108 protein-coding genes and 1 other annotated feature (2 of these 109 cut by a window edge) are annotated in these 115,343 nt (G+C 38.1%); of the genes, 29 read left to right on the forward strand and 79 right to left on the reverse strand.

What is annotated here, in order from left to right:
- The 7 genes from mdcB to A5816_RS09400 all read right to left on the reverse strand — a co-directional run.
- A protein-coding gene (mdcB, locus tag A5816_RS09370) for a triphosphoribosyl-dephospho-CoA synthase MdcB (RefSeq protein ID WP_086311214.1) crosses the window boundary here: on the reverse strand, nucleotides 1–201 show its 5' portion. It extends 669 nt beyond the left edge of the window; only the first 201 of its 870 coding nucleotides appear in the window; it begins with the start codon at nucleotides 199–201; its stop codon lies off the left edge, out of view.
- 21 nt (nucleotides 202–222) lie between these two features.
- Nucleotides 223–1,308, reverse strand: coding sequence for an acyltransferase (locus tag A5816_RS09375; protein WP_010731850.1), 1,086 nt, complete (start codon nucleotides 1,306–1,308; stop codon nucleotides 223–225).
- Nucleotides 1,309–1,331: 23 nt separating this feature from the next.
- Complete coding sequence (locus tag A5816_RS09380) at nucleotides 1,332–1,925, reverse strand: malonate decarboxylase holo-ACP synthase (RefSeq protein ID WP_002342793.1); 594 nt, start codon at nucleotides 1,923–1,925, stop codon at nucleotides 1,332–1,334.
- A gap of 3 nt (nucleotides 1,926–1,928) precedes the next feature.
- Nucleotides 1,929–3,605, reverse strand: a complete 1,677-nt coding sequence (mdcD, locus tag A5816_RS09385; RefSeq protein ID WP_086311215.1) for a biotin-independent malonate decarboxylase subunit beta — start codon at nucleotides 3,603–3,605, stop codon at nucleotides 1,929–1,931.
- Nucleotides 3,595–3,894, reverse strand: coding sequence for a malonate decarboxylase subunit delta (locus A5816_RS09390; RefSeq protein WP_002292523.1), 300 nt, complete (start codon nucleotides 3,892–3,894; stop codon nucleotides 3,595–3,597). The genes mdcD and A5816_RS09390 overlap by 11 nt, the downstream gene beginning before the upstream one ends.
- A gap of 101 nt (nucleotides 3,895–3,995) precedes the next feature.
- The gene (mdcA, locus tag A5816_RS09395) at nucleotides 3,996–5,642 is read right to left on the reverse strand and encodes a malonate decarboxylase subunit alpha (RefSeq protein ID WP_002375084.1); all 1,647 of its coding nucleotides are present in this window, start codon (nucleotides 5,640–5,642) and stop codon (nucleotides 3,996–3,998) included.
- Nucleotides 5,643–5,648: 6 nt separating this feature from the next.
- Complete coding sequence (locus A5816_RS09400; RefSeq protein WP_086311216.1) at nucleotides 5,649–6,560, reverse strand: ACP S-malonyltransferase; 912 nt, start codon at nucleotides 6,558–6,560, stop codon at nucleotides 5,649–5,651.
- Between the two features lie 119 nt (nucleotides 6,561–6,679).
- On the opposite strand from A5816_RS09400, the gene A5816_RS09405 reads away from it, so the two are divergent.
- Nucleotides 6,680–7,537 carry a LysR family transcriptional regulator gene (locus tag A5816_RS09405; RefSeq protein ID WP_002287551.1) on the forward strand — a complete coding sequence of 286 codons (858 nt, stop codon included), beginning with the start codon at nucleotides 6,680–6,682 and terminating at the stop codon, nucleotides 7,535–7,537.
- A 186-nt stretch (nucleotides 7,538–7,723) separates the two neighbouring features.
- On the opposite strand, the gene A5816_RS09410 is transcribed toward A5816_RS09405, so the two are convergent.
- Nucleotides 7,724–8,086 (reverse strand): MmcQ/YjbR family DNA-binding protein, encoded by a 363-nt coding sequence (locus A5816_RS09410; protein WP_086311217.1) that lies wholly within the window; start codon nucleotides 8,084–8,086, stop codon nucleotides 7,724–7,726.
- A 143-nt stretch (nucleotides 8,087–8,229) separates the two neighbouring features.
- Between A5816_RS09410 and A5816_RS09415 the strand changes: the two genes are divergently transcribed.
- A complete protein-coding gene (locus A5816_RS09415) occupies nucleotides 8,230–9,669 on the forward strand; it encodes a helix-turn-helix domain-containing protein (RefSeq protein ID WP_086311218.1) in 1,440 nt (479 codons plus the stop codon).
- 6 nt (nucleotides 9,670–9,675) lie between these two features.
- On the opposite strand, the gene A5816_RS09420 is transcribed toward A5816_RS09415, so the two are convergent.
- Nucleotides 9,676–12,228 carry an HAD-IC family P-type ATPase gene (locus A5816_RS09420; RefSeq protein ID WP_086311219.1) on the reverse strand — a complete coding sequence of 851 codons (2,553 nt, stop codon included), beginning with the start codon at nucleotides 12,226–12,228 and terminating at the stop codon, nucleotides 9,676–9,678.
- Between the two features lie 705 nt (nucleotides 12,229–12,933).
- On the opposite strand from A5816_RS09420, the gene A5816_RS09425 reads away from it, so the two are divergent.
- A complete protein-coding gene (locus tag A5816_RS09425) occupies nucleotides 12,934–14,361 on the forward strand; it encodes a helix-turn-helix domain-containing protein (RefSeq protein WP_086311220.1) in 1,428 nt (475 codons plus the stop codon).
- Nucleotides 14,362–14,521: 160 nt separating this feature from the next.
- Here A5816_RS09425 and A5816_RS09430 read toward each other — a convergent pair whose 3' ends face one another.
- Both A5816_RS09430 and A5816_RS09435 read right to left on the reverse strand, forming a co-directional pair.
- A complete protein-coding gene (locus A5816_RS09430) occupies nucleotides 14,522–14,887 on the reverse strand; it encodes a DUF1622 domain-containing protein (RefSeq protein ID WP_002292507.1) in 366 nt (121 codons plus the stop codon).
- Nucleotides 14,884–15,249 (reverse strand): DUF1622 domain-containing protein, encoded by a 366-nt coding sequence (locus tag A5816_RS09435; RefSeq protein WP_086311221.1) that lies wholly within the window; start codon nucleotides 15,247–15,249, stop codon nucleotides 14,884–14,886. The genes A5816_RS09430 and A5816_RS09435 overlap by 4 nt, the downstream gene beginning before the upstream one ends.
- 433 nt (nucleotides 15,250–15,682) lie before the next feature.
- Here A5816_RS09435 and A5816_RS09445 point away from each other — a divergent pair, with 433 nt between their 5' ends.
- Both A5816_RS09445 and A5816_RS09450 read left to right on the forward strand, forming a co-directional pair.
- The gene (locus A5816_RS09445; protein ID WP_002287569.1) at nucleotides 15,683–15,811 is read left to right on the forward strand and encodes a hypothetical protein; all 129 of its coding nucleotides are present in this window, start codon (nucleotides 15,683–15,685) and stop codon (nucleotides 15,809–15,811) included.
- Between the two features lie 56 nt (nucleotides 15,812–15,867).
- Nucleotides 15,868–17,562 carry an oleate hydratase gene (locus tag A5816_RS09450; protein WP_086311222.1) on the forward strand — a complete coding sequence of 565 codons (1,695 nt, stop codon included), beginning with the start codon at nucleotides 15,868–15,870 and terminating at the stop codon, nucleotides 17,560–17,562.
- Nucleotides 17,563–17,587: 25 nt separating this feature from the next.
- Here the strand turns inward: A5816_RS09450 and A5816_RS09455 are convergent, their stop codons facing one another.
- Nucleotides 17,588–18,460, reverse strand: coding sequence for a hypothetical protein (locus tag A5816_RS09455; RefSeq protein ID WP_143354107.1), 873 nt, complete (start codon nucleotides 18,458–18,460; stop codon nucleotides 17,588–17,590).
- A 290-nt stretch (nucleotides 18,461–18,750) separates the two neighbouring features.
- On the opposite strand from A5816_RS09455, the gene A5816_RS09460 reads away from it, so the two are divergent.
- Both A5816_RS09460 and A5816_RS09465 read left to right on the forward strand, forming a co-directional pair.
- A complete protein-coding gene (locus A5816_RS09460) occupies nucleotides 18,751–19,884 on the forward strand; it encodes an alcohol dehydrogenase catalytic domain-containing protein (protein WP_002292500.1) in 1,134 nt (377 codons plus the stop codon).
- A gap of 30 nt (nucleotides 19,885–19,914) precedes the next feature.
- Nucleotides 19,915–20,229 carry a YrhK family protein gene (locus A5816_RS09465; RefSeq protein ID WP_002292499.1) on the forward strand — a complete coding sequence of 105 codons (315 nt, stop codon included), beginning with the start codon at nucleotides 19,915–19,917 and terminating at the stop codon, nucleotides 20,227–20,229.
- A 137-nt stretch (nucleotides 20,230–20,366) separates the two neighbouring features.
- Here A5816_RS09465 and A5816_RS09475 read toward each other — a convergent pair whose 3' ends face one another.
- Nucleotides 20,367–20,825, reverse strand: coding sequence for a GNAT family N-acetyltransferase (locus A5816_RS09475; RefSeq protein WP_086311223.1), 459 nt, complete (start codon nucleotides 20,823–20,825; stop codon nucleotides 20,367–20,369).
- 214 nt (nucleotides 20,826–21,039) lie between these two features.
- Here A5816_RS09475 and A5816_RS09480 point away from each other — a divergent pair, with 214 nt between their 5' ends.
- Entirely contained in the window at nucleotides 21,040–21,777 is a 738-nt protein-coding gene (locus A5816_RS09480; RefSeq protein ID WP_086311224.1) for a bifunctional 2-polyprenyl-6-hydroxyphenol methylase/3-demethylubiquinol 3-O-methyltransferase UbiG, read from the forward strand.
- 97 nt (nucleotides 21,778–21,874) lie between these two features.
- Here the strand turns inward: A5816_RS09480 and A5816_RS09485 are convergent, their stop codons facing one another.
- From A5816_RS09485 to truA, 9 genes are all read right to left on the reverse strand, one after another.
- Nucleotides 21,875–23,128 carry a PTS sugar transporter subunit IIC gene (locus A5816_RS09485; RefSeq protein ID WP_086311225.1) on the reverse strand — a complete coding sequence of 418 codons (1,254 nt, stop codon included), beginning with the start codon at nucleotides 23,126–23,128 and terminating at the stop codon, nucleotides 21,875–21,877.
- A 28-nt stretch (nucleotides 23,129–23,156) separates the two neighbouring features.
- A complete protein-coding gene (locus tag A5816_RS09490; RefSeq protein WP_086311226.1) occupies nucleotides 23,157–23,474 on the reverse strand; it encodes a PTS lactose/cellobiose transporter subunit IIA in 318 nt (105 codons plus the stop codon).
- A gap of 24 nt (nucleotides 23,475–23,498) precedes the next feature.
- Entirely contained in the window at nucleotides 23,499–23,819 is a 321-nt protein-coding gene (locus A5816_RS09495) for a PTS sugar transporter subunit IIB (RefSeq protein WP_002292494.1), read from the reverse strand.
- 313 nt (nucleotides 23,820–24,132) lie between these two features.
- Nucleotides 24,133–25,548, reverse strand: coding sequence for a glycoside hydrolase family 1 protein (locus A5816_RS09500; RefSeq protein ID WP_086311227.1), 1,416 nt, complete (start codon nucleotides 25,546–25,548; stop codon nucleotides 24,133–24,135).
- 16 nt (nucleotides 25,549–25,564) lie between these two features.
- Entirely contained in the window at nucleotides 25,565–26,881 is a 1,317-nt protein-coding gene (locus tag A5816_RS09505) for a PTS sugar transporter subunit IIC (protein ID WP_086311435.1), read from the reverse strand.
- Between the two features lie 148 nt (nucleotides 26,882–27,029).
- Nucleotides 27,030–27,728, reverse strand: a complete 699-nt coding sequence (locus A5816_RS09510) for a FadR/GntR family transcriptional regulator (RefSeq protein ID WP_002316012.1) — start codon at nucleotides 27,726–27,728, stop codon at nucleotides 27,030–27,032.
- A 288-nt stretch (nucleotides 27,729–28,016) separates the two neighbouring features.
- The gene (locus tag A5816_RS09515; RefSeq protein WP_002348342.1) at nucleotides 28,017–28,973 is read right to left on the reverse strand and encodes an aldo/keto reductase; all 957 of its coding nucleotides are present in this window, start codon (nucleotides 28,971–28,973) and stop codon (nucleotides 28,017–28,019) included.
- A gap of 139 nt (nucleotides 28,974–29,112) precedes the next feature.
- On the reverse strand, nucleotides 29,113–29,916 hold the full coding sequence (gene msrA / locus A5816_RS09520) for a peptide-methionine (S)-S-oxide reductase MsrA (RefSeq protein ID WP_086311228.1): 804 nt from the start codon (nucleotides 29,914–29,916) through the stop codon (nucleotides 29,113–29,115).
- A 241-nt stretch (nucleotides 29,917–30,157) separates the two neighbouring features.
- A complete protein-coding gene (gene truA / locus A5816_RS09525; protein ID WP_002375139.1) occupies nucleotides 30,158–30,901 on the reverse strand; it encodes a tRNA pseudouridine(38-40) synthase TruA in 744 nt (247 codons plus the stop codon).
- Nucleotides 30,902–31,095: 194 nt separating this feature from the next.
- Between truA and A5816_RS09530 the strand changes: the two genes are divergently transcribed.
- Nucleotides 31,096–33,816 (forward strand): YfhO family protein, encoded by a 2,721-nt coding sequence (locus A5816_RS09530; protein WP_086311229.1) that lies wholly within the window; start codon nucleotides 31,096–31,098, stop codon nucleotides 33,814–33,816.
- Nucleotides 33,817–33,980: 164 nt separating this feature from the next.
- On the opposite strand, the gene A5816_RS09535 is transcribed toward A5816_RS09530, so the two are convergent.
- The 12 genes from A5816_RS09535 to A5816_RS09590 all read right to left on the reverse strand — a co-directional run bounded on the left by A5816_RS09535 (nucleotide 33,981) and on the right by A5816_RS09590 (nucleotide 45,399).
- A complete protein-coding gene (locus A5816_RS09535) occupies nucleotides 33,981–34,721 on the reverse strand; it encodes a sugar isomerase domain-containing protein (RefSeq protein WP_002375142.1) in 741 nt (246 codons plus the stop codon).
- Nucleotides 34,722–35,972, reverse strand: a complete 1,251-nt coding sequence (locus A5816_RS09540; RefSeq protein WP_086311230.1) for a PTS ascorbate transporter subunit IIC — start codon at nucleotides 35,970–35,972, stop codon at nucleotides 34,722–34,724.
- A gap of 4 nt (nucleotides 35,973–35,976) precedes the next feature.
- Nucleotides 35,977–36,258, reverse strand: coding sequence for a PTS sugar transporter subunit IIB (locus A5816_RS09545; protein WP_002292323.1), 282 nt, complete (start codon nucleotides 36,256–36,258; stop codon nucleotides 35,977–35,979).
- A gap of 12 nt (nucleotides 36,259–36,270) precedes the next feature.
- On the reverse strand, nucleotides 36,271–36,702 hold the full coding sequence (locus A5816_RS09550; RefSeq protein ID WP_002292322.1) for a PTS sugar transporter subunit IIA: 432 nt from the start codon (nucleotides 36,700–36,702) through the stop codon (nucleotides 36,271–36,273).
- The gene (locus tag A5816_RS09555) at nucleotides 36,699–38,339 is read right to left on the reverse strand and encodes a PRD domain-containing protein (protein ID WP_086311231.1); all 1,641 of its coding nucleotides are present in this window, start codon (nucleotides 38,337–38,339) and stop codon (nucleotides 36,699–36,701) included. The genes A5816_RS09550 and A5816_RS09555 overlap by 4 nt, the downstream gene beginning before the upstream one ends.
- 219 nt (nucleotides 38,340–38,558) lie before the next feature.
- Complete coding sequence (locus A5816_RS09560; RefSeq protein ID WP_086311232.1) at nucleotides 38,559–39,194, reverse strand: DUF998 domain-containing protein; 636 nt, start codon at nucleotides 39,192–39,194, stop codon at nucleotides 38,559–38,561.
- 151 nt (nucleotides 39,195–39,345) lie between these two features.
- On the reverse strand, nucleotides 39,346–40,566 hold the full coding sequence (gene sstT, locus A5816_RS09565; protein WP_002316020.1) for a serine/threonine transporter SstT: 1,221 nt from the start codon (nucleotides 40,564–40,566) through the stop codon (nucleotides 39,346–39,348).
- A 343-nt stretch (nucleotides 40,567–40,909) separates the two neighbouring features.
- Nucleotides 40,910–41,617, reverse strand: a complete 708-nt coding sequence (locus A5816_RS09570; RefSeq protein WP_086311233.1) for a DUF4767 domain-containing protein — start codon at nucleotides 41,615–41,617, stop codon at nucleotides 40,910–40,912.
- Nucleotides 41,618–41,860: 243 nt separating this feature from the next.
- The gene (locus A5816_RS09575) at nucleotides 41,861–42,403 is read right to left on the reverse strand and encodes a ferritin-like domain-containing protein (RefSeq protein WP_002375152.1); all 543 of its coding nucleotides are present in this window, start codon (nucleotides 42,401–42,403) and stop codon (nucleotides 41,861–41,863) included.
- A 4-nt stretch (nucleotides 42,404–42,407) separates the two neighbouring features.
- Nucleotides 42,408–42,635: a heavy-metal-associated domain-containing protein gene (locus A5816_RS09580; protein ID WP_002328330.1), complete on the reverse strand. Its 228-nt coding sequence runs from the start codon at nucleotides 42,633–42,635 to the stop codon at nucleotides 42,408–42,410.
- Between the two features lie 78 nt (nucleotides 42,636–42,713).
- Nucleotides 42,714–44,594 carry a heavy metal translocating P-type ATPase gene (locus A5816_RS09585; RefSeq protein ID WP_086311234.1) on the reverse strand — a complete coding sequence of 627 codons (1,881 nt, stop codon included), beginning with the start codon at nucleotides 44,592–44,594 and terminating at the stop codon, nucleotides 42,714–42,716.
- 190 nt (nucleotides 44,595–44,784) lie between these two features.
- Nucleotides 44,785–45,399, reverse strand: coding sequence for a GNAT family N-acetyltransferase (locus A5816_RS09590; protein ID WP_086311235.1), 615 nt, complete (start codon nucleotides 45,397–45,399; stop codon nucleotides 44,785–44,787).
- A 141-nt stretch (nucleotides 45,400–45,540) separates the two neighbouring features.
- Here A5816_RS09590 and A5816_RS09595 point away from each other — a divergent pair, with 141 nt between their 5' ends.
- Nucleotides 45,541–46,101: a TetR/AcrR family transcriptional regulator gene (locus A5816_RS09595; RefSeq protein ID WP_002326412.1), complete on the forward strand. Its 561-nt coding sequence runs from the start codon at nucleotides 45,541–45,543 to the stop codon at nucleotides 46,099–46,101.
- Between the two features lie 176 nt (nucleotides 46,102–46,277).
- Here the strand turns inward: A5816_RS09595 and A5816_RS09600 are convergent, their stop codons facing one another.
- Genes A5816_RS09600 through A5816_RS09620 form a run of 5 tightly spaced genes read right to left on the reverse strand, consistent with a single transcriptional unit; the run spans nucleotide 46,278 to nucleotide 51,465 of the window.
- Nucleotides 46,278–48,860: a family 78 glycoside hydrolase catalytic domain gene (locus A5816_RS09600; protein WP_086311236.1), complete on the reverse strand. Its 2,583-nt coding sequence runs from the start codon at nucleotides 48,858–48,860 to the stop codon at nucleotides 46,278–46,280.
- A 47-nt stretch (nucleotides 48,861–48,907) separates the two neighbouring features.
- Nucleotides 48,908–49,732 (reverse strand): PTS system mannose/fructose/sorbose family transporter subunit IID, encoded by an 825-nt coding sequence (locus A5816_RS09605; RefSeq protein ID WP_002307836.1) that lies wholly within the window; start codon nucleotides 49,730–49,732, stop codon nucleotides 48,908–48,910.
- On the reverse strand, nucleotides 49,729–50,544 hold the full coding sequence (locus A5816_RS09610) for a PTS sugar transporter subunit IIC (RefSeq protein ID WP_002307834.1): 816 nt from the start codon (nucleotides 50,542–50,544) through the stop codon (nucleotides 49,729–49,731). The genes A5816_RS09605 and A5816_RS09610 overlap by 4 nt, the downstream gene beginning before the upstream one ends.
- Before the next feature lie 3 nt (nucleotides 50,545–50,547).
- The gene (locus tag A5816_RS09615) at nucleotides 50,548–51,030 is read right to left on the reverse strand and encodes a PTS sugar transporter subunit IIB (RefSeq protein ID WP_086311237.1); all 483 of its coding nucleotides are present in this window, start codon (nucleotides 51,028–51,030) and stop codon (nucleotides 50,548–50,550) included.
- The gene (locus tag A5816_RS09620) at nucleotides 51,031–51,465 is read right to left on the reverse strand and encodes a PTS sugar transporter subunit IIA (RefSeq protein WP_086311238.1); all 435 of its coding nucleotides are present in this window, start codon (nucleotides 51,463–51,465) and stop codon (nucleotides 51,031–51,033) included.
- Between the two features lie 301 nt (nucleotides 51,466–51,766).
- Here A5816_RS09620 and A5816_RS09625 point away from each other — a divergent pair, with 301 nt between their 5' ends.
- Entirely contained in the window at nucleotides 51,767–54,529 is a 2,763-nt protein-coding gene (locus A5816_RS09625) for a sigma 54-interacting transcriptional regulator (RefSeq protein ID WP_086311239.1), read from the forward strand.
- Between the two features lie 197 nt (nucleotides 54,530–54,726).
- Here the strand turns inward: A5816_RS09625 and rlmH are convergent, their stop codons facing one another.
- On the reverse strand, nucleotides 54,727–55,206 hold the full coding sequence (gene rlmH, locus A5816_RS09630; protein WP_002287841.1) for a 23S rRNA (pseudouridine(1915)-N(3))-methyltransferase RlmH: 480 nt from the start codon (nucleotides 55,204–55,206) through the stop codon (nucleotides 54,727–54,729).
- A 427-nt stretch (nucleotides 55,207–55,633) separates the two neighbouring features.
- Between rlmH and A5816_RS09635 the strand changes: the two genes are divergently transcribed.
- Nucleotides 55,634–56,923, forward strand: a complete 1,290-nt coding sequence (locus A5816_RS09635; RefSeq protein WP_010731809.1) for a S1C family serine protease — start codon at nucleotides 55,634–55,636, stop codon at nucleotides 56,921–56,923.
- Between the two features lie 161 nt (nucleotides 56,924–57,084).
- Here the strand turns inward: A5816_RS09635 and ytpR are convergent, their stop codons facing one another.
- The 4 genes from ytpR to pepA form a co-directional block, all read right to left on the reverse strand.
- Nucleotides 57,085–57,690 carry a YtpR family tRNA-binding protein gene (gene ytpR, locus A5816_RS09645; RefSeq protein WP_002374324.1) on the reverse strand — a complete coding sequence of 202 codons (606 nt, stop codon included), beginning with the start codon at nucleotides 57,688–57,690 and terminating at the stop codon, nucleotides 57,085–57,087.
- A 671-nt stretch (nucleotides 57,691–58,361) separates the two neighbouring features.
- Entirely contained in the window at nucleotides 58,362–58,826 is a 465-nt protein-coding gene (locus A5816_RS09655) for a universal stress protein (RefSeq protein ID WP_002292633.1), read from the reverse strand.
- A 21-nt stretch (nucleotides 58,827–58,847) separates the two neighbouring features.
- Entirely contained in the window at nucleotides 58,848–59,168 is a 321-nt protein-coding gene (locus A5816_RS09660) for a thioredoxin family protein (protein ID WP_002292632.1), read from the reverse strand.
- 142 nt (nucleotides 59,169–59,310) lie between these two features.
- Nucleotides 59,311–60,390 carry a glutamyl aminopeptidase gene (gene pepA, locus A5816_RS09665; RefSeq protein WP_002374321.1) on the reverse strand — a complete coding sequence of 360 codons (1,080 nt, stop codon included), beginning with the start codon at nucleotides 60,388–60,390 and terminating at the stop codon, nucleotides 59,311–59,313.
- A 199-nt stretch (nucleotides 60,391–60,589) separates the two neighbouring features.
- Between pepA and A5816_RS09670 the strand changes: the two genes are divergently transcribed.
- The 4 genes from A5816_RS09670 (at nucleotide 60,590) to A5816_RS09685 (ending at nucleotide 65,065) form a co-directional block, all read left to right on the forward strand.
- Nucleotides 60,590–60,940 carry a PepSY domain-containing protein gene (locus tag A5816_RS09670; RefSeq protein ID WP_002292629.1) on the forward strand — a complete coding sequence of 117 codons (351 nt, stop codon included), beginning with the start codon at nucleotides 60,590–60,592 and terminating at the stop codon, nucleotides 60,938–60,940.
- Nucleotides 60,941–61,122: 182 nt separating this feature from the next.
- Complete coding sequence (locus A5816_RS09675; protein ID WP_002374319.1) at nucleotides 61,123–62,076, forward strand: glycosyltransferase family 2 protein; 954 nt, start codon at nucleotides 61,123–61,125, stop codon at nucleotides 62,074–62,076.
- 12 nt (nucleotides 62,077–62,088) lie between these two features.
- Nucleotides 62,089–63,876: a DUF6020 family protein gene (locus A5816_RS09680; RefSeq protein WP_010731807.1), complete on the forward strand. Its 1,788-nt coding sequence runs from the start codon at nucleotides 62,089–62,091 to the stop codon at nucleotides 63,874–63,876.
- Nucleotides 63,863–65,065 carry a hypothetical protein gene (locus tag A5816_RS09685; protein WP_002374316.1) on the forward strand — a complete coding sequence of 401 codons (1,203 nt, stop codon included), beginning with the start codon at nucleotides 63,863–63,865 and terminating at the stop codon, nucleotides 65,063–65,065. Before A5816_RS09680 ends, A5816_RS09685 begins: the two co-directional genes overlap by 14 nt.
- A gap of 75 nt (nucleotides 65,066–65,140) precedes the next feature.
- Here A5816_RS09685 and pepV read toward each other — a convergent pair whose 3' ends face one another.
- Entirely contained in the window at nucleotides 65,141–66,559 is a 1,419-nt protein-coding gene (gene pepV, locus A5816_RS09690; RefSeq protein ID WP_002374314.1) for a dipeptidase PepV, read from the reverse strand.
- Between the two features lie 148 nt (nucleotides 66,560–66,707).
- Here pepV and A5816_RS09695 point away from each other — a divergent pair, with 148 nt between their 5' ends.
- The 4 genes from A5816_RS09695 (at nucleotide 66,708) to A5816_RS09705 (ending at nucleotide 69,063) form a co-directional block, all read left to right on the forward strand.
- Entirely contained in the window at nucleotides 66,708–67,553 is an 846-nt protein-coding gene (locus A5816_RS09695) for an NAD(P)H-hydrate dehydratase (protein ID WP_086311241.1), read from the forward strand.
- A 3-nt stretch (nucleotides 67,554–67,556) separates the two neighbouring features.
- Complete coding sequence (locus tag A5816_RS09700) at nucleotides 67,557–67,997, forward strand: thioesterase family protein (RefSeq protein WP_002292625.1); 441 nt, start codon at nucleotides 67,557–67,559, stop codon at nucleotides 67,995–67,997.
- A gap of 50 nt (nucleotides 67,998–68,047) precedes the next feature.
- A complete protein-coding gene (locus A5816_RS16070) occupies nucleotides 68,048–68,242 on the forward strand; it encodes a hypothetical protein (protein ID WP_002315615.1) in 195 nt (64 codons plus the stop codon).
- A 134-nt stretch (nucleotides 68,243–68,376) separates the two neighbouring features.
- On the forward strand, nucleotides 68,377–69,063 hold the full coding sequence (locus A5816_RS09705) for a GntR family transcriptional regulator (RefSeq protein ID WP_002292621.1): 687 nt from the start codon (nucleotides 68,377–68,379) through the stop codon (nucleotides 69,061–69,063).
- Nucleotides 69,064–69,335: 272 nt separating this feature from the next.
- On the opposite strand, the gene A5816_RS09710 is transcribed toward A5816_RS09705, so the two are convergent.
- The 6 genes from A5816_RS09710 to infC all read right to left on the reverse strand — a co-directional run bounded on the left by A5816_RS09710 (nucleotide 69,336) and on the right by infC (nucleotide 74,974).
- Complete coding sequence (locus A5816_RS09710; protein ID WP_086311242.1) at nucleotides 69,336–70,025, reverse strand: hypothetical protein; 690 nt, start codon at nucleotides 70,023–70,025, stop codon at nucleotides 69,336–69,338.
- Nucleotides 70,000–72,129 (reverse strand): hydantoinase/oxoprolinase family protein, encoded by a 2,130-nt coding sequence (locus A5816_RS09715; protein ID WP_002293351.1) that lies wholly within the window; start codon nucleotides 72,127–72,129, stop codon nucleotides 70,000–70,002. The genes A5816_RS09710 and A5816_RS09715 overlap by 26 nt, the downstream gene beginning before the upstream one ends.
- 47 nt (nucleotides 72,130–72,176) lie before the next feature.
- Nucleotides 72,177–73,514: a citrate transporter gene (locus tag A5816_RS09720; RefSeq protein ID WP_086311243.1), complete on the reverse strand. Its 1,338-nt coding sequence runs from the start codon at nucleotides 73,512–73,514 to the stop codon at nucleotides 72,177–72,179.
- A gap of 251 nt (nucleotides 73,515–73,765) precedes the next feature.
- A complete protein-coding gene (gene rplT / locus A5816_RS09725; protein ID WP_002293355.1) occupies nucleotides 73,766–74,125 on the reverse strand; it encodes a 50S ribosomal protein L20 in 360 nt (119 codons plus the stop codon).
- Between the two features lie 52 nt (nucleotides 74,126–74,177).
- Complete coding sequence (rpmI, locus tag A5816_RS09730) at nucleotides 74,178–74,378, reverse strand: 50S ribosomal protein L35 (protein WP_002289309.1); 201 nt, start codon at nucleotides 74,376–74,378, stop codon at nucleotides 74,178–74,180.
- 71 nt (nucleotides 74,379–74,449) lie between these two features.
- Nucleotides 74,450–74,974 carry a translation initiation factor IF-3 gene (infC, locus tag A5816_RS09735; protein WP_002293357.1) on the reverse strand — a complete coding sequence of 175 codons (525 nt, stop codon included), beginning with the start codon at nucleotides 74,972–74,974 and terminating at the stop codon, nucleotides 74,450–74,452.
- A gap of 43 nt (nucleotides 74,975–75,017) precedes the next feature.
- Nucleotides 75,018–75,143, reverse strand: a sequence feature (ribosomal protein L20 leader region).
- A gap of 150 nt (nucleotides 75,144–75,293) precedes the next feature.
- Between infC and A5816_RS09740 the strand changes: the two genes are divergently transcribed.
- Nucleotides 75,294–75,926 (forward strand): pentapeptide repeat-containing protein, encoded by a 633-nt coding sequence (locus A5816_RS09740; RefSeq protein ID WP_086311244.1) that lies wholly within the window; start codon nucleotides 75,294–75,296, stop codon nucleotides 75,924–75,926.
- A gap of 1 nt (nucleotide 75,927) precedes the next feature.
- Here A5816_RS09740 and A5816_RS09745 read toward each other — a convergent pair whose 3' ends face one another.
- The gene (locus tag A5816_RS09745; protein WP_086311245.1) at nucleotides 75,928–76,833 is read right to left on the reverse strand and encodes a magnesium transporter CorA family protein; all 906 of its coding nucleotides are present in this window, start codon (nucleotides 76,831–76,833) and stop codon (nucleotides 75,928–75,930) included.
- 84 nt (nucleotides 76,834–76,917) lie between these two features.
- Nucleotides 76,918–77,577, reverse strand: coding sequence for a deoxynucleoside kinase (locus tag A5816_RS09750; protein ID WP_002293362.1), 660 nt, complete (start codon nucleotides 77,575–77,577; stop codon nucleotides 76,918–76,920).
- Nucleotides 77,578–77,892: 315 nt separating this feature from the next.
- Between A5816_RS09750 and mvk the strand changes: the two genes are divergently transcribed.
- From mvk to fni, 4 genes are read left to right on the forward strand one after another with little or no spacing between them, the layout of a single operon-like run.
- Nucleotides 77,893–78,837: a mevalonate kinase gene (gene mvk, locus A5816_RS09755; RefSeq protein WP_010731800.1), complete on the forward strand. Its 945-nt coding sequence runs from the start codon at nucleotides 77,893–77,895 to the stop codon at nucleotides 78,835–78,837.
- Nucleotides 78,830–79,807: a diphosphomevalonate decarboxylase gene (gene mvaD / locus A5816_RS09760; RefSeq protein ID WP_010731799.1), complete on the forward strand. Its 978-nt coding sequence runs from the start codon at nucleotides 78,830–78,832 to the stop codon at nucleotides 79,805–79,807. Before mvk ends, mvaD begins: the two co-directional genes overlap by 8 nt.
- A 12-nt stretch (nucleotides 79,808–79,819) precedes the next feature.
- Complete coding sequence (locus A5816_RS09765) at nucleotides 79,820–80,905, forward strand: phosphomevalonate kinase (protein ID WP_002309723.1); 1,086 nt, start codon at nucleotides 79,820–79,822, stop codon at nucleotides 80,903–80,905.
- Entirely contained in the window at nucleotides 80,902–81,957 is a 1,056-nt protein-coding gene (gene fni, locus A5816_RS09770) for a type 2 isopentenyl-diphosphate Delta-isomerase (RefSeq protein ID WP_086311246.1), read from the forward strand. Before A5816_RS09765 ends, fni begins: the two co-directional genes overlap by 4 nt.
- A gap of 116 nt (nucleotides 81,958–82,073) precedes the next feature.
- Here fni and A5816_RS09775 read toward each other — a convergent pair whose 3' ends face one another.
- The 10 genes from A5816_RS09775 to rhaB all read right to left on the reverse strand — a co-directional run bounded on the left by A5816_RS09775 (nucleotide 82,074) and on the right by rhaB (nucleotide 91,516).
- Nucleotides 82,074–82,877, reverse strand: a complete 804-nt coding sequence (locus tag A5816_RS09775; RefSeq protein WP_002320630.1) for a gluconate 5-dehydrogenase — start codon at nucleotides 82,875–82,877, stop codon at nucleotides 82,074–82,076.
- A gap of 19 nt (nucleotides 82,878–82,896) precedes the next feature.
- The gene (gene kduI, locus A5816_RS09780; RefSeq protein WP_086311247.1) at nucleotides 82,897–83,739 is read right to left on the reverse strand and encodes a 5-dehydro-4-deoxy-D-glucuronate isomerase; all 843 of its coding nucleotides are present in this window, start codon (nucleotides 83,737–83,739) and stop codon (nucleotides 82,897–82,899) included.
- Nucleotides 83,740–83,754: 15 nt separating this feature from the next.
- Entirely contained in the window at nucleotides 83,755–84,762 is a 1,008-nt protein-coding gene (locus A5816_RS09785) for a sugar kinase (protein WP_086311248.1), read from the reverse strand.
- A gap of 6 nt (nucleotides 84,763–84,768) precedes the next feature.
- Nucleotides 84,769–85,413: a bifunctional 4-hydroxy-2-oxoglutarate aldolase/2-dehydro-3-deoxy-phosphogluconate aldolase gene (locus tag A5816_RS09790; protein ID WP_002288242.1), complete on the reverse strand. Its 645-nt coding sequence runs from the start codon at nucleotides 85,411–85,413 to the stop codon at nucleotides 84,769–84,771.
- 99 nt (nucleotides 85,414–85,512) lie between these two features.
- On the reverse strand, nucleotides 85,513–86,271 hold the full coding sequence (locus A5816_RS09795) for an IclR family transcriptional regulator (RefSeq protein WP_002374264.1): 759 nt from the start codon (nucleotides 86,269–86,271) through the stop codon (nucleotides 85,513–85,515).
- Between the two features lie 126 nt (nucleotides 86,272–86,397).
- Entirely contained in the window at nucleotides 86,398–87,549 is a 1,152-nt protein-coding gene (fucO, locus tag A5816_RS09800) for a lactaldehyde reductase (protein ID WP_086311249.1), read from the reverse strand.
- An 81-nt stretch (nucleotides 87,550–87,630) separates the two neighbouring features.
- Nucleotides 87,631–87,942, reverse strand: coding sequence for an L-rhamnose mutarotase (gene rhaM, locus A5816_RS09805; RefSeq protein WP_002293379.1), 312 nt, complete (start codon nucleotides 87,940–87,942; stop codon nucleotides 87,631–87,633).
- A gap of 1 nt (nucleotide 87,943) precedes the next feature.
- Nucleotides 87,944–88,789 carry a rhamnulose-1-phosphate aldolase gene (rhaD, locus tag A5816_RS09810; protein WP_002293380.1) on the reverse strand — a complete coding sequence of 282 codons (846 nt, stop codon included), beginning with the start codon at nucleotides 88,787–88,789 and terminating at the stop codon, nucleotides 87,944–87,946.
- Nucleotides 88,790–88,802: 13 nt separating this feature from the next.
- Nucleotides 88,803–90,059: an L-rhamnose isomerase gene (gene rhaA, locus A5816_RS09815; RefSeq protein ID WP_086311250.1), complete on the reverse strand. Its 1,257-nt coding sequence runs from the start codon at nucleotides 90,057–90,059 to the stop codon at nucleotides 88,803–88,805.
- Complete coding sequence (gene rhaB / locus A5816_RS09820) at nucleotides 90,056–91,516, reverse strand: rhamnulokinase (RefSeq protein ID WP_086311251.1); 1,461 nt, start codon at nucleotides 91,514–91,516, stop codon at nucleotides 90,056–90,058. The genes rhaA and rhaB overlap by 4 nt, the downstream gene beginning before the upstream one ends.
- A gap of 152 nt (nucleotides 91,517–91,668) precedes the next feature.
- Between rhaB and A5816_RS09825 the strand changes: the two genes are divergently transcribed.
- Nucleotides 91,669–92,538, forward strand: a complete 870-nt coding sequence (locus tag A5816_RS09825) for an AraC family transcriptional regulator (protein ID WP_002293387.1) — start codon at nucleotides 91,669–91,671, stop codon at nucleotides 92,536–92,538.
- 118 nt (nucleotides 92,539–92,656) lie between these two features.
- Here A5816_RS09825 and A5816_RS09830 read toward each other — a convergent pair whose 3' ends face one another.
- The 9 genes from A5816_RS09830 to tgt form a co-directional block, all read right to left on the reverse strand.
- Nucleotides 92,657–93,556, reverse strand: a complete 900-nt coding sequence (locus tag A5816_RS09830; protein ID WP_002374255.1) for an AraC family transcriptional regulator — start codon at nucleotides 93,554–93,556, stop codon at nucleotides 92,657–92,659.
- A 163-nt stretch (nucleotides 93,557–93,719) separates the two neighbouring features.
- Nucleotides 93,720–94,544, reverse strand: coding sequence for a sugar phosphate isomerase/epimerase (locus A5816_RS09835; RefSeq protein WP_002374253.1), 825 nt, complete (start codon nucleotides 94,542–94,544; stop codon nucleotides 93,720–93,722).
- 10 nt (nucleotides 94,545–94,554) lie between these two features.
- Nucleotides 94,555–95,850, reverse strand: coding sequence for a TRAP transporter large permease (locus A5816_RS09840; protein ID WP_086311252.1), 1,296 nt, complete (start codon nucleotides 95,848–95,850; stop codon nucleotides 94,555–94,557).
- Between the two features lie 15 nt (nucleotides 95,851–95,865).
- Entirely contained in the window at nucleotides 95,866–96,345 is a 480-nt protein-coding gene (locus tag A5816_RS09845) for a TRAP transporter small permease (RefSeq protein ID WP_002328053.1), read from the reverse strand.
- A gap of 5 nt (nucleotides 96,346–96,350) precedes the next feature.
- Nucleotides 96,351–97,379 carry a TRAP transporter substrate-binding protein gene (locus A5816_RS09850; protein WP_010731790.1) on the reverse strand — a complete coding sequence of 343 codons (1,029 nt, stop codon included), beginning with the start codon at nucleotides 97,377–97,379 and terminating at the stop codon, nucleotides 96,351–96,353.
- Nucleotides 97,380–97,395: 16 nt separating this feature from the next.
- Complete coding sequence (locus A5816_RS09855) at nucleotides 97,396–98,502, reverse strand: glycoside hydrolase family 105 protein (protein WP_010731789.1); 1,107 nt, start codon at nucleotides 98,500–98,502, stop codon at nucleotides 97,396–97,398.
- A gap of 228 nt (nucleotides 98,503–98,730) precedes the next feature.
- On the reverse strand, nucleotides 98,731–101,328 hold the full coding sequence (adhE, locus tag A5816_RS09860; RefSeq protein ID WP_086311253.1) for a bifunctional acetaldehyde-CoA/alcohol dehydrogenase: 2,598 nt from the start codon (nucleotides 101,326–101,328) through the stop codon (nucleotides 98,731–98,733).
- Nucleotides 101,329–101,632: 304 nt separating this feature from the next.
- Nucleotides 101,633–102,013 carry a preprotein translocase subunit YajC gene (yajC, locus tag A5816_RS09870; protein ID WP_010731787.1) on the reverse strand — a complete coding sequence of 127 codons (381 nt, stop codon included), beginning with the start codon at nucleotides 102,011–102,013 and terminating at the stop codon, nucleotides 101,633–101,635.
- A gap of 96 nt (nucleotides 102,014–102,109) precedes the next feature.
- Nucleotides 102,110–103,255, reverse strand: coding sequence for a tRNA guanosine(34) transglycosylase Tgt (tgt, locus tag A5816_RS09875; RefSeq protein ID WP_002294183.1), 1,146 nt, complete (start codon nucleotides 103,253–103,255; stop codon nucleotides 102,110–102,112).
- A gap of 215 nt (nucleotides 103,256–103,470) precedes the next feature.
- Here tgt and A5816_RS09880 point away from each other — a divergent pair, with 215 nt between their 5' ends.
- Nucleotides 103,471–104,169, forward strand: a complete 699-nt coding sequence (locus A5816_RS09880) for a DUF975 family protein (protein WP_010731786.1) — start codon at nucleotides 103,471–103,473, stop codon at nucleotides 104,167–104,169.
- Between the two features lie 227 nt (nucleotides 104,170–104,396).
- Here the strand turns inward: A5816_RS09880 and A5816_RS09885 are convergent, their stop codons facing one another.
- From A5816_RS09885 to A5816_RS09915, 7 genes are all read right to left on the reverse strand, one after another.
- A complete protein-coding gene (locus tag A5816_RS09885; RefSeq protein ID WP_002374241.1) occupies nucleotides 104,397–107,039 on the reverse strand; it encodes a cation-translocating P-type ATPase in 2,643 nt (880 codons plus the stop codon).
- 617 nt (nucleotides 107,040–107,656) lie between these two features.
- The gene (gene queA / locus A5816_RS09890) at nucleotides 107,657–108,688 is read right to left on the reverse strand and encodes a tRNA preQ1(34) S-adenosylmethionine ribosyltransferase-isomerase QueA (protein WP_086311254.1); all 1,032 of its coding nucleotides are present in this window, start codon (nucleotides 108,686–108,688) and stop codon (nucleotides 107,657–107,659) included.
- 173 nt (nucleotides 108,689–108,861) lie between these two features.
- Nucleotides 108,862–109,677 carry a PTS system mannose/fructose/sorbose family transporter subunit IID gene (locus A5816_RS09895; RefSeq protein WP_002374239.1) on the reverse strand — a complete coding sequence of 272 codons (816 nt, stop codon included), beginning with the start codon at nucleotides 109,675–109,677 and terminating at the stop codon, nucleotides 108,862–108,864.
- A gap of 12 nt (nucleotides 109,678–109,689) precedes the next feature.
- Nucleotides 109,690–110,541 carry a PTS sugar transporter subunit IIC gene (locus A5816_RS09900; protein ID WP_002325219.1) on the reverse strand — a complete coding sequence of 284 codons (852 nt, stop codon included), beginning with the start codon at nucleotides 110,539–110,541 and terminating at the stop codon, nucleotides 109,690–109,692.
- Nucleotides 110,542–110,591: 50 nt separating this feature from the next.
- Nucleotides 110,592–111,077 (reverse strand): PTS sugar transporter subunit IIB, encoded by a 486-nt coding sequence (locus A5816_RS09905; protein ID WP_002325218.1) that lies wholly within the window; start codon nucleotides 111,075–111,077, stop codon nucleotides 110,592–110,594.
- 17 nt (nucleotides 111,078–111,094) lie between these two features.
- Nucleotides 111,095–111,541: a PTS sugar transporter subunit IIA gene (locus A5816_RS09910; RefSeq protein WP_086311255.1), complete on the reverse strand. Its 447-nt coding sequence runs from the start codon at nucleotides 111,539–111,541 to the stop codon at nucleotides 111,095–111,097.
- 16 nt (nucleotides 111,542–111,557) lie between these two features.
- Nucleotides 111,558–113,294 (reverse strand): class I mannose-6-phosphate isomerase, encoded by a 1,737-nt coding sequence (locus tag A5816_RS09915; protein WP_086311256.1) that lies wholly within the window; start codon nucleotides 113,292–113,294, stop codon nucleotides 111,558–111,560.
- A 202-nt stretch (nucleotides 113,295–113,496) separates the two neighbouring features.
- Between A5816_RS09915 and A5816_RS09920 the strand changes: the two genes are divergently transcribed.
- Complete coding sequence (locus A5816_RS09920; protein ID WP_002325215.1) at nucleotides 113,497–114,225, forward strand: GntR family transcriptional regulator; 729 nt, start codon at nucleotides 113,497–113,499, stop codon at nucleotides 114,223–114,225.
- Between the two features lie 119 nt (nucleotides 114,226–114,344).
- On the forward strand, nucleotides 114,345–115,343 hold the 5' portion of the coding sequence (locus tag A5816_RS09925; protein WP_086311257.1) for a betaine/proline/choline family ABC transporter ATP-binding protein. 177 nt of this gene lie beyond the right edge of the window; the window shows 999 of its 1,176 coding nt (coding positions 1–999); it begins with the start codon at nucleotides 114,345–114,347; its stop codon lies off the right edge, out of view.

Here is a 115,343-nt window from a genome sequence, read left to right on the forward strand (position 1 = left end):
TTGAGCCATTTCTTCAAAAAAAGGAGTCAGCGTCTTCGCAGACTTAAGAAATAAAGCATAGTCCATATCGGAATGTGCACCCGCATCCAGTGCATCCACTAATCCAGGTTTTGGGCTTAATGTTACTTCTGCGAGCAATGCTTCCTCTACCAACGCAGCGAGTTGCTGAGTCACTGCTTTTTTTCGTTCGTCATTTATCATGACACTCACTCCTTCTTTCTATTACTTGTTGAAACCTTTTTTGATGGCTACCCAAATGATGTGAAGCAACCAGCTTAAAGCAAATGCACAACTTGCCGTCATTAGATAAGCTACAAGAATCATGACTCCTGAAGGTAACTGCAGCCAACTATCTTTAAACAATAACAACAGTACTTGGAAAACAAATACATTGGCTAAATACGTACGGTAAGCATAAACAGACAACCATTTAAACAATGGTAATTTTGGCGAATCGTTTACAATCATTTTTGAAGCGCCCATGAAGACAGCAAAGATGATGACTAAACTGTACAAACTTTGGATCGTATTCAAGTAAGGCGCATTCGCAAAGCTCAAGTCTCCTGGATGTGCGAGCAATGAACGGACAGAAAAGAACGCGATAACTAAGCCAACAGGTAAGAAAAGATAACGTACTCTGTCCAAATATTGATAGACTTTTTCGTGATAAACAAATGCGGCTACCCCATAAATCCCGTAAATCATGAAACTAGCAACAAACCGATCTAACAAGTACCAGCTGTCATGATAAGGACCAGTCAATACTTGTGTTTGATAGAACAGATACCATGCAACATATAAAATCGTTGAACCAATCAATACTGGCCATACATATTTTTTATTAGCAAATACTTTGTAACCGAGCCAAACAAAAAACGGCATGAACAATTGAATCTGCAGCATCATCACGGTATACCATAAATGAGGCGCTCCATCACCTGTGACATATTTCAGTAAAAAGCTTGCAGTATCCGTATACGGAGTTTGTTGTTGGACTGCTGGAAATAGCCAAAGATAAGCCGTCGTCCATAGAAGATACGGAACGACTAGTTCAAAAAACTTTTCTTTCAAAAATTCCCAATAAGACAAATGCTGACTTGTTTTTACCATATTATAGACAATTGCAAAAATAAACATTGGTGCTGTGTATTTAACGATGACGTAAAAGGTACCAAGAAAAGCTGTATTTGTTGCGCTGTGGCTGTTTGCCAAAGCAAAGCTCAATATCGTTTGCATCATAACAGCCGTTACAGCTGATACTTTCTGGAAGTCACTTACGTTGATTTTGATTTTTTTGTTTTCAAACATCTCTTTCTCTCTCTTTTTCTTTATTACCAAAGTTCTTTGGTTAATTTAGGTCCTTCGACTGTTTTCAATAGAATTTTTTTCTCTGGCTCTCTCAAATACTCTTTTAGTGAAAAACCGCCTTGCCGAGTCACTACTTGGGTATCGAATTGCTCAAAAAAAGCAGGATGCGATCGAATTGCCTGAATTGGCAATTCAATCGGTGAATCTGCGTACAGCAGCAAATCAAAATCACTGGTTTCTTTTACTGCCGGAATCCCAGTTGATAATTCAAATCCTAAGCTGCCGCCGATTCCCCACTTGCATCCTGATAATATGTTTCTAGCAGCATGAAATTGCTGATAAACAGGATAATCCATGATTTTCTCTTGTCTATACGATTCTTGTTCGATGATGTCCCACGGATGAATGACTTGTTTGACAGCATGTTTTGAGATTTCTGTTGCCCATCTCTGATTGCGGGCAGGGCCACGTAATCCAATCGGTAGTATTTCGGCGTGATCTGTCGACGCACGACGGACTGTTCCGAACATCTTTTCAGTTAGAACGACCCATTCAGGCAAGGGGAACCTTTCTATTTCATGTTTATCAAAAAGAACAATATCATGTGCTTGAATCATTTTTTATGCATCCCATTCTTCGTCCATTTTGGCACGGACTTTATTTGTTTCGACACGTCCGAATGTTTTGGCTGTTTCGTTCGTGTATCGATTTGTCAGCATCGTGTCATTTGTATTGCGGACATCTTGAATGGCTTCATTGATTGCTTCGATGACTTTGTTGACATTTTGTTCTGAAGCAGCTTGGTCGGTGATATCTTCTAGGAAATGATAGATCGCTCCTAGTTTTGTATAATTATTGATATCGTAAGCGATAGCTGGAACTTTTTCAGCAGCTGCTTCGATTTCAGCAACCGAACGTTTTGTCACACGTGCAGCACTTTCTTTAGACATCGCTTGGACAGTGATTTCTTTATTGTTTAAAGCAATCAAGCGGCTTGATTGTAATCCATGCGCTAAAAATGCACCTGAAATAGCATTTCCTGCAATCAATCCAATAACTGGATGTCCAGCTTGACGGAGTTTTGCATAAGCAGCAGCACTATTAGCCAAAGCCACATGAATACCAATTAATTCTTCGTTATAGCCGTATGCTTGGCTTGGTACATCGATCACAACGACGATTGGCCGTTTCACTTTTTTATCTTTATCTTCTTCGTAAACGTGATCCAAAATTTGTCCCATGCGGAAACCTTCAACTAAACCAACTTCACCGTTTCGTACACGGTACATCGGGTTTTTAGGATCAGGTACGATTGATGTCACGATGGCTTCTTCTATGAATTTACTTGATTTACCATAATACACAGTACTAATAGAAGAAGTTGGATTTTTCATGCCAGTTAGTGCCGCAAACCAATCGTAACCAACACTTGCTGCAGCTGGTTCATTTCCTTCTGCTACTTCTGGTAAGCCCATTGATTTTGCTTGATGGTTAGCAATTGCTTCATTGTAATCGTCAATGGACATTGGTTTTGAAAGATCCAAAGAATCAAGTAATGATAAATAAAATGCTGAGCTTTCACTGCGATGCGTGTCTTTTCGTTCGTCCATTGCTGCGATGACAGCAGCTTTGATTGCTTCTACACTATCAGTCACTAATTCATCAATGATTTTTGATTCTACCCGTTGACGAGATCCTAATGTATTCCAAATCAAGTCTTTGTCACTAGAATCAAATTCTCGAACACCTGCTTCTTGTTCAATAACTTCTGGTCCATTCAAACCGACTCTCGCTTTTTTTGTTGCGATCAAATAACTCATCAATGCTGAAGTAATCGACATACCGCCAAATGATCCTACACGTCCTGGAATCAAACCGATGACTGGTACATATTGTTTTAGAGCAATGATTACATTTCCGATTTCTGAAATAGATAACAGTCCGTAGTTCGCTTCTTGCAGACGAACACCGCCTGTATCTAGTACGATGACTGGAAAGATTTCATTTCCTTTTTTGTTTTCTTCTAATACATGTTCGAGTGCAGCAACGATTTTTGCACCGGAAACTTCACCGATACCGCCACCTTGGAATTTTCCTTCCATAGCGATTACTACTGCTTGTTTGCCATTGATCGTGCCACGGCTGACAACGATCCCGTCATCACTTTCAGGGACGATTCCTTGTGCTGGCAAACTTGGCGCGATGATTTGATCAAATGGATCAATCAATTCACGTCCATTGTCAAGTAGAGCGTTCACTCGTTCTCTGGCGTTTAATTCTACAAAACTATTTTTCATCTGAAAGTTCCTCCATTGCTTGCGTCAATCGTAGGTACACAACTCCTGGTGTAGCACCGAAGTCATTGATCACGATATCTGCTGAAATTGGATAACGATCAAAAAATCTCGTTAATACGTTGTTCCATACTTCGCCGAAGCCATCGCTTCCTGTACAGATTTTTACAGTAGATTCTTTTTTTTCTGTTGGAAACATCAAGATTTCCAAATCACCTGAACCGACCACTCCTACATGGATTTTCTTATTGATCGGCTGTTTCGTTGGATATTTATAAGCTAATTGTTCCATGGATCTCTCCCCTTTTTGTAAAACAGAGCATACACGTTCTGCTTATTCGTCTTTCTTCTTCCATCTGGGTAAATGGCGACAAAAGGTTTTCCTCGCCAATTTTATGACCAAGTTCTGAATTTCATTGGTGGTTCATATAGGCCATCTGACCATTCGATCAAATCATCGATGGTTTGTGCAGCTAATAATGAACGTTTCGCTTCACTACGTTTGATGCCTAGATCTTCTGGTAATTTCACGATGCCGGCTGCACGCAAACGGTCTAGTGATTCTTTAGTACTTGTCATCCCAAGAGGTGTGACACCGCCGATGGCTGCAATTGCTGCTTGTCGTTCTTCTTTTGTTTTTGCTTTGTACAAATAAGCAATTCCTTCTTCTGTCACGATATGTGTAGTATCTTCGCTATAGATCATCACTGGAGCATTGGCTAAGCCTGCTTGTTTTTGAACAGCTAATGCATCTAATTCTTCGACAAAGACTGGTTTTTTATTTGAACCATATGTTTCAACCATTTGAACAACTAATTTTTGTCCTTTCCCTAATGGATCATCATTGTCGCGAAGTGATTGCCATGCTGGTGTAGAATGACGACGACCGCCAGGATTATGTCCCATGTTAGGCGCACCGCCAAAACCAGATAAACGTCCTTTTGTTACGGTAGAAGAGTTTCCTTCGTAATCTAATTGCAAGGTTGAACCGATAAACATATCGATGGCATATTGTCCTGCAGCTTGTGATAATGTTCGGTTACTGCGCATCGTGCCATCTTTACCGACAAAAAAGACATCGGGGCGAGCAGCAATATATTTTTCCATACCAACTTCGCCACCAAAACTATGGATGCTTTCAACCCAACCTGATTCGATGGCTGGAATCATCGTTGGATGTGGGTTCAATACCCAGTTCTTCGCGATTTTCCCTTTCAACCCTAGTGATTCGCCATAAGTTGGCAGTAACAATTCGATAGCTGCTGTATTAAACCCAATACCGTGATTCAAAGATTGTACGCCGTGTTCTGCGTAGATTCCTTTGATTGCCATCATTGCCATTAGGATTTGCAATTCTGTGATGTTTTGAGGATCTCGTGTGAATAAAGCTTCTAATTGATAAGGTTTATCTGCTTTCACGACAACGTCTACCCAGTCACCAGGGATATCAACACGTGGTAAAGAATCGACAACTTCGTTGACTTGAACGATCACGATACCATCTTTGAAAGCTGCAGCTTCGACGATTGTTGGTGTTTCTTCCGTGTTGAAGCCTGTGTACAAGTTGCCGTCTTTATCTGCTTTATCTGCAGCTACTAAAACAACATTTGGAATCAAATCGATGAATAAGCGTCCATAAAGTTCCAAATAAGTATGGATATCTCCTAATTTCATTGTGCCGTCTTCAATCATTTGGGCGACACGCAAGCTTTGTGCACCAGCATAAGAGAAATCGATCTTGCTTGCGATTCCTTTTTCAAAAATATTCAAATGTTCTGGTCGTGAGATACTAGACATGATCAAATGCAGATCATTCACTTTTTCTGCATCTACTTTTTCAAGACTTTCTGAAAGAAAACTTGCTTGTTTTTGATTGTCGCCTTCTAATACAACTTTGTCGCCGGGAGCAATCAGTTTTTCCATTACTTCTACGATTTTTTCAGTTTCTACATACTTGCCATTGAGCAAGTTGCTGATTTTTTCCAATCGCTGCGCTTTTTTTTCGCGTTTAGAAGCCCAGTTGCGGTTTGGTTTTTCCATAATTAGTCATCTCCATTTTTGATATAGAAACGTGGCGTCATCAATACCATGTTGGTCTAGATTGATCGTACGGATCCCTTTATCTACACCAAATTTTGTATGAATCAGCTTTGTCAAAGTATTGCCGGGGGGAAATTCAATCGTCAGATCCATTCCTAATTCTTTTGCCAAGTCCATCATTTGATTCCATTGCACAGGGAAAGCTAGGTTTTCCAACAGATCTTTACGAATCTCTTCTGCGTCCTGAGTGGCTCTTCCATCCGTATTTTTTATATACAAACATCTAGCATCAGATAGATGGACAGACTGCATATACGGCTTGAATTTCTTGACCGTATCATTCATCAAGAGACAGTGAGATGGCACAGGAACTTTCAGCAGCTTCGCTGTTTGCGCTTGGTGCCGTTTGGCTTCTGCCAACGTAACGGATAAACCTTCGATACTCCCAGATAACGTATGTTGCATCGGACAATTTTCATTTGACAGATAGACTGGGTGGTCAGGATTAAACGTTTTTGCTACAATTTCCTCTGCTTCGCTTCTCGTCACACCTACTACTACGCCCATTGCATAACCGCTTGGATAAGCTTCTTTCATCAAGACTGCGCGGTGATAGACTAGTTCCGCTGCATTCTCAAATGTCAAAGATCGACAAGCAACAGCTGCACAAAAAGCACCGATCGAATGTCCTACTGCAATATCAGGCTGAATACCGTTTTTTTCCATTTCATCTAAATAAAATACTGCTTTTGTCAGTAATGCTAGCTGGATAAAAACCGTATCTTGATAGTTTTCTTCTTTATCAACTAACCGATACCCCGTCACATTTTCTAAACGTTCCATGTACATTTCAGGGATATCCGCTAACATCCCTAACTTCTGACTGCCTTGCCCAGGAAATAAGAAACCTGTACTCATGAGCCTCGCCTCCTTAGCACTTACTTTTTCCACTGCTATCTTAGTCAATTTCTGCTATAATAAAAAATGCCAAAAAAAGAAAAAACCATAACAAAAAGGTATGGATGGGATGGATAATTATGAAATTGCTTCATCTACAGTATTTTAAAAAAGTGTTCGAAACAAAAAATGTTACCCAAGCAGCCAAAGAATTATTTATTTCTCAACCTGCCTTGAGCCGTGCGATCAAACATTTGGAAAACGAATTAGGTGTCCCTTTGTTTTACCATAGCGGCAGAAACATTGAGACAACTGTTTATGCAGAAGAATTCTATCCGTATGCAGTCAAGACATTAGACACATTAGAAGAAGGAATCAAATTATTGTCTTCGGTCAATGAGAAGATCGTTACTTCCGTCATTTTGTATTTAGAAGTAGCCTCTGTTTCTATTCCGAACTTAGTCCGAATTTTTATGGAAAAGCATCCTGATATCCAATTAACGATCATGCAACATCATTTACCAGATGATATTACCGACCCTGTACTGTACATCACTTCGGAGATGAAGCCTGGCATGACCAATATTCCTATCATGAAAGAACCTGTTTATGTAGCCATTCCTAAGAAACATCCTCTTGCGAAAAAAGAACATCTGCAATTAGAAGATATCCAACGCACCCCCATCTTGATGCTGTCAAAGAGCAATGCCTTCCGTCATACACTGGATGCAGCACTTGAAGCGAAAAGTATCGAATTGACGATCAGTTCGACGACAGATGATCCTGCGACATTACGTTCTATTGTCAAGCAAGGCTTAGCTGTTAGCTTTTTCCCAAAAGTTTCTTGGTCTTACGATAAAAATGATCCTTTCGTCTTGCGGGAAATCAAAGATTTGCCCTTGACACGAACAATTTATTTATCTTCTAGCTTCACAGAAGATCATCCTTTGATCAAAATGATTGCAAAAACGATGCGGGAATTTTATTTAGGAAAATAAAAATAAAAGAGCTGGGACAAAATTCTTGTCGCAGCTCTTTTTTCGAATAAACGGTGTTCCAGAAGTAACTTCTTCAGAAATAAGCCCAAATTTCCCAAAAATTTGAGAAGCAATTTTCGTAAATTCCTTCTTATTTCTTGAAGCTAAACATTTCTGTTACAACCTCTTCTCTATTTTTCCTAGAATTCATTGCGTTGATTTGAAACTTCCATCAATCAAACCTGCTAGTTCATCCAGTTTTTCTATTTTACGTAGATCAACAGAGATCCAATGTTCTTTATTCATGTGATAGGCTGGAAAATACCCCTCTTTTCCTCGCAAAATTCCGCCAAGTTCAGGATCTACCTTCAAATCAAGGATGTCGATGATTCTATGGTCACTTGCATCATCATAGATTTTTTCTTCTGGAACAGACATCAGTACCCCAAACCATTTTTTGCTTTTTTGATGTCTGAATACGCAATAATCAGGAAATTTTTTAAAAATATATTCTGGAGACACATTGTATGTTTCATCGATGTAATCGATTAGTTCTTTTTTCGTTAGCATCTGCTTCCATCTCTTTCTTATTGATTCGCTTTATTCAAAGATACCACGTAAGAATAGAAAAATGAATACTGGTTGAAAAATCAGATGAAACTTGACCACCGTTTATTTTCTCCGTATTCTTAGAATAGAAGGGAGTCTGATTTATGTATTCACTAATGAAAAAAATCATTACCGAAAAAGATATTCGACGGCATGTTTCTTTAGTCGAACAATTGCTGAATCATACAAAGATAACCGTAAATGAATTAGCTGAAATCATAGGGACAACCGAACGAACGATTTTTTCTGACCTTCAATCTATTCGCTCTCAGCTGCCCGAAGGCTGGGACATCCTCAGCGATCAAGCAGGGATCAGTTTGCAAAACCAGCAAAATTTATTAACAAATGACCTTTGGGAGATTTTTTTCAAACAATCAGTCAGTGTCGAACTGCTGAAAAATCTGCTTTTTACAAAAAAAGTTGCTGTCCCTGATTTTCTAGCCGACCATGGGCTTTCTTATGGAACATTGAAAAGACATGTGACTAAAATCAATCAGCGTTTAGCAAGTTACGACTTGCAGATCGATTTGACGAAATATACAGCTTGTATTCTTGGAAAAGAGCGTGCGATTCGTACTTTCTATCATCGATTGCTGATTCCTTTCACTCATAACAACTATTTTTTCGAGGATTATTCGATCCATGAATCCCATTATTTTCAATTTTTAAGAAACCTCAGTCAAACTGAACTAGCTGTTGAAACAGAAGAGATTTTCGGAACATGTTGGTTCTTTATCAATACGATCCGTATAAAAGCGAATTGCCGATTAGATTCTTCTATCCATATCAACAGCACACTCTCCTCCCTGTATGACTCTGCATTGAAAAAATTGTATTTAACGGAAGGTATTTATCTTAAAGACACTGAGCTTTCTTTTGCTTCTTTCTGCTTTCTGGAAAGTTGGAATTACAACAATAACTATGGACAAGAAACTGCTCGATGCTTGCATCATTCTCCATTTTTCGAACGCTTCGAAACTTTTGTAGAGGAACTAGCTTTGGAGCTGTCTCTTGATCAACTAAAAAAAACATCGCTGACTGATAACTTGGCTCTCCTCGTATTAAAATATCATGAATCGCCGATATTGATTGAAGCATTGGACCGTCAATACCATCGTTTTTTAGAAACATATGATCAGCAATATGCACACTTGTATCAGCAGAAAGAGAATTTACTGAATGATCTAAAAAAAGAAATGGAAATCAATGAACCGAATTTCTTCCTTCAACTCTTATCTTTACTGATCCAACAAACGATTTTTTCTATCAAACCGAATTTGTTCAATGTCTATTTTATTTTTCAAGGAGAACCTTCCTGGAAGGCGTTCTTGCAGCAGGAATTAAAAGATTATCTAGGAAAACGTGTCTGCTTCTTACCTATCGAACTAACCGATCTTTCCACTATTTCTTTTGAAAAAACAGATATCTTGATTTCCAATTTCCCGCTGGATTCTCTAGATATCCCTATTGTATACATTTCTTCTATTCCAACGAAAAATGAGCTCAATCGTTTGACTGAACTCACTTTCAAAACTTTTTTATAGTAACGGCTAGCGACTGAATTCTCTAGCTGTTTTTTCTTTTTTGCGAAACAGTTTATTCATGATCCCTTTTTCTATTTCTACAACTAAGAATAGAAGAATCACATTTGCCCCAATCAATAACTGTTGTGTCATCGTTAAACTTACTGTACCGATCAGCTGCTGGCCGATTGGCAGAAAAATAACCATCCCCTGCAATAAAGCAAGGATACCCAATGAAAGAAAAAGCGATTTGTTTTGCAAAAGACCTTGGTTCAATGACGGCTTGGACAACTCTCTGCAATTGATCATGTAAACAGCTTGAGCTAAGACGATATTTTGCAGAAGAATGGTTTGCTGTAAGCTTTGCCCTTCAAATTGCATAGCCAATAAATAGGCAGGAACCATGATCAGTAGTGCGACATAGATGATCCGAAACAAATGATAACCTGATAGGATTCCTTGCTTTGGGTCTCTTGGTGGACGCTTCATGATTTCTGGATCTGGCGACTCGAACCCTAATGCATAAGATAAAGTGATTGTCGTTACCATATTGACCCATAAAATCTGTACTGGGGACAAAGGTAGCGGCCGATTCAGTATCAGCGCCCAAATCAAGATCAATCCTTGAGCTAACGCAGTTGGTAAGAAGAAATTGATGGTCTTTTGCAAGTTATCCAAAATGCGCCGACCTTCTTTTACGGCTTTTGCGATCGTATGGAAATTATCATCTCCTAAAACCATATCAGCTGCCTGTTTGCTTACTTCACTACCTTTGATTCCCATAGCGATTCCTATATCGGCTCTTTTCAAAGCAGGTGCATCATTTACGCCGTCTCCGGTCATTCCAACGATTTCTCCATTTTTCTGCAAAGCTTTCACGATTCGCAGTTTGTGTTCTGGTGTCGTTCGAGCAAATACATCGACTTTTGGTACTTGTCGTATCAACTCTTCTTCAGACATAAGATCCAAATCGATCCCTTCTAAAACTTTAGCAGTATGTTTTAAGCCAATTTGTTCCGCAATCGCTTTTGCTGTATCTTTGTGATCCCCCGTAATCATTTTCACTGAGATTCCTGCTTGTTGGCATTCCTTTACAGCTTTGACTGCACTTTCTTTTGGCGGATCGATCAACCCGGCAATCCCTGCAAAAGTTAATTGGGTTAAAGACTCATGCGTGAGTTCCTGTTTCGAATCTACTTTTTTGTAAGCAAATCCTAAAACACGCTGACCTTTTTTCGCAAGCGCTGTGGCTGTTTGACCCCATGCTTCTTGTTCTGAAGAAGAAAGAGTTGATTTAGCCAATAATACTTCTGGCGCACCTTTGACGTAAATCACCGCTCCTTTTTCCTCCGCATGCATCGTTGCCATATATTTGTATTCAGAGCTGAACGGAATTTTTGCTTCTATTTTTTTCAAAGGTAGATTGGCTGTTTCGGTGTGTCGAATCAGTGCAAGTTCTGTCGGATTGCCACTTAAATTTTCTGTTTTCTGTTCTTCTTTCGTCTTTAATTCCTGACAATTTTTCATAATAGACAGTACGCGAGTTTCTTCTTTTGCTGCTACATCCACAACTGTCATTTCATTTTTTGTCAATGTCCCTGTCTTATCTGAACAGATCACTGTCATAGAACCTAATGTTTCTACCGAAGGAAGTCCTTTGATGATCGCCTTTTCTTTTGCCATTTCATGTACTCCGACAGATAGGATCATGGTCAACACAGCTGGCAATCCTTCGGGTACCATTGACACCACCAAAGCGATCATAGCTGAAAGAAGGATATGCCAATCCATGCCATAGCGGAATGTTGTAAAAACAACTAAGAACAAGATCAAACAAAGTATGCCTTGAAAAATTTGTTTGTTCAATCGGTTGATCTTCTTGATCAGAGGCGTCGTTTGTTGTTCGACCGATTGCAGTGCTTGATTGATTTTACCGATTTCTGTCGTGTTTCCTGTTTCTACAACGACACCGACTGCAGAACCAGATTGTACAAGCGTTCCTGAAAAAGCCATATTTTTTTGGTCACCGATTGATTCTTCTGCTGCCAAAACGGAATGATTTTTTTCAGATGCTTCTGATTCTCCCGTCAAAATCGATTCTTCTACTAGTAGATCATGTACTTCGATCAACCGAACATCTGCTGGAACGACGTCTCCGGCACGTAAGACAATGACATCTCCTTTTACTAGTTCTTTCGCAGGGATTTTTTCTTGCATCCCGTTCGATAGTACTATCGCTTCTTGTCCCATCAGCTGCTTCAAACCATTCAACGATTCTTCTGCTTTTCTTTCTTGCCAATAACTAACGAGTCCGTTGACGATCACTACGAATAAAATAATACTTCCTTCGATGTATTCGCTCGAAGCAAATTTCAAAAAAGAGGCAATGATCAACACGATCATCAGCAGATCAGTAAAGTGTTTTGCTATTTTTTTCCATCTTTTTGTCTGCTGTCTTGCTTCTATCTCATTATATCCTTGATCAGTCAGGCGTTTCTGCCGTTCTTCTTGCGACAAGCCTTCTGTTGATGTTTGATAGTTTTTCAATGTATCTTCTACCGTCACTTTGTACCAGTTCATCCTATCCCCTCCTACTTAATTGATACTTTTATTATACGTAGGGAGATTTTTCAGGCGTATCGATTATTTCAGGGAAGTCTGAAATAATTCGTTTTTCCGAGCAAAAAACATAAATATTAGATTGTCGCTTGTTGCCTCTTATAGGATAACAGCACTTATCTCGTGGGAAAAATAGATGGAAAACAGGGGGAATACAGCTAATTTGCCAGAATAACCAGTTGTCTATTTTCCATTATGTTTCTTCCCTCCATATTTCGTTGGTCAATGTCTCGCAGATACATGTGCTTATCTGTAACACCTCTTCACTATAGCGCCAAAAATGAGAAAATTTTTTTTATAACATCAGATTCACGTAGAATATTTCAAACAAAAATAAATAAAGTCGGATTTTTCTGATAATTGCACGTGGAAAAACGAACAATTTTTTAATAAAACAGACTTCTAAAATGGATAGTCTAAAAAAAACGAACAAATAACTTAAATGACTATTATTCATTCATTAACTGTATTTCCATTCCTTTCACTTGTTAGTAATTCACAATCTATTTTCTAATGAAAATATTTATTTTTCAATTTTTATAACATGCAAATCTTTTATCAACGGAATTTACAGGCTTTTTCAGAAATTAACTGATGATTTCAAAAAGAAAACATGTCATAATGTTTTCCATATTGTGCAAAAAAATACAAGATGGAGGCTTTACTATGATTGAAGAATATATTGAGAAGAATATTTTGAGACAGCTGTTTTTATGTGGGCAATTCTATGTAAATAAAGAAGTCAATCTAGAAAAGCTCTCCAATCTTCTACATGTTTGCAAAACCACTTTACTCAATGATATCAATAACATAAAAAAAGAATTTGAAGAACAAATTGTTTATACACATCGGGAAAAGGATTGTTACACTTTATATTTTTCAGAACATATACCTCGATGTAAGATCATGCAGCAATTAACTCAAAATTCGTTGTTTTTAAAAACTTGCCTGCTTTATTTGGAAGAAGATGAACCTGATTATCTCCAATTAACTGAGTGTGAATTCATCTCTGTCAGCAAAGCTTACTCCTTAAAAAAACAAGTATTGGCTTATTTTCATGATTGTGGGATCGAAATCGACCGCTACTCCCCTCGATTCACTGAAATGGAAAGACGTCTATTGCTTCTTAATGTGGCTTATCGTTTAGGCAGCTTTAAGTCCTGGGAGCTACCTGAATCGTTTTTTGAACGTGCGGATCGTTTCATTGAATCTGTAACGGAGAATAGCGGTAGATTTTATGATAACGAAAATAAAGAAATCTTATCGATTGGTTTTGCTATTAGTTTTTTGCGCCAGCAGTTGTGTACTGTGACAATAGATCCAACATTTATCGAAGAAATCAAAAAACGTCCTATTTACAATTATGTCGAGTCAGCATGGGAAACCACTGATTTCCAAACCTATTATAAAAAAGAAGAATTTGTCTTTATTTTGACACTGTTCAATCTTTGTAATTATGGTTTCCATTCTTATCAGTTGATTGCGGAAGATTTTCAACAGCTGCACCAAGTGTTTATTGACAATACTCCCGAAATAAAAGAACTAGTTGCTACCTTTGAAACTCATTTCCATCAAGAATTATTCGGGAATCAGCCATTTGAACGTGCGCTGATTCATTTGATGCGTTCGGCTTGGGATAACTATCAATTATTCATGCCGGAAAAATTTTATCTTCTAAATGAGGAACAGGCAAATTTATATAAAGAAGTCCAAATTCTTTTTTCCAGTTGGGCCAAACGCCTCCCTTATGATCTACGGTTTAATCCTAATTGCATGCGAGCTTTTGTCATCGAATTGAGCGGAATTCTCCGTCTGACAAAAGAACGTCTGACTATCTATATCGTCACAAATTCAGATGTTCATTATCTGATTTATCGGGAAGCCTTGGAAGCTGTAACTACTTTCGATTTTCAAGTTGCACCAACAATCTATGCAAGTATAGCTGATATAAAGAAGTATGCACAGCAACCCTCGAACCGAGTGTTATGTGAACGTACACTATATACACCGGATGCAGTCCAATATGAGAATATTATTCCTATTTCAATCAATACGATCGAACGAGCAATCGTTTCAGCTGTGCAAAATAAATAAGAGGCTGTGACAAACATCATGTCACAGCCTCTTATTCTGAGTAAACAATATTCCAGAAGTAACTTCTCCGGAAATAAGCTGAAATTTTCGTAAATTTCTTCTTATTCCTTGAATCTGCCCACTTCTTAACAACCTCTCGATAAACGGCGGGCTCACAACCTCACTTATTTGGGACGTCTACTGGTCCGATTTCTTTATTTAAAAAATAAGAAATAATCGTTCGGATAACTACCAATGCAGCTAGCTGGAAAATATCCTGCAAAGTAGGTTTGATAATCGATTCGATGATCCCAGCCGAAACAAGAATTTCTAAACTTAGGAGTATATAACCTCCCAACATCTTTTTAATAGCATTGTTCTCGCTGACTCGGTCGTTTTTCGCTTCTGTATGGACAAATAAGTATTTCAAGAAATCCTTAATCGACAGACAAACGCCCCAAATCAATAAACAGATAGCAAAAATATCAAGTCCCAGTACAAGTTTTTCAAAATATGGAAGAAGAAACTGCATCAACTCTGTCGTCATCCTACCTCTCCTCTTCTTTGTTTCTCTTTGTCTTCTATTTCCTGATTCAAGAAATAAGAAATTACTGTTCGAATGATAATAATAAGTGCAAGCTTCAAAATATCTGTCCAAGTCGGCTTGATAACTGACTCGATGATATCAGCAACGACTAGCACTTCCAAGCTTAACAAAATATAACTTGCTAACAGTTTTCTTGTATCTGCATTACGAGTATTACGTTCTGCATAATTTTTCTTGACATGAGACCAATCAAAAAGTTTGAATAGAACAAGAACGATCCCAGCAACTAAGATACCGATAGAACAAATATTTAAAATAGCAATGATCCATTCTAGAAATTCAATCAAATTTGAGTGAAACATATAAGCTACCTACTTTCTTTTAATTTGTTCCTATTCTTTTATTGTAAAAGAAATAGACCTTGTTCGTCTATTTAAAAGTTGTTTTATTGATCACACCTTGCCTAAAATCCTCCTCTTCCCTTTCTCATTCTTCACCATCCATACATCATGGAAGTATCCAAAACAACATAGCAAGTTAAAATAAGGTTTAGTCCGTCATCAGCTTTTCAAAGTGGCACTGTCTCGCGCTTTTTTTTTACCCAAATTTCTAAAAATAGAACCATACATCTCCTCAAAACTTTTCTTCTTTCCTACCCTGTTACTAATTACAGGAAAATCAGACACTTCTTCTTTTTTGTCAAAATTTCCTTTTTCTTCTCACCCTATCATTTGGCATTCTCATAAAAACGAACTATCCTTGGATATAGAAAGAGAAAACAAGGAGGCGTTTTTCATGAGTAAAAAATTAATCAAAGTCGGCATCGGTTTAGGTTTGCTTGCCCTTGGCGCTGCATATCTAGGAAAAAAAACAGGACTATTCGAAGATGATAGTCATTTATATGATGAATTTGAATCCATCTAGCATCCTATTTCGTTGAATCACTACGGACATACTTGGAAGACATTGGAGGAATCACAATGAGAAAAAGTAAAGCAATAATGATTGGTGCCGGTATTGCCAATATGGCAGCGGCTGTTTATTTGATTCAAGAAGGCAAATGGAAAGGGGATCAGATCACCTTTTATTCATTGGATGATCACGGTTCAAATGATGGTGCACCGACCGACACTGTAGTGGATGAATATTGGAATAAAAATCATCCATTAGAAAACCAAAAAGGCTATATTGCTCGAGGCGGTCGCATGCTTAATTACCGTACCTATGTAGATTTGATGGATCTATTAAGTCGAATACCTTCTGTTACTGAGCCAGGAATGACTGCTGAAGAAGATACGAGAGATTTTGATGCAAAACACCGTACCTTTGACAAAGCACGTTTGATGGAAGGTGGTAAAGGAATCATTGACGGTGGAAAACTGGGCTTCAACAACAAGGACCGTATTCTTCTGACTAAACTGATTGCCATGCCTGATTCAGAAGAAGAAAAACTAGACAATATCACTATCGAAGAATATTTCAAAGATGATCCACACTTTTTTGAAACAAACTTCTGGTTTATGTGGGAAACAACATTTGCTTTCAGAACACGTAGTTCTGCTCAAGAATTGCGTCGCTATATGCATCAAATGATTTATGAATTCACTCAAATCGAACATTTAGTGGGCGTCAATCGAACACGCTATAATCAGTACGAAAGTATCATGCTTCCTTTGATCGAGTACTTGAAAGAACAAGGATGCAAAATCATTTTGAACCGCCGTGTCACTGACTGGGAATTCAAAGATACACCGATGCAAGATGAAATCACTGTCACTGGTTTGAAAATGATTAATACATTGACTCAGGAAGAGGAGCATGTCACGGTAGATGAAGATACAGCGGTTATTTTCACTAATGGTTCTATTACAGATTCAGCTACTTTGGGAGATTACGAAACACCAGCTGTAGAAAATATGGATTATGGTGCAGCTTCTAGTCTCTGGAAAAAAGCCAGCGAACGTTTCTATAACTTAGGAAATCCCGACAAATTTTTCGCGGATCGAGATGCGAGCGAATGGGTCAGCTTTACTCTGACGACGAAAAACCACCTGTTATTGAATGAAATCACCCGTATCACGACTCAAGAACCAGGAAATGCCTTGAATTCATTTATTTCAACTACACCGATCACGCCATTAGGCCAAAAAGATGTCAATATGTCTATCGTCGTGCATCATCAACCGCATTTTACGTCTCAAAAACCAAATGAAACAGTTATTTGGGGTTATTTCCTTTATCCAAGACGACGTGGCGAATTTGTGGATAAACAGTATATTAAGATGAACGGAAAAGAAATGTTGGAAGAACTGATTGGACAACTTTCAAAAGTAGATCCTGGTCCAGTGAATATTCGGGAAAAAGAAACAGAGATTTTCGACAGCGTAATAAATAATATCCCTGTCTATATGCCTTATGCTTCCGCATTGTTCAATAACCGTGCAAAAAGTGATCGACCAAAAGTCATTCCTAAACATTCAACCAATCTGGCCTTTACAGGAGAATTTGTTGAGCAGCCTTATCAGATGATCTTTACTGAACAAAGTGCTGTACGTTCTGGAGAAATCGCTGCTTTCCATTTTGCGGGCATCCCTATGTCCCATCTTGTCAAAACACCGCGTTACGACAAAGACATCCCTACTCTAGCTCGTGCCGCAAAAAAAATGTTTGAATAATCAAGAGGTTGTGACAGATTTCACGTCACAACCTCTTATTATTTATATTCGTTTCTTTTTGAAAAAACCTTTTTTCAGTATTCACTCTCTTGCCAATCCACCATAACCCAGCTGCTATCACTACTTCAACGATTGCTACTACACTAAAAAATTGGATGAATGACAAAATATATGTGTCTAACAAATGTTGCAGTGCTTGGGTTCGAATATTTAACTGACTGGTCATATCGTACAAATAGAGACTGACTGACAGAATTAATAATTGGAAGCCTGCACCTCCTATCACCACTGCAAATGACCAAAGAACTTTTTTCCAAGACATTCTGTATAAATAAAACACTCCGCCCAGCAATACAAGCAAGATACTACTGATCACTGGAAGAAAAGAAACCATTCGCTCTCGTATCGTCAATATCTGATCGATGAATGACATCAAATAAATGGATTGTATTCCTCGCCGAAAAATTCCAGAAGTCATATAGATGAGTAAATTGTTTTCTTCACTAGCAAATGGATCATCCTCTGCTTCTTCTTGTTTGTATGTATTGATTATCTCTTGGAGCTTTTCTTCTACTTCCTTTTCTCCGATCAGTTCTACTGGTTCTTTTTCATATCTGTTGCGGATGAAAAGCTCGATATTTTTTTGTACTAGTTCTTCAGAAACAATCTTTTCCAATGCTTCAGCCGGAGCTCCGATCTCATAATGATAGCTTTGGATCTCTCGATTGATCTCAGCAGCTACTTTTTTCGCATAGTCCGATTGCATGTTTTGCTCTAACATAAAATGTTGATTTGCCAAGGTGCTTATTAAACAAAGCATAACAGTCAGGCAAAACAGGCAGACAGAACTAATCATAACAATGATCCGTTTATTCCATTTATTTTGAATTTGTTTCATTACGCCTCCTCGTATTTGTTTTTTCACTGAAACGAATGATGGCTGGTTATTGTTTAAATAGTTAAAATGATTCAATAGTTCAACTATACTTTACTGTACGTAAGGATACAATGAAGGCACACTCCTTCTTTTTCTAATAAAAAAAAATTTTGGAAGTCTTGCTTTTTTGAGGATTTTTATGTTGAGAAAAAAGCGTTTCATTATCAAAAAGATAAGAACTCCTTTAGAATGAAATTATCTGTAGTACCAATAATGCAGACAATTTTGTGAATCTGAAAGGAGCATCTCCAATGAAAGCAGTCACTTGGCAAGGAAAACAAAAAATGGAAATCAGAAACGTAGATGATCCAAGAATATTAGAACCAACAGACGCAATCATCCGTATCACAGCAACCGCCATTTGCGGCTCCGATCTGCATCTTTACCATCATGGTGAAGCAGTTTTGGAAAAAGGGTATGTTGTAGGTCACGAACCTATGGGAATCGTCGAAGAAGTAGGATCACAAGTTCAAACATTGAAAAAAGGGCAACGAGTGGTTATTCCTTTTAATATCAGTTGTGGTCATTGTCATTTCTGCCTGAATCACATGGAAAGCCAATGTGATGAATCAAATCCAGATCAGTTATATGGCGGGCTTTTCGGTTTTGGCAAGTTGAATGGCAATCATTGGGGAGGGCAAGCAGAATACCTAAGAGTACCTTATGCAGACTCTACTTCGTTTGTCGTTCCAGATAATAATCTTCCTGATGAAAAAGTTTTGTTTTTATCAGATATTTTGCCTACAGCTTATTGGAGCGTTGAAAATGCAGGCGTAAAAAAAGGCGATACAGTTGTGATTCTAGGATCTGGTCCAGTCGGTCTATTTGCTCAAAAATTCGCTGTAATGGCTGGAGCAGAGCGCGTGATTGCAGTGGATCCAGTACAACATCGTTTAGATAAAGCGGCTAATTACAACGGCGTGGAAACTTATTTCTTAGAAGACACAGCCCAAGCTGGAACGGAATTATATGAGTTAGCTAAAGGTGGTGCCGATGTCATCATCGATTGTGTAGGAATGGACGGGTTAGAACCTGTAAAAGAAAAAGCAAAAAATTTGGTGAGCCTACAAAGCGGCACGATTTCTCCATTACAGATGGCTTCGCAAGCTGTCAAAAAATTCGGAACCGTCCAAGTAACTGGTGTGTATATGACGCCAGCTTCTTCTTACCCGCTTCAAGAGTTTTTCATGCGAGATATTGCGGTCAAACATGGACAGGCACCCATTATCCATCTGATGCCGAAAATCTACGAAATGATTGCAGAAGGACTATTTGATCCTACACAAATCATTACTCATTCGCTACCACTGGAAGAAGCCGCACAAGCATATGAGATCTTTGACAAAAAAGAAGATAAAAATATAAAAGTTGTTTTGAAACCTTGAAATCAGTAAAAAATACAGGTGATTTTCTTTATGCCCAAAATCAAACGAAATACCCATGAGATCGAAATAGGAAAAGAAGAAGATATCGAAATACGAGGACGTCGCTTCCGCTTCTATTTCCAAAACCGTTACACATTGATCTCACTAGCTGTCGATTTATTAACCGGGATTTTCTATATTTTTGGAAGCCTTGCTTCCTTAACTAAAATCCCCGATCGATATGGCACCTATTTTTATTTGGCTGGTGCTGTTTTCTTGACGATTCGTCCTATTCTCAGAATCGTTAGGAACATTTTTATTTACGACGAGAAAAGAACAAGGAAAAAGCATGGGAAGGCAGTTTAGCCTTCTCCATGCTTTTTTGTTATTCTTGTGTTGTGCATATTTCGCATACTGCGATTCGAAAAAATTTCTAAGTATAGAACAATTTTTCGGTTTCCTTCTCTATATACTCACGTCTATGTTGTTTCATGTACCTACTCTTACAGCGTCATTTGGTACACTCGCACAGGAATTCCTTCATTATCCTGAGCCATCCCGATAAACTGCCAATTGTATTTTTCATAAAAATCCGTATGATCCGTCACAAGATAAAGCATCTTTACGCCCATTTCTGCAAAGTCTTGCTTGATCGTTTCTAAAATCATTTTGGCAATCCGTTGGTTTCGGTAGTCTTTTTCAACAAACAGTGCACAGACATTCGGAGTCAAATCTACTCGATCATGAAAATCATTTTCAACAACACCTGCACCTGCAATAATCTCTCCCAATTCATCCAACACCACATACCATTGCGGAACCGATGTGTTTTTTCTCGTGCTTGCTTGGATACTTTCTTCATAAACAGCAACTGGCAGATGCCATTTTGAAGCAAACCATTCGGCTGTTTCTTTTATCAACGTCGGTCGATCCCGCAATTTTATGACTGTTCTTCTTTCCATTTGTACTCTCTCCCATTCATATTTGGTCTATTATAGCACCTTGTATTTCAAATAGCTTTTCAATCGCTTGATTTTTTATTCTAATTGCAAATGTAGCGTAAAATTCGTTAAAATACAGAAGAAAGGGTGATCAGAATGATTGCACATAAAAGAGATTTGCTCCATGCAATACTACTTTCTTAGATCTAAAAACTATTGCATGGAGGAAAAATGAATGAAAAAAACAATCTACGATAATCAAGAATTTTTTGAACAATACAAACAAATGGCTCGTAGCCAACAAGGACTGCAAGGCGCTGGGGAATGGCATGTCTTGAAAAAATTACTCCCTGATTTCAGGGATAAGCAAGTATTGGATTTAGGATGTGGGTACGGTTGGCACTGTCGTTATGCTGCAGAAAACGGTGCGAAAAAAGTGATTGGTGTTGATTTGTCCGAAAAAATGTTACAAGTTGCCAAAGAAAATACACCTTTTACAACTATTGACTATCTTCACGAAGATATTTCTCTGGTTGATTTTCAAGAAAATCAATTTGATGTCGTCATAAGTTCACTGGCTTTCCATTACGTCGAATCGTTTGAACCACTGGTCAAAAAAATCAAAAATTATTTAAAAGCAGACGGTCATTTTGTCTTTTCAGTTGAACATCCAGTATTCACTTCTATTGCTGAACAGGATTGGATATATGACGAAGATGGCAACATAAAATACTTTCCTATAAATGACTATTTCTATGAAGGAGAACGATTAACAAACTTCTTAGATTCGCCTGTAAAAAAATATCACCGAACGTTGACAACCTATCTTGAAACTCTTTTATCTAACGACTTTCATATTCAACATGTAGCAGAGCCCATTCCCTCAGAAAACATGTTGGAACAACCAGGAATGAAAGACGAATTGCGCCGCCCAATGATGCTGATCATTTCTGCTGTGAATAAGAAACGCTAGTAAAAACTGTTTTGCAATATGCACGATTCGTTTTTTTACACTGACTATACCAAAAGAAAAAGCAGAACCAGATAACCGGTTCTGCTTTCTTTTTTCATTAAGCATCCAAAGCTTCTTTTCTTCTTTCTTGGATCGTAGCTACCTTGACGAACGGCAGATAGATCAAAATAGAAAGAATCATATTGACAGCGGCCAGTACACCACCTGCAATACTCTTCGTTGCCAATACACCGCCAATAATTGGTGGCGTTACCCATGGTGGCATAACAGTAGCTGCTGGCACTAAACCTGTAGAAGTCGCAAAGTACGCAACACTAACTAAGACCATTGGTGTCAAAATAAATGGAATGAACATAATTGGATTCAATACGATCGGTAAACCAAACATCGTTGGTTCATTGATATTGAAAACACCTGGCGCAATCGACAAGTTTGTTACAACCATATACGGTTTGTTTTTACGTCCTACTAAATAAATAGCTAACAGTAAACCTAATGTTGCACCTGTTCCTCCTAAATTGACAAAGCTGTCGAAGAAAGGTTTGTTCACGATAAATGGTGCGCTATGTCCAGCTGCGATCGCATTGACATTTGCTTCGATTGCTGGCGCATTGATCGTTTGCATCAAAGGATCGACCATATTCGCCCCGTGTAAACCAAAGAACCATAAGAATGGTGTGATAAATGCAAGCAATAATGCAGATGGATAAGAGTTCGCAAGTCCCATAAATGGTTCTTGGACCACTGTATAGAACGAACCTACGATATCATCAACCCCAAATGCAGCAAAAATTGCAGCAACTAAAGCAAAGGCAGAGATAGTGATCATTGCTGGCAGTAATGAAGCAAATGCTTTCGCAACTGCTGGTGGCACACCATCAGGCATTTTGATGATCAATTTTTCATTTCCGCTTAAACGTACAAAGATTTCTGTTGAAATAATCCCAACAATAATAGCAATAAACAAACCGTTTGAGCTCATACCTAATGCTCCGCCTAAAGCAAAGAAAGAGCCTAAAGAAATCACACCTGCGGAAACACCGTCTTTTCGGTAGCCGTTAGCTAAATGATACGCAAGTAAGAAAGCAATCAAGACAGAAAGAATGGCAAATGTGCCGTTCCAAGCTGCAGCCCCGAATCCTTTCCATGATTCACCGCCAAAAATTGAATTCATCAATTCTTGGAATCCGGGAATCGGTAAGTTATTGATCATTACTGCTAATGCTCCTAAAATCATTAACGGCATACTCACCATAAATGAATCCCGAATCGCAACTAAATGCCGTTGTGCACCAATTTTTGATGCGACAGGTATAAAATGTTTCTCCATAAATGCAACAAATTTATCCATAAATCTTCCCTCTTTTCTTTACTGTGGATTACGCGTCCAACCGACGATACAGGTCAATGATCTCTTTTGCTAAATCTGTAAAAGCAATAGATGTCATCAGGTGATCTTGGCTGTGGACTGTCAAAAGTGTTACTTCAACGTGGTTTCCTTGTGCTTCTTGCGTCAGCATCTCTGTTTGAGAGTGATGTGCTTGGACTAAAGATTCCTCTGCATCTTTGATTTTTTCATCTGCTAAAGTGAAATCTCCTTTTTTCGCAGCAGCAATCGCTTCCATTGAATCGCTTTTTGCATTTCCGCCAAACATGATCAGACCCATGATGGCTTCTAGATTTTTTTGATCTTCCATTTCTTGTTTCCTCCGATATTTTTATTATTTGTTTATTAGTTTTTCTGCTTGGTCGAGTACTTTTTCACCATTCATCATGCCATAGTCAGCCATATTGATCACATCTAAAGGAATCCCTTTAGGTGCTAGCTTTTCAGCAAATTGATTTTGCATAAAACGTACTTGCGGACCTAAAAGTAAAACGTCTACATTTTTAGATTCTAGTTGATTATCTGCATCTGAGGCAGAGACAGCAAAGATATCTGCTTCCATTCCTTTTGCTTCTGCTGCTTTTTGCATTTTTGTGACTAGGAGGCTTGTACTCATTCCAGCTGAACATACAAGCATGATTGTTCTCTTTTCCATTTTAAACACGTTCCTTTCTATTCTTACACTTGTATATAAAGCAAGTAGTGTGCCAACTTTAAAAGCGCTTTAAAAAGTTGATATTATCACGTTTATGGTCTATACCAAGTTACATACACACTAAAAAAGAAAGCGCACACTAAACACACAAATTCTTTTTTATTGTGTTTATTTCTTTTAACGTGCACAAAAAAAGTTATGACAAGTCTTCTGTCATAACTTTTTTTGAATAAGAGGTTAAAATGCTACTTTCACAACCTCTTTTATTTCAAATAACCAGCAAATACAATCAATATCTTCAAAAAACTTCTAGTTATTTATAGGCTTCATCAGGTAAGCTTAATTCTTTCTTATCAATCAAAGACTGATACCATGAAGCAGACTTTTTCAATGTTCTGCTTCGTTCATCGTTCAATTCGATTCGAACTAATCCATATCGATTCTTAAACGCATTCATTGGTGAAACACAGTCAGTGAATGCCCATAGCATATAGCCTTCGCAATTTGCACCTTCTTCTGCTGCTTTGATCAAATAACGCAAATGCTGTCCGATAAATTCGATACGATAGTCATCTTGCACGATCCCTTTCTCATCCATATACTGTTCTTCATGTTCTCTTCCCATACCGTTTTCTGTTATCAGCCAAGGAATATTACGATAATTTTCTTTTAGATACATAGCTATATCATACATGATTTTTGGATAGATCTCCCACCCTCTGGAATTGTTCATTTTCTTCCCAGGCAAATCAAAGACTTCATAATATCGTTCTGGATGAAACGGTGTCTCTTCATTCCATTGATAACGAGGGGCACGAACGCGTTTAGGGTAATATTGATTGATCCCAAGGAAATCTACTGTATGATGCTGGATCGTTTCTAAATCCTCTGTTGCAGGATCGAAATAAATCGATTGTTTTCGACACAACTCCAAGAACTCTTCTGTGTAGTACCCTTTTACCATCGGATCAAAAAATACTCGATTATAAAACAGATCATACATATAAGCAGCTTTTTGGTCTTCTGGAGAACTGGATCGAGCATAGACCATCTCAGGATTTAAAATACAGCCAATCCTTCCGCCATAATTGCCACTATGATAAATTTCTACAGCTTTAGCCGTTGCTAAAACTTTGTGATAATTCCACATCATCCATTTTTTTGTGTTTTGTTCATGCGGCCAGCGAACAGCATCCAAATAGCAACGCGTTTGGGGAACGATTGGTTCGTTGAATGTAAACCAGTTTTTTACCCTGTCACCGTAACGATCAAACGCAATCTTTGCGTACTTAGCATAAAAATCAACCACTTTTCTTGAAGACCAGCCATCATATTTTTTCAAAAGAAAAGCAGGGACTTCGTAGTGTTCTAAACAAATCATCGGTTCTACGTCTGCTTCGATTAAAGAGTCGATCATTTCACTTATATGCTGAGCATATTCTTCATCTACTATACAATTCTCGTAATCAGTGAAAAAACGAGCCCAATTGATAGAAGTCCGATAATGTGTCAGATGGATGGATTTCATCAAATCTACATCCTGTTGGTACTGCTCCATAAAATTAGTTGCTACGGCTGGACCATACCCATTATGCCAAACAAAATGTTCATTTTTATACCAACTATCTATAAACGAATCCTGTCCTTCTTTTTTTCCTTTCCAACCTTCCGTTTGCCAAGCAGAAGATGCTGCACCAAGAATAAAATTTTCTGGAATAGTAATTTTCATGATTTCCTCCTGTTTTTTAGATCCCATCATTTTCCACACGATTTGCTACTTTTACGAATGGCAGATAAATCAAAATAGAAACAACAATACAAACAAGTTGCGTAATAACTGCACCGATATTTCCTGCTGTGGCCAGATAAGCATTGACGATCGGCGGCATTGGCCAAGGAACCATTACAACTGCTTTTGCCGCAAATCCTAAAGCGGTTGCAAAATAACCGATCGTTCCTGTAACAAGCGGCGTTAAGATAAACGGGATAGCTAAAATAGGATTCAGCATGATCGGCATACCAAAAATAACTGGTTCATTGATGTTGAAGATCCCAGGAGCAAGAGATAACTTGGTGATTTGTTTCATATCTTCTCGCTTTCCCACTAGCAATACTGCTATCAGTAGACCTATCGTGACTCCAGACCCGCCCATACTCATATACATATCCCAAAATGGCATAGTGATAATGTTTGGTACTTCTTTTCCAGCTTCAAAAGCTTCCGTATTTACAGCAATTGCCGCTAAAAGCAACGGTTCTCGAATTGGCTTCACCATTTGATTCCCATGGATACCAATCACCCAAAAGACTTGCGCAATGAACATCAGTAACAAAATACCCGGTAACCCTTGAACGACACCTTCTAATGGTCGTTGCACGACATTGTAAATGATATCATAAAGGTACATCCCTGTAAGTTCTTTGATGATAAATCCCGTAGCCGCGATACCTGATACTGTCAGAATCGTGGGAAATAACGCAGAAAAACTGGCAGAAACATTCGTTGGCACGGTATCAGGCATTCTCAGCTGTAGTTTCTTCTGTTTCCTCAACCAGCAATAAAGTTCAATGGAAAGGATGGAGACCAACATGCCCAAAAATAACCCTTTCGTATCTGTATATTGTTTAGCCAATACATTTTCGACTATAACAGTCTGATTTTCATTCACTAATTCATAAACAGTTGGATTAACAGATAAATAAGACATCACTGCGATGATACCAGGGAATACACCATCCACTTTATTCAGCTTTGCTAATTCGATCCCTATCAGAAAAACAGCATAGATGGTCAAGAAACTTAGTGTGACATAGCTGATGGCAGATGCGATAGGTTTTAATTCTTCTAAAAAACGCAAAAAACTTATCTGTGCTAACCCATTTTCCGAATCAAAGACCATTGCTGAAAACAACGTGCCAAAAGCACCCGTAATAATTACCGGAATCAATGCAGCAAATGCGTTTTTTATCACCATGATATACCTTAAATTATTGATTCTCGTTGCCACGTTCCCTAAAACATTGGCTAATTTATCCATAAAACTCATTCCAGATCCCCTCATTCCTGCTTCTTCTCCTTGCGTCATCTCTTTTTGCCTGTTAGTCAGCGCTTACATTTCGGTGAATAAAAACTATTTGCTTGTCCGTTTTACCAAATATAAAACAAAAATTCATCTGATGTATTTATCATAAAATACATCAGATGAACTGTCAATTAGTTTCTTTCTTCCCAATTATTTTCTGTAATTCTCTCCGATTTGTTGCCATATGGACAGTCATCGCATCAAATGCCGCAAGTACATTCCGCCTCTCGATAGCCTGAACGATTTCTGTGTGGATATCGATCGTCTCGATTTTCAAATGCTGGATATCATAATTTTTGTTAAATAAAGCAATCGATTCATTAATGATCGGAATGATATGCAGTAACGCTACGTTTCCGCTAGCTTCTGCAATCGTCGTATGAAAATCGATGTCTAATTGAACATGATCTTGTGTACCTTCTCGAAAAGACGTTTCAATCTTTTGCGTTAAGCTTTTCATTCGGCTAATTTGATTTTTCGTTGCATATTCCGCCGCTAACCCTGCCATCTTTGGCTCCAGTAAATATCTCAGCTCAAACAAGTCTCGTATCATCCGGTCCTGATCTTCAATCAAAGAAAAACCGAGCGGATCATTAGCAATCCCTCGCTTATCACTGACAAATGTCCCCGCCCCTTGCCGAACTTCAAGAATATTCCTAGAAGCAAGCGCTCGGACAGCTTCTCGCACCGTGCTGCGTCCTACCTCTAAATAATCGGACAACTCATATTCATTCGGCAATTTATCTCCTACTTGCAACTGCTTTTCCTTTAAATATCTAAGAATCTTGTCCGTGGTTACTTCTACTAGGGTTTTATTTTCTTCCAAACCACATACCTCCTTTTCATCTGATGTATTTTTTCGTAATTATTATAACACGTTTGAATCATCTGATGATTTTTTGTATAAACAATCGATTAATCCGTTCATGGATATACAAACGAAGCTATTTACCATAAAAAAAGACTAGGATAAAATTCACTCCTAGCCTTCGATCATTTTTATTTTGAACGACAAAACGTATGATGTTCAATAATAGATGATCTTCATTCGATTCTTGATGACATTTTTTGTTCATTTTTTGATAGATGGATAAAAAATTTGATTACATCGTTTCTATTCTAGAATTTGGTCTATTTTCAATTCTTCCTCTGGTGAGAAATCTAAATTATCCATCATTCGAACACTTTCTTGTAACTGACTTAACCGACTTGCGCCAACCAGTACACTCGTAACAGATTTTTGTCGCAAATTCCATGCAAGGGCCATTTGCGCTAATGATTGCCCTCGTGATACGGCGATTGTCTGCAGTGCTTTGATTTTTTCCAGAGTTGATCCAACTTGTTCTTCTGAAAGGAATGGTATTTCCTTACGATGTGCTCTAGAATCCTCAGGAATCCCATGCAGATAACGATTTGTCAGCAAACCTTGGGCAAGCGGGCTGAACGTGATTGCTCCTAGACCTTCTTCTTCTAATACTGGAGATAAGTCGTCTTCTAGTAGTTCACGAGAAAACATATTGTAGCGCATCTGATGAATAATGAACGGTGCTTCTTTTCTTTTTAAAATTTCAGTCATTTTTTTGGTATCTTCTCCATTATAGTTGGATATACCAATATATAATGCTTTTCCTTGTCTTACAAGTTGCATCAATGCTTCTGCTGTTTCTTCCAAAGGTGTATCAGGGTCTGGACGATGATGATAGAAGATGTCGACATAATCTAGTCCCATTCTTTGGAGACTCTGATCACAACTTGAAATGATAGATTTACGAGAGCCCCACTCTCCGTATGGACCTTCCCACATATGATAACCTGCTTTGCTAGAAATAATCAGTTCATCACGGTAGGCTTGAAAATCTTCTCTAAAAATACGCCCAAAATTTTTCTCTGCAGCTCCAGCAGGGCCTCCATAATTATTCGCAAGGTCGAAATGGGTAATTCCCATGTCGAATGCGCCTCTTAAAATCTCTCTTTGGTTATGGATAGGATCATAATCACCAAAATTTTGCCATAATCCGAGAGATAAAATCGGTAATTTCAAACCTGAATGACCGGATTTACGATATTCCATTTTTTCATAACGTGCACTATCTGCAATATACAAATTTTCTCCTCCTTACCATTTTTAAAACGCTTTCTTTTATTCTGCTTTTAGTTTACTACATTTTAAAGAAAAGGAGTTAGTCAAAATGTTTTTTTCTTGTATTTTTTTACCATTTGTTTTTTATTCGTTGATAAATCAGAAATTGCTTACGTGCTTGCTGAATTTTTTTATAGCGTTTCGGTTGTTTTTTGTAAAATTGCTGATGATAATTTTCTGCTGGCCAAAACGTACTAGCTGGTTCAATTTTTGTGACGATTGGTTGGTGGAACGTTCCTGAACTGACTAGTTCCTGTTTCGATTGCTCCGCTAATTTTTTCTGACGTTCGCCTTGATAAAAAATCACCGGACGGTACTGCTTCCCTCTATCTTGAAATTGTCCAAAGGCATCTGTGGGATCAGTTATTTGCCAATAGATTGTCAATAAATCGCTATAACTTATCTCTCTCGTATCATAAATGATCTCCACAGCTTCCATGTGACCTGTGTAGCCACCGCTCACTTGATCATAATTTGGTTTTTCAACATGTCCGCCCGTGTATCCTGACAAAACAGATAGGATCCCTTTTTTCGATTCAAACGGCTCGACCATACACCAGAAACATCCCCCTGCAAATACTGCACGTTCTTGATAGTCAGCATCTTGCATAGCATGCTTGGAAAAGTCATATTTTTGCTGCGTGTCAAATCCTTCTGTAAGCAATAAATAAAAATCCATTACGTCAGGCGTTAGATTCATTCGGATAGCTAATGGACGTAGTGTTGCTTCTAGTTTTGATAACTGTTCTTTAGCAGATGTATTTTCTCTTATGTCATTCTTTGTCTGGATCAATACTTTTCGTTCCCAATCTCGTGTATTCGGATTTAAAATCAGATTATAAAGTGTTTGAATGAATACTTGTTCCTTATCCATAGACTCTCCTCCTTTCCGAAGAAGACAAGCTAGTGACTTTAGCTGTAATTTATCATAAAGTGAGGAAATAAGCGATTGAATCGTATTTATTCAAAGAAGATAAGCGGCTTCAGATGATATAAGATGATCTTTATCTTAAAAAGCATACTCTATGGTCTATGGTTTGGTTTAACTAAAAAACGACCTCTGAAAAAAGGGATGTTCTCCAGTTCTCAGAAGTCGAGTAAAGATGATTCTTTTTTTATGAACGATAATAAACTTCATCCAAAAACAGACCTTGTGCAGGGACGGTTTCTCCTGCATGCTGCCGCACTTTGCTTTCGAATATTTCATCGATTGTTTCTATCGGCATGGCACCTGTACCGATTTCTAGTAATGTTCCCATGATGATTCGCACCATTTTATATAGAAATCCGTCTCCGACAAAAGTAAAATGAAGCATTTCTCCCTTTCGTTCGATAGATAATTCATCAATCGTACGTACCGTAGATTTTTTGGATTTTTTCAATGCAGAAAAACCAATGAAATCATGTGTACCCATCAATTTTTCGCAAGCTGCATTCAGCTTATCCATATCCAACTCTTGAGGAAAATAAAAGCTGTGATTTCGTTCAAATGCTGAAGGAATCACGTTGTTCCAAACATAATAGCTGTATTTTTTGCCCACCGCATTATATCTTGCATGGAAACGCTCGGGCATTTCTTCGATTCTTTTGATGACAATATCCCGCGGAAGGTAACGATTCATAAAGTCGATCATTTCTGCCAGTCCAATTTCTGTGTTTGTTTTGAAATTTGCCACTTGTCCTCGCGCATGCGTGCCGGCGTCTGTTCTTCCTGATCCAATAATTTCTATCTCTTCATTTGTCATCTGATGCAACACTTTTTCGATTTTCCCTTGGATGGTTTTATCGTCATCTCCAAGTCTTTGCCAGCCTGAATATCTTTTTCCGTCATATTCGATTGTCAACTTGATGTTTCTCATATTTATTTAACTCCTTTATGATCAGTTACAATTTATTTGCTTCATGAGTATAACATAATCTAAATAGCGTAGCTTGCAAACTATTGATGTCTCCTTGATTTTCAGATACTCATTTTAAAATAATGCTAGTTTTCCTAATTCTCATTGTCTATACTTGATATATATTCTTTAATCTATTATCGGAGGAACTTGTTTTGAAAAAACTGTTAAAAAAAGATGCTTTCACTTACTATTCTATTTTAAGCATCTGCTTATGGGTCGTTATCGTTAGTCTTTATATGTGGTGGCCTATTGCTGGAAAAGCCCCTGTTGAGCTATGGGATGGTCAATCCCAACACTTTGTTTCATTTGTTTATTTTGGCGAATATATTCGGGAAATAATCAAAAATATTTTGATTGATCATAACTTTTCTATCCCAACTTATGATTTTAGTATTGGTTATGGTCAAGATATTTTAGGAACATTACATTACTATATCATTGGTGATCCTTTTTCACTATTAGCAGTATTTGCTAAACCAAAGTATGCAGAATTTGCCTTTTCATTAGCAATCATGTTACGCATTTTCTTTTCCGGAATCTCTATATCGATCTTTCTTCGATATAAGAAAATGGCCAACTATCAAACTTTTATCGCCACATTCATTTATGTATTCTCTGGTTTCGTACTAAGTTCTGCTTGGAAACACCCTTACTTCATCAATCCGATGATTTATCTACCATTGCTATGTTTGGGGCTTGAGTATATCTTCGAGAAAAGAGGATATAAACTCTTTACGTTTATGATTTTCATTTCTGTTATCAGCAACTTTTATTTCTTTTATATGCTTTCTATCTTAATCTTTTTATACGCTGTTTACAGATATTTTGAACTTTATACTTTAAAAGACTATAAAGTGTTGTTTTCTCTTTTATTCAAATCTATTGGTAGTTACGTATTAGGAATAATGATGGGCTCCGTTATTTTCATTCCCGTAATTAATCAATTTTTCAATGCTGGACGCGGGGAGATTCATTCAACGCTCTTACCTTTTTACACGAAATCATTTTATTTGAATTTTGTGAAAAACTTTATTTCACCAGTTTACGGAGGAGAAGCCTCAACTGTCACAGCCTTTTTCCCAATCATCATTTTTGTATTATCCGTTATTTTATATCGTTCTAAGCAAAAAAGTAATTTTGCAAGACTTGATCTTTTTGCCATTAGCTTGTTGACTATTTTCTTATTCTTTCCATTTTTTGGTAGTCTTTTCAACGGATTCTCTTATAGCACGAATCGTTGGATGTTTGGTTATGCATTCTTTTGGGCTTTTCTAACAGCAAAATACTTACCTGTTTTAGTTGAATCCGCAACTGATTTATCAAAAAGAAAACGGTTTGTGCATATTTCTTCTATTGTTTTCTTTTTCTTTATCCTTTTCACTTTTGCAAACTATAAGCGAAATGTACCGCCTTATATCGGTTTGATCTTCCTGTTGCTCTATTCAACTATCTTTTTATTGTTTGCTAATTCAAAAAAAACAAAAATCGCGTTGAGTATACTGGTATTTTTGAATGCTCTAGTTTATGGAGCCTTTCAAACAAATATCAAAATCAATCCCCTTATCATTAACAGTTATACTGATAAAAATATCGTAGAAAATGATTATTGGGCACCAAAAAGTTCAGCTATCTCAGATATTATCAATAAAGATACTGACTGGTCTCGGTATGAATTGTCTAAAACTGGAAATCCTCGTTCCGAAGAAAACAATGCTTTGTTAAGGGGAATAAATAGTACGAATTTTTATTTTAGTTTAGCAAATAAAAATATTTTTTCCTTCAATAAGTCTATTGAGAACAATATCAACAGTGACTATGAATATTATGGGCTAGATAGTCGTGCAGAATTGGGCACTTTAGCAAATAGCAAATATTACGCAAAACTAAAAACTGACACTAATCAAGATGTTCCTTTTGGTTATACTTATTTACAAACAATCAATAAAAATGGTCAAGATGTAGAAATCTATCAGAATACAAATTTCCTACCTTTTGGCTATACGTACGATTCCTATATCAAACAAAATGATACTCAAACTAGTTCATTAGCTATTATGGATAGTATGACAAAAAGTGTTATTGTAAATAAAGATATCTCTGGTCTAAAGAAAAATCAGATTACCGATAAAGGAATCAAAAAACTGAACGATCATATACAGCAAACGGATGGAGTAGAGATAAAAGGAAATCAGTATATCGTTTCTAAGAACAATGCAACTGTTACGTTCTCTGTAGACGCTCCATCTGATTTGACAAATAATTATTTGTTTCTACGGTTTAAGGGAATAAATTATCCTAATACACAACCAGGATTATTTCTTCCAACTGAGACTGCCACGTATTTAAAAGTAACTTATGGACAACTGTCAAAAGAGTTTAATTTTCGAAATCAATATCAAGGATGGTACGTAGGGATCAAAAATTCCTTACTTAATTTAGGGGCAGTGCAACCTAATCAAACTATTCAAGTCAGCTTTAGAAATCAAGGAGTCTATACATTTGATTCTATTGAGTTATATACGCGTGACTATAGTCAATTAAGTACGGAAATAGCTAAATTAAGGGAAAACACACTTCAGAATGTTCATTTTTCGGCAAATGAAGTATCTGGTGAACTAAATCTGGAAAAAGAAAAACTGCTTTTATTAACCATCCCTTATGAAAAAGGATGGACTGCTTATGATAACGGAAAGAAAATACCAATTATCCAATCGAATTATATGTATACAGGATTACTCCTCAATCCAGGTAATCATCAAATCAAACTGATCTATCATACACCTGGTTTAATGACAGGTTGGATACTCACTATCGTTGGATGGATCATCTTCTTATTCACTATTATCTTGAAAAAACGATTTCCTTTTAAATAATTCAAGAAATTGTGTCAGAAGTGGGCAACTTCAAGAAATTTGGGTTTATTTCCAAAAGATACTTCTGGAACACCCTTTGTTCGGAATAAGGGACTGTGACAATACTTTTGTCGCAGTCCCATTTTATTTCACTTATATTCTAAAAGATAAATTGCCATTATGAATTACATGAATTCATAATGAATCACTTCTTTATATTCCTCATATAATTCTGCGTTTCGCAGATCGCCCCCGTCTAAATTCGCCGAATAAAATATAGGAGGATGTTTTATCCCATTTGCAATAAGCTGTTCGCAAACTTCCACGATGATCGTATTGAGGATGGCTGCACCGATTACAGTAGAGGAAGGACCGGCTTTTTGTACGATACCTGTCAGCTCACAGCAAGCATCTCCTATATCCCCATGGTTATCGATAACTATATCAGAAACCTCAAACAATCGTTTCCCTGATGAATGACGACTAGTCACCGATCGTGAATATTGGACATTCGTCAAACTAATGATTTTTACGCCCTTCGCTTTGGCAGCTAACGCTAAATCAATAATGATTGGGTTTCTTCCCGATACTGAGTGAAGGATCAATACATCTTGATCTTTAAATGAAACTGTTTTTGCTAAATTCGTTCCATATCCTTCTAAACGTTCCATTTGACTGGTAAAGGTGATAGGGGAACGATCTAGCATTACTTCTCGTCCAAAGATAGCATTGATGGTCATCATCCCACCTGCCCGATAATACATCTCTTCCGCTAAGATACCAGCATGACTAGCACCAAAAATATAGACCGAACTTTTTTGCAGATTCGCTTGGGTCAATACATCGATTGCTTCTTTGATTGACTTTTTTTCTTCCTTTTCAACCAAATCTAATAACTGTTTGATTTTATCCATATATTTGAACATCTAGAACCCTCCAAACAAACCGCTGAATCCTCTACCGATCATTCCCCATAACGACAAATCATTTCCGCCGAAAATCAATATCCAGCTTTGGATCGTCGTACTAAAAACAATAGCTGAAAAACCAGCTAATACGACCATGACAAATGAAGCTGCGATTGTTCCGACAACCGCTCCACGAAAGCCACCTTGACCTTCACCGATGACTGCTGCACCACCACATTCAAAGAAACTTGTGATTACTAATGGCACAAGCAACACGCCGAATAGATGGAATGAATTCGCCAAAACAACTAAAATCGTAGAAGTGATCATTGCCACGATAAAACCGATAATCACTGCATTTGGTCGATAATTGAATAAAATAGGCACATCAAATGCTGGTTTCGCTCCCGGTACGACTTTTTCTGCAATCCCTTGAAACGCTGGAATGATTTGATTGATCAGTAGTCGGACACCATATAGCATAATGAGTAGTCCTGCACCAAAATTCAACCCTGCTTCAATCGAAAACATCAGGAGATTATCCCCTTCTGGTATCAAAACAGGTGCGATGATCCCAACTACGGTATTCATCAAGAACATGACGAGTGCACCTGTAATTGAGATTTCTCGGAAAAATGAAAGATTCTCAGGTACTTTGATATCTTCTGTCGATTTTTCTTTATTTCCTACTCGTTTTGCTACAAATCCTGAAACTAAAGACAAAACACCCGTTGGATGACCAATCAGGAAAGAATCATCTCCCGTAGCATCCCAGACATATTTGCGCATGATCCACGGCATGAAAGACCAATAACAAGCCGATAAAATCCCGCTGATTCCAATCAATGCTCCCCCTGACAGTCCTGCTTCCACACCAGCTGCTACAAATACGAAAGGAAACCACCAAAGCATATGACCTGTTAAAAAGATCGTCTTCACAGGTGTAAACCGAGCAATCAATAAATGGATAATCAATCCTAAAAACATAGCTAATCCGACCGTCCCGCCATATTCTGCAGTAAACGTCACATCAGATAGTCCTTCTGTCACTTCTACACCCAACTGTGTTTGGACAGCTATATTGATTGGAGAAATCGTTCCGACCAGCATATTGACTCCGGCGGTCAAAGCAACCATACCAAATGCAGCGGTCAAAGCTCCCTTAACCGTTTCTGAAAATGATTTTCGCTGGATGATCAGCCCGAGCATCGCAATCAAACCTAACAAGACGGGCGGATTCTTCAAGATGTGTTCACTAATGAAATTCATTCTTTTATTCCCCCTTATCAGCTAGATATTGTTCCAATTGCGCCTTTATTTCTGAAGTATCCATATACTTTTTAATAGGATAAACAGGCGCTTTTACAGAAGCTTTTAGTTCTGGAAGTAATTCATGACTTGTAAAATAAACATCTGCCATCGTTGCTTTGGCAGTGGATAAATCTGTATTTTCCACTGTTGCCTTTAAACCAAGCTCCTTAATTACTTTATCAAGAGACATTTTCAAAACCATAGAACTCCCTACACCAAATCCACATACTGCTAAAATTTTCATTTTTCTTCCTCCTTATGCAAATAACTGAATGATTGTTTCTTTATTTCCTGATAAAATCGTTTGATACTTTTCATTGTCCATAAATATTTCCATGATATCTTTTAATCTCTCCAGATGGCTTTCGTGGTTTTTGGCAGCTAAAACCAAAAAAATATGGATTGGTTTCCCTTTCATATCCACGGCATCTTTTACGACTAAAAGACTCATACTTTGCTCGTTTACTCCAAGACCTGGTTTTGCGTGCATCAGCGCAAAATAATCAGCCAACACCATATATGGTCCATTTTCTTCTACACTTCTGATCATATTTTCTAAATACGTATGCGTTATCATTTTATTTTTTAATAATGGATTACTAGCGATTTCGACTGCTTTCATCCAATTTTCAGCCGTTTCTATTACTTGGATTTGATTTTTCGGCAGCAATTTATTGATAGTACTCATTCTCTGACCTCCAACATTTTTGAAATAAACCAATTTTTATCCTCTATTCCTTGCATGACCATTTTCATCACAGGTTCGACTTCTTTCACATCTTCTTCTCGGATCATTAGCAGAACAACGATATCTGCCTTTTGATATCCCCATGAAAATGGCTTGTCTGCTATCAATACAGCAACCGAAGTTTGTTTAACAACATTAGGATTGCCATGAGGAATAGCAAAACCATTCTCCAAGTATGTTGATTGGATTTCCTCACGTTCAAAAATAGAGTGGAGAAATCGCTGTTTCGAATCTTCATTCTCAAACTGTTGCTGATCAACCAAAAAACGGATAGCAGCTTCTTTTGAATCAAAGTGATCAAAATAGACATTAGAGGAAATAAGATGTTTCACTTTTTCAGATATCGAGCCTTCGATGTTTATTTGTTCGTTATCTATGACCAGATCGATATAATGATTCATGATACGTTTCATATCTCTAGCAGTAACCATTGGCGAGATTCTTACTACTGGTCTAATTTGTTTAGGTATATCGACAGTGGAGATAATCAAATCTACGTCAAACAAATCTAGTCTGTTCAATTTATCGACAGATGCTGTTTCGATACTATCGATATCAGGTAAGATTCTTCTGATTTTTGCAGAAACAAATGAACTGGTTCCCATGCCATTGGGGCATACGAATAAGAGTCTATTTAATCGTTTGACACGCTCGATTGCTGCTTGGAAATGGATAGCTACAAAACCTACTTCATCTTCGGACAAGCTTACTTGATAAGGCCAGCGAAAATCATTTAACGCAAACCAGACAACACCATACAAAGAAGGATAATTTTGTTTTATCTCATCTATCAAAGGATTTACGATGGTCGTTTGAGCCTCAATACGTAAAAGCAGCTGATACAGATGTACAAGCAGATCTTCTTCTAAACGACTATCTTGGGTAAGATCTATCTGAATGCCTCTACTCACTTTTTGGATCAATTGCCGGATTTTTTCTCGAAATACTAAAGGGATCGTTTCATTTTTCATGAAAAAGCGTAAACCACTTCCCACAATAACATAAGTCAAATACTGTACTTCTTCTTGCGAAAATTGGTAAATACGCTGTTCCTCTAACTGATGCAGCAATTCACAAATGAGGGGATATTTGTTAAATTCTAAAAAATACTTTCCATATTGATTTTTACCTTTTAAACTGATTTTCTTCCCTTCTCTTGAACGCTGGATCATCAATAAGATCGAAACAATGATACTTGAAAAGTAGCTTTCTGGTATCTCAATTTGCTTGTCTGCAATGCTCTCGCGAAAAGATCGTTCGACTATTGCTAGAAGCTTTCGATCCACTATTTCTCTTACGATCTCCAATTCATCAAAATGATTCAGGATCATACGCTTTAGTACCTTCTGAACCTGTATTTCATTTCCTTCAAAATATGTCCCGAAACGATCAAAACTGAGATTCAACCCTTCTTTCGCAAATACATATTTGATGTAAGAAATATCATTTGCGATACTGCTTCTGGAAACATAATATTCTTCAGAAAGTTGCTGGTAACTTACATGCTCGAAATTGGACAGTCTGTTCAGGATCGCTACTCTTCGAAGTTTGCTTTCTTGATATTGTATTACACTCATTTCCATCACCTTCTATATTCACTATAATTTTTTCTTATAAGGAGAACTAGACCAAATAAAAGATTAAAATAACCTGAGAAATCATACACTACTCTTTCTCAGTTAATATACGCTAAAACAGAAGCTCTACAAGAAATTTATGGAACTTTATTTCAGAAAAACAAAAAAACAGCCAACGGACGAAATGTCCGCTGACTGTCCAATTTGACGGCTCAAGTTTTACTGTTTGAGATGCAAGATACTCAACCAGGCAATGGGCACATAATTAAAGAAAAAACTGATTCTTTGGCAAAATCCTATTTTATTCAGTAATGGCCAAGAATTTATAGAAGGAATTCTTGCCAGACCATAAATCGCCGCAAAAAGCAAACTGATCACAGACAGTCCAAGGTATAAGTGGCTTACGTCCATTTGCCCATTTTTTCGATAGATCAAGAAAAGAAGAACTGGAAACAATAAAAAACCACTATAACCTAAACCTGATCCGATATTATGGACCCATGTCGAGACATTCCACGAAGATTCATGGGTATTGATACTGAACAAACCTGTAAAGATACAATCACCTATACCATAAAAACCGATAGATGCTGTAACTAGGGTAGCTAACACACGAGATGTACTTACAAATGCAGCATACAATGCAGGCAATGACAGGATGAAAAAAATCCCTGAAACCACTGACCAAATAAGAAACGCCTTTCTTACAGGACTGGAAACCTCTCCAAATACACTGATCACACTCTTCATTTGATCTAATTCAGGATAATACAATCCTAATACGTACGGAGTCAAAAAATCACTCAACACGCCTAATAGTAAAAAGAAAAAACCGAATTTACGTAAAAAATCCATGATGCGCCTCCAATAACCATTACCTATGCTTTTAATTGTTATTATAAACGACTTTATCTCGATTTAACAGGAACCTCTATTTTACAGGAACCTCTATATAACTCATTAAAAATTTTAATCGTCCTAAGGTTCATCCCTAAATATCTAATATTCAACGTTCATTTAATCCGTCTAATCGGTCTTTCAATTTGATTTTTTCTCCACTTCTTTTACGCGCGCCTAATTCTCCTATTGCAGTAAACAACAGATCACTTGACGAATTTAAGGCAGTTTCCATTGAATCTTGGATAACACCGATAATAAATCCGATACCGACGATTTGCATCGCAACATCATTAGAGATACCAAACAAACTACATGCTAATGGAATCAATAACAGTGAACCGCCCGCAACACCTGAAGCCCCACAAGCAGCTAAAGCAGACAAAATACATAAAAGGACTTTCAAAACAAATGGTGCTTCAATCCCTAAGGAATGTACAGCCGTCAATGACATCACGGAAATAGTAATCGCAGCACCGCCCATATTGATCGTAGCACCTAATGGGATCGATATGGAATAAGACTCTTTCGTCAATTTCAATTTTTCAGCCAGCATCATGTTTATCGGGATATTTGCGGCAGAACTTCGGGTAAAGAAAGCGGGAAGCGCACTTTCTTTCAAACAAAAGAGAATCAATGGATAGGGGTTTTCTTTAATAAACAAAAACGTGAGGAACGGGTACACAACTAATGCGACAAACAGCATCGTGCCGATCAACACAAGTAAAAGCTGCAGATACTCTGCCAATCCAGCGATTCCAGTCGTGGCAATCGATTGATAAACCAATCCTAAAATCCCTATCGGAGCGAATGCAATAATCACTTGTACGACTTGTGATAATGCTACAGATATTTGATCCACCAATTCTTTTGTCGATTCTGAACGGGCTCGAAAAGCTAGACCTAACAACACAGCCCAGAATAAGACACCAAGATAATTCGCATCAATGAGCGATTGAACAGGATTTTGTGTGACATTTGTCAACATCGTAGATAAAACACTTTCCAAATTTTGCGGTGCTTGTTCAGATACTGTTTCTTGTAAAGTAATAGGAACAGTAAAAATTGAACTTATAATCACTGCTACAAGTGCAGAAAGCAATGTTCCTACTAAATACAAGACTAAAATAGGCTTCACAAATGTCTTATTTCCTATTTTATGTTTGGCAATTGAAGCCATCGTCAAGAAAAAAACTAGAAGAGGCGCAATTGCTTTCAAGCAACTGACAAACAACGTCCCCAATATTGAAATAAATGTCCACGTGGGGAAAAAGATACCAAACAATATTCCGACTAAAATACCAACAACAATACGTTGAACTAACGACATATCCAAAAACTTCTCTAACAAATGACCACCCTTTCACAATTTTAACAATCATTGTATCATTTTATCTAAAGAAACTAAAGGTGCAATTTTCTAAAAATTCTAATAATACAATTGGCAATTCATGCTCTTGCAACATTCAATTTTAGTATTGGAGGGTTTATTCAATCCCTAAAGAAGTCGAGAGAAAACTATTTATCGTTATATTATTAAAGTTATCCAAGTAAAACGTAATTAAGATGAAGGATGAAACTAGAAATTTCATCCTTCATCTTAATTCTTAGACATAGCAATCAATTAATATTTTCCACTGAGACTCTTTTTTCTCTCACTCTCACTGGTTTACTTACCCATAAACGATTTGATTAAAGCCATTTTTCAATTCATTATTCGCTGTCTCGTTGAAGTAAAGATAATTATCGGGATTCCCCTGATTTTGTTGTGTCACCAATACTTTTGGCTGATTTTGCTGAAACCCGAATAGATAGACGTGCTTTTTCAGATATGGTTCTGTCTCTGCATCGGAATAGACGGCTGTGATTTGATAATCTGCTTGACCTGTCCCACTTTCTGACCATTCTGCAGAAACAGGCACTCCACCAATAGCCATCTTCCACTCCCCATTCAAAATAGCTTGAGGAACTTTAAGACCATATAAGTCCACACTCATTTGATTCGTATAACTTTTGTATTGTTGTCCCATTGTTTGGCCCCATGAGGTCATAAATGCCTCTAATTGTGCGGCTTTGTCTGCATTCCACAGTGTTTGTTCGACTTGTTCGCTGCTTTCTGAAGAGGAAGATGAAGCCTCTACAGAAGAACTTGAAGTAGATGTTTGAGTTGTTTCAGTCGTTTTGGAAGACTCTGACGAAGTAGAGGTATCTACTGTTTCTGTACTTGTTGCAGTTGACTTGCTCTCTGTGCTAGTCGTTGTAGTAGTTGCAATTGTTGTTTTCGCTGTTTCTTTTGTTGATTCTTTTCTTGGATCATTCCCGTTGGTACAACCAGCTAACAAAAAAGCTAGACCCATTGTTAATAAAATCCTTTTTTTCAATTAAAAAACTCCTTTCGATTACTCCCCCACTTCTTTATTCTATCAAATAAGCAATGTGATTTTATTGATTTGTTGTATTTTCTCATCCATCTTTTAAACCATTTAAACACTAAGAAGCACCCGCTGATGTCTTATAGACAACATCAGCGGGTGCTTCTTTTTATTTTATTTTTAAGACAAAACTTCGTGTTTTTTTCCTGTTTTTCTCACACTTTATATTTGTATTTGAAGAAACATAGACTTTTAGTCATCATCGTCTTCCTCATCCAAATCTTGTCGGACAGTTTTTCCTTGGAGTCTTTGTACTTGGTAGATGATTTCTTTATTGAAACTTAAAAGTTCAACAAGCAATTGTTGCAAGCCATATTTTTCTTCTTTTTCAGCTAACTTGATTGCCCGTGTGATAAAGACATTTTGGAAATCAAAATCTTTTGCAAAGTTTTCCAACATTGTTGAAGCTGGTAAATATTTGTTTTGACCATGTTCGTAAATTTTTCCATAACGCATGACTTCTTCTAAAGTAGACGGAACGATTTCATTATCAATCACTAACTCATGAGAGATTTTATTGAACCATCTCGCTTCTTGATCAGCATATTCCGAAAAAAGGGTACTTAATTCTTGCGAAGATGTACCCAAAACATACAATTGTGCTTGGATCAATTTCATTTCTTCTAATTTAAAATTTGCTAATACATGCCCCACCATGGCGCCAGCAGTTGGTTTATGATGGTCGATATCTGCTTGTTTTGTTTCTTGAGCAAATTTTTCTTCCACTATATTCATTGATTTACGCCTCTTTTACTTTTGTTGATTGGACTTCATAACCTAATTTTTCCACAACTGCAGCTAATTGTTCAGGGTGGACTTCATCTGGATCAAAGTTTGCTTTGATTTTGCTTGCATTAAACAAAACTTTCGTATTGCTTACCCCAGGCTGTTGAGAAACCGCATGTTCGATTTTTTGCATACAGCTTGGACAAGCTAGTGTATCTAATTGCATAATAATTTTTTTCATCGTAGTTCTTCCTTCCTTTTTCTTGATAGTCTTATTCTAGATTACAGCTTCCATAAAAAAATTGATTCTTATCAAGTTTTACGATTTTTCTTCTTTGCTTTCGTGACCAAAATACAATAAACGCATCGCGTTAAAGATAACGATCAAGATACTAGCTTCGTGAACGAACATCCCACTAGCCATGTAAATAAACCCGGCAAATAAGCCGATGAGTAAAAATAAGACGACACCAATGGCAATCACTACATTTTCACGGGTATTCAAAACAGTTTTCTTAGCCAAACGGTAGGCATGAACCAACGATCCAAAACTAGATTGCATCAAGACAACGTCACTCGTTTCGATAGCGACATCCGTTCCTGATCCCATAGCAATCCCGATATCAGCCGCAGCCAAAGAGGGAGAATCATTGATTCCATCTCCAATGAAAGCAACGTGCAATCCTTGTTCTTGGTATTTTTTCACAAATTGAACCTTTTCGTCTGGTAATAATTCAGCATGGACTTCATCAATGCCTAACATATCAGCTACATAATCAGCAGTCATCTGATTATCACCTGTCAGCATCACTAACTGTTTTGCTCCTGCTTGTTTCAACTTAGCTAATTGTTCAGCGACTTCTGGTCGAATCACATCTGACACACCAATGATTTGAGTGATTTTTTTGTCGATTGCTACAATAATGACTGAGCTGCCTGTTTGTTGTAATTGATGTAAATCTTGTACTTGCTTTGGTGTGAGAGAAAGTTTGTGAGCGGCAATCAATTTGGTGTTGCCCGCACAAACTGCATGACCATCAATCTCAGCTGTGATTCCTTGTCCCTTGATCGTCTGATTATCTTTGACTGCTAATTGTTGAAAATCAATGTCTTTCTCCTGAGCATAATGGATCACGGCGCGCCCCAGAGGATGATCGGATAACGTTTCTAATCGAGCCACTAAAGCTAAGCTGCCCTCTTCATTCTCTGTATAGTTCTTGATAGTGGATACAGCAGTAGTTCCTTTGGTCAATGTACCGGTTTTATCAAAGACAAAAGTATCGGTTTTGGAAAAAGTATCCATTGCTTCACCGCCTTTGACTAAGATGCCCCGTTTTGCTCCATTACCGATTCCTGCTACATTCGAAACAGGCGCACCAATGACTAAAGCGCCAGGACAACCAAGAACCAAAACAGTGATTGCTAAACGAAAATCACGACTGATCAGACCAACAAGCAACGCAATAAGTAAAACGGTTGGAGTATAATACTGAGAAAATCGATCAATGAATTTTTCTGCATGGGATTTGGTATCTTGTGCTTCTTCTACTAATTCGATAATTTTGGCAAAGGTCGTATCATCTCCAACCTTAGTTGCTTCGATCGTCACATAGCCATCTGCTAAAATCGTTCCAGAAAATACGTCATCTCCACTGATTTTGACGACTTGTCGTGATTCACCCGTCACTGCGGCTTCATCCGCATACCCTTTCCCGTCAATGACTCGTCCGTCCACAGGAATAGCTCCACCAGTTTTTACTAAGACGATATCGCCTTCTTCCACGTCATCGATTTCCACTTCTTCGGTTGTTCCATCTTCTTGGACAACGCTGGCAGTCGATGGGGCCATCTCGGTCAAAGCCTTGATTGATTCCCGCGTTTTGGTCAATGTTTTTTGTTCCAGATAACTACCAAACAAAAACAAGAATGTAACGATAGCTGACTCCTTGTATTCTCCGATCATAAAGGCACCAAGCACAGCAATAGTAACGAGTAAATCAATTGAGATAACTTTGACTTTTACTGCCTGATACGCATGGATCATAATAGGTATGACCGCAATAATAGAAGCTATGGCTAGAGCAATGTTATAGAACAAGACAAATCCAGTAAATTTTCCGATAAAACCAAAAATAATCAACACAGCTGATAAGGCGGTAATATGATTTCGATGCTCTTGGATCCACTTTTGAAATTTCATTTTTCTCCCTCTTTTCCTTTTCGTTCTTACGAGACTAAGTATAGATACTTATCCATCATAAAAAATTGACCACTATCAAGTTTAGTCAAAAAGGCGGTTTTCTTTTGGCAGAATACACTACAAAAAAATAGTTAGCAAGAAGACTCACTAAAAGTGTTCTTGCCAACTATTGTCGATTCTATCGAAATTTTCATTGAATGATTTTCCTGTACAGCATACATCGGAGATCTATTTCTTTATCTAAGATTTTTATCTTGCTAATTTTTTCCTTTAGTCTTTCAAATCCACGTCGTTCATAGAATTGATACGTACAGCCACTATCTGTAAAAAGGAATATTTCTTTTCCTTTCTCTCTTTTTTCAAATTCTGTTAGCAACTTGGTGCCGATGCCTTTTATTTTCAAATCAGGATTTGCAGCTAAAAAAATGATCTCTCCATCTGGCGAATGCTTTTTTAAATATGCTGCAAGCATTTGTTCATTTGCTGTCTCGTAAGCTCCTTTACTTTCTTTAGCAAATATATTTTGTAAAAAATCGAATATCTTAACATATATTTGCTGTCCAAAAGAACGATGTTTCTTTTTTTCTCCTTTCATCTCCGCCAGCAAAACACCTGCCAACTCGTCCTCTGCATACAAAGCAAGAATTTGAGTAGCTCGATTCAACTCCATATACAAAAAATATCTTCCGTAAAGATTCAGCAGAAGTTCATTTCCCATATATCTCTCAAAGTTCATTCCTTCAACAGCAAAATAGATCGCTTTTTTGTAATCTTTCTTTTCTAAGGGTTTAAAAGTTAGTTTCATCATTTCGCCTCCTTAACTTCAATGATTGTGTTATACTTACATTATAATAGACACAGTGTCTACTATCTATAATCAATCATCTATAAGATTGTCGATTAAGCGACAGCTTTGCTTTGATATGTCGGATAAGGAGATAGGTAAATGAAAAAGACAGATAGACGCGTCAAAAAAACAGAAAAAGCTTTGGCTGAAGCACTATCCACATTATTAGTAAATAAAAAGATTCAAGCAATCACTATACGCGAGCTAACAGAAACGGCAGACGTACATCGTTCGACTTTTTATACACATTATAAGGATATCTATGATCTATATGATCAATTAGAAAGCAACTTTTTTCGGGATCTAACTGAAATTCTCTCTTATGATCCAGCCCATAGCTATGAGGAACTATACACTCGCTTGATCGACTATGTTTACGCAAATACTTTTTTATATCGCTTGTTTATCCTCAACCATGGTGATATTTCGTTTCAGAAGAAAGTTAAACAAGTTATTGAAGAAAACTATCTGAGCATATGGCTATATGAAGACAAGAAAACGATTATCACAGAAGAAATGAGATTCTTCACTACGTACCACGTCCAAGGTTGTCTATCCGTTCTCAATCGGTGGGTAGAAAGCAATTACAAGTACTCTAAAAAAGAATTATTAGAACTCTTACAGAAACTGAATGATCACATAGAGAAAATCATGCCTTGAATAAAAAAGGCTGTGACAAAAATCTTGTCGCAGCCCCTTTTTCCGGTAATAATAGATGAAAAAATTCTTGAAAAACTATGCTGTTTTTCGAATTTTTTTATAAGAGTGAAATATATTTAGTTGCTTCAACCATACAAATTTTGTAACAAAAATAATGATTGTACACTATTACTTAATTATCTTTTGATGGCTTCAATTAACCAACTGCTATCGATGATTGTTTTCGAGTTTACTTTAAATTCTTTTGAGAATCTATAATTAATAGTTGAAGGAATCTGGGCTTTTATCATCGTTTTTTCTTGCGTTTTTTTCCATCCTATTCCAATTTCTCCATGAATCGTTCTTAAAGTCCCTTCTGCAAATTCTATATCATCAGGAATATAAGGATCAATTAATAAATCAGTAGACTCTTGTGTCTCTTGATCAAATTTGATTCCCAATAAAGCAGAGATAAACCACTGACTGTATGATGTGAACATAGCATGATTTAAAGAAGATCCATCCATTTTTTTAAAATACTCGCCCAACGCTCCACTATTATTAGATACCATAGAATAAAAACTTGGATAACTTTTCCTTGTGAGCCATTGATAAATTAAATCTTGATCATCTAGAATTTCATATGACCACGCCATGCCAAAAATCCCCATCTTAAAGACACCATCATCTTCCCTAATTTGGTTTTTGAATTTTTGTAATAATTCTGGGAATTCTTTATCTAATCCAGCTTTGAGAGAAAAAATATAGCTTGATTGGCTGCCACCTTGAAAATAACCTTTAGAATTGTAATATTCCTTTATTAGTTTTTCTTTTACATACCTGATTTTTTCTTCTAACTTTTCTGTTTCAAAGCTCATTCCTTTGGTAAACACAGCTAATTTTTGATAGCTTTGCAATACTATTAAATACATTGCTGCTGAACAAAATTCTTTATCTGGCGGTGTTTCTTTGTTATTAATAAGAACAGTATCTACAGAACCCCAATCACCCAAACAACAATACTTAATGTACTCATAATCAAATTTCAAAAGATAATTCAGATGTCTATTCAAAGATACTGAAATTCTTTTGTCCTCAATAATGGACATTCCATAATATTTCATATATTTTAAGACAATGACCGGAAGCACTAATTGCCATCCTAACGAACCAGCGTTATTACTAGGTCCAAACGTCTGGATACCCATAAATGGAGCAGTTTGTGTTATTCCTCCTTCAAGGGTTTGATCGAAAATAAAATCAAGCAACACTTTTTTCAATAATTGTTCCGAATCAAATGAATAAATTTGAGATTCTATTAATGCGACAATATCTCCACCATATCCTAGTCTTTCACGAGCACAATCTTCATAATATGAACGGATATTATTCCTTTTGGTTTGAATCGCAATACGTTGAAGATCATTCAACAACTGATTAGAAGTATTGAATTCACTTGTTATTGTAAGATCAGCATAAGTATCAAATGCATGTAAATCATTGATATCAAAAATAGCGCATTCTCCCTCAACTTTCATATATCGAAATGAGTGATAAACATACATGTTTTCAAATGTCGTTTTACCGTCCCCACATAGAAACTGATCTTCCTGTATGATTGTATCTGATTCATTAATCCCCTGTTCCGGATCATTGATTCCATATATGCTTGTAGTTGTGGTAGAATAGTCCAATTCGGTTTGTGAATCATTGAGGCTCTCAGCATAATTAATTTTTATATTTTGTTTTTTTGAAGAAATAATTAAAGAAATCTGCCCTGAAATAATTTTTCCAAAATCAATCAAATAACCATATTTTGTTTTCTTTATTACATTTGGTTTTCTTTTTTTCAATCTTTTCGTTTTTGGTATAGTACTTGGCACAAGTTTTCCAGCTGGACCAACGATTTCCGTTACCCTCATATTTACTCGAGTAGTTGAATCAGGATTACTTTCCTCATTTTCAACAAACGAAACTCTTTCGCCAATATAAATATTGTCGAATAGAATTTTCCCTCCTTCAGCTAACCAATCATGATTACTCTCAACGATATTTCTTTGTTTGCCATTCGCCAATTCGCTGATTGAACAAATGAGCATTGGCTTACCAATGGAAAGGCGATGTCTCATGTTGTATTTCCCTAATAATTTCAACGGGGCAGGATTGTACCAACCATTTGCCAATTCTACTATAATTTCATTTGAACCTTCTTCCACAAAAGGATTAAGCTTATAAGTATCATAATACACTTGTTTACCATAGTTCGTTACATCTGAATTCAAATAGTAATCATCTATTCTTTTCCCATTGATATAAGTTGTATAGTATCCTAATCCACAAATATCTAAAAATAAATCTTTCTCTAGTCTCTCAACTATAAATGATTTTTTTAGAATAATAGATGGTCGATCTCTGTAATACATATTTTCTTTCTCAATAGGATTATCTTGTCTTGTAATCCAATGTGCGTTCTTCAAATTAGAGTTTGCGGAATAAAACGTTGTATGAAATTCTTGTATACTTTCTTCCCCCTCTATAATGATATGAAGCAAGTACTTTTTTCTTTGATCAGAAATAGTTGGAAACTTCACGTTGCTAAATTTTTTATTTCCTATCTCTTGTTTGAGAACGATATCTTGATCTTCGTTCATAATATATAACTGGGCTTTTTTTTGAATTATGTTTATTCGAGACCAATTTATTATAATCGATTCTTCTACATCCACAGCATAATTAGTATACTTTCCATTTATTGTTATTAAATCGGTACAATTTTCCATAACGCCTCCACATTATTCAATGACTTAAGAATTTTCTATGCAGATAATTACGCTAGAATTCCTATTATTGATAAAAAGATTCCAATTACCATAATCGAAACGATGATTGCTACAGCATTTTTTGCATTTCTTTTTTTAAGTAAATAATAGACAAGCAACGTGATAAGCAATGGGAAGAAATTAGGCATGATACCATCTAACATTTCTTGGATCTTTATGGTAGATTCTCCAACCGTATATTCGATAGGAATATTAATTTTCACAGTACTTACGATAAGAGAACCAACTACCATCATTCCGACCACATTTCCCATAGTAGCCAACCGTTTTAACATTTTATTGCCGTTTTCTCCTGTTAACAACGCAGATCCTTTTTCATACCCCATAAAAATTCCTTTATATTTTAAAGGCCAAATAGTCAAACTGAACAGTATGAAGAAAAGGATAGGACCAATTGGATTCCCTTCAATTGCTAGCCCTGAAGCAATACTCATGTATATAGGAACTACTGTCATTGCTAACAAGCTGTCACCTAAACCAGCAAAAGGCCCCATCAATCCAGTTTTCACAGCAATAACAGACTCTTTTTGATCCTCTGGTGTTTGTTCCTCCATAGCCATTGTTATTCCTAAAATCGGACCGTATACATAGGGGTTAGTATTGAAAAACTCTAAATGTCGCTTAATTGCAGCCACCCGTTCCTCCTTTGGTTTATCCCCATATATTTTTTTCAAAGTCGGTACTATTGAATAATATGCACCTAATGCTTGCATTCGTTCAAAGTTACTTGTAGCCATTAATAATTGAGAACGAAAGAATGCTTTTGTTAAATCTTGTTTTGTCATCTTTGATTGCTCATTTTCTATAATCATAAATCGTATACCTCCTCAATAGCTTCTGAATCATCATTTTTATTTGTGACAATTTCATTAGACGTTACACTAACATTTTGTGTTGAGTCCTCCCGATTTATCATTAGATCATATAAACCAGCTAAGCAAACTCCTATGATCGAGATAGCGATTGTTCCTAAATTCAAATATGCTGCAAATACAAAGCCAAGAAGCAAAAAAATCCACATATTTTTACCTAACATCATCATCAACAACATACCCATACCAACAGCTGGTATAATGCCTGCAGATACAGTTAGTCCGTCAAAAATTTGTTCCGGCACAAAATCCAAAACTGATTGTACTGCTGGTCCGCCAAAATATGCCGCTAAAAAGACAGGAACTGAACCAGCAATAAAACTTAATGGGATTCCTAAATAGTTATATCGTGCAACTTTGTCAAAATCCCCACTTTCCACTGCTTTCTCTGCTTTATGAAGAAAAACAATATTGACCGTATTCGTTAACATGATGATTTGTTGACACAACAATGCTGTTGGTACAGCTACTGCCAAACCAGTTGCTAAACCACCGCCTGTCATAATGGCAATTGCCACGCCAATTATCGCTCCTGTTGCTTCATTAGGTGGGATATATGCGCCGATTGCTGCATTTGCCAACCACATCATTTGAAGCGTACCACTAATTACCAAACCTGTAGTGATGTCCCCCATTATCACTCCTGCAACTGATCCAGCTAAAATTGCTTTTGGCGTTCCAGTCCACAGGGTTCTTTCATCAACAGTACAAATCCCAGCCCACACTGCTAACAATATGCATTGTATTAACATTTATTATCCCTCTCCTTCTATCAATTCTGATATATGGATTTCTTTATCTGATGGAATCATTTGAACGGATACTTTAACACCTTTGTTGCTAATATTGACAAGTGCTTGTTTTTCTCTCTCATTTAAAGAAATAGCCCGCGTGTACCTTGTACGAGTAGAGGTAAATTTCATGCCGCCAAGATTTAAATAATTAAAATGGACCCCTCCATTTAACAACGTCTCTACGTCTACAGGATTCGTTAATAATAATAAGGTTTTTCTTTTAATTGCAGTTTTTTGATAGATTTCTGCAAACTGTTCTACTCCGAATGTTCTTACAATGACATCTTGAGGTGCCATCATATCGAAAACTGATTTTTGAACAGGGTCATTTGTTATCGAATCATTAATAATCAAGATTTGTTCAATTCCTTTTTGTTTTACCCAAGTTGTGACGACTTGGCCATGTATTAGACGATCATCAATACGAATCAATTCAATTGCCATCTACAATCCCTCCACTTTTTCGATTATTGGTTTTGGTGTTTCTATCTGTTTCCAACTATAAGACATTAATTCATTCATTTTCTCCATCACATAGTCAGGTGCCTTTTCTCTAAAATTAGACAATTCAAGCAGAATCCCTAGATTGAACCCTGCAAAAGCATAGTAATCCTTTCTTTGGTATTTCATTAAAATCATCGCGGCTGCATTACTAGGTGTTCCTCCAAAAATGTCACATAAAATAAGCAGTCCATTAGTCGTATCAAGCTCTTCTATTTTCTCTTCAATTTTAATTACAAAATCAGCTAAGCTCATTCCTGGAAATAACGAAACCACACTTGCATTACTAAAATCACCTTGTATCATTTCTAAACTATTTAGTGCTTCTTTAGCAAAAAAACCATGACTTGCTAAAATAACTCCCATCTTCTTACTCATCAAATGCCTCCCTTCAATAAAAAACAAAGCAAAACTCGTGCCATTTTTTAATTTATTGAAATCTAGACAATTCTAAAAAGAAAAAATGCACATGTAATACGCATAATAAAAATATTGGACTTTCACGTACGTAATGATACAGATAAATACACAAAAAACATTTTTTCTAACTAAGATTTAATAAAATTGGTATAAATAATCGAACACTATCTTCAAACGCCACTCTCAGCTTTTTCCATAAGTATTTAAGTGTATTGATTTTTATATTAAAGCGCTTTATATTAATGGGAGGAGGTATTTTATGAAACGAATAGACAAGGTACACCATTACTGCACCGCTTACACAGAAAGCCTTTCAAAAAAAATTTTATTAAATGATACAGATATTGGTATAACCGCAAAAGAAGTGTCTTTGGAATTAGATATTTTAAGAAATAATGCTTCTTCGGATCTAAACAAACTCATGAAGCAGGACAAATTATTAAAACTATCAGGAAAACCAACCAGATTTCTATGTAAAAAAATACTCTGTCAAAGACTAAACCTTCGTTATATAGGAGAGACAGAAATAAATTCCATACAAGAACTCATGAAAGATAACTACTCCTCTAAAAAAATTCATCCTTTTGATTCGTTGATCGGTGCAAATAAAAGTTTACAACCAGTCATTCAATTAGCAGAGGCAGCAATCAATTATCCTCCAAGAGGGTTACATATGATGATTTTTGGAGAATCAGGGACTGGCAAAAGCTTGTTAGCTGAAAAAATATTTGATTATGGAAAACAAGAAAATATTTTCAACGAAAAAGCAAATTTTTCTGTTCTTAATTGCGCCGACTATGCAAGCAATCCGCAATTGCTGCTAAGTCACTTATTTGGAAATGTCAAAGGAGCATACACTGGAGCAGATGCCGATAGAGTAGGATTGATAGAAGCTGCTAATGGAGGAATTTTGTTTCTTGATGAAGTCCATCGCTTACCTCCAGAAGGACAGGAGATGCTTTTTCAATTTATCGATAAAAATCAGTTCTATAAACTAGGTGATTCTGTCAATAAGCGCTACGCTTCAACATTGCTGATCACGGCAACTACAGAGCCTCCGAATTCAGCATTATTAGAAACATTTAAGCGTAGAATCCCTGTCATGATCCAACTTCCAAACTTTCAAGAAAGAAGCATTTCCGAAAGATTGGATCTCATATCATTCTTATATAACAAAGAAACAGAACAAATTGGTTCTCAAATAACCGTACAGCCAGATGCGATTCAAGCATTACTAGCTTATACTCCACTAGGAAACATCGGTCAATTGAAAAGTGACATTCAATTATCTGTAGCTCGTGCTCTATTAGAAAAGAAAAAAAACAATTCAAAAGAAGTTCTGATTACGCAAGACTTCTTTCCACCTACAGTTTTATCATCCTTAATAAAAATAAATCTAGCTGACAAAAAAGAGATTGAAACGATTGTTGGCGTAAAGCCATTTGTTTTTGATACCACGTTGGATGAAGACAGAAAAACAATCGCCAACTATGATTTTGTAAATTTTTTTACTAAGAATTATTCAAATAACACCCGTTCAATTACACAAGCATTTAATGATTATTCACAAGAAATCGCTAAAGAGCGATTGCGAAATGATCATTTCACCTTTTTATTGAACGATGATATAAAAAGCATTGTTTTATTGATATCAGATATTTTATATAACACCTTGGGCATTATCCTAGATAAAAATGTCAGTACTGCTTTTGCTTTATATATTCACAGCCATACTCAACAAAACGATATATTTTTCAGCCAGATCAAAACAACAGAGAAGCTATCTGCTAATGTTATGCTAGTTACACGTAAAATCGTCAAGCAGTTAGAACAAAAAAAGAAGATCATTTTTTCTCAAAATGAAATCCATTCATTGAGTCTTATCGTTTCTTCCATAGTAGAAAATAAAACAAATAGTAAAAATGTCAGTATTCTTGTATGTGCCCACGGCGAGCGCGTCGCATCTGAAATTGCACATACTGTGAATAGTCTTCTTTCCAAAGAAATTATTGTCCCTGTTGACATGCCTTTACACAGTACACCAAAGCAAACTTATGATGCCATAAAAAAAACGATAGCTGACTTTGAATCAACAGAGATCATTATTTTTGCTGATATGGGATCTTTAGTAAATTTTGAATCTAATCTAAGAAAAGAAACCCAAAAAAGCATTTTTATCATTGAACGAATTGATACATTGATAATATTAGAAGCTGCTAAAAATACAGAATTTTTATCTATGGGACTACAATCTACTATCAATAATATTTTAGACATTGATAATCGTAGAAATACTTTACTTAATAATAAAATAGTTTCCAAATTCAATAAGAGAAAAAGCAAAATCATCTACACAGTTTGTCAAACTGGAGAAGGAACCGCCCGATTTTTAGAAGAAAACATTAAATCATTATTGAAAGAATTAAAAATATTTGATGTTGATGTACAATCAATTAGCGGTCATAACGGAACTTCAATACGAGAAACCATGCTACGTTCTAAAGATATAGAAATCATAGCAATCGTCGGGACTGTAAATCCAAAAATCAGCTATGCTCCTTTTGTTTCTCTAGAAGAAATTGTTCTTCATGATGGGTTAGATAAGGTACTTTGTCATCTTACAACTGAAGAACAACAATCAAAAAAGGGTAGCAGCCACTCATTCACAAGAAATATCGTTTTTGATATGGGGATTGAAGCAGTGGACAAATATCTCTACTTATTAGCTGGGAATAAGATTCAAAAAAGCTTAATGGATTTTATCCAAGAATTGGAATGTACTTTCCACAAAAAATTCACTCATTCCATTCTTTTAAAACTTTTGATTCATACAGCGTGTCTAATTGAGCGTACATTGATAAACGGTCATGAACTTAAAATTATATCAGAAGATGACACAAGGCCTTCTCATGAACCAATTTTTCATGTAAAAAAGGCCTTCAAAAATATTGAAACAGAATTTGGGATCACTATTTCTTATGATGAATGTTTCTTTATCTATGATATTATCACATCTAAATAACCCTTTGTTTTATGTAAACGAGTATTTTTTAAACTTATTGTTTAAGAGTGATAATATTCCACCCTAACAATTAAAGGGAGACAATTAAAAGTTTGTCCCCCTTTTTGCTGACTATTTTCAATATTAGTTAAGAAGAACCGTATCCTTCTCATATCACAATTGAAACTTATTTATTATAATTTTTTTCAATGGTATTTTTATTTATGATACGGCGCCCCCGCATTGATCCGGAAAGCACGGTAGATTTGCTCGACGAGGATCAGACGCATCAATTGATGTGGATACGTCATTTTGCCAAAAGAGATCTGAGCATTGCTTCTTTTCATGACGGCTTCGCTGAGTCCTAAAGAACCGCCGATAACAAAAACAAGGTGGCTTTTTCCTTGGATACCTAATTGGTCGATTTGTTTAGCAAAAGATTCGCTTGTGGGATTTTTCCCTTCAATTGCTAAGGCATAGACGTATTCTTGTTCTTTGATTTTCGCTAAGATCCGTTCTCCTTCTTTTTCTTTTACTTGTCTCATTTGCGCTTCGCTTAAATTCTCCGGGGCTTTTTCGTCAGGAACTTCAATCAATTCGATTTTTGCATAGGCATTCAGCCGTTTGACATACTCATTGATACCCTGGATCAAGTATTTTTCTTTTAATTTTCCTACTGAAATAATTTTGATATTCATATTTTCTCTCCTTTGATCTTCACGCTCACTTTGTTTATTATAATCAATTTTTTCGTCTATATGTTTATTTTGGCTATTTTTGTTAAAAAGATTTCCCCAACAGTTATGCACAACATCCACAGGTTTATCCACAGAAAACAGTGTTATTTTACCTTATTTCATCACATTTATTAGGCAAACATACGTTTTATAAGAATTTATCCACTTTATACACAGGCTGTGGATATGTTTTATCCCTTATTTTTCCAATTCTATCCGCGTAGTTTTACACAGTATCTGTGGAAAAAGAAAATCAAATATTTTCATCTGAAAACAATGATTTTTCCTAAAGTTTTTCATAAAAAGTTCACAGTCTCAAAGTAGACTAAAGTCAACAAATAAGACTATACTAACAGTAGATAAATGAATGTAATTGGAGGAGGAACACATGGATAGAAAAAATGTGACACCAAAGATGAAAAAAAATAAAAATAATAGCCTCTGGCGTAAGTTAGGTCTGGGGCTTGTTGGAGGGATCGTTGGAGGACTACTGACAGCTGGCATTTTTTATGCAGCGATGGGCACTGGCAACAATAGTTCTACTGCTACAAGCGGCAATCAGAATTCTGCCGGTGAAACAGTTGTGGAAAATGTCAAAGTCAATGTAGATTCTGATATCACCAAAGCGGTAGATAAAGTTCAAGACGCTGTCGTTTCTGTTATCAACTTACAAAGTCAAAACCAATCAAGCGGTTTTGGCGGACTATTCGGGCAGCAAGAAGAAAGTAGCAGCTCAGATGATAGTAATTTGGAAGCTTATAGCGAAGGAAGCGGCGTGATCTACAAAAAAGACGGGAATACTGCTTATGTAGTCACAAACAACCACGTAGTAGATGGACAGCAAGGTCTAGAAGTCTTGATGAAAGACGGTACGAAGGTAAAAGCTGAATTAGTTGGAACAGATGCTTATTCAGATTTAGCGGTGTTGAAGATCAATTCAGATAAAGTCGAAACGGTTGCCTCTTTTGGTGACTCAAGCGCTCTGAAGGTTGGTGAACCTGCGATTGCGATTGGTTCCCCATTAGGATCTGAATATGCGAATTCTGTCACTTCAGGAATCATTTCTTCCTTGAACCGACAAGTAACAAGTACGAATGAATCGAACGAAACAGTCAATATCAATGCGATCCAAACAGATGCAGCGATCAACCCGGGAAATTCTGGTGGTCCTTTAGTGAATATCGAAGGACAAGTTATCGGTATCAACTCAAGTAAGATCGCAAGTACTTCTGAATCTACTTCTAACGTAAATGTAGAAGGAATGGGATTTGCCATCCCAAGTAACGATGTAGTGAATATCATCAATCAACTGGAAAAAGACGGAAAAGTGACACGTCCAGCTCTAGGTATCACAATGGTCGACTTATCTGCCGTTTCTACTCAGCAACAAGAACAAATCTTGAAGATTCCTTCATCTGTAACTAACGGGGTCATCGTGACAAATGTCCAAACAGCTACACCGGCTGAAAAAGCTGGATTGAAACAATACGACGTCATTACTAAGATCGATGACAAAGAAGTTTCTTCTGGTGTAGAACTTCAATCTGCTTTGTATAAGAAAAAAGTGGGAGATTCTGTCAAAATCACTTACTATGAAGGCTCGAAAGAAAAAACAACTACTGTTGAATTGACGATCGATCAATCGGCATTAAAACAAAATCAAAATAGTGAAAATTAATAAAAAAGAGGTTGTGACAAGTCTTTGTCACAACCTCTTTTTTAAATGGTGTTCTTCTACCAACTCCTCGGTCACAAGTCACAATATTCAACAAACATGAGAAGCTGTTTTTTGAAATTGCTCCTTGTGACTCAGAGTGAAAAGGCAGACTCACAACCTCTTTATTTTGGAAATGCTTCTCCGACTGCGGCATCCTCAGGCAATACTAAAATTCCTTTTTTCTCTGGAGCATTTGGCAAATGCAATTCACGAGCGGAACAGATCATTCCATAGCTGTCTACCCCTCGCAAAGTTCCTGGCCAGATCATCATTCCATCCGGCATCATGGCTCCTGGTTTTGCAACGACAACTTTTTGTCCAGCTTCGATATTTGGTGCACCGCAAACGATTTGCAATACTGTACCATTGTCTACTTCTGTCTCAGTAATCGATAAATGGTCAGAGTCAGGATGTGGAACGCATGTTTTGACATACCCGACAACGATCTTCGGTTCATGGTCAGCTTCAAGCTGTTCTTCGAATCCTGCTTCTTTGATCAATCGATTCAATTTCGCTAATTCTTCATCTGTTAAGCTTACTTGGCCGTTCCCTTCGATTGTTAGATGATCGGAGATATGGAAAAAGTTCCAAGCAACAACTTGACCTTGTTCATCTTTGATCCGAGCAACATTCCATTTACGTTCAACAGTGTTTTCTGTTCCTTTATCGTCGGCTATGATAACCATCAAAGTGTCTCCGACGTGTGCTTTGTTATAAGCAAAAATCATGTTCTTTCCTCCATTATCCTTTGCTGAGATTTATCTTAACAAAAAATTGCATTCACTGCATGAGATTTTTTTCATGCTTTATTTCCTAGTTTTCACAAAATAGAAGAGACTGTAACAGAAGTGGGCAGCTTCAAGAAATAAGAAGGAATTTACGAAAATTGCTTCTCGAATTTTTGTGAAATTTCGGCTTATTTTTCGAAGAAGCTACTTCTGGCACACCGTGTATCAGAGGTTGTGAAAAAGCTGCCCTGCATCAAGTAATAAGAACAGCCAAATAAAAATAGCTCCTCATATTTTTCGTTTGGTTGGGCTTATTACCGCAGATGCAAGCTTTTGAACACCGTTTAAGGAAGAGGTTGTGAAAAAGTCGCTTAGTTTCGAGTATTAAGAAAAATTTTGTGAAAATGGCTTTCCACATTTTTGCATAAATTTGGCTTAATACCGAGAAACTGGCTTTTGAACACCGTTTAAGGAAGAGGTTGTAAAATCAGCGGTTTGACCTGAGTATTAGAGAAACAAACGGCAAAATAGCTCCTCCTATTTTGCCGTTTTTTGAGCTAATACCGAAGGTCAGCTGATTGAACACCATTTATTCGTAACAAGGGACTGTGACAAGACTTTTGTCACAGTCCCTTTACTGTTTTTAAAAAGGTTATACAAGTTCCACTTGCTTAATTACTTGGCTGTTCTTCTTCGTCAGAAACGATCAAGACATCACAAGGTGAATGACGTATGACGTAGCTGGCTACACTTCCTGTCATAAAGCGTTCGACTGCATTTAGTCCAGACTGCCCAACCATGATTAGATCGATTGCATATTTTTTTGGCAATTTGACTGCCATGGATTCACGAACAGAGCCGTAGGCAATAATTCCTTCTATATTTGTGTAATCAACAGATTTCCCATATTCTTTACATTCTTCGATCATTTGCTTGGCTGTTTCAGTTTGCTGATCGACTAGATTTTGATCAATAGGAGCATAGCCCATAAAGTTATAAAATTGCTGATCGATTACGTTTGCTACATATACTTTCCCATTATTACGGCGAGCCACTTCTACCGCTTTTTTGAAAGCAGCAAGTGCTTGTTCACTACCGTCGATACCTACTAAAATGTTCTTATATTCTTGATTCATCTTGACCCCTCCTAACAGATGTCAGCCTTTTATTACACTTTCTAGGAACGATTCGATTTCCTGTTTTGTTTTACGATCTTTATTCACTAGACGACCTAATTCTTTTCCGTCTTGGATCACGACAAAACTTGGGATACCAAAAATGTTCCATTCAGCGGCTACATCTATGTACTTGTCACGGTCTACTTCAATAAATTGCCAATCAGAAAAGTCATTTTCGATTTCAGGCATTTGCGGTTTGATAAAACGGCAGTCTCCGCACCAGCCGGCAGTAAAGAAAAATACACTCTTTCCAGTTTCTACGTAGCCTGCTAATTCTTCTAAACTATTTGGGATAATCATTCTTTGTCCTCTACTTTCTCTTTATGTATTTTTCAATTAAATTATACACCTTTCTTACGAACTAACAAACATTGATCCTCTTTTTATAAAAAAAATCTGACAAAAGGTTTCTTTTGCCAGATTTTATAGTTTCACTATCGCGTTATTTTCCGTATACGATCGTATTCACTGTTGATTTATCCAAACCTTTCAGTGTTTGAATCAACATTTCTCGTGCAGCTTCAAAATCGCGAATACTGAACATCGTTTGATGCGTATGGATATAACGTCCCACTACGCCAATCACTGTACTTGGGATTCCTTCATTTTGTGTATGAGCAGCACCTGCATCTGTACCGCCTTTTGAAACAAAGTATTGATAAGGGATATTGTTTGTTTCAGCGATATCCAGCAAGTATTCACGCAAACGAGGAAGCATGATCAAACCTGGATCTTGGATACGCATCAATGTACCTTCTCCTAAATGTCCGAATGTGCCATTTTTCGTCACTGTGTCATCTGCTGCAGAGCAGTCTACTGCAAAGAACAGATCTGGCTTGAATTTATTGACAGAAGCTTTAGAACCACGCAAGCCTACTTCTTCTTGGACATTCGCGCCTGCAATCAATGTATGACCTAATGTTTCATTTTGTAACGCTTCTAAAGCTTCTAATACCATTGTACAGCCATAGCGGTTGTCCCACGATTTGCTGATGATATTCTTTCCGTTGGCTGTTTTGATTGTTTCAGCGTAAGGAACGATTGTGTCTCCTGGAAGGACACCGTAACTCATTGCCTCTTCTCTTGATTCAAACCCAGCATCGAACAAAATATCTGTTACTTCTACTGATTTTTGTCCGCTTGTTCCTCGCAATAAATGTGGGGGAACGGAAGAAGAAATACATGGATAATTCTTACCAGTAGAGGTTTTAAGTGTAAAACGTTGAGCAGAAACAACGTAAGGATTCCAGCCGCCTAGAGGTACGACTTTAAAAAGCCCGTTTTCTTGGATTTGTGTCAGCATGAATCCGACTTCATCCATATGTGCTGCGACCATTACACGAGGTGCATCCGCTTCTTCATGGTGGCGCAGCCCAAAAATGCCGCCCAAACCATCTAACTGTAACTCATCTACCAACGGTTCCATATGACTTTCCATATAAGCGCGAATATCTTGTTCAAAACCGCTTGTTCCTTGTAATTCTGTTAACTCTTTGATTCGTTGAAATGTTTTTTCTTCCATATGCTATTCGTCTAAATTTCAGACTAAACTCCTCTCAGACTTATATTGATCTGCGGATAAAATATGATTTTTTCTGCAGACCGATCGTATTTATTATAGCTTATTTTTTCTGGTAGCGGTTATTTATTTCAAAGAAAATATGAGAGTGTGGTAAAATAAGCACAAGGAGTAGCAAGTGAGAAGAAGGAGGTATATCCACATGTATGAAGAAAGCGAATTAAGCTATTTTAAAGGCGGGTTAGCCGTTGGGATCGGTCTAGGATTATTGAGCGGGGTAGCTTCAACGATTTGGTATCATCGCAAAAAAGTGTTATCAGCAGACCAAGTGCTTGAAAATATCAAAACATCTTTTTTAAAAGAAGGCGCAATCGAAGGTTCTTGGATCTCTTTTGAAAAAGAACCTATTAGGAAATTCGCCGTTCGGTCGAGTGCTTATCGGGGTGGGCTTTCCCGGATAGAAGATGGCGAAACTGTTTATTATGAATTTTTAGCAGATGCTCATACAGGAACCGTATTAGACATTTCAAGAAAAAAGGGCGCAATAGATTAATACGTCAAAAATGAAATAACGAATACGCACCCACTATCTAAAAGAGAGGTATCCTATCCTTCTTTTATAGTGGGTGGTTTTTATAAAAATAGGGCTATTTCCTCTTGGAATAGCTAGTATTTATAGTTATTATACGGTATTCTTGAAATAAGATTAGTTTTATTATATAAGGAGAGTGACAAATGGAATCACGTGAAAAAATTGCCGTGCTCATTCCTTGTTATAACGAAGAGGCGACAATTTCAACTGTTATTGAAGATTTTAAAAGGGAACTACCAGAAGCAGATATTTATGTCTATGATAATAATTCGACCGATCGAACATACGAATTGGCCGTTCAAGGTGGAGCAATCGTAAAGAAAGAACCACGTCAAGGAAAAGGAAATGTAATCCGTCAAATGTTTTTTGATATTGATGCCGATTATTATTTGATGGTAGATGGTGATGATACTTATCCTGCAGAAGCTGCACATGGTTTGCTTGAGAAATTACGTTCTGGCGAAGCAGATATGGTCATTGGCGATCGTCTATCAAATGGAACCTATTTTGATGAAAATAAGCGTCCTTTCCATGATTTTGGGAATAATCTGGTTAAAAATACAATTACTTACTTATATAAAACAAAAATTCGCGATGTCATGACCGGCTATCGAGGATTCAATCGAATTTTTGTCAAAAGCTTCCCTATTATGAGTTCTGGTTTTCAAATCGAAACAGAATTGACGATCCATGCTTTAGATAAAAAATTCAAGTTCGTTGAGATTCCAATCGATTATCGCGATCGTCCTGAAGGTAGCGAATCAAAATTGAATACATTCTCTGACGGATTCAAAGTGATCATGATGATCATCAAAATGTGCAAAGATTATAAACCTTTGCTTTTCTTTGGGATCTGGACTATCTTCTTCTTTTTATTTGGATTGGTCACAGGGATTCCTGTGATTCGTGAATATATGCTGACAAGCTTTATTACACGCATCCCTTCTGCGATTTTAAGTACGGGATTGATGACTTTAGCCCTTCTTTCATTAGTAACAGGGTTGATTTTGGATACGGTCGTCACAAATGCCAAGAAAGAATATGAATTGAATTTATACCATGTCTACCACGAATATCAAAATAAAGAAATGAAGTAGGAGGCCTTTTTTATGCATAAGAAAAAGGAGAATCTATTTCCTGCTTTTTTTGCAACTTTATTTGCGTCAGGTTTTGCTTTTTTTACTTCTTATGGTTTAGGAACTTTGAATCCAGCAGTAATCATTGGTTTAGCCATGGTTTTGCTACTTGCTTTTAAGCAATATGGAATAGAGTTGTTTTCAATAAAAAACAAAGTGGCAGCTATTGCCCGATTGTTTTTTTCTGCAGCTTTTGCTCTTACACTTTCTATTGGCAGACAGATACAATTTCAGTATGTCTCAGCAAACTATACAAAGACAACGATTGCTGATGGAAGTATTTTTTACTTTCTTGTTTTTTTCTCCGTTTTTGTGTATTCTTTTTTATTTTTACAATCGATTTATTTATCAATGCCGAAACTGGAAACATTTTTTACTGCTAAAAACGCACAGGCTTTCTCTTCAAGAAAATATTTTTTATTCTTTACTGTCTTTTTAGTTCTGTGTTGGCTTCCTTATCTGTTGGCATTGTATCCTGGAGTGGTTTTGCCTGATTCGTTAAGTTCGGTCGCCCAATCTATGGGTGATGTTCCTATAAGCAATCATCATCCCGTCTTATTCACCTTGCTGGTCAAGCTATTTGTTCATGATTTACCAACTGATACGATCAATCACGGTGTATTTTTATTTTCTATTTTCCAAACATTGATAACAGCTTCAGCGATAAGCTATTCTCTTTGCTGGCTGTTAAAAAGAAACATCCATTTTTTTCCGGTACTCATTAGTTTATGCTATTTTGCATTTGCACCGGTTTTTCCAATCTACGCCTTGAACATGCAAAAAGATACTTTGTTCTCTATCGCTTGCTTTTTATTTTCCTTAGCGGTGTTTGACTTTATTTTTCAACAAGAAAAGCCAACGATTCTCAATCAGATTTACGTAATCATCCTTGCTTTACTGACTACCTATCTAAGAAATAATGGGATTTATGTAGTAATCGCCACAGGTTTGATTTGCGGCTTGATTGTTTTGAAACAAAAAAGGTATCAAGCATTCTTTCAAGTGGTACTCGGTTATACAGTGATTGCTGGACTACTCATCCACCCGTTGATGGCTCGTTATGCTATTCCTACAGAAACTGCTGAACAATTAGGTATTCCTTTGCAGCAAATTTCTAGAACTATTGTTATGGATGGTGACTTGTCTAAGAAAGATAAAGCATTCATGAATCAGCTACTCCCGATAAAAGATTATGAAGCGTATTCTCCTAGTCTCGCAGACTCAATCAAGTGGCATAAAAATTTTAACAATGAATTTTTGAATACACATAAAAAAGAATTTCTATCACTATGGGCAAGAAATTTACCAAGTAATATAAAAATTTATACAGATGCTTATATTTTAGAAACGTTCGGGTTCTGGGTACCTGGTACAAAAAATAGTTACGGCTTTTTAGATACTCGTGTAAATACGAATAATTATGGGATAAAACAAGTAGATTTGATTGAACATCTTACTGGATTGTCAGGAATGAAAAGAATCATCGATGCTCGTGATTTCTTTGGTTCCGGCACATTACTGTGGTTAGCTATCGGCAGTGCACTTTTAGCAATCTTTAAGAAGAAACATCGGTATCTACTCCTTTTTCTTCCCGGTATGCTTGTTTTTGCTACTATTATGATTGCTACTCCTGTGGCTTTTAGTTTACGGTATGTGTTTGTTTTAGCATTAGGTTTGCCTGTCTATATCCTCTCTCCTTTTTTACTAGATAAAAGAGAAAAAATGAAAACAGATATAGGAGATACTCATGAAACTATTTAAAAAGATATTTTTTGCTTTTGTTTTCTTGATTGCTAGCTATTGCGTACTGCTGACAATTACTTTTGTCATTCCGCAGCATTCTATTGAATCAAATGCAGAAAAATCTCTACAGATGGTTGAAAAAGAAGGGATGTATCCTTCTATCAATCAAGGAAATATGCTAGGTACTCGGTTAGATAACTTTACTGATCATTTGATGATACGAAAAACAAAAGCAGACCCTGAATTGAACCCATTGGAGAATGCGATGTCTATGGCGGATTATCCTCGTTATTGGCATGGTTATCAGCTCTTTTTGCGACCTTTATTGCTAGTGATGAGTTTAGGTAGCATTCGGATGATCTACGCAGCTGTTCTTTTTCTGTTGATTGGGTTAACGAGCTACTTTTTAATCAAGCGTAGCGACATCTATTTAGCGATAGCCTTATTAATCTCGCTTGTTATAGGAAATGCCGCAATCTTTTTCTTCAGTATGCAGTTTTCAAATATTTGGATTTTGACATTATTGTCTGTATTACTATTTTTAACAAAACCGCAATTGTTCAAGACCAATCAACAATTATTCTTGTATTTCTTTGTCATTGGTTCTTTAGCTAACTTTTTTGACTTGTTGACAACACCGGTCATCTCTTGGGGGATACCCGTGATCATTATTTACTATGTAACAAATAAGTATTTAATGGATAAACGCAGTTCATTGAGCAAACAAGTAGGCAGTTTTGTTTTTACCGGTATCTTTTGGGGATTAGGCTATGGTTTGACATGGGTGACTAAATGGATCCTATCATCGATCATATTGAACAAAAACATTGTAAAAGATGCAATCAACCAAATCCTCTTTCGAACGGAAGGAAACGACAAATACCCGTTGCATCGATTAGAGATGCTGAAAAGCAATATTAGATTGATGTATCCAAAAGTAGCAATATTATTGCTATTGATTACTTGTCTTGTTTTTCTCTATTTTGCTTATCGTAAACGAAATAGCTGGCGTCCGTTCCAACTTCTAGTTTTGTTTGTCTTAGCTGCTGTAACGCCGTATATTTGGTACAACATTTTAGCTAATCACTCACAGATTCATTATTGGTTTACGTATCGTACGCAAATCATCACAAGTTTTGCTATACTTAGTGCTTTCGCCTTTTTGATCCCTCCTGAGAAATCAAAAGACGAACTGAATTACTTTTAGGAAGACCGATGTACTGATTCATTTTTAAACATAAAAACTCCAGCTATCAGAGATAGCCGGAGTTTTTTAGTATTTTTATTTCGCCAAACGATAGATAGCATCTGCATAGATTGCTGTTGCTCTGAACAAGTCATCAAGACTCATAAATTCGTTTGCTTGGTGCATTGTATCAGTATATCCTGGGAACATCGCTCCATAAGCAACGCCACGTTTCAACAAACGTCCGTAAGTTCCGCCACCGATGATTTGTTCGTAGCCTTTTTCTCCAGTGTGGTCTTCATAGACTTGCAATAATGTAGCCACCAATGGATCATCCATCGGTACGTAATGTGGTTCCATTACGCGAGCACCTCGAGTAACTGTTGCGCCTTCTTGGCTCACTGTTTGTTCGATGTCACTTTGCAATCCGTCTACTGTTACACCTTTTGGAAAACGGAAATTCATATTGATGAAGTTCGCTTCTTCTGTACCATTTTCTTCAAAAGCAAATAGTCCAGCATTCATTGTCAATTTGCCCATTTTTTCATCTTCATAAGCGACACCTAGTTTTTCTCCATAGAAATCTTCATGGACATAAGCTGCTGCTACATGGATAAATTGTTTAGCAGATCCTAAGAATTCATAGTTATCTAAGAACAATGCCAAGAAAGAACCTGCATTGATACCTGATTGTGGGCTTGCACCATGTGCACCTTTACCAACTAATTCGATTTTTACATACGTATTGTCTGCTTCAATCGTTCCGCTTACTGGATTTGCTTCGATGAATTGGTAAAATGCTTCTTCCATCGCGATAGCTGCATCTGCACTTGGTACTTGAAGTGCTGCAGTTGCTGTTCCTGGCACCATGTTTTCGCGAAGTCCGGAAACAAAAGATTTCAATACGTAATCTCCTGCATTGTCGCCTTTGAATCGTAAAGCTAAAGAAACATTTCCTTTTTCACCATTGATAATCGGAAATTCAGCATCTGGCGAGAAACCAAAATCTGGTTCTTCTTCATGTTCGAAATAATAAGCCATATCGCCCCAGCCGCTTTCTTCATCACTACCGACTACGAAACGCACTTTTTTCGATAGTTTCAAGTCAAGTTCTTTAATGATTTTCATCGCATAGTAAGCTGCCATACTTGGGCCTTTGTCATCACTTGATCCACGTGCAAAGATCTTTCCATCCTTGATTACTGGTTCATAAGGATCTGTGTCCCAGCCATCTCCTGCAGGAACGACATCCATGTGTCCAAATATCCCTAGTGTTTCGTCTCCTTCGCCAAGATCAATATGCCCTGCATAGTTATCGACATTTTTTACTTTAAATCCATCACGTTCACCATAAGCTAACATATGTTTCAATGCGTCGCGAGGACCAGGTCCAAATGGTGCATCTGGCGTTACTTTTGAGTCGTCTCGCTCGCTGTTGACACGTAAAAGATTTTTTAAGTCTTCAAGCAAGTCTTCTTTACGTGCTTCTACTTCTTTTTGCCAATCAATTGTCATAAAGTTAATCCTCCACTTATTTAAGTCTTCGTGTTCATGATACCACAAATTACAGAAAAAAATAGTTCAAAAAATCTGACAATTCCTTTTCTTATCTGTTTTTCTCTAAAAAAAATATACGCTATAATGAGTAAAAGGAGGTTTTTTGATGCTGATAGACGAACAACTAGTGAAAAGAGTCATCACACTTCGTCCAAAAATTTCACATAAAGGAACATTTGGACGTGTCGTTTTGATTGGCGGCAATGAACAATACGGCGGGGCAATCATCATGAGTGCTTTAGCTGCCGTACACAGTGGAGCAGGTCTCACGACAGTAGTAACGGATGAAAAAAATCGGAGTGCCCTTCACAGTCATCTGCCAGAAGCAATGATCGTAGATTGGACGGATACTAACCAGTTTCTTTCCGTGATAAAGCAAGCAGATGTACTCTTGATTGGTCCCGGATTGGGCACTTCTTCCAAGAGTTTGGAACGTTTCAAACAAGTACTAGAAAACCAATCAAAAGAACAATGGCTGGTGATTGATGGCTCTGCTTTAAGTTTACTGGCTGCTAACCATCTTTCGCTACCCTATCCCGAACAAACAGTACTTACACCTCATCAAATGGAGTGGCAACGGTTGAGTGCTCTACCGATACAAGAACAGCGAGATGAAGAAAACAAAAAGAAGCAACAGGAAATCGGTGCTGCGGTCGTTTTGAAAAGTCATGAGACAAAAATTTATGGTCACCAACACTTCTACACCAATCCTTTAGGTTCAGCTGCTATGGCAACAGGCGGCATGGGGGACACTTTAGCAGGAATGATCACAGGATTCTTCGCCCAATTCCCTCAAAATGACCAAACGATTGCGGCAGCTGTTTATCTTCATAGTTTCATCGGAGACCAGCTAGCAAAAGAACAATATGTCGTTTTGCCGACACAGATCAGCGAAGCACTTCCGAAGTGGATGAATTATTTTTGTAAAAAATCAATGGAAAACGAGGCATGAATCATGGAGAAATTTACAGGTTATGTACGAGAACCTTTTTATTATGAAACAGATCAAATGGGAATTATTCATCATAGCAATTATATCCGCTGGTTTGAAGAGGCTCGGGTAGCCTTATTGGTACATCTAGGGTTTCCCTATAAAAAAATCGAAGAATCTGGGATCATTATCCCCGTTCTGGAAGTAAATTGCAGCTATAAAGAAATGATCCATTACGGAGAAAAAGTGAGCATCCATCCAACTATCCAAAAATATACGGGGACACGTTTGGATTTTAGCTACGAAATTGTGGGAACTGAAGACAAAAAATTAAAAACTATTGGTAGCAGTAAACACTGTTTCTTACTTTCTGATTCGCAACGATTAGTGAAGCTGAGCAAAGTCAATCCGGAGCTAGATCAGTTATTCCAAGCGTACGCTTCTCTGGATAATGCTATTTCTTAATAAAAAACCGTCTAAGCATTTTTCTTGTATTGTGTCGAGTAGTTCGTATAATGAAAAGAAAAAAGCAGGTGATCCCCATGTATGTCGTTAAAGTAATGCACGGTTACATCGATAAAACTGGTTGCCGCACTCGGGAAAAAAACTTAGACAATCTGCTCATTTTCAAAGACAAAAAAGAATCCGAAGCTTTTGCTAAAAGAATCGGCGGTCGTGTCAAACCGATCCAAGAGGTACGACCAGATTGATTCAGTATTTTCTTTTCGAGGCTCTAATAGGCATGCCTATCAGGGCTTTTTTTCAAGAATACGTCTTTGCATCCACACGTTTTGTAAGCGATTTACGTTATAATAGATTATACCTACACAGAAAGGAAGTTTTAATGGTTATCAATAATTTGCAGCAGCAAGCTTATGAATCTATCCGTAAACAGATCATTTATTCCGAGTTAGCACCTGGAAGTAAAATCTCCGATAAAGTGTTAGAAGAACAACTAGCTATCGGACGCACACCGATTCGGGAAGCACTGATCCAGCTTCGTAATCAGGAACTTGTAAAAACCATTCCACAGTCCGGCACCTATGTTTCAAAAATCGATATCCGATCTGCTTCATTAGCCCGTTATACGCGGGAAAAGCTGGAAAAACCGATCCTGCAAGAATGTAGTGCGAAAATGACAGCGCAAGATCAAGCTAAACTAGAAAAAATATTAGAACAAACCGATCAGGCAGTGATCGCTCAAAATAAAAAAGCTTTTTTTGATTTGGATACTGATTTCCACCGAACTTGTTATGAAATTGCTGGAAAACGAGAGATTTGGGACTGGCTGGAAAGTTATAGTACGCACTTGAACCGTTTTAGATGGTTGCGTCTGACGATTTCAGAATTAGATTGGGGTCGAGTATTAGATGAACATCAGACAATGCTTCAATCAATGATTGATCATAATTTTGATGAAGTCGGGTTTCTTTGTACGATGCATTTACATATGATTATCGAAGAGCAAGAATACGTAATTCATAATTACCCCGATTATTTTGAGGATATTCAGGAAAGACCCATCAAATAAAGGGACTGTGACAAAAATCGTGTCACAGTCCCTTTCTGTGTTCTCCTGCCAACTCCTCGATATTAGCTCAAAAAACGGCAAAATATGAGGAACTATTTTTGTTTGGCTGTTCTTATTACTTGATGCAGGGCAGCTTTTTCACAACCTCTGATTCACGGTGTTCCAGAAGTAGCTTCTTCGAAAAATAAGCCAAAATGTCACAAAAATTTAAGAAGCAATTTTCGTAAATTCCTTCTTATTTCTTGAAGCTGACCACTTCTGTCACAACCTCTTTATTTGTGAGCAAAATCATACTCCGCACATCTTTTTTCTATTTCTTTTATTTCTTCTAAAATCCCTTGGCTACGCGTTTCATTATATGGCCAAAGCAAGACTGCCTCTAATACATAAGGCGAAAAACGGCTTTGATTCATCTCTTTTGAAAAACTCATCGCTGCTATCTCGCTCAATGCACGAATGTTTGATTGGTGTGTATAAAAAGGCAGCCGCCATAGCACAATTTTTTCGTTTTGCGTATAAAATTCCTTAACAGAAGCTTCGATGTGGTGAAATAGTTCATGTCCAATAATCAAAGCTTGCGCTGTTTCTTTAGAGATCGAAGTAAGTCCTGAACATTTTAATTTTTCTAACGGCTCCGTCATCAATCGGATCCCTTCATCTTCTGCATAAGTTGCAAAAGTGATTCGTTCGTTTATTTGCTCTGATTCACAGGAAACGATTGGAACAGCCATTTGTTCACAAATTTCTCCTACATCGGCAAAAGGGTACTTTTTTTTGATGCTACATGCCGTTTCGATACCACAATCAATTGATTGTTGTATGAGGATTTTCTGCTTGGACAAAGGGATTTTTTTCCAAAACAAATCTCTCCGAAACTGGTAGAATCCCCAAATTTCTTCGGGGATCTGTTGTAATTCGTTTAGTAACTCTTCTAACTTATGTTTGTTTGATGTTTCCGGCAACGACGATCACTTCTTCCTCTGGTTCCATAGTAGATACTTCCAAATCCATCAAAAGCTGTAGTTGTTCCAGATCCGTCGCTGTAAAATCAGAGACTCTTGCTCCTAAACAGAGATAAAATTCTGGTCGGGCGATCAACTCCGTTTGATAAACTGCCATATCTTCCCAAAGTTGTTCGACTGCTGCCATATAATTAGCTGCAGTTGTTTTCAGACAAGAAGCATGTCCACGTTGGACCTTGATAAATCCTTTTTGGTCGATGATCCGAAGACTTCCAGCATTTTTTGAACGATTCTGTTCGCCGCATACATAAAAGAAAGGTGTATTTTCCAATAAGCAAACTTCATTTTTATTTAATCGCATATCCTCTGCAGCAAGCTCTAGTGCTTCTTCTGTTGTGATCTCCTTGGTTAGATCGGTTGCTTTCACTTCCGTAGAACCAGTAGCGATAGCCGTTACTTTTGAAGTCTGTGGATCGATTTCTACGTGGACTTCGATCGATTCTGGTGTAGCACCTGATTCAATCGCCTTATTCATCGCTTCATTTTTCAATGATCGGATATCTTCTTTACTTGGTGAAGGAATGATACGTTCTACAACATCTCGGACCATTGCAAGTGCTACACCAATAGAAGAGATCACTTCAGCATTTTCAGGGATGGAATATTTCACACCCATTTTATTGCTGAAGTAAGTAATCAAAGAGGCAGCGCCGCCCCCTACACCTACAAGAGAAATCTGATCTTTCTCCAAGTGATACTTGTCTGCCAATTCTAAAATTACTGGTTCAATCTTAGCATAGGATTTTTCCATGATCTGCTCTGCGATGTCTTCAACCGTCGTATGACAATAGTCTGCTAATGCCTGTATGGCTTTTCGTGCAGATGGGACATTTCCATAAGAAAAATGTTCTTCTTGCACTAATCCAAGGACATTGGCTGCACATGTATTTGTAATAGTCACTTCTTCTCCGTCTTCCATCACTACCTTGACGTAATCAGCAGGGTCTCCTTCTTTAGGAGAGAAAAATTCAACCTTAGGACCTTTGATTTTTTCTGTCTCCGTAAATACTGCATAATCTAAACCGGCAATATGTGCAGAACGTGGACCGACATCGATGATTCCTGACTGATTAGCCCGTACCATCGAACCGCCTGCCACACCTAGAACCCGAACATCTAATGAAGAGATATATGTTGGGTGGCCACCTACGATTGAATAATCGATTGCTGGACGTCCATTTTTAATGACCCCGATATTGGTTGTCGTTCCGCCTACTTCAAAATAAACACCATTAGACGCTCTCAAGTACATCAAAGAGCCCATGACTGATGCTGCTGGACCGGAAAGCATGGTTAAAACAGGTCGTTTTTTCATTTCATTGATTTCCATTACTCCGCCGTCTCCGCGCATGATCATCAAAGAGACATTGACCCCTGCTTCTCGTACAGAGTCTTCTGTCGATGTTGCCGTATCTAACATTTTTGGTAAAATAGACGCATTGATTGCTGCTGTCCGAGTTCTTCTTGTCAATCCATATAATTTTGTGATGTCAGAAGCCATCGTTGTAGGGATCGATTTTACCGATGCTGCTTCATAAACGACCCGTTCTGGTTCCCCATTATCTACTCCAAATGCCATAGAAGAAACCAAGACTTCCGCTCTTTCTCTTTCTAGAGAAGAAATCGTTTCTGAAACACGGTCTACATTTAAGTGTTTGACAGGTAAGAATGCATTGACGATCTCTATTTTTTTCTTATTCCCTAAATCGATATCGTTCAATCTAGTTTGTCGTTTTGCTAAAAAACCTTCTAATCCACCTTTTGCCATTCCGATTACACCGACTTTTGCTACGTCCCCTTCAATCAGCGCATTCGTCGCTTGCGTAGTAGAATGTGCAACAAAAACAACGTCTTCTGGACTAATATTATTTTCCCGCAAACAATTTTGAAAAGATTGAACGACTCCTGCAGCTACCCCACGAACATCATCGTGGGTCGTTTTCACTGAAGACTTTCCGATGATTTCATGTGTCGCATTATCGATTGCCACTGCTTTCGTATGCGTACCACCGACATCAATTCCCATTCGCACAAAACGTTTCATTTTCTTTTCCTCCATTCATCTAATCATTTCTATCGACGTTTTGTTTACTAGGCATTCCCGTACAAGAAGAATGTAATCAAACATAAGATCACACCGATGATCCAACCAGTTGGGATGGATTTCTTCATGTATTCTCGAGACGTTACTTTTGTATACCCTAATCCCCAAGCGACCCAAGATTGTGTAATATCTAAATGCTGAGGGGCAATCGTTGTGATTGCAAACAATGGGAACAAAAAGGCTGGCGACATTGTTGGGTTCACAGCTAATACAACAGCTAAAATAGCTGATCCTGAACCGACTAGATTCATTGGACCGCGGAAAAATCCTAGTGGTGTCAATATAGCAAATACGATTGCCAAGACTAATGGTGATTGCGGTATCAAATCTCCGAAAATAGCTGAAAAATAAGGAGAAGCGTACGCAGCTGAGTTATTGAACATCGCTAAGGTCATCAAGAAACCAACCATTGGTGCGACATCGACTGCGCCATCTGTAAATAGTTTTGCAAATTGACGACAGATTTCTTTATAACCTCCGCGCAATTTTCCAGTAAACAGCAATGCCCAAATACCTGCTAGAATAAAACCTAAGATGATTGGAAGATCTAACAAAACGACCCCTAAAACTGGTAATAATACGGCTAACCATGAGATCATTGGTGCGTCGCCGCCTTCAGCCGGTACATTTGCTGCCATTGCATAGCGTTTCTTTTTATTCATTGATATATTAGCCACCGTTAGTACAACAACTAAACTTACAACCATCCCAATCATACCGATTTGGAAATAGTCATTATACGTATAACTTTCAGCGGCTGGGTTGAAACCAGCGTAAATCGTTTGATACTGTTTGAAGTTGACGATATTAGCAAAGATCCCAGCCATGATCGAGCCCATAAACGAGAACAACGCAACCGGTACTGAGATTCCTAAAGACATCAAGATCGGTAAAACAATGACTGCGATAGAAATCACTGGTCCAATTCCTGTCATCGACATGAATATAATAGCGGTTACAACACACAGCAAACTCATCGTGATTCTTGGTTTGTCCCCTCCAAGTTCGACTACTTTACGAATCAATGTGGCTGCGATTCCGCTATCTACTAGAACACGCCCGAAAAAGGCACCAAAGAAGACATTTACCAAGATCGATTTGGCGTACTCAGCAGGTCCAGTCGTATAGATATGCGTCAATACATCAATTACTCCTTGCCCTTCCATCGCCGGGTTCGGCGAAAACGTGTTTCCGACTAGTGCTAATCCCATCCATACAGTCGCCATGATGGCAAAACCGACCATCAAGTTGTAGCCCTTTACACAGTACCAGACCATGAAAAAGAATGAGATAACTAACAAAATACCAATAATAATATCACTCATGTTATTCCTCCGTCCATTTTATTTTTCTGATAAGCAAACTAATATATCAGTCAAGTTCATTCTAACTTATGTAGTTAGCGCTTTCATTAGAGGATGACCATAAATGTTCGGATTTCAATTAAAAAACCTTAATTATGCTATTTTAGACTTATACGTTGTTAGCCCGTTTTATATGGTGAAGAATTGGAAACAAAAAAAGAGGAAAGAACATAACTTTTCGTTATCTTCTTTCCTCTTTATAATTGTTTAGCTTATTTAGCCAAAGCGTCTTTTGCTTGGTCAGCCAATGCAGTAAATGCTGCTGCATCGTTTACAGCCAAGTCAGCTAACATTTTGCGGTTGATGTCGATTTCAGCAACTTTCAAACCGTGCATTAATTTTGAGTAGCTCAAGCCATTCATACGAGCTGCTGCGTTGATACGAGCAATCCACAATTTACGGAAGTCGCGTTTCTTTTGACGACGATCGCGATATGCGTAGTTGTATGAATTCATTACTTGTTCTTTTGCTGTTTTAAATAAAGTGTGTTTTGAACCGTAGTAACCTTTTGCTAATTTTAGCACTCTTTTACGACGTTTACGAGTTACTGTTCCACCTTTAACACGTGCCATGTATAATTCCTCCTAATAAAAATAAATCTTCAGATTCTGTTATTTGTACTTCTTATTTCATTTTTGCTAGTTGTTGGCGAATACGCTTGAAGTCGCCACTAGAAACCATGCTTGCTTTACGCAATTGACGGCGTTGTTTTTTTGTTTTGCCGTGGAAACGGTGACTTGTAAACGCGCGGAAGCGTTTCAATCCGCCTTTACCAGTACGTTTGAAACGTTTTGCTGATCCGCGGTGTGTTTTTTGTTTTGGCATGACTATATTTCCTCCTCAAAATCTTTCGTTATCCGACTATCGGCTGTCCAACAGCCAGTTAGTCATTCAAATTACTTACTGTCGTTTTTCGGTGCCAGCGTCAAGAACATGCTGCGTCCGTCCATTTTCGCTTTTTGTTCCACTGTTGCAATATCAGCAGTTTCTTCAGCTAAGCGATTCAAGACTTTTTGACCAATTTCTTTATGGGTAATGGCACGGCCTTTGAAACGGATAGAAGCTTTCACTTTATCGCCCTTTTCCAAGAACTTACGTGCATTACGAAGTTTTGTATTGAAGTCATTCAAGTCGATCGTAGGACTTAAGCGAACTTCTTTTACATTGATCACCTTTTGTTTTTTACGCGCTTCGCGGTCTTTCTTTTGTTGTTCGAAACGGTATTTACCGTAGTCCATGATTCGCGCAACTGGTGGTTTCGCACCAGGGGCAACTAACACAAGATCCAAGTTTGCTTGTTCTGCAATATTCAATGCTTCTGCTTTTGTCTTAACTCCTAATTGCTCACCATCTGAACCGATCAATCGTAACTCTCGTGCACGAATGCCGTCGTTAACCATCATATCCTTTGCTATGGTCATTCACCTCCAAATATTATGAGAGAAAGAAAAGCTTACCGAATAAACGGCAATAAAAAAACGAGTTCTCTTACAGAACCCGCGCGTACTTCACCTAATAGAACCAGTGAAAACTATCTAGCCCAGTGACATTATCAACTAAGGCGAGAAGCGGGTGCTTCTGCTTTTATTTCTCAACCATCATAGTATAGCAAAAACCAATCCTTCTGTCAATGTTTTTCATACAGTTTTTCTTCCTTTTCTGAAAATGATTGGTCTAGCAGACTTTCCAGCAGTGACTCCCACTTCTTTGCTATACTAAAGAAAAACGAGGTGAATTCACATGAAAAAAATCGAACCTATCCTACCTTCTCTTCCTCCTCTGACAAAAGGAGATTTTTATTTAGAAGATGAAGAAATCCTCTCTGGTCTTCTGATCACTGGAGGTGATCAAAGCTATCTTGATGCCAAAAATATGGTATTAAGAGAGAGTCATGTCCAAAAACTGACCATGCAAAAAACAGCTTTACGTCATTTTGAATGCAGTAATGTCATTTTTGAAAAGTGTGATTTGTCCAATCTGGAGTGGATTGGTGGCAGTTTCCACCAAGTCGTGTTTCATCAATGTAAATTAACAGGTACGAATTTTGCCGAAAGTTATCTTAGAGACTGCACTTTCACTGACTGCATTGCTTCGATGGCTTCCTTTAGCAGCACAAACTTGAAAGCCGTATCCTTCGATCATTGCCAGTTAGAAGACAGCGAATTTTATGAGGTCACTTGGAAAAATCTTTTTTTGTCTGACAATCAGTTAACTGGTTCGAATTGGTTCCGAACTTCTCTGAAGGGATTAGACTTTACGACTAATTTCTTCACTGCCATTGCTTTATCTCAAGATTATTTAGCAGGACTGATCGTCAATCAGGAGCAAGCACTTGTGATTGCTCAAGCCCTTGGTTTGCAGATCAAAGACTAGATCAGCGAATCCGCCGCCATAGTGCAATGAGCATCCAAACAGATAAAACCAGACTGATGATCAAGGCGATTCCCCATCCGAAAACGGAATGGGTAAATGGTAGCTTAAGATTCATCCCGAAAAATCCTGTCACAATAGTCGGTACAGTCAAGATCAGCGACCAGACAGTCAAAAACTTCATCGTGTCATTTAAATTGTTATTCAGTAAATTATTATAAGTGCCAGAAAGCTGATCTAAAATCTGCGAAGCTAAGTTCGTCATTTCAACTGCTTGTCGTGCTTCGATCAGTGCATCGTCCAACTCTTCCTTTTCCTTTTCTGACAACTTGCGATAAATGGCTAATGCCTTGATTTGTTCCAAAAGTACTACATTTTGTTTTGTTCCTGTAACTAAGTAAACCAAACCGATCTCTAAATCTGAAAGTTGCAGTAGATTCTTGTTTGTTGTTTTTTCCCTTAACTTTAGGTTGAGCCGTTGACGTTCGCTATTTACTTCCTCGATTAAAGGAAAAAAGGAATCAGAAATTAAAAATAATGTACGAAACAATAAACTGTATACACTCATGTCTGGCATTCGCTCCAAAAGTGATCGAATCAGTCGAATCACATACTCGGTATTCGGCGTGGTAAATGTAAACAAACCATCTTCTTTTAAAATAAAAGCGATAGGACTAGTTTCGTAATGATTATCGACTTTTTGTTGGTGCGGGACATTTGATACAAGTAGTAACGCTTCATCAAAAGAGTCATACTCTACGCGTGCCCGCTCATTTTTATCTAGAGAATAAGTCAGCATCTCATCGCTGATGCCATATTCTTCTTTTAAATTTTTAACAGCTAGCACATCATCTTGCTGTATATTGATCCAAAAATTACGTTCTTGATTAAAATAGTGTTTTTCCTGCATACTCCATCCTCCTGATATTTGTTTCTAGTATAAAGAAAAAAGCTACTCAAATAAAGGAGCATCCTTTTTTTGAGTAGCTTTAAATCAAATGGCTAATTCAGTTTGGCGGATTTCTGCTAATTTTTCTTCGATCATTTTCAAGACTTCTTCTTTTGCTTGAGGATCTTCCACAAAATTATAGCGATCTCCATCGATTTGGATTTTTGGACTTTCTTTGTATTCTTCATACCATTGATCATACCGTCTGTTCAATTCTTTGTAATAATCGTACAGACTTGGGTCAAAGGACAATTGTTCATACGAACGACCACGTTTCTCGATCCGTTCTAGCATCGTATCAAAAGATACACGAATATGAACTAATAAATCCGGGTGTTTTTTATGGGCAGCATAGGGCAGTTCTTCCATCATGTTTTCCAGCAGTTCATCATACACACGAACTTCCGTTTCCGTCGCTCTTCCTAGATCTGCATTTAGATGGAAAAGCAGCGAATCTTCATAAATCGAACGGTCCAATACATTATTGTCATCTTTCATTGCTTGTTTGATGCTTGCAAAACGTTTATTCAAAAAATAAATTTGCAGCAAAAAAGCATACTGTTCAGGGTTTGCATAAAATAAGGGCAAGACTTCATTATCATCAATTGATTCATAAAATGCCTGACTATCAAAGTGTTCAGCCATCATTTCTGTCAAACTTGATTTTCCGGCACCAATTGTACCTGCTAAAACGATCACGCTCATTTACCTCCAGCTCACTTCATCACTAAATATTGTGTTTAACTCCAACCTTTTTAAATATACCCCCAATATCTAGTAGTGTCAATTGTATTTTTTTCTAGTCAAAAAAGTAAAAAGGTCAAAAAATTCTTAAGAAAAAAGGGTTTTTCCTTTAGAAAACGTATTCTTAGTTTTACTTCTGGGATGATTTTAGTAAAATAAAGAAGGAATGTTTTTTGAGACCCTTAGCGGACAAAAAATTTCGTGAAGCAGCGCAACTCGTTTTGGGCGCTTTATTTTTTGCTTAAAAATCACTTTTACGTGAGAAGGAGTTAGATTATGGCAAACTATGGCCAAGGAGAATCAAGCGGAAAGATTATCTTGATGGGCGAGCACGCGGTTGTTTATGGAGAACCGGCGATTGCCTTTCCTTTTTATGCAACAAAAGTCACCGCATTCCTTGAAGAGCTGGATGCAATGGACGATCAATTGGTTTCTTCCTACTATTCAGGAAATTTAGCCGAAGCTCCTCATACATTAAAAAATATCAAAAAATTATTCATCCATTTAAAAAAAGAGCATGATATCCATAAAAACTTGCAACTAACCATCGAAAGCACGATTCCTGCTGAACGTGGAATGGGATCAAGTGCTGCGGTCGCCACAGCAGTTACTCGTGCTTTTTATGATTACTTAGCACTCCCTTTGTCTCGTGAAATACTATTAGAGAATGTACAACTTTCGGAAAAAATCGCACATGGCAATCCTAGTGGGATCGATGCAGCCGCTACTAGCAGCTTGCAGCCAATTTATTTTACAAAAGGGCATCCTTTTGATTATTTTTCTTTGAATATCGATGCTTTTTTGATTGTCGCTGATACAGGAATCAAAGGGCAAACAAGAGAAGCCGTCAAAGATGTCGCTCATCTGTTTGAAATACAGCCACATGAAACTGGACAAATGATCCAAAAATTAGGATACTTGACAAAGCAAGCGAAGCAAGCAATCATTGAAAATTCACCAGAAATGTTAGCTCAAACAATGGATGAATCACAATCACTTCTGGAAAAACTGACGATCAGCAACGATTTCCTTGATTTACTGATCCAAACAGCTAAAGATACCGGCGCATTAGGTGCCAAATTAACTGGCGGTGGACGCGGTGGCTGCATGATTGCATTAGCACAAACAAAAACAAAAGCCCAAGAAATCAGTCAAGCACTTGAAGATGCGGGTGCGGCTGAAACTTGGATACAAGGATTAGGAGTACATACCTATGTTTAAAGGCAAAGCACGCGCATATACCAACATTGCCCTAATCAAATATTGGGGTAAGAAAAATGAAGCACTCATCCTTCCGATGAACAACAGTCTTTCATTGACATTGGATGCATTTTATACCGAAACAGAAGTCATCTTTTCTGATAGCTATATAGCAGATGAATTTTATCTAGATGACACCTTGCAAGACGAAAAAGCAACAAAAAAAGTTAGTCAGTTTCTTGACCTTTTTCGTAAAGAAGCCGGCATCTCACTAAAAGCTTCAGTAATCAGTCAGAATTTCGTTCCTACCGCAGCCGGATTAGCATCCTCTGCTAGCGGGCTAGCTGCTTTAGCAGGAGCTTGTAATACTGCCCTTAAGCTTGGATTAGACGATCTTTCTCTTTCAAGATTTGCTCGACGCGGGTCTGGTTCAGCTTGCCGAAGTATTTTTGGTGGTTTCGTCGAATGGGAAAAAGGTCATGATGACTTAAGCTCTTATGCCAAGCCAGTCCCTTCTGATTCTTTCGAAGACGAGCTAGCAATGGTTTTCATTTTGATCAACGACCAGAAAAAAGAAGTGTCTAGCAGAAATGGGATGCGTCGGACAGTCGAAACATCCAGTTTTTATCAAGGCTGGTTAGATTCCGTTGAAGGGGATCTATATCAATTGAAACAAGCAATCAAAACAAAAGATTTCCAACTTCTCGGAGAAACGATGGAAAGAAACGGACTAAAAATGCACGGAACGACTTTAGCTGCCCAACCACCTTTCACTTACTGGTCTCCTGACAGCTTAAAAGCGATGGATGCGGTGCGGCAATTGAGAAAGCAAGGCATTCCATGCTACTTTACGATGGATGCTGGCCCTAATGTCAAAGTTTTAGTGGAAAACAGCCATTTATCTGAGGTACAAGAAACATTTACCAAATTATTTAGCAAAGAACAAGTAATTACTGCCCACGCTGGTCCAGGAATTGCGATTATTGAATAAAGGGAGATTTTTATGATTGAAGTATCTGCACCAGGCAAACTCTATATTGCCGGAGAATATGCAGTTGTTGAAACAGGTCATCCGGCAGTTATCGCTGCAGTCGATCAATTCGTGACAGTCACTGTAGAGTCCGCACGAAAAGTCGGAAGTATCCAATCTGCACAATATAGCGGGATGCCTGTACGTTGGACAAGACGTAACGGGGAATTAGTTTTAGATATTCGGGAAAATCCTTTTCATTATATCCTTGCTGCTATTCGATTGACTGAAAAGTATGCACAAGAAAAAAACATTCTTTTATCCTTTTATGATCTGAAAGTAACAAGCGAGCTAGACAGTTCAAATGGTCGGAAATACGGATTAGGTTCTAGCGGCGCCGTTACTGTTGCAACGGTCAAAGCCTTGAATGTTTTTTACGCATTGAATTTATCTCAGCTAGAGATTTTCAAGATCGCAGCACTCGCTAATTTAGCAGTTCAAGATAATGGTTCTTGCGGCGACATCGCTGCTAGCTGTTATGGTGGCTGGATCGCCTTCTCGACCTTCGACCATCCTTGGCTCCAAGAACAAGAAACTCAGCATTCCATCAGTCAGTTACTTGCCATGGATTGGCCAGGTCTCTCAATTGAGCCATTGATTGCTCCTGAAGATCTACGTTTATTGATTGGTTGGACGGGTAGCCCTGCCTCTACTTCTGATTTGGTTGATCAAGTTCACCGTTCGAGAGAAGATAAAATGGTGGCTTATCAGCTTTTCTTAAAAAACAGTACAGAATGCGTCAACGAAATGATCAAAGGGTTTAAAGAAGATAATGTTACGTTGATCCAACAGATGATTCGAAAAAACCGACAATTACTGCATGATTTATCGGCTATCACCGGGGTTGTTATCGAAACGCCTGCTTTGAATAAATTATGTAATTTAGCTGAACAGTATGAAGGGGCTGCAAAGTCTTCTGGTGCAGGTGGTGGGGATTGCGGCATCGTGATCGTTGATCAGAAATCTGGCATCCTTCCTTTAATGAGTGCATGGGAAAAAGCAGAGATCACCCCCCTACCGTTACATGTCTATAGCGATCAAAGAAAGGAAAACAGATGAATCGAAAAGATGAACATGTTTCACTAGCTAAAGCCTTTCATGATAAGCAAAAAAATGAATTTGATTTCGTACGGGTCATTCATAACCCTTTGCCGCAAACAGCAGTTGCTGATGTCGATCTAAGCACACAGGCAGCTGGGTTTACACTAAGCAGCCCATTTTATATCAATGCGATGACTGGCGGAAGCGAAAAAACAAAAAAAATCAATCAAGACCTTGCAATCGTCGCAAGAGAAGCAGATTTGATGATTGCCACTGGTTCAGTCAGCGCTGCCTTGAAGGACCCTTCTTTAGCCGATACTTATACAATTATGCGACAAGAATATCCTCACGGGAAAATCATTGCCAACATCGGTGCAGGAACTTCTGTCGAAAGAGCCCAAGAAGCTATTCGATTGTTTCACGCAGATGCCTTACAGATTCATTTGAATGCACCTCAAGAGTTGGTCATGCCTGAGGGAGACCGTGATTTTACTAACTGGAAAGCACTTATCCAAGAGATTCAAACAGCCATTGACGTTCCCCTTATCGTAAAAGAAGTCGGGTTCGGCATGACAAGAGAAACGATCAATGATTTAGCTTCTTTAGAGGTTCATACAGTTGATATCAGCGGTCGAAGTGGGACAAGTTTTACCCAGATTGAAAACGCCCGTCGCTCCAAGCGAGAACTGAATTATCTAGCTGATTGGGGACAATCGACAGTCACCTCATTGCTTGAAGCAAATGAAGCAGACACTTCTATAGAGATACTAGCCTCCGGAGGTATCCGCAATGCCTATGATATATTTAAAGCCCTTTGTCTAGGCGCAAAGGCAGTGGGCACTTCAGGAACTGTATTGACTCATCTGATGAATCATGGCGTAGAAGAAACCATTATGCTGATGAAACAATGGCAAGAGGAACTTCGTCTGCTTTATACCATGGTCGGCGCAACGAATACCGCGACCCTCCACCAACAATCTCTCATCTTTTCCGGTCCAGTGAAGGATTGGTGTGAAGCAAGAGGGATCGACTTAGTGAAGTATGGAAGACGCACAGAAAAAGGAGTATGACTGATTTACGTCATACTCCTTTTTTTGGATAAATGATATTTAATCAGCTGTCCTTCGGTATTCGTTCAAGCTGCTGATTTCATGACCTCTCCACTAAACAGTGTACTAAACCTCGTTTAAGGTTGTTTTCCGATATAGGCAAGTATGCCTCCGTCTACATACAAGACATGCCCATTAACGAAATCCGATGCGCTAGAAGCCAAGAAGACAGATGGTCCAGCCAAATCGATTGGCTCGCCCCAACGTGCTGCTGGCGTACGTCCAACGATAAATTGGTCGAATGGATGACGTTCTCCGTTTTCTTGTGTTTCGCGTAATGGAGCAGTTTGCGGTGTAGCAATATAACCTGGTCCAATTCCATTACATTGGATATTGTATTGACCGTATTCAGAAGCGATGTTTTTCGTCAGCATTTTTAATCCGCCTTTTGCCGCAGCATAAGCACTGACTGTTTCGCGTCCTAATTCACTCATCATGGAACAGATATTGATGATTTTACCGCCGCCTTTTTCGATCATATCTGGAATAACTGCTTTTGAAACGATAAATGGAGCATTTAAATCCACGTCAATTACTTGACGGAAGTCAGCCGCATCCATTTCGATCATCGGTGTCCGTTTGATGATCCCTGCATTATTGACTAAAATATCAACTGAACCTACATCTTCTTTGATTTGCTGAACCATTGCTTGAACCGCTTCTTCATCGGTTACATCACAGACATAACCTTTTGCATCGATGCCCGCTTCTTTATAATGCGCTATACCTTCATCAACTGATTCTTGATTCAAGTTATTAAATACGATTTTTGCTCCTGCTGTAGCTAAAGAGCGTGCAATCTCAAATCCAATACCATAGACAGCACCGGTGACTAATGCTACTTTTCCATCTAAACGAAACATATCCATATTAAATTCCATCATTTTCTCTCCCTTATGCTTATTTTAATTGATCCATTTGCACCATATCCATGTCTGTATAGGTGATGTTTTCTCCGCACATTGCCCAGATGAATGAGTAATTGCTTGTACCTACACCTGAATGGATCGACCAGCTTGGTGAAATAATGGCTTGTTCATTGTCTACGACTAAATGTTTTGTTTCATCTGGTTTGCCCATCATGTGGAACACACGTGTATCTTCATTGGCATAATCAAAGTAGACATAAGCTTCCATACGACGTTCATGTGTATGACAAGGCATCGTATTCCAAGCACTTCCTGGTTCTAAAATCGTATAACCCATTTGTAATTGACAGCTTTCGCATACATTTGGATGGATGTATTGATAGATTTTACGTTCATTCAATGTCAGACCTTCACCAGTTTCCATTGGTTTTACTTGGTCGATACTGATTTTTACATTTGGATATTTATGATTAGCTGGAACAGAACTAATATAGAATTTAGCTGGGTTTTCAGCATCTTGAGAAGAAAATACGACATGTCGTGTTTCTTTTCCGATATAATAGCCGTCTTGTTTTTTCATTTCTTCTTTTTGCCCATCGATCTCGATGAATCCTGGTCCACCGATATTGATCACACCTAGTTCACGACGTTCTAAGAAGTAATCAACACCTAGTTCTTTGTCTAATGTGATTTCTAATTCTTTTTCAGTAGGTGTCACGCCACCAAAGATCATTCGATCGTTGTGCGTATAAGTCAAACTGATTTTTCCTGGTTCAAATACCTTTTCTACTAAAAACTCTTTTCTCAATTGTTCCGTTGAATAATGACGGATATCTTCTGGACTGTGTGTATAACGTGTTTCCATTTCTTGCATTTTCTTCTACTCCTTCTATCGAATGATTTTTCCAGAGCCGCATGCTAAAAATTGTGCGACTTCTTCTTGACTGAATTGGTTGCAGTCCCCATGGATCGTATGCTTCAAGGCAGAAGCTGCCGTAGCAAAATCAATGATTTCTTGCGGGGGCATATTGGATAAAATCCCATGGAGCACGCCACCTGCAAAAGCATCCCCGCCACCTACTCGATCCACGATCGGGGTGATTCTATGGACTTGGGATTCCACATATTCATGGTTCATCCACAATGTCCCCTTCAATTCATTTTCACTTGCTGAATGAACGGTACGTTTGGTCGAATAAAACACCTGAATATTCGGGAACTTTTCCTGCATTTTTTGATAATAATAAATCAGCGGTTGTTCTTCTGCTTCTGGCGCTTTCTCGATACCTAACAAATAAAGAGCATCCATTTTTCCAGCTGAACAGATATCTACTAAAGGTAAAAGCTGATGGATTACTTCGCTGGCTTCTTGCTGTGTCCATAATTTCCCGCGATAGTTGATATCGAAGCTGATCAGGCAGCCGGCTTTTTTTGCAGCTTCTATCACTTGTTTCGTCATTTTTTGCCATTTTTTAGACAAAGCTGGGGTGATTCCTGAAACATGAAATATATCTATTCCTTGGAATAACTCCTCTAGCGACCATTCCAAATGATCCATTTCAGCAAAGCTTGATCCGGCACGATCATAGATTACTGAGGCGGCGCGTTCGCCACTACCAGTTTCCATATAATAAGTACCTAGTCTTGGCCCGCCAGATAATACCTGTTTCGTATCTACTCCATAACATTGTAAGTGCTTTTTGACTGCTTTTCCCAACGCGTTATCAGGTACTTTGGTAGCAAAAACCGCGTCATGTCCGTAATTAGCTAAAGAAATTGCTACGTTTGCTTCCCCTCCGCCATAATGGGCAGCGAATCGTTCACTTGAATCGATGCGGGTTCCCTGTTCTGTGGACAATCGCAACATGATTTCTCCGAGTGTCACTACTTTTCCCATAAGCAGTTACCTCTTGATTTCTTTCATTTTTGCTGCATACTGTTGCGCGACTTCTGTTACTTTGTCAAAATCTCCTGTAGCTGCAGGTGCTAAAAGGTTCCCACCTACTCCGACTGTTACGACACCAGCATCGAACCACTCTTTCATATTGTCCAGACTCACACCACCAGTTGGCATGATATTGACTTGAGGCATCGGTGCCTTGAAGGCAGAAATGATACTTGGTCCATAAGCGCTTCCAGGAAATAGTTTGACGATATCTACCCCGCTTTTCAGCGCTGTTTTGATCTCGGTAATAGTCATACATCCTGGTAAGTAAGGAATTTGATACAGATTGCACATCTCTGCCGTTTCTTGATCAAAGGAAGGGCTAACAATATACTCTGCGCCAGCTAAGATAGCCAAGCGAGCTGTGACAGCGTCTAATACTGTGCCTGCGCCAATCACTATTTCTGGTTGGTCTTTGTAGAATGATAAAAGTTCTTTGATTACTTGATCCGCTTGAGGGACTGTAAAAGTCAACTCAATACCAGTTAGACCACCTTTGATGATTGCGTGGCAAGCATTCAAAGCTTCTTCTTTACTTTTTCCGCGTACGACCGCAATCACTCCGGCGTTTTTCAATCGAGATAAAATATCAATTTTTTTCATCTTCTCCACCTATTTCCTATTTAGAAATTTTATTTTACAACTTGGAAATCTATACCCATATTATACGGCAGAAAAGAAAAAATGCAAACGCTTTTTTCATTATTTTTGAATTCTTTGCTCGATTTCGCTTTTTGTTTGCTTGAGGGCACTGATTATTTGTTCTTTTGTCTCATCCGTTAAACGATATTTCGGCATACTTACACTAAATGCACCAATGATTTGTTCGTTTTTCACGATTGAGGCTCCTATACAAAAAATATCACGTTCGATTTCTTCATCGTCAAATGCGACGTGGGTTTCTTTTACCGTTTGGATTTCCTTTTTCAAACGCAAGGCATTGGTAATCGTGTACTCTGTGTAAGGAATTAACGGATGTTTTTCAAGATAATCAGTGTACTGCTCTTCACTGAATTCTGCTAATACGGCTTTACCCATCGCAGAATTGTATAATGGTCGGGTGATTCCGATTTTTGAAGACATACGGATCGTTTGATGTTTTGGATCTAGTTTGTTCACGTACAAAATCTCATTGTTGTCCAATACCCCTAAGTGGATAGTCTCATCGATCTTTTGCTGCAACTGTTCTAAAAACGGTAAAGTCAGTTCTACCAAATCGATTTGTTCAATGTTTTTATTCGCGTAGCGAATAAGCTTTGCACCTAAACGATAATTTTTCTCTGAATTTTTATTTACGTAGCCGATCATCAATAAAGTATCTAGTATTTTCAAGACTGTAGAAGAAGTCATTTCCACACCCTTTGCGATCGTCTGCAAAGAGATGTCTGGATTTTCTGCTAAATAGTCTAGTATTTTAGAAGCTTTGATCAATACAGTTCCATAAGGTTTTTTATTTTCCATATAATATTCTCCTATTTCTTTATAAGAAAAATTATAGCGGAAATACCATCAATTTAAAAGAGATAACCGGATACAAACTGCTATTTCTCTTTATAGGCAACTCAAAGTTAAAGATCCGCTTCGTTTTTACATCAAGCTTTGATATAAGGCAATGATTTCTTCTACTGTCGTTTCTCTTGGATTTCCTGGTGTACATACATCTCGCAGAGCATCTTCTGCAATTGCTGGGATATCCGCTTCTTTTACACCTAACTCAGAAATGGTTGCTGGGATTCCAACCGCTTTGCTTAACCGATCGATCTCGCCGCAAGCTGCATCTCTTACATCTTCTAAAGACATTTCAGATGCACCTTTGAGCCCTAGTACAAGAGCGATTTCACGGTATTTTTCTCCAGTATATTCTTTGTTATATTTCATGATCGTTGGCAAGAGCGCTGCACACGCTACACCATGTGGGATGTTGTACCATGCACTTAACGGATGAGCCATCCCATGTACCAGTCCTAAACCTACATTTGAGAAGCCCATTCCTGCAATATATTGTCCTAATGCCATTTTTTCTCTTCCATTTTGATTACACTCTACAGAAGCTTCCAAAGAATGACCAATGATTTCAATTGCTTTCAAATGCAGCATATCAGTCATTTCCCAAGCGCCTTTTGTGATCAACCCTTCGATAGCATGCGTCATAGCATCCATCCCTGTTGATGCAGCCAATTTTTTTGGCATTCCCATCATCATGTCACTGTCGATGAACGCAACGATTGGGATATCATGAGGATCGACACAGACGAATTTCCGGTGATTTGCTTCATCTGTGATGACGTAGTTGATCGTTACCTCAGCTGCTGTCCCAGAAGTCGTTGGTACAGCTAAGATAGGTAAACATGGATTTTTTGTATCAGCAACACCTTCTAAGCTGATGACATCTGAAAACTCTGGATTCGTCAAAATAATCCCAATGGCTTTTGCCGTATCGATTGGCGACCCCCCACCGATTGCGATCAAACAGTCTGCCTCTGCCTCTTTAACAAAAGCCACTCCGTCTTTTACGTTTTGGATCGTTGGGTTAGGTACGATCCCGTCGTATAAAACATAATCGATTGCTGCATTATCCAAAAGCTCTGTTACTTTTGTCGCTATGCCATGTTCGATCAATCCTTTATCAGTAATGACAGCTGCTTTGCTGAATCCTCGCTGCTGAAATTCGGGAACGATTGACTCAATCGCTCCTTTTCCAAAATACGATGTTTCATTTAAAATCATTCGATTACTCATTTTCTATTCCTCCTAATTTGTATTATTTTTCACAATAAAAACGAAAGAACTTCAAGCAACCGGTTGCTCAGTTGCTTGTTGCTACAGTTCAAAGACTGGCGTCAATTCACGGCTGACTGGGGAGGCATCTGGATTTGTTTCCATGATATCTTCCATGTATTTCCACCATTTTTGATTGATCGGTGTATTTGCCATTTTTCCCCATAACTCTTCATCTTCGACCACTAAGTAACCAAATAATAAACTTGTACTCGGATCAAGATAGATCGAATAGTCAATGACCCCATGTTCACGAAGCGCTGTGCGCATCTCTGGCCAAAGTTCATCATGTCTTTTTTTGTATTCTTCTTGTTTTTCTGGGTAAACTTTCATGCAAAAGGCTTTTTTCACCATGTCAGACACCTGCTTTCGTATGAACTTCCTCCAAATAACCTGCTTTCGGAGTAACACCAAACGCATCTGCTAAGCGCCACAAATTCTCATCTGTGATTGTTTGCAAGATTGGTCCTTGCGCTTTGACGTACGTATAGACTTCTGCTGCCTTTTCTGCTGTCTCGATCAAACCAAAGACTTCATCCATGTCTTTTCCTGACCCGTAGATTCCATGTTGCGGCCATAAAACCAATCGAGTTTCTTTCATTTTTTCAGCTGTTGCTTCCCCAATCTCATTTGTTCCCGGAACCATCCACGGAATGATGGAAATCCCTTCTGGAAAAACAACTAGGCATTCCGTGCACATTTGCCACAGCGTACGACTAAAGGAACGCTCGTCTAATTCATGCGTAAAGCTCATCGCTAATAAATGGCTAGCATGGCAATGCATAACGATCCGATTATCTGGGTCTACTTCTAAACGGGCGATATGACTCATGAAATGACTTGGCAACTCGCTTGTAGGAAGGCAGTCATTTTCTAACCCCCACAAAAGCTCTAATGTTTTGCCATCCTCGGCAACTCGAACGATTCCAAGGTTTTCGGCAGGTTCGCTCGCTACATTTTTAAAATATCTTCCTGAACCAGTTACAATAAAATAGCATCCTGCTAAACGGCTGGCATCAAAAATCATCGAGATGCGGCGGGTCACTTTTTCAGGATCCAAGAACGGTGTGATTTCTTCTTCTTTGAGTAAATAAGAAATATTCCCGCCATTTCGTTCATCCCATCCCAAGCGATAAAGATTCGATGTCGTTTCAATCATTTCTTTCACATAAGGCGCTTGTAAAATATCTATTTTTTTCAATATAGCCACACTCCTATTTTCTTAATCCCAACACGTCTTTTTGATATTCTTGGACTTCTTCCAGCCAATCCAAACCAACTGGAACTTGATTTTTGTAACAGAAATAATTCCATACATCGGCATACGGGAAATCTTTCAATTCTTCCGTGTAAGCCATTCTTGAAGTAAAGTCAAAAGCCAGCTCCATTTCTTTCAATCGCTCAACTGGTTCCAGCATAGCTTTCATCAATGCTTTTTGTGTATTTCTCGTACCAATGACCCAAGCAGCGATACGATTGATCGTTGCATCAAAGAAATCCAGACCGATATTCGTTTTTTCCAGTAATTCGTTACGGACTAATTCTTTAGCAATTTCTTGCAATTCATCATCCATCAAAACGACATGATCTGAATCCCAACGAACTGGACGAGAAACGTGCAACATGATTCCTTTGCTGAATAACGCTAAGGAAGACAATTTATTGGAAATCACTTCTGTTGGATGAAAATGTCCAGCATCTAGACAAACAAGTTTGTCACGAGTCAACCCGTAACCCATATAAAATTCATGGGAACCGACTGTATAAGCTTCAGCGCCTAAACCAAATAGTTTGCTTTCTACTGCATCTTGTACATACCGTTCATCTAGCTCTTCTGTAAAAATTTCATCGAGCGATTCCATCAAACGTTTCCGTGGGGTAAAACGGTCGATTGGATTGTCTTTCATCCCATCAGGTACCCAAAAGTTATTGATACATGTTTGTCCAATTTCTTTTCCAAAGTATTCTGCGATTTTGCGGCTTCTTTTCCCGTGTTCGATCCAGTATTCACGAACTTCTTTATCTGGGTGAGCTAATGTAAAGCCGTCTTTCATCATTGGATGCGAAAAGAAAGTCGGGTTGAAATCAAGACCGATTTCTTCTTTTTTTGCCCACTCTACCCATTTCTCAAAATGCTTCGGCTCAATCTCATTGAGATCGACCGCTTCTTCTGTGTCCAAATAGATAGCATGAAGATTCAACTTATGTTTGCCCGGTATCAACGAATATGCCTTCTCCAAATCTTGTCTAAGCTCTTCGGGTGTCCGTGCAGCTCCTGGGAAATTTCCTGTTGCCATGATTCCACCAGTCAATTCGCCATCCGGTGTCAAGAAACCTTTGACATCGTCTCCTTGCCAGCAATGCATAGAAATTTTGATGTCCTGCATCTTTTCTAGTACAGCATCTGTATCTACACCGATAGTTGCATATTTTTCTTTTGCTTGTTCGTAATTTCTTTCAATCATGTTCATACGATTACTCCTTTGATTTTATTCACGTACCATTCCATCGTGTTTTGCTTATTTTCATCTGGGTAAAAAGTTTCACATGGAAACGACTGTTTGATTACATTTCTTGCTTGTTCTATATTCGAAAACTGACCTGTACTGAGCATTTGCATGGCAACATTCCCGATTGCTGTGGCTTCACTAGGACCTGCTTCTACAATGATTCCGGCATAATCTGCTGTCAATTGATTCAGTAAGCGATTATTCGATCCGCCCCCTACGATGTGCAGTTTTTCCAATTTCGTTCCAGTCAAGTGTTCTACTTTGATCAGCTCTTGTGCGTAACAAAGAGCAAGATTATCATACACACAACGAGCGATAGCTCCCGGTGAGACAGGGACTGGCTGCTCTGTTTCAAAACAGTATTGCTGAATCTCTTCTATCATATTTTTAGGATTCAAAAATCGAGGGGCATTGATTTCCATCACTTGTTGCAGCGGCTTTTCTTTTGCAGCAAGTTCTGCCAATTCCGCGTAACTGTATTCGTACTCCTGCATTCGAGCAACTTCCTGGATCAACCACATCCCCATGATGTTTTTCAAAAAACGCACCGTATTATGAGCGCCCCATTCATTCGTGTAATTCTCAGAAAAAGCGGCGCGAGAAACATTGGCGATCTTTGTTTCCATCCCTAAAAGCGACCATGTCCCGCTGCTGATATAGCCCCAATGTTCTCCTTGCCCTGGTGTGCCTAATACAGCTGACGCCGTATCATGACTTGCTACTGTGATAAAGGTCACATCTGGCAAATCATATGTTGAGAATTTTTCTTTTTGCAAATCTCCTAGTATCGTTCCCGGCTCTGTCAATGGAGGAAATAATTCTTTCGAGACACCAACTTTTTCAAGAAGTTCTGTTTCCCACTCTTTTGTTCCTGCATTCAGCAGCTGCATAGTAGACGCATTGGTTTTCTCCGTCACCATATTGCCAGTAAAGACGTAGCCTAAATAATCAGGAATCAATAATAATTTATGTGCTTTTGCCAAATGGTCTTTTTCTTCGACAAACAATTGGAATAAGGTATTGAAAGGCTGGATCTGAATCCCTGTTTGCTCATACAACTTATCTAGAGAATAGCTTTCAGAAAACTGTTTTACTGCTTCATCGGTACGATCGTCCCGATAAGCGATCGGATCATTCATCCGTTCCCCTTGTTCGTCAATCAAACAGTAATCGACTGCCCATGTATCGATCCCTGCAAAACAGTGATCGATCCCTGTTTTCTTTAATTTTTCAAATCCAATCAAAATCTCTTCGATAAGATAATCGATCTTCCAGCGGTCATGACCGTCTTTGTTCCGAAAGCCGTTCTTGAATCGGTGTACTTCTTCCAAGACTAAAGAACCTTCATCATTCCTCGTACTTTTCATTAGTCGTCCGCTTGACGCACCGATATCGATGGCAACAAATGTCGGATTCATTTCTCCACCTCTTTTACTTTATTGTTGATTAACGCTTCATTAATAAAGCGTTATCATTTATTAACAATGCTATCATATTACATAAACTTATATTTTGCTTCACACTATTTTGGTATATAATTGCATTATCTTGACAAGTTGGGAGTGTTTACATGGATTACTGGGAAAAAGCCAATCACTCATGGTCGGAAGACTCAAAAAGAGTGATCTTGACACCTACGCAAAGAAGTAGGAATTTATTTTTTTATATCCAAGAAATCGGTTACTTTAAAGCGCCGGTCCCTTACTATACTGAACGAGCACATTTACCTTCTTATTTGATAAAATTTACTTTGTCTGGCGAAGGTTTGCTTACATATAAAGATAATCAGCACCAGCTAAAAGCTGGAGACCTCTTTTTTATTGACTGCCAAGAATATCAGCGTTATCAAACGATTAGCGAAGAACCATGGGAAATGGATTGGATCCATTTGAATGGTCAGAGCGTCCAATCATTTTATCAAGAATTCACAAAAGATGGCCATAACACCTTCCATTCGACAGGTGATCCATCAGAAAACAAGATCCATCATCTGATCACAGAATTGATCCACATGCAGCAAGGTGCGAATGCCCGTACCGATTTCCAGTCCTCTGTAGCTATCCACGAGCTGTTGAATGAACTGATTTTGCAGAAGTATCAGCTGGATTTCGAAGAAGAAGATATCCCACCTTACGTTTATAAGCTTAAGCAATACTTGGACGAACACTTCAAAGAAACGATCACACTTGATCAATTAGAACAGCAATTTTTACTGAATAAATATCAGCTGAGCAAAGATTTTTCCAAATTCATCGGTTCTCCGCCAATTGATTATTTAATCAGCAAAAAACTCTCTTACGCTAAAGACCTTCTTCGGTATACAGAATTTACTATTCGAATGATTTCCGAAGAAATCGGAATTGAGAATTTTGCTTACTTTAGTCGCTTGTTCAAAGCAAAAACTGGATTATCACCGAGAGATTTTCGTAAATTTAGCTGATTCATATAATATGTACGCACTTTTTTTAAATATTTATAGTAGAAAAATAAAATAACCGCAGTTTCTGCTTCTATATAAACAACAGCAGCTACTTCGGTTATTTTTTGAGCAATCATTCTCATTGTTCATCTTCAAAATGTTCATAATGAACAAGCTGGTTTTGTGTATCGCGTTTCAAAAATTCTTTAGGCGTTATACCAAACTCTCTCTTGAATGCTTTCAGAAAATGTGGATAAGACGAAAAACCACTTTTACTATATACAGCACTAGAACTACGGTACTCTCGCAACAAGTGCTTGGCATAGATCAGCTTTTTCTTCATTACATACTGATGAAACGTAAATCCAGTGTACTTTTTGAATTCTCGGGTGATATGGTATTTGCTGACAAAAAATTGCTTCTCCATTTCCTCTAAAGAAAGCGGATGAGATAAATTTTTTGAGATATATTGCAACATTTGTTCCACACGCTCATTTGGAACTACAGCATTCTGTTCTTGCGCACTCTCTTCTTTTTGTACTACTTGATTGAGAAAAATCAAGTATTCTACCAGAGCTTGTTCATATTTTATATCTTCACCGTAAATTTTTTTATCAGGAGGATGGTCGATAAATGATAATTTTTGCTTCAATACTTCCTGTTCGACTTGCAATACACGACTCCTTTTCTCTCCCATTGGTTGAAAACAAGCCGATAGATTAGACCACGGCGTGGAACGACTTTCCAGAAAAGAAGGGGTAACAAAGATATAGACACGCTCGAATACATCTGAAGACTGGCGGACAATACGATGCAAATCGTTGGAATGGATGAGCAGCACACTTCCTGCTTTGATCGTAAATTGCCGTCCGTTCAAATAAAAAGTCGCTTCACCCTTTAATGTAGCATGGATCTCATAGAAATCATGGTGATGGTAGATTGTTTTATTTTGGCTGACGACATCTTTGACATGATAGATTTCATACTGATCAGAAACCATCGTATTGACTTGTTCACCGCTTATTTTCTTTTGGAGCATGTGCTGCACCTCCTTTGTTCAGTTGTGCACAATTATATTATATCACGTTTTTTGTAATCAAAAAGAGCTGCTTTTATAGACTCTTATAAAAAAGAAGAGACGTGACCTCTTCTAGCCCCGCCCCCTCCATTCTAAATATTAGTTAATCAATGTCTTCTTTACATTATTCAAGAAGACTTCTTCCATAACGAATCCCATCATCTTTTGTTTCTTCAAGAACCACATACAGATACGGACGGTTCTTCTTGATGATTTCTTTGATTTTTGTGTACTCGATCACACCGTCTCCCAAATTTACCGGCACGATTTTTTCCTGTTCGACACGAAAATCTTTCAAATGAACCGCACATATCTTTTCACCAAAACGCTCAAAAGCTTCTTCTACCAATTGGACTTGTTCTTGATAATTAGTACTTGTGATCAAATTTGTCGGATCTAAAATGATTCCTAGATAGTCCGAATCCACTGCTTGGATCAGCTGCTCTACTCTTGCTAAAGAATACACCGGATGATTCAAACCTGGTTCTATCCCCACCATCATTTGGTATTTTTCTCCAGATTTTACCAAGCGACGGATAACGGACACTGCTTCAGCAAATGCTTCATCTGTGAAATTTTCTTCCGTATATTGGATTTCCGGCAAGACACATCCAGTTTCCGAAGCAACCATCGACGCACCAAAGGAAGAAGCATAGTGAAGATACTGCTCGAACTTTGTCAGCAACTCTTCTCGTATCGTTAAATCTGGATGAATCATATTGATATAGCAACTTAAAATTCCTACGGACACTTCTTGCTTTTCTAAGACTCGTTTGACATAATTTCCCATCCCAGAATTGATTTCATTTGCGCCAGAAGATATTTCAGGAAACGAAAGACCTAAGGCGAGCTGCAGTGTATGGATCCCTTGTTCTTTTGTTTTTTCTGCAAGCTCTTCTATCGTTTGGACTTGGGAAAGATCATGTCCTCTAATTGTAATGTTCAACATAATTATTCTCCTAACTCAGCATATTGGGTAGCCACATGACGATTTGCGGGAAATAGGTAATCAAAAACAAGACGACTAGGATAATCCCATAAAACGGAAGAAGCGGTTTCAGCATTGCCTCTGCTTTTACGCCTCCTACACTTGCACCGACATACAGCCCTGTACCTACAGGCGGCGTGATGGATCCTACACACAGATTCATGATTGAAAACAACCCGTAATGTACAGGATCAACCCCTACACTTGTGACGATCGGTAAAAATATTGGTGTAAAAATCAAAATAGCAGGCGCTACATCCATAAACATGCCCACAAGTAATAACACAAGATTGACTAATAACAGAATCACTAGCTTATTATCCGTTACGCCCATAATCAATGAACTAATTGCCTGAGGAATACCGGTAAACGCCATGGCGAAAGACATCATGGAAGAAGTAGCTAATAAGAACATGATCGTCCCTGACATTGCTACTGATTGAAACAACATATTAGGTATATCTTTTAGTTTTACCGTTTTATAGTAAAACATAGCAATCAGCAGGGAGTAAATGACAGCTATCGCTGAAGCTTCTACTGCTGTAAATATCCCCGTCAAGATACCACCGATAATGATGACAATCAATAGAAGGCTAGGAATCGCCTCTTTTATTATTTTTCCAGCATGAGCCATCTGTCCTTTTTCGACAACAGGGTATTTATTCTTTTTAGCAACGATGAATGCTACTAGCATGATTCCTAGTGCCCACAAAGCCCCTACGAGATAACCTCCCATAAATAAAGCCGAAATCGAAGCACCACCAGCAACAAGTGAATACATGATAAAAGCAGTACTTGGAGGAATGACCATACCTGTCGGAGCTGACGCGATATTGACCGCTGTCGCAAACTTCCGGTCATATCCTTCTTCCACTTGCTGAGGAATCAAGACTCCGCCAATCGCGGTAGAAGCGGCAATGGCTGAGCTAGAGATGGAACCAAATAAAGCATTCCCTAACACATTCGTATGAGCCAAAGCCCCCGGTACGCGTCCGACGAACAACATCGCAAAATCCACTAGTTTCTTGGCTATCCCTCCATTATTCATGATAATACCTGAAAGAACAAAAAACGGAATAGCGATGAGCGAAAAACTGTTGATACTTCCCACCATTTTTTGAGCTGAACTAAAAGCAGAAACATCAAACGGTATAACTAACAATAAAGTCATCATTGATGAGAACGCAATACTTATAGCAATCGGCATCCCTAATACAAGCAACAAGACAAATACAAAAAATAACACTAATCCGGCTTCTATTGCCATTTTATTCCTCCATTTTTATATTTTTTCTTGAATTGCTGGCTTGTTGCTTAATGTATCGATTAGATTGATCAGACTATAGATAATGATGAGTATACCTGAGACAGGTATTGACAAATAGACGTACCCCATCGGAATGCTTAAAGAAGGTGAGATCTGCCCCATTGTCAATGTGACAGCATTCCATCCGCCATACACCATGATCATCGCAGCAAATACCAGAAATAAACTTTGAACAACGACTTCTAAAATCTTACTTTTTTTACCAGATAATTTTTCACTTAAAACCGTTACGGCTAAATGTGCTTTTTGTCCCACAACATACGCGGAAGATAACATGGCAAACCAGACAAGACCGAATCGGACAAGCTCTTCTGTGACCGTATTTGGATTTCCTAAAACCGTTCTGGAAAATACTTGCCATAAAACGACAGCGACCATCCCAACAAGCAAAACAGCTCCTAGGATCTCTAACACCTTATTTAAAATCATTTTCATCACAGCTACGCTCCTTGCTCTTGGATCTTTTGATAAAGGTCTTTGTAGGCAGGATCGTTTTTGAATGTATCATGAATCGGCGCGACTGCCTCTCGAAACGGTGTATTATCTACATCATTGAATTGAACTCCATGTTCTTCTTGTGCTAAAGCTTTTTCTTCTTCAATTGCTCTGGCAAAAGCTTCGATTTCAAAAACCGTCGATTCTTTTGCTGCTTCTTCAATCGCTTTTTCCTGTTCAGCAGTCAGCTGTTCTTTGATAGCATCATTCATGATGATGATATCGGGCACACGTGTATGCTCATCATAAGAATAGTATTTAGCTACCCCGCCATGTCCAGCTGTATACAAGACAAATTCATTGTTTTCTGATCCGTTGATCAAATTGGATTGAAGAGAAGTGTATACTTCATCACTTCCCATGGGGACTGGCGAACCGCCTAAAAGCTCTACCATTTTAATAGCTGTTTCGCTTTGCATCACACGGATTTTCTTTCCCTTCAAATCTTCCGGTGTATGGATTGGTCCATCTACCATATAAAAACTGCGTTGACCAGAATCATAATAGGTCAATCCGGTAAACCCTAAATCTTTGGTTGATTGGTAGATTGGTTCCATTATTTCTTCATTATCCATCACCTTAAAGAAATGTTCTTCATCATTGAATAGATAGGGAACTGAAAAAATCGAATAATCTTTAGAAAAACTTTCCAATGCTGAGGCACTTACTTTTGTGAAATCTACTGCTCCTGACTGTGTCAACTCGATCAGTTCACGTTCTCCACCCAGTTGTCCATCTGGAAAATACTGGATCTGTACGGAACCATCTGTTTTTTCTTTTACTAAACGCCCAAATTCATTCATTGCATCAATTACCGGCTGGCTGTTGCTTGCATAAGCAAAGCGCAAGGTAACTGTCTCATTTACGTCTGCATCTGCGACAGTTGCCACACTAGAATTATTTCCGCAGCCGCTTAGACCTAGCAGACCTAGGCTAAGCGAACTTGCTGCAAACAGCAGTGATGTTTTTTTCATATGGGTTTCCTTTCTTTTAACAATAAGAGACTAGCAATTCTGTCAAACAAAGCACCGTTAACGACTGTCCATAAGGCATTGCTGTGATTCCGATATTCCGATAAAAATCTAAACTATCCCCCATTCCTGTCCCGATTGAAACGTTTTGGACTTCTCCTTTTTCATCGATTTGTTCAAGCAATCCTTGGATAGCACGATAAGCGACTTCTTTATATTCTTGCGGCAAATAACGTTTATGGACCGCTTTCAAAATACCGTAAGCAAATCCTGCAGTTGCAGAAGATTCCACATAAGAAGAAGGATCATCTAACAACGTATGCCATAAACCGCTTTCAGATTGATAAGTTTTTAATGCGCGCACTTGTGCTTCAAGTGTTTCAATCAATAATTTGCGCAATGCATCTTCTTTCGATAGTTCTAAGATCTCGATGATTTCTGGAATAGCAATCGTCAACCAGCAGTTTCCACGAGCCCAAAATGCTTCGGCGTAGTTATGATTTCCTTCAAACGTCCAGCCGTGATACCACAACCCTGTCCGCTTATCCATCAAGTATTTGATGTGGATCATAAACTGGTAACGTGCTTCTTCTAAATATTCTGGGCGATTCAACAGTTTCCCGATTTTTGCCAAAGGAAGCACTGTCATCATCAATGTATCATCCCACAGCTGATTCTTATTTTCCGGTCCATATGTGGCATGTTGCAACCCCTCTTCATTTGTCCGAGGCATGTCATTCATGACCCATTCTGCCCATTGTTCTAAATAAGGCAAATATCGTGAATCTTTCGTGTCTTCATACAAGTAAGCCATCGTCAACAATGGGGCCATCGTATTGACGTTTTTTGGCGGAGCGCCTTCTTCCATCCGATCTTCAAACCATTCATTGACTACTTGATAAGCGCGAGGATTTTTTGTCATCTGGTAATTTTTATAAATACCGTATAATCCGACACCTTGTGGCCAATTCCATACTGTCCAGCTTTTGTCATCTACTTTCAATCCATCAAAGTCCAATAAAAAATCACCGTTATCGTCTTTGATCGTTGTCAGGTTTTCAACGAGTAGGTCAATTTTTTCTTTCACTAATTCTTTAGGTACAAAAATCTCTTCTTTAATAATCATCTTTACGCCACCTTTTTAAACGCTTTCATTTTATATCCTTAATATAGCAGTAATACTGTTCACTATAAATATCGCTTTTTGAACAAAAACTGTCTAAAATTGACCTAAACGTTAAATAACAAAAGTAACTTTCAAATACTTAGAAAACAAAAAAAAGAACTTGGAGAAACAACGTTTTCCAAGTTCTTTTCATCTATTTTTTTATCTCTTTTCTACGCTTTCTTTTGCTTATCCATTGTAAGCATCAATGATGATTTGTTTCAATTCAGAGATCAATGGTTCTTTCGGATTAGCTGTCGTACATTGGTCTTCGTAAGCTAATTCAGCCATACGGTCTACGGTTGTATCTAGTGTTTCTTGTGTGACTCCTTGAGCTTTCAGACTCATGTTGATGCCGACAGATTTTCCTAATTCATAAACAGCAGTTGCTAAAGCTTCGACTAATTCCTCTGTTGTTTCGCCTTTCAGACCTAAGAATTTTGCAATATCTGCGTAATCTGTATCTGCACGGAAATAGTCATATTTAGGGAACATCGCATGTTTTTGTGGATCTTTTGCATTATAGCGGATAATATGCGGTAAAAGAATCGCATTTGTCCGTCCATGAGGGATCCCGTATTCCCCGCCGATTTTATGTGCGACTGAGTGACAAATACCTAGGAATGCGTTAGCAAACGCCATACCAGCCATTGTAGAAGCGTTGTGCATTTTTTCACGTGATTCCATATCAGGTGTTTTCACTGATTTTTCTAAATAGTCAAAGACTAATTTGATCGCTTGCAGACTCAACCCGCGTGTATAATCTGAAGCCATGACTGAAACATAAGACTCAATGGCATGCGTCAACACATCCATTCCTGTATCTGCTGTGACAGATGCTGGAACTGACATGACGAATTGAGGATCGACGATTGCGACATCCGGTGTCAATGCATAATCTGCCAACGGATATTTCACATGTGTTTCACTGTCAGTGATGACCGCAAATGGTGTTACTTCAGAACCAGTCCCTGATGTTGTCGGGATACATACGAATTGTGTCTTTTCTGGTTTATCGATCTTGTATGTCCGTTTACGGATATCCAAGAATTTTTGTTTTGCACCGAAGAAAGATGTGTCTGGGTGTTCGTAGAACATCCACATTCCCTTAGCCGCGTCCATTGCAGAACCGCCTCCAAGAGCAATTACTGTATCCGGCTTGAAGTCTGCCATCAATTTCGTTCCTGCGTATACGGTATTTGTCGATGGGTTCGGTTCAACCTCTGAGAAGACTTCGATTTTCACATCATTTTTGCGTCGTGCCAATACTTCACGAACTGTATCGCAGTAACCAAATTGGACCATACCTGGGTCACAAACGATCATGACACGTTCAACATTTTCCATTTTCTCTAAGTACAATAGAGAATTCTTTTCAAAGAAGATTTTTGGCGGTAATTTGAACCATTGCATGTTATTTCTCCGTTTCGCTACAGTTTTGACATTGATTAAGTTTACAGCAGAGACGTTACGAGAAACAGAGTTCTTACCATAAGAACCGCATCCCAAAGTCAATGACGGAATCATTTCGTTATAGATATCACCGATGCCGCCTTCTGCAGATGGTGTATTCACTAAAATACGACAAGCTTTCATTCGAAGACCGAATTTGACATGCAACTCTTCGTTTTCTGAATGAATAACTGCTGTATGTCCTAATCCTCCAAGATTCAACATACCTTCACACAAATCAAACGCATGGTCCGTGTTGTTAGCTTTGATCATGGCAAGAACTGGAGAAAGTTTTTCTCTTGATAGCGGATAATCTGGTCCTACGCCTTCCAATTCAGCAATCAGCATTTTCGTTCCTTTTGGTACACTGATTCCTGCCATTTTAGCGATTTCCATCGCAGAATGTCCAACGATTGATGGATTGACCGCATATTTTCCTTCGTTCATCACTGCATCTTCCAATTTTTGCAATTCATCTGGTTTTACGATATAAACTTGGTGTGCTTGGAATTCTGCTTTTACTGCTGCGTAGATTTCTTTGTCCACGATCACAGCTTGTTCAGAAGCACAGATCATCCCATTATCAAATGTTTTCGAAACGATCAAATCGTTCACTGCACGTTTGATTTTTGCTGTTTTTTCAATATAAGCTGGTACGTTACCTGGACCTACACCTAAAGCTGGTTTTCCTGTAGAGTAAGCAGACTTGACCATTCCAGCTCCACCTGTTGCTAAGACGATCGCGATACCTGGATGGTTCATTAGCATAGAAGTCGCTTCGATCGATGGATGTTCGATCCATTGGATACAATTTTCAGGAGCTCCGGCAGCGATAGCAGCATCACGTACCACTCGTGCTGCTTCTGCAGAAGATTTTTGGGCACTTGGATGGAAAGCAAAAACGATCGGATTTCTTGTTTTCAACGCGATCATTGATTTGAAAATCGTTGTGGAAGTCGGATTCGTTGTTGGAGTTACTCCGCAAACCACACCGACTGGTTCAGCAATTTCAATCAATCCTTTTTGGACATCTTCATTGATTACACCAACTGTTTTATCATGTTTGATATTATGCCAAATATATTCGGACGCATACATATTTTTGATTGCTTTATCTTCGTAAACACCGCGACCTGTTTCTTCCACAGCCATCTTTGCTAATGGCATATGTTGATCTAAAGCTGCCATTGCCATTTCATGCACGATATGGTCCACTTTTTCTTGATCAAAGCTTTCCATTTCTTTCAATGCTGCATTTGCTTTTTCTGCCAAACCATCAATCATTGCTTGTACGTCAATTGTCTTCGTTTTTTCTTTTTCCATTACTTTAGCCATCATTATCCTCCTAATGGGTCATGGTTATTTGTTAAATCATTCACATGTATATCATACAATATTTGTTTTTCTATGTAAACACTTTTTTGTGATTTTTTTCACAGTTATTTTTAAATATAAAATCGCTTTATTTACAGGCGTTTGTATAGAAAAATATATAAAGTTATTTATTATTATTTATATGACACACCCGATTATTCAATGTTGAGCAATGTATCCCATGCTCTTATCTCTTTCTTTTTTGAATAAAAAATGAGGTAGGACATCTTTCTGCCCTACCTCGTCTTTAAATAAGCTTTGATACTTATTTTTCTTTCTTCTCTTCTGTCTCTTCCAGTGTTTCTGTTGTTTCAGTTTTTACTTCAACTGTCTCAGTTGGTTCTTCTGTTGTTTCAACAGTCGTTGTTGCATCATTTGTTACGACAGTCCCTGGTTTGACCGTTTTGATTGCTGCACGATCGTACTCAAGGAAGATCCCTTCGCAGTCTAAAACGACTGTCCGTTTATCATTGTCGATTTCTGAAACAACTCCGTGTAATCCGCCAATCGTTACGACTGAATCACCTGGTTTCATGCTGTCTAACAAGTTTTGACGTTCTTGCTGTTGTTTCTTTTGCGAACGTGACATAAAAAACCACATTGCTAATAGCGCGATAAACATCACAAGCATTGGTAATGATCCCATTTTTTTCACCTCACTAATTCTGTATCTACAAAAAACACTTTAGCAGAAAAATGCTGCTAACACTAGTTTTTTACTTAATTTTTAAAAGATTTTCCTTTAGAAACTTTTTGCGTTTTCTTTATTGAACCCGTACTCTTCAAAAAAGGCTTCTCTAAATTCAAGCAAATTATCATCCATGATCGCTTGACGTACTTGTTTCATTAGATTCAACAAGAAGTATAAATTATGGTAAGAAGTCAAACGAATGCCAAATGTTTCATCACATTTGATTAAATGGCGGATATAGGCACGTGTATAGTTTTTACATGTGTAACAATCACATTTCTCATCAATTGGACGGAAATCATGGGCATATTTCGCATTTTTGACTACTAGACGGCCTTGAGAAGTCATGCATGTGCCATTTCGAGCGATTCGAGTAGGCAAGACACAGTCAAACATGTCTACTCCACGGATAACACCATCGATCAATGAATCAGCAGCACCGACACCCATCAAGTAACGTGGTTTGTTTTCGGGGATCAACGGTGTAGTGAATTCTAATACACGATTCATTTCTGATTTAGGTTCCCCGACAGATAACCCGCCGATTGAGTAACCAGGGAAATCCATGCCGACTAGATCTTTCGCGCTTTGACGACGAAGATCTTCAAATCCTGCGCCTTGGATGATTCCAAATAATCCTTGACGGTCTGGGTTCGCATGAGCTTTCAATCCTCGTTCTGCCCATCGAGACGTACGTTCTACTGATTTTTTCACGTAGTCGTAACTTTCATCGAATGGGGGACATTCGTCAAAACTCATCATGATATCAGAGCCCAATTTATTTTGGATGTTGATTGCTTTTTCTGGTGATAAAAACATACGCGAACCGTTCAAGTGGTTTTTGAAATGCACGCCTTCTTCTTCAATATTCCGCATATCACTTAATGAAAAAACTTGAAAGCCGCCTGAATCTGTTAAAATCGGTTGATCCCAGTTCATAAATTTATGCAGTCCGCCAGCTTCTTCTACTAAGTCTTCACCAGGGCGTAGCCATAAATGATATGTATTACTTAAAATAACGCCAGCACCCATTTCTTTCAACTCTTCCGGGGACATTGTTTTTACTGTAGCTAATGTTCCTACTGGCATGAACATTGGTGTGGGAAAAGTTCCGTGCGGCGTGATCAATTCCCCTAAACGCGCGCCAGTATGTTTTTCTTTCTTGATTAAACGATAGCGAATGGCAGGTTGCGTCATTCATTTCCCTACTTTCTATATAAAATATCTTGACAACTCCCACCATCATAATCGTTTCAAGTGCTTTTTGCAAGTTCCCTCGGCTTCCTTCTACTTTATTTAATATTCTTTTTTTTATCTTTTTTTCATGAATAACAAAAAGAAAAAAACATTATGAAAGAAATATTTTTTGATACATGGTATATTGGTTTTATGAAAGAAAGGAGGGGAAAATCATGCAATCTTCTGCAGAATTAAAACGCCAAGCAAAAGAGAGTTTAAAAGGTCGGTGGGGTCAAGCTGTTTTATTAAATCTAATCCCTACATTGATTGGTATTGCTGCTATTCTTCTTATTATGATTCCTATTATCTTGTTTGCTATTGCCACATATGATGGATCAGCGAACGTCTCAGATGCGATGGCATCAGGAAGCGGTAGTTCAGGAGGCGGTGGTGGAATTATTTCTAGCATTATCAGCGCTTTGTTCATGAGTGGTATTTCTTGGACTTATCTTGATGTTTTACGCGGTCAAAAAGATCAGATTGAACCATTCAAAGATGCATTTCGTGGATTCAAAGGTTTGTTTATCGGCGGAGTGATCGGCTTAGCTGTGTTGATTTCAATCTTTACAACATTATGGGGTTTGTTATTAGTTATTCCTGGAATCATTAAAAGCTATTCTTATTCTCAAAGCTATTTTATCTATTATGATATCGTCCAAGAAACAGGTCAAACGCCTAAAGTACTGGATACGATCACCGCAAGTCGAAAATTGATGGATGGTTACAAAGGAAAACTTTTCTGGTTAGATCTTTCATTTATCGGCTGGCATATCTTAGCATTAGCAACTGCTGGTATCGGTTATCTATGGCTCAGCCCATACATTTCCGCAACAAAAGCAGCATTTTATGAACAATTGCCGAAAGATATTTAAAAGAGAGTGTGAGCCTGCCGTTTAATTCCGAGTCACAAAAAACAGTTTCTCATGTTTGATGAATATCGTGACTTGTGACCGAGGGGTTGGCAGGAGAACACCGTTTATCGAGAGGCAGTAAAAGAAACATTCAGCCTATTAGCAAAAAAGGAGGTGTGACAACATTCATGTCACACCTCCTTTTTGTATAGTTCCAGTAAAAAGAAAATCAACTTAGAAACAGTTAATTATTCCTCTTCTTCTTCTGCTTCCGGTAATCGATGGAACTTGATCAGTTCATTGACCGCGATTGGTACGATAGACAAAATCCCTACCAAGAACCAGTGATTCAAACTGATGTGTACTAGGCCAAATAGTTCTTGCGTAAACGGTAGCAAAGCAACAGCCGTTGTAATAGCTAATGCCAGTAACGCCATTTCTACCAAAGCTTTATTGGTTGCTAAATTGACTTTGAAGATCGATTGACTGCTGCGTACATTGAATACATGCAAAATCGATGAATAAGCTAAGATCAAGAATGCAACTGTTTGACCAACATGCTGACTTGCGTCTACCCATGGGCTGATAGTATCGACATAACTACCTAAATAATAACCAAACAAGGTTACGATGGTGAAGACCCCTGCGTTTATGGCAATTTTTTGCAATAAGCCTCGAGCAAAGATCCCTTCGTTTTTCGGAATAGGTGGCTGATCCATGATGCCGTGTTCTGCTGGTTCTCTTCCTAAAGCAAATCCTGGAAGTCCATCGGCAACTACATTGACAAACAGTAACTGTACAGCTGTGAATGGCGCTCCCCAGCCTAACAGCATCGCAATCAAAACAATAAAGATTTCCGAAATGTTGCAACTTAGCAAAAAGTTGATTGCTTTACGAATATTCTGATAAACCGAGCGTCCTTGACTGACAGCATCGACGATCGTCGCAAAGTTGTCATCCGTCAGAATCATATCTGCGGCACTTTGCGCCACGTCTGTCCCTGTGATCCCCATAGCACATCCGACATTACTTGCTTTCAACGCTGGTGCATCATTCACACCATCACCAGTCATCGCTACGACTGCACCTGTACGTTGCCAAGATTTGACGATCCGGATCTTGTCTTCTGGCGTTACCCGAGCATAGACAGAGAGAGCTTTGACACGCGCATCTAATTCTTCGTCTGATAATTGATGCAGTTCTGATCCTGAGAGTGCTTCTGACGGATCATTCAAGATACCTAATTCTTTCGCTATGGCACTGGCAGTTACCACATGATCTCCAGTGATCATGACTGTTTTGATGCCGGCCTTTTTCGCTCGCTTGATTGCTCCTTTACTTTCTGGACGTGGCGGATCGATCATTCCGATCAGGCCAATCAAACGTAAGTCTTTTTCCAACGCTTCAGAAGAAATATCTTGCGGTTCTTCGTCATAAGTAGCATAACCAACAGCAATCACTCTCAGTGCCCGTTTACCAAAGCGATCATTAACGATTGCTGCTTGTTCTACATCGCCTGAACTAAAGCGCGGAGCCAGAACATCGAATGCTCCTTTGGTGATTGAGATGTATTTTTCGCCCATTTGATGAACCGTTGTCATCATTTTTCGTTCGGAATCAAAAGGAAGCTCGTTTACTCGTGGATATTTTTCTTCTAATTCTGCTTTTGTATGATAGTTCTCTTCAACAGCCCTAACGATGGCTGCCTCTGTTGGATTACCTTTGATAACAAGCTCATCGTCTTCTTGTTCGACCGTCACATCTGTACATAGTGCAGCCATTTTCAATATTTCCATCGCGCTGTTCGTCATTGAGTCTTCGATATTCGTTACTTCATCTTCTTTGCTCCAGACTCGGCGGACGCGCATTTCATTTTGTGTCAGCGTTCCTGTTTTGTCTGAGCAGATAACATTAGCGGTTCCTAGTGTCTCTACTGCTGGTAGCTGCCGGATAATCGCATGTTTCCTGGCCATCTTCTGCACACCGTATGCAAGTGTCAACGTAACAATAACAGTCAAGGTTTCCGGTACAGCTGCAACAGCCAAGGAAATCGAAGTCATGAACATCTCAAGGAGTGGTTCTCCTTGCAGTTCGCCAATCACAAATACTAGAGCCGCAGCCGCTAAAGCGATCATACTGATTCGTTTGCCTAGCTGATTCAATCGGACCTGTAAAGGTGTTTTTTGCATGGTGTTTTCGTTCAAAAGATCCGCGATCTTACCCATTTCTGTAGCCATACCAATGGCAGTGACGATCGCTTTCCCACGACCTGCAGCAACCGTACATCCTTTAAATACCATATTAAGTTGGTCACCTAATGACTCATCTTCTTTTGCGACGAATGCTGCATCTTTTTCGACTGCTTCACTTTCTCCAGTCAACGCCGATTCTTCTACACGTAATTGTGATGCTTCGATCAAACGGGCATCGGCAGAAATAGCATCACCGGACTCTAAAACAAGAATATCCCCAACCACCAGTTGCTCTGACTCAACAGTGGTCACTTTGCCGTCTCGTATGACAGTTGCCGTTTGTTTATTCATATCTTGCAAGGATTCCAGTGCTTTTTCTGCGTTTCCTTCTTGGACGATCGCCAATACCGAGTTGATCACAACGATAGCGATGATCAGCAGTCCTTCAAATAAATCTCCATGTTCTGTAGCAAATGCAGTATAAAAGGAAATCACCGCTGCTATAAGAAGGATGATCGTTGTAAAATCCGACAAGCTTCGAAAGAATTTTTTGATCATCGATTCTTTCGGTGCCTCATCGAATTTATTCAATCCCTGCTTTTTTCGACGTTCATCCACTTCTTGTGAAGACAACCCAGTATCTGGATCTGCTTCTGTTACCTTCTTTACTTCTTCTATTGTCTGCTTGTATTCTTCCATCCTATTCCTCCTTTAAAATCTTTGTACAAAAAAAGGTACTAATTTTACTATAACATCCTTTTTTTAATTACTTCAAACAAAGGGCCTATTGATTATTTGTTAAGAAAGCATAAAATCCAAAGCACTTACATTTGCAAACGCTACCAAAAGATGCTATTATATAGATGTAAGGAAGGAGGATACCATCAAATAAACAGAAGAATTTCTCGATAGAACAGTGTAAGCAAACAAAGTTGTTAGAAGTACAGGTTTCACCCAGACATGCGTGTAGAGTACAAAACTATAAATAGTGAATGCGTATGGATGTTTGGATCACGAAGTATCCGAAACAAGAAGTAATGCGATACGTAACAATTGAATAACGTAAACGTCTGAAAATTGAATAGGAACAAGAGATGTTTCAAATGTTGAAGATGTAACGAAAACAAAATTTTTGTTTAACATGAAGAAATTCAACACCGTGCTTTGCATGTATGATGGAAAGTTACAATCATTTCTGTTTATTTGAATCCTTCCGAGATACAAGAAAGCCGAGCTTATCGAGAGCTCGGCTTTTTCTTTGTCATTAAATCTTTGTAAAACTTTTTGATATTCAAAAATCAGTGCTTTTCATAACCTTATTTCACGAACATCGCATCTCCGAAACTAAAGAAACGATAGCGCTCGTCAATTGCATGCTGATAAGCAGATAATGTCAATTTTCTTCCGGCAAAAGCACTTACTAACATGACTAAAGTTGATTTTGGCAAATGAAAATTGGTTGAGAAAGCTTCCACCACTTTGAATTCATAGCCAGGCGTGATGAAAATATCGGTCCATCCACTGTCTGCTTTGATTTCTCCATTGAATTTCGTTCCAATCGTTTCTAATGTTCGAATCGAAGTCGTTCCGACAGCCACGATTTTCCCGCCGTTTTTACGTACTTGATTCAATCGTTCAGCTGCTTCTTCCGTCAAACGGTAGAATTCACTATGCATATGGTGTTCTTCGATCTTATCTACGCTGACAGGACGGAATGTACCTAACCCTACGTGTAGTGTCAGATAGACTAATTCAACACCCTTTGCTTCGATCTCATCAAGCAGTTCTTTCGTAAAATGCAATCCCGCTGTTGGCGCTGCAGCAGAACCATTTTCTTTCGCATAGACAGTTTGATAGCGATCTGGGTCTTCCAGACGTTCTTTGATATATGGTGGCAATGGCATTTCTCCCAATGATTCAAGAATCTCTAGGAAAATTCCTTCATACTCAAAGTCAATGATCCGTCCGCCGTGTTCCAATTCTTCTTTCACTACTGCTTGCAATCTGCCATCACCAAAAGAGATTCTTGTCCCAACTTTGGCACGTTTCGCAGGTTTGATCAATGTCTCCCACGTATCTCCTTCTGTATTCGTTAGAAGAAGGACTTCTAAATGAGCACCAGTATCTGGTTTTTCTCCATATAAACGAGCGGGCAGAACTCGTGTATTATTCATGACTAGCGCATCACCAGGGTGTAATTCTTCAATGATTTCATGGAAATGCTTGTCTTTCATTTCTCCAGTTTTCCGATCCAAAACAAGTAAACGAGAATGATCGCGGTCTTTTAATGGTGTTTGTGCGATCAACTCTTCCGGCAAGTCAAAATCAAAATCTTCTGTTGTTAACATATCGTCACTCACTTTCTATCATGTGCTTCATCATTCTATCATGTTTTTCGTTCTGTTGGCAAAAAACGAATTCTTACAAGTATATTGAGTACTAACTAAAAACGGATAGAGGCGATTGCTTCTATCCGTTAATTCCATTCTATATATTTATTATTTCATTAGCCTGACTCTTCTTAAAATATTCCGACCAATACTCCAATTGTTGTAATACCCGTTAAAATAAGAATCACTTTTACGGCACTCAAATGTTTTTGAGAAATAAGATACCAAGCTAGTAAAACCATGAGCAAAGGTAAAATTTTTGGAAAAACACCATCTAAAACAGATTGGAGCTTGACGCTTTCATCGCCACTCATGTATTTTATTTTCGTTGATAAAGCTACATAATTAGCAGATAGGCCTCCTACAACCATGATTCCCAAAATATTAAATGCATTTGTGATGTGTCTTGAATTTTCTCCAACAATCACATCAATTGCATCTACTCCAAGTTTATAGCCTTTCATAAAGCAAAAATAACTAATAAATAATCCAATCATGAAATAAGCTATCATATAAAAAATCGGACCCATGGGACTTCCATCTTTAGCCATTCCCATAGCAATCGACAATAAAATCGGGATGACGATACCTTGAATAATCGAATCACCAATCCCAGCAATCGGGCCCATCAAAGTAGCCTTGATGGCAGTCGGCATTTCCTCATCAACACCACTCTTATTAGCGATAGATTCTTCTAGTGAAGTCACGATCCCATTAATCAACTGTCCAGTTTGCGGTTCAGTATTATAGAACATAGAGTGACGGACCAAAAGTCTCTTTTGTGCCTCCAGATCATCTGAATAATACCGCTTGGCAAATGGCAAAAATGAATAAGCTTCCGCATGTGCTTGTAATTTTTCGTAAGACGAGGAGGATAAGGATGTCATAGCAAATCTTATCCATATTTGACGTAATTCTTTTTTGCTTAACTTTATTTTCTCAGTCATTATTTCTTCCTCCTAGAACATATCTTCATCTTCATAAGCTGCGTCATCTTTAGATGTATCGATTTCAGCCCCTAGATTTGTAGCTGCCAATGGTTGTTTTTGTTGGTTACTTGTTGCGATGTAAACCAAATAGGCAATCAGAGCGGCGATAAAAACTAATGCGAGTGTGCTGAGATTCGCAAATGCAATCAACACAAAACCGGCAAAGAAGAAAATAAGCTGGATTTTTTGTTTGATTACGATACTCATCAACATAGCAACACCAAGCGCTGGCAATACTCCGCCTAAGACAGCGATGATATCTGTGATTTGATGAGGAACACTATTCAATAACCAATTGACCATCCCTTTACCGAAATAAATAGCCAGAGTTACAGGAAGAAATCGAATGATGAAAATAACTAATTGCGGATAGATAACGTGATTATAAACAATTCCTTTACCGTCTGCATTTTCTGCTGCTTTCTGTGCACGATTATTGAAGAAAGAGAAAAACGCCTGTTTTGAGTTGTGGAAAATCAATCCGAATGTTTGCCCTATAAGAATAGCTAAAGTGACCGCTACTGCTGGATCCTTTGTAGTTGCCAAAGCGAGTCCCAGTCCACCATATGATGCATAAGTAATCTCACTATTTGTCGCACCGCCAGTAGATAAGTTCGCTATAAAAACTGCCTGTACGGCTAGTCCACATAACACACCTGCTTTCACATCTCCAAAGGCTAGCCCTGTCAAAAAACCTGCAACTAATGGCCGGCCAACAACGTAAAAACCACCTGTCACACCAAGAAGGGGTGCAGAATCAACTGCTCCTAAATAACAAAATATACCAGTTAAAGCAGCGGAAAGTAGTAAATTAATATCCATTTTTATCCCCCATTTAAAAAATATAATCCTTCGCCTACATCAAAATTATTCTAACTGTATTTTTTCTTGACAACTTCCCATGATTTTTTTTCATCATCTGGCAACAATTGGAAAGTTACCCGATACCCACTAGTTTCTAATTTTTCAAATGCATCATATTCGTTTTGAGTTAACGCAACATTACGCGCCACATTGATAGCACCTGTGCCGCCAGAAATAGGTCCTACATTTACTACTTTTCCAAAATCGATCCCTGCTTCTGCTAGTTGCGCAAAATAAGCTGGAGAATCAGTGATAAGAAAGAAATTTTTATTTGATTTTACTGCTTTTGGGATACTTTCCTTTGCTTGTTCAACTGTATAAATACCTAGCTTTAATTCTGCCGCTGCTGCTTTTAAAACCTTTTTTCTTAACTCATCCTTGGCCACTTCGTCGCTCACTACAAGTATTCCTTGAACAGCGTATTGCTTCGTCCAACGTGTCATTGTTTGCCCGTGTATAACCCGGTCATCTATTCTTGCTAATGTGATTGTCATTTTATTTCCCTCCGTTATTAAAAAAAGTCATCCAAATCATTATTTTCTACTTCCGAATCAAGCAGACGTTCGATTGAACTTTGTGCTGTTTCAACAGCCTTTCGAGCGTACAAAGTGAATGTTTCCTTGTCTACGTTTTTCTCAAACGAAAGCATCGTACCTATATCTAAAAGCATGGGAAGATTTACTCCAGAAATCACTTCAATATTCTCTGGATATTTCAATTTCAAACGATAACTCTCGTTATATGGTGTTCCCCCTTTGATGTCTGTGAATAAAAATAGATAATTATTTTTGATTTTTTCCTCGACTAAAGAATGGAATTGCTTAGAGAAAGTTTCGATTCCTTCTTCTGTCAGAGGTAATGCAAAAATATGCTCCGCCTTACCAGCAATCATTTGATAGGCATTTTTTAATTCGATGCTGAGTTGTCCATGGGAAACTAATAGAATGACTGCATTCATAAACGATCCCTCCTTGTCAAATTTTTACAAACGCTTGTATCACTGCGAATTTGCCTTTTTCTTTTGCCTTTAGCGTGTATTCCTTCACACTTTCTGGCACAATAAATGTTTCGCCATAATGGACTTCCATCGGTTGGAAAGTGTTATCAGTCGAGCCAACAAGAATTTCGCTTCCTTCAACTAGACATAACATATTGACGCTTTCATTTGTTTGTAGCTGAACCTCATCTGTGAACCAATGCCGGATACTATCTATAAATTCAATCTCTGCTAGACCTGTACGCTCACTCGCTACTCCTATTTGTTGATTTTCAAGCTTTTCACAATTTTCCAGTCTAGTAAAAAGGTGTTCATTAATGTATTCTTCATTTCGATCCATTTGTATATTCTCAATCCCATGTTCTAAATGAATCGGACGAGGCAGCCCATTTAGTCCCACACGCCCCCAGTCCCAAAGCTTAAAGGTAAAGATATACGGTGTGGCACTGATTTCAAGTACAACTGTATTTTTCCCTGAACAGTGTATGGTACCTGCTGGGATCGAAAAATGATCGTGCTTTTTGACAGTGATTTCATTGACATATTTTTCAGCTTCGAAATTTTCTCCAGTTTGATTGGCTTTTTTCAAGTCATTAAACAGGGTGTCTTTGGTTATTCCTGTTTTTGTCCCTAAATAGACCTTTGCTCCTTCTTTACAATCCAAAATGTAATAGGATTCATCTTGTGTAAAAGGCATCCCAAATTTATCAAAAGCGTATTCCGTTAAAGGATGGACTTGCAAACTCAAATTTCCTCCGTCCATCGTGTCCAAATAATCAAAACGGATCGGGAACTTTCTTCCAAATCTTGCTCGTACTTTCTCTCCCAACAAATTAGTTGTCTCTTCCTCCACCACAACTTGTGAAGGTATCTCAACAATGTCATTCTCGAATTGTAAAAGCAATGAGTTCTCTTCAGGAACACCGTCAAAAGCCCAACCATAATTTTCCTTGTCTTCTGGTAAATGAAAATTCTTTTTCATCCATTGACCGCCCCAAACACTTTCATCAAAATACGGTACTGTACGAAAGGGCTGTTTCGCTATTTGAGCAGTTGCCTGACGGTATTGACTGCCAGTGATCATTTTGGGCTGGTTAGTTTTGACCGTATCGATATAGTAATCGATTATTGGATATATACCATGCTGTAAACGATCTGCCATTGGCCATTCAAAAAAGAATCCTCTTTTAAATTTACCGATTCCTTCTTCATCAGGATTATTGGTTTTCCAATTGGTCATTTGTTCATTTCGGTAACGTAGCTGTATCTCCCAACGTGATACCCCTATAGAAATAAGAACATCTGCTTTTGTAAGAAGACTTGCACCAAATCCATAGATGACTTTTAATCCTTTACCTGCTAATCGTTCTCGTGCTGCTTCCAATTGTTCAGATGGATAAAAATCTTGGATATTATAATGAGAATAGACACCAAATACTCGATCTTCTGTGATATGATCTCGAATTTTTTTCTGAACTTCCTCTACTGTCAATCCGTATTCGTCTATAAAGATTTTTTCTTTGATTTCTGGAAACTCGCTAAGGAAATCGTTTTCAATTTCTTCTTTTCTTACTCCAGGATAGCATTCCAAAACGATGACTGCGTCTTCTCTATTACCTAGATAGCTTTTTATTTCTTCAATAATTGCTCTGTACCCTACAATCGCTTTTCCTTTATTTCTGACGTCTACAGTTGGCTTCAAATTATATTTCATCTCTAACAACCTTTCTATTGTCATTACATTATGATTATATAGCTAAGATACCATGATAACAATGGGTATTGATGTATGAAATTTCATTACAATAGCGTTAAATCAAGTGTATATTCTCATTATTTCTTAGTTTGTTATAATTATAAAAATAACCAAACTATGTTATAACAATAGTATGATGATTTATTTTAGGAGGGTAAAAATGAAAAAAACAGCAAGTAATATTCCTTTATATGCACAAATTGCTGATGAACTGCGAACAAAGATTTTTATGGAAGAATGGGTAACAGGTATGAAAATCCCTACAGAAGAAAATCTTTGTGAATCCTACCATGTAAGCCGCATTACCGTACGAACTGCTATCGACAGTTTAGTAAATGAAGGGCTAGTAGAAAGAAAAAGAGCAAAAGGAACGTTTGTGACGGATTGGAAAACAGAAAAAGATGAACATTTTACGCTTGTACGCTCTTTTACAGATGAAATGAGAGAATTAGGTAAAGAAATAAAAACGATTCATGCAAGTATTTCAATTGAGAAAGCCAATCGAAAAATAGCAAAACTCCTTAACGTGAGTCCTGACGAAAAAGTAATGGTCATGAGACGTACTCGTGCTACTACAGCTGATGAAAAGCCATTCGTTTATTTCATTACCTACTTTAAATATCGAGCAGATTTTCCTACAGAGGATTCGGCTTATTATGACTCCTTTTACGAACTATTGAACCGATATCATATTCAAGTAAACCAATCGAAAGAATATATTGAAGCCATATTACCAGACAAAGAAATACAGGAAGTATTGAATATTACAGAACATGAACCGATTTTAAAAAGAGTACGAATCACCAAACAACTTGAAACAGATTTCAGAGAATATAGTGAATGCTATTACATTGGAAACAAATATCGCTATTATATTGATTTTTCTTAAAAAGAAACGATCATGTCTCTAATTAAAATAAAAAAACTACCCTATTTGTATTTTTTCATTGTTTTAGGCATACTAGTAATAGATAGTTCTTCATTGAAAATAGAAAAAGAGGTGGCACCATGATTGAATTTCAAAATGTGTCAAAGATTTATAAAGGTGGGAAAGTTGCTGTAGAGGACGTCAATCTTTCATTTGAAAAGGGTGAGTTCATCTGTTTTATCGGTACGAGCGGGAGCGGAAAAACGACGACGATGCGGATGATCAACCGAATGACTGATCCAACACAAGGGAAAATTTTGATTGATGGAAAATCCATCCAAGAAATTGATCCAGTGGAATTGCGACGTCAGATAGGCTATGTTATCCAAAGTATTGGATTGATGCCTCACATGACGATCCGTGAAAATATCACTCTTGTCCAAAAATTGTTGAAAGTCAGTCAAGAAGAACGGAATAAAACAGCTGAAAAAATGATTGATCTTGTGGAATTGCCCCGTGAGATGTTAGATCGCTACCCACATGAATTATCTGGTGGTCAGCAGCAGCGTATTGGAGTCGTTCGTGCCCTTGCAGCGAATCAAGATATCATCTTGATGGACGAGCCATTCGGTGCGCTTGATCCCATCACTCGCGATTCTTTGCAAGACCTTGTCAAAGATTTACAAGAGCGCTTGGGAAAAACGATCGTATTTGTAACCCATGACATGGATGAAGCGATTAAACTAGCAAGCCGTATCGCCATCATGAGTGAAGGTCGTGTGATTCAATTCGATACACCAGAAAATATTTTACGTCATCCTGCAAACGATTTCGTAGAAGAGTTGATTGGAGAAGATCGCTTACTACAAGCAAAACCAAATGCGACAAGAGTCGGAGAAGTTATGCTAAATACAGCAATCACGATTACACCGGAAAAATCATTACAAGAAGCAATCAAACTGATGAGGGAAAAACGTGTAGATACGTTGTTAGTTACCGATAATTCGAATGTATTAAAAGGATTTATCGATGTAGAAACGTTGAATAAAAAACGAGGAAAAGTATCCAGCGTAGGCGACATTTTGAATAAACATGTTTTTTACGTAAAAGAATCCGCCTATCTTCGTGATACCTTGCAA

The organism is Enterococcus sp. 3G1_DIV0629, from assembly GCF_002141285.1.
Taxonomy (GTDB): Bacteria; Bacillota; Bacilli; order Lactobacillales; family Enterococcaceae; genus Enterococcus_B; species Enterococcus_B lactis.

What these genes read in the sequence shown, in the direction of transcription:
- rhaB (WP_086311251.1), bottom strand. Translation starts at nt 91,516, where the DNA reads ATGAATCCGACATTTGTTGCCATCGATATCGGTGCGTCAAGCGGACGA.
- A5816_RS09480 (WP_086311224.1), top strand. Translation starts at nt 21,040, where the DNA reads ATGAAAAAAACAATCTACGATAATCAAGAATTTTTTGAACAATACAAA.
- A5816_RS16070 (WP_002315615.1), top strand. Translation starts at nt 68,048, where the DNA reads ATGAAAAGAAAAAAGCAGGTGATCCCCATGTATGTCGTTAAAGTAATG.
- A5816_RS09515 (WP_002348342.1), bottom strand. Translation starts at nt 28,973, where the DNA reads ATGGAATATCGTAAATCCGGTCATTCAGGTTTGAAATTACCGATTTTA.
- infC (WP_002293357.1), bottom strand. Translation starts at nt 74,974, where the DNA reads ATGACCATAGCAAAGGATATGATGGTTAACGACGGCATTCGTGCACGA.
- A5816_RS09475 (WP_086311223.1), bottom strand. Translation starts at nt 20,825, where the DNA reads ATGGAAAGAAGAACAGTCATAAAATTGCGGGATCGACCGACGTTGATA.
- A5816_RS09700 (WP_002292625.1), top strand. Translation starts at nt 67,557, where the DNA reads ATGGAGAAATTTACAGGTTATGTACGAGAACCTTTTTATTATGAAACA.
- yajC (WP_010731787.1), bottom strand. Translation starts at nt 102,013, where the DNA reads ATGGGATCATTACCAATGCTTGTGATGTTTATCGCGCTATTAGCAATG.
- A5816_RS09685 (WP_002374316.1), top strand. Translation starts at nt 63,863, where the DNA reads ATGAAACTATTTAAAAAGATATTTTTTGCTTTTGTTTTCTTGATTGCT.
- A5816_RS09750 (WP_002293362.1), bottom strand. Translation starts at nt 77,577, where the DNA reads ATGAGCGTGATCGTTTTAGCAGGTACAATTGGTGCCGGAAAATCAAGT.
- A5816_RS09910 (WP_086311255.1), bottom strand. Translation starts at nt 111,541, where the DNA reads ATGAATGCAGTCATTCTATTAGTTTCCCATGGACAACTCAGCATCGAA.
- A5816_RS09775 (WP_002320630.1), bottom strand. Translation starts at nt 82,877, where the DNA reads ATGGAATTTAATATGGATATGTTTCGTTTAGATGGAAAAGTAGCATTA.
- A5816_RS09850 (WP_010731790.1), bottom strand. Translation starts at nt 97,379, where the DNA reads ATGAAAAAAACATCACTGCTGTTTGCAGCAAGTTCGCTTAGCCTAGGT.
- msrA (WP_086311228.1), bottom strand. Translation starts at nt 29,916, where the DNA reads ATGGATAAGGAACAAGTATTCATTCAAACACTTTATAATCTGATTTTA.
- A5816_RS09885 (WP_002374241.1), bottom strand. Translation starts at nt 107,039, where the DNA reads ATGGAAGAATACAAGCAGACAATAGAAGAAGTAAAGAAGGTAACAGAA.
- A5816_RS09840 (WP_086311252.1), bottom strand. Translation starts at nt 95,850, where the DNA reads ATGGCAATAGAAGCCGGATTAGTGTTATTTTTTGTATTTGTCTTGTTG.
- A5816_RS09420 (WP_086311219.1), bottom strand. Translation starts at nt 12,228, where the DNA reads ATGAACTGGTACAAAGTGACGGTAGAAGATACATTGAAAAACTATCAA.
- A5816_RS09920 (WP_002325215.1), top strand. Translation starts at nt 113,497, where the DNA reads ATGAAAAAAACAGCAAGTAATATTCCTTTATATGCACAAATTGCTGAT.
- A5816_RS09745 (WP_086311245.1), bottom strand. Translation starts at nt 76,833, where the DNA reads ATGCAGGAAAAACACTATTTTAATCAAGAACGTAATTTTTGGATCAAT.
- A5816_RS09835 (WP_002374253.1), bottom strand. Translation starts at nt 94,544, where the DNA reads ATGTTGAACATTACAATTAGAGGACATGATCTTTCCCAAGTCCAAACG.
- A5816_RS09415 (WP_086311218.1), top strand. Translation starts at nt 8,230, where the DNA reads ATGTATTCACTAATGAAAAAAATCATTACCGAAAAAGATATTCGACGG.
- A5816_RS09560 (WP_086311232.1), bottom strand. Translation starts at nt 39,194, where the DNA reads ATGGATTTTTTACGTAAATTCGGTTTTTTCTTTTTACTATTAGGCGTG.
- A5816_RS09540 (WP_086311230.1), bottom strand. Translation starts at nt 35,972, where the DNA reads ATGAATTTCATTAGTGAACACATCTTGAAGAATCCGCCCGTCTTGTTA.
- A5816_RS09450 (WP_086311222.1), top strand. Translation starts at nt 15,868, where the DNA reads ATGAGAAAAAGTAAAGCAATAATGATTGGTGCCGGTATTGCCAATATG.
- fucO (WP_086311249.1), bottom strand. Translation starts at nt 87,549, where the DNA reads ATGAGTAATCGAATGATTTTAAATGAAACATCGTATTTTGGAAAAGGA.
- A5816_RS09635 (WP_010731809.1), top strand. Translation starts at nt 55,634, where the DNA reads ATGGATAGAAAAAATGTGACACCAAAGATGAAAAAAAATAAAAATAAT.
- A5816_RS09765 (WP_002309723.1), top strand. Translation starts at nt 79,820, where the DNA reads ATGATTGAAGTATCTGCACCAGGCAAACTCTATATTGCCGGAGAATAT.
- A5816_RS09915 (WP_086311256.1), bottom strand. Translation starts at nt 113,294, where the DNA reads ATGAAATATAATTTGAAGCCAACTGTAGACGTCAGAAATAAAGGAAAA.
- A5816_RS09455 (WP_143354107.1), bottom strand. Translation starts at nt 18,460, where the DNA reads ATGAAACAAATTCAAAATAAATGGAATAAACGGATCATTGTTATGATT.
- A5816_RS09790 (WP_002288242.1), bottom strand. Translation starts at nt 85,413, where the DNA reads ATGAAAAAAATTGATATTTTATCTCGATTGAAAAACGCCGGAGTGATT.
- A5816_RS09600 (WP_086311236.1), bottom strand. Translation starts at nt 48,860, where the DNA reads ATGGAAAATTGTACCGATTTAATAACAATAAATGGAAAGTATACTAAT.
- A5816_RS09595 (WP_002326412.1), top strand. Translation starts at nt 45,541, where the DNA reads ATGAAAAAGACAGATAGACGCGTCAAAAAAACAGAAAAAGCTTTGGCT.
- A5816_RS09610 (WP_002307834.1), bottom strand. Translation starts at nt 50,544, where the DNA reads ATGTTAATACAATGCATATTGTTAGCAGTGTGGGCTGGGATTTGTACT.
- rpmI (WP_002289309.1), bottom strand. Translation starts at nt 74,378, where the DNA reads ATGCCAAAACAAAAAACACACCGCGGATCAGCAAAACGTTTCAAACGT.
- rlmH (WP_002287841.1), bottom strand. Translation starts at nt 55,206, where the DNA reads ATGAATATCAAAATTATTTCAGTAGGAAAATTAAAAGAAAAATACTTG.
- A5816_RS09505 (WP_086311435.1), bottom strand. Translation starts at nt 26,881, where the DNA reads ATGAGGGGATCTGGAATGAGTTTTATGGATAAATTAGCCAATGTTTTA.
- A5816_RS09585 (WP_086311234.1), bottom strand. Translation starts at nt 44,594, where the DNA reads ATGAAATTTCAAAAGTGGATCCAAGAGCATCGAAATCATATTACCGCC.
- mvaD (WP_010731799.1), top strand. Translation starts at nt 78,830, where the DNA reads ATGTTTAAAGGCAAAGCACGCGCATATACCAACATTGCCCTAATCAAA.
- A5816_RS09625 (WP_086311239.1), top strand. Translation starts at nt 51,767, where the DNA reads ATGAAACGAATAGACAAGGTACACCATTACTGCACCGCTTACACAGAA.
- A5816_RS09705 (WP_002292621.1), top strand. Translation starts at nt 68,377, where the DNA reads ATGGTTATCAATAATTTGCAGCAGCAAGCTTATGAATCTATCCGTAAA.
- A5816_RS09575 (WP_002375152.1), bottom strand. Translation starts at nt 42,403, where the DNA reads ATGAATATAGTGGAAGAAAAATTTGCTCAAGAAACAAAACAAGCAGAT.
- A5816_RS09590 (WP_086311235.1), bottom strand. Translation starts at nt 45,399, where the DNA reads ATGAAACTAACTTTTAAACCCTTAGAAAAGAAAGATTACAAAAAAGCG.
- mvk (WP_010731800.1), top strand. Translation starts at nt 77,893, where the DNA reads ATGGCAAACTATGGCCAAGGAGAATCAAGCGGAAAGATTATCTTGATG.
- A5816_RS09390 (WP_002292523.1), bottom strand. Translation starts at nt 3,894, where the DNA reads ATGGAACAATTAGCTTATAAATATCCAACGAAACAGCCGATCAATAAG.
- tgt (WP_002294183.1), bottom strand. Translation starts at nt 103,255, where the DNA reads ATGACGCAACCTGCCATTCGCTATCGTTTAATCAAGAAAGAAAAACAT.
- A5816_RS09535 (WP_002375142.1), bottom strand. Translation starts at nt 34,721, where the DNA reads ATGTTCAAATATATGGATAAAATCAAACAGTTATTAGATTTGGTTGAA.
- A5816_RS09400 (WP_086311216.1), bottom strand. Translation starts at nt 6,560, where the DNA reads ATGAGTACAGGTTTCTTATTTCCTGGGCAAGGCAGTCAGAAGTTAGGG.
- mdcA (WP_002375084.1), bottom strand. Translation starts at nt 5,642, where the DNA reads ATGGAAAAACCAAACCGCAACTGGGCTTCTAAACGCGAAAAAAAAGCG.
- A5816_RS09465 (WP_002292499.1), top strand. Translation starts at nt 19,915, where the DNA reads ATGCCCAAAATCAAACGAAATACCCATGAGATCGAAATAGGAAAAGAA.
- rhaA (WP_086311250.1), bottom strand. Translation starts at nt 90,059, where the DNA reads ATGAACATGATTGAAAGAAATTACGAACAAGCAAAAGAAAAATATGCA.
- A5816_RS09410 (WP_086311217.1), bottom strand. Translation starts at nt 8,086, where the DNA reads ATGCTAACGAAAAAAGAACTAATCGATTACATCGATGAAACATACAAT.
- A5816_RS09500 (WP_086311227.1), bottom strand. Translation starts at nt 25,548, where the DNA reads ATGAAAATTACTATTCCAGAAAATTTTATTCTTGGTGCAGCATCTTCT.
- sstT (WP_002316020.1), bottom strand. Translation starts at nt 40,566, where the DNA reads ATGTCGTTAGTTCAACGTATTGTTGTTGGTATTTTAGTCGGAATATTG.
- A5816_RS09550 (WP_002292322.1), bottom strand. Translation starts at nt 36,702, where the DNA reads ATGAGTACTATCAATAAATTGCTGCCGAAAAATCAAATCCAAGTAATA.
- A5816_RS09670 (WP_002292629.1), top strand. Translation starts at nt 60,590, where the DNA reads ATGTATGAAGAAAGCGAATTAAGCTATTTTAAAGGCGGGTTAGCCGTT.
- A5816_RS09605 (WP_002307836.1), bottom strand. Translation starts at nt 49,732, where the DNA reads ATGATTATAGAAAATGAGCAATCAAAGATGACAAAACAAGATTTAACA.
- A5816_RS09680 (WP_010731807.1), top strand. Translation starts at nt 62,089, where the DNA reads ATGCATAAGAAAAAGGAGAATCTATTTCCTGCTTTTTTTGCAACTTTA.
- A5816_RS09485 (WP_086311225.1), bottom strand. Translation starts at nt 23,128, where the DNA reads ATGGATAAATTTGTTGCATTTATGGAGAAACATTTTATACCTGTCGCA.
- A5816_RS09380 (WP_002342793.1), bottom strand. Translation starts at nt 1,925, where the DNA reads ATGATTCAAGCACATGATATTGTTCTTTTTGATAAACATGAAATAGAA.
- A5816_RS09675 (WP_002374319.1), top strand. Translation starts at nt 61,123, where the DNA reads ATGGAATCACGTGAAAAAATTGCCGTGCTCATTCCTTGTTATAACGAA.
- A5816_RS09695 (WP_086311241.1), top strand. Translation starts at nt 66,708, where the DNA reads ATGCTGATAGACGAACAACTAGTGAAAAGAGTCATCACACTTCGTCCA.
- A5816_RS09720 (WP_086311243.1), bottom strand. Translation starts at nt 73,514, where the DNA reads ATGAGTGATATTATTATTGGTATTTTGTTAGTTATCTCATTCTTTTTC.
- queA (WP_086311254.1), bottom strand. Translation starts at nt 108,688, where the DNA reads ATGTTAACAACAGAAGATTTTGATTTTGACTTGCCGGAAGAGTTGATC.
- A5816_RS09580 (WP_002328330.1), bottom strand. Translation starts at nt 42,635, where the DNA reads ATGAAAAAAATTATTATGCAATTAGATACACTAGCTTGTCCAAGCTGT.
- A5816_RS09460 (WP_002292500.1), top strand. Translation starts at nt 18,751, where the DNA reads ATGAAAGCAGTCACTTGGCAAGGAAAACAAAAAATGGAAATCAGAAAC.
- A5816_RS09545 (WP_002292323.1), bottom strand. Translation starts at nt 36,258, where the DNA reads ATGAAAATTTTAGCAGTATGTGGATTTGGTGTAGGGAGTTCTATGGTT.
- A5816_RS09795 (WP_002374264.1), bottom strand. Translation starts at nt 86,271, where the DNA reads ATGGAAAATAAAAAACCTTATGGAACTGTATTGATCAAAGCTTCTAAA.
- A5816_RS09830 (WP_002374255.1), bottom strand. Translation starts at nt 93,556, where the DNA reads ATGCTCCAAAAGAAAATAAGCGGTGAACAAGTCAATACGATGGTTTCT.
- pepV (WP_002374314.1), bottom strand. Translation starts at nt 66,559, where the DNA reads ATGACAATTGATTGGCAAAAAGAAGTAGAAGCACGTAAAGAAGACTTG.
- A5816_RS09445 (WP_002287569.1), top strand. Translation starts at nt 15,683, where the DNA reads ATGAGTAAAAAATTAATCAAAGTCGGCATCGGTTTAGGTTTGCTTGCC.
- A5816_RS09785 (WP_086311248.1), bottom strand. Translation starts at nt 84,762, where the DNA reads ATGGGAAAAGTAGTGACACTCGGAGAAATCATGTTGCGATTGTCCACA.
- mdcD (WP_086311215.1), bottom strand. Translation starts at nt 3,605, where the DNA reads ATGAAAAATAGTTTTGTAGAATTAAACGCCAGAGAACGAGTGAACGCT.
- A5816_RS09375 (WP_010731850.1), bottom strand. Translation starts at nt 1,308, where the DNA reads ATGTTTGAAAACAAAAAAATCAAAATCAACGTAAGTGACTTCCAGAAA.
- A5816_RS09425 (WP_086311220.1), top strand. Translation starts at nt 12,934, where the DNA reads ATGATTGAAGAATATATTGAGAAGAATATTTTGAGACAGCTGTTTTTA.
- pepA (WP_002374321.1), bottom strand. Translation starts at nt 60,390, where the DNA reads ATGGAAGAAAAAACATTTCAACGAATCAAAGAGTTAACAGAATTACAA.
- A5816_RS09845 (WP_002328053.1), bottom strand. Translation starts at nt 96,345, where the DNA reads ATGAAAATGATTTTAAATAAGGTGTTAGAGATCCTAGGAGCTGTTTTG.
- A5816_RS09555 (WP_086311231.1), bottom strand. Translation starts at nt 38,339, where the DNA reads ATGAGTGTAATACAATATCAAGAAAGCAAACTTCGAAGAGTAGCGATC.
- A5816_RS09825 (WP_002293387.1), top strand. Translation starts at nt 91,669, where the DNA reads ATGGATTACTGGGAAAAAGCCAATCACTCATGGTCGGAAGACTCAAAA.
- A5816_RS09895 (WP_002374239.1), bottom strand. Translation starts at nt 109,677, where the DNA reads ATGACTGAGAAAATAAAGTTAAGCAAAAAAGAATTACGTCAAATATGG.
- A5816_RS09660 (WP_002292632.1), bottom strand. Translation starts at nt 59,168, where the DNA reads ATGATTATCCCAAATAGTTTAGAAGAATTAGCAGGCTACGTAGAAACT.
- A5816_RS09880 (WP_010731786.1), top strand. Translation starts at nt 103,471, where the DNA reads ATGCAATCTTCTGCAGAATTAAAACGCCAAGCAAAAGAGAGTTTAAAA.
- truA (WP_002375139.1), bottom strand. Translation starts at nt 30,901, where the DNA reads ATGAGAAACATCAAGTTGACAATCGAATATGACGGAAAAAGATATTCA.
- fni (WP_086311246.1), top strand. Translation starts at nt 80,902, where the DNA reads ATGAATCGAAAAGATGAACATGTTTCACTAGCTAAAGCCTTTCATGAT.
- A5816_RS09495 (WP_002292494.1), bottom strand. Translation starts at nt 23,819, where the DNA reads ATGGAAAAGAGAACAATCATGCTTGTATGTTCAGCTGGAATGAGTACA.
- ytpR (WP_002374324.1), bottom strand. Translation starts at nt 57,690, where the DNA reads ATGATTTTTGCTTATAACAAAGCACACGTCGGAGACACTTTGATGGTT.
- A5816_RS09855 (WP_010731789.1), bottom strand. Translation starts at nt 98,502, where the DNA reads ATGATTATTAAAGAAGAGATTTTTGTACCTAAAGAATTAGTGAAAGAA.
- A5816_RS09900 (WP_002325219.1), bottom strand. Translation starts at nt 110,541, where the DNA reads ATGGATATTAATTTACTACTTTCCGCTGCTTTAACTGGTATATTTTGT.
- A5816_RS09905 (WP_002325218.1), bottom strand. Translation starts at nt 111,077, where the DNA reads ATGACAATCACATTAGCAAGAATAGATGACCGGGTTATACACGGGCAA.
- A5816_RS09715 (WP_002293351.1), bottom strand. Translation starts at nt 72,129, where the DNA reads ATGAAACGTTTTGTGCGAATGGGAATTGATGTCGGTGGTACGCATACG.
- A5816_RS09655 (WP_002292633.1), bottom strand. Translation starts at nt 58,826, where the DNA reads ATGAATCAAGAATATAAGAACATTTTAGTAGGTATCGACGGTAGTGAA.
- A5816_RS09740 (WP_086311244.1), top strand. Translation starts at nt 75,294, where the DNA reads ATGAAAAAAATCGAACCTATCCTACCTTCTCTTCCTCCTCTGACAAAA.
- A5816_RS09405 (WP_002287551.1), top strand. Translation starts at nt 6,680, where the DNA reads ATGAAATTGCTTCATCTACAGTATTTTAAAAAAGTGTTCGAAACAAAA.
- A5816_RS09615 (WP_086311237.1), bottom strand. Translation starts at nt 51,030, where the DNA reads ATGGCAATTGAATTGATTCGTATTGATGATCGTCTAATACATGGCCAA.
- A5816_RS09620 (WP_086311238.1), bottom strand. Translation starts at nt 51,465, where the DNA reads ATGAGTAAGAAGATGGGAGTTATTTTAGCAAGTCATGGTTTTTTTGCT.
- A5816_RS09490 (WP_086311226.1), bottom strand. Translation starts at nt 23,474, where the DNA reads ATGGAAGATCAAAAAAATCTAGAAGCCATCATGGGTCTGATCATGTTT.
- A5816_RS09430 (WP_002292507.1), bottom strand. Translation starts at nt 14,887, where the DNA reads ATGACGACAGAGTTGATGCAGTTTCTTCTTCCATATTTTGAAAAACTT.
- adhE (WP_086311253.1), bottom strand. Translation starts at nt 101,328, where the DNA reads ATGGCTAAAGTAATGGAAAAAGAAAAAACGAAGACAATTGACGTACAA.
- rplT (WP_002293355.1), bottom strand. Translation starts at nt 74,125, where the DNA reads ATGGCACGTGTTAAAGGTGGAACAGTAACTCGTAAACGTCGTAAAAGA.
- rhaM (WP_002293379.1), bottom strand. Translation starts at nt 87,942, where the DNA reads ATGGTGAAAAAAGCCTTTTGCATGAAAGTTTACCCAGAAAAACAAGAA.
- A5816_RS09435 (WP_086311221.1), bottom strand. Translation starts at nt 15,249, where the DNA reads ATGTTTCACTCAAATTTGATTGAATTTCTAGAATGGATCATTGCTATT.
- kduI (WP_086311247.1), bottom strand. Translation starts at nt 83,739, where the DNA reads ATGCAAGAAATGGAAACACGTTATACACACAGTCCAGAAGATATCCGT.